The 111,587-nt window shown below is 58.4% G+C and carries 120 protein-coding genes, 2 tRNA genes, 1 other RNA gene and 2 pseudogenes (2 of these 125 only partly in view); 92 read left to right on the forward strand and 33 right to left on the reverse strand.

Annotation, left to right across the window (positions count from 1 at the left end; translation table 11 throughout):
• The 6 genes from ACP15O_RS01140 to ACP15O_RS01165 all read left to right on the forward strand — a co-directional run.
• A protein-coding gene (locus ACP15O_RS01140; RefSeq protein ID WP_425094195.1) for a UPF0262 family protein crosses the window boundary here: on the forward strand, positions 1–312 show its 3' portion. Its footprint begins 168 nt before the window's first position; 312 of the gene's 480 nt are visible here — the last part of the coding sequence; its start codon lies off the left edge, out of view; it ends in the stop codon at positions 310–312.
• A 5-nt stretch (positions 313–317) separates the two neighbouring features.
• Positions 318–776, forward strand: coding sequence for an arsenate-mycothiol transferase ArsC (locus ACP15O_RS01145; RefSeq protein ID WP_425094196.1), 459 nt, complete (start codon positions 318–320; stop codon positions 774–776).
• Positions 777–925: 149 nt separating this feature from the next.
• Positions 926–1,144, forward strand: coding sequence for a translation initiation factor IF-1 (gene infA, locus ACP15O_RS01150; RefSeq protein ID WP_224826370.1), 219 nt, complete (start codon positions 926–928; stop codon positions 1,142–1,144).
• Positions 1,145–1,720 carry a Maf family protein gene (locus ACP15O_RS01155; protein WP_425094197.1) on the forward strand — a complete coding sequence of 192 codons (576 nt, stop codon included), beginning with the start codon at positions 1,145–1,147 and terminating at the stop codon, positions 1,718–1,720. It abuts the gene before it with no gap.
• Complete coding sequence (locus ACP15O_RS01160; protein ID WP_425094198.1) at positions 1,717–2,739, forward strand: ribonuclease E/G; 1,023 nt, start codon at positions 1,717–1,719, stop codon at positions 2,737–2,739. Before ACP15O_RS01155 ends, ACP15O_RS01160 begins: the two co-directional genes overlap by 4 nt.
• Positions 2,736–2,918, forward strand: coding sequence for a DNA gyrase inhibitor YacG (locus ACP15O_RS01165; protein ID WP_425094199.1), 183 nt, complete (start codon positions 2,736–2,738; stop codon positions 2,916–2,918). The genes ACP15O_RS01160 and ACP15O_RS01165 overlap by 4 nt, the downstream gene beginning before the upstream one ends.
• Here the strand turns inward: ACP15O_RS01165 and ACP15O_RS01170 are convergent.
• Positions 2,915–4,159 carry a cytochrome P450 gene (locus ACP15O_RS01170; protein ID WP_425094200.1) on the reverse strand — a complete coding sequence of 415 codons (1,245 nt, stop codon included), beginning with the start codon at positions 4,157–4,159 and terminating at the stop codon, positions 2,915–2,917. The two genes, ACP15O_RS01165 and ACP15O_RS01170, sit on opposite strands and share 4 nt — an antisense overlap.
• A 185-nt stretch (positions 4,160–4,344) precedes the next feature.
• Between ACP15O_RS01170 and ACP15O_RS01175 the strand changes: the two genes are divergently transcribed.
• Positions 4,345–4,419: transfer RNA gene (locus ACP15O_RS01175), tRNA-Phe, on the forward strand.
• Positions 4,420–4,540: 121 nt separating this feature from the next.
• On the opposite strand, the gene ACP15O_RS01180 is transcribed toward ACP15O_RS01175, so the two are convergent.
• Together ACP15O_RS01180 and ACP15O_RS01185 are read right to left on the reverse strand one after the other, a co-directional pair.
• Positions 4,541–5,512, reverse strand: a complete 972-nt coding sequence (locus ACP15O_RS01180; RefSeq protein WP_425094201.1) for a type I restriction-modification system subunit M — start codon at positions 5,510–5,512, stop codon at positions 4,541–4,543.
• Between the two features lie 105 nt (positions 5,513–5,617).
• Positions 5,618–7,207, reverse strand: coding sequence for an ABC transporter substrate-binding protein (locus tag ACP15O_RS01185; RefSeq protein WP_425094202.1), 1,590 nt, complete (start codon positions 7,205–7,207; stop codon positions 5,618–5,620).
• 408 nt (positions 7,208–7,615) lie between these two features.
• Between ACP15O_RS01185 and ACP15O_RS01190 the strand changes: the two genes are divergently transcribed.
• The 17 genes from ACP15O_RS01190 (at position 7,616) to ACP15O_RS01270 (ending at position 22,567) form a co-directional block, all read left to right on the forward strand.
• On the forward strand, positions 7,616–9,145 hold the full coding sequence (locus ACP15O_RS01190) for a class I adenylate-forming enzyme family protein (RefSeq protein WP_425094203.1): 1,530 nt from the start codon (positions 7,616–7,618) through the stop codon (positions 9,143–9,145).
• 31 nt (positions 9,146–9,176) lie between these two features.
• Positions 9,177–10,226: a TRAP transporter substrate-binding protein gene (locus tag ACP15O_RS01195; protein ID WP_425094204.1), complete on the forward strand. Its 1,050-nt coding sequence runs from the start codon at positions 9,177–9,179 to the stop codon at positions 10,224–10,226.
• Positions 10,226–10,723, forward strand: coding sequence for a TRAP transporter small permease (locus ACP15O_RS01200; protein WP_425094205.1), 498 nt, complete (start codon positions 10,226–10,228; stop codon positions 10,721–10,723). Before ACP15O_RS01195 ends, ACP15O_RS01200 begins: the two co-directional genes overlap by 1 nt.
• On the forward strand, positions 10,720–12,009 hold the full coding sequence (locus ACP15O_RS01205; RefSeq protein ID WP_425094206.1) for a TRAP transporter large permease: 1,290 nt from the start codon (positions 10,720–10,722) through the stop codon (positions 12,007–12,009). Before ACP15O_RS01200 ends, ACP15O_RS01205 begins: the two co-directional genes overlap by 4 nt.
• Before the next feature lie 10 nt (positions 12,010–12,019).
• Entirely contained in the window at positions 12,020–12,847 is an 828-nt protein-coding gene (locus tag ACP15O_RS01210; protein WP_425094207.1) for an alpha/beta fold hydrolase, read from the forward strand.
• Positions 12,844–13,101, forward strand: coding sequence for a hypothetical protein (locus ACP15O_RS01215; RefSeq protein ID WP_425094208.1), 258 nt, complete (start codon positions 12,844–12,846; stop codon positions 13,099–13,101). Before ACP15O_RS01210 ends, ACP15O_RS01215 begins: the two co-directional genes overlap by 4 nt.
• A gap of 2 nt (positions 13,102–13,103) precedes the next feature.
• Entirely contained in the window at positions 13,104–13,937 is an 834-nt protein-coding gene (locus ACP15O_RS01220) for a DODA-type extradiol aromatic ring-opening family dioxygenase (RefSeq protein ID WP_425094209.1), read from the forward strand.
• A complete protein-coding gene (locus ACP15O_RS01225) occupies positions 13,934–14,263 on the forward strand; it encodes a Rieske (2Fe-2S) protein (RefSeq protein WP_425094210.1) in 330 nt (109 codons plus the stop codon). Before ACP15O_RS01220 ends, ACP15O_RS01225 begins: the two co-directional genes overlap by 4 nt.
• A complete protein-coding gene (locus ACP15O_RS01230) occupies positions 14,256–15,647 on the forward strand; it encodes an aromatic ring-hydroxylating oxygenase subunit alpha (protein ID WP_425094211.1) in 1,392 nt (463 codons plus the stop codon). Before ACP15O_RS01225 ends, ACP15O_RS01230 begins: the two co-directional genes overlap by 8 nt.
• A 6-nt stretch (positions 15,648–15,653) precedes the next feature.
• A complete protein-coding gene (locus ACP15O_RS01235) occupies positions 15,654–16,220 on the forward strand; it encodes a 3-phenylpropionate/cinnamic acid dioxygenase subunit beta (RefSeq protein ID WP_425094212.1) in 567 nt (188 codons plus the stop codon).
• The gene (hcaB, locus tag ACP15O_RS01240; protein WP_425094213.1) at positions 16,220–17,020 is read left to right on the forward strand and encodes a 3-(cis-5,6-dihydroxycyclohexa-1,3-dien-1-yl)propanoate dehydrogenase; all 801 of its coding nucleotides are present in this window, start codon (positions 16,220–16,222) and stop codon (positions 17,018–17,020) included. Before ACP15O_RS01235 ends, hcaB begins: the two co-directional genes overlap by 1 nt.
• Positions 17,017–17,985 carry an NAD(P)H-dependent flavin oxidoreductase gene (locus tag ACP15O_RS01245; RefSeq protein WP_425094214.1) on the forward strand — a complete coding sequence of 323 codons (969 nt, stop codon included), beginning with the start codon at positions 17,017–17,019 and terminating at the stop codon, positions 17,983–17,985. The genes hcaB and ACP15O_RS01245 overlap by 4 nt, the downstream gene beginning before the upstream one ends.
• Positions 17,982–18,752, forward strand: a complete 771-nt coding sequence (locus ACP15O_RS01250; protein ID WP_425094215.1) for a 2-keto-4-pentenoate hydratase — start codon at positions 17,982–17,984, stop codon at positions 18,750–18,752. Before ACP15O_RS01245 ends, ACP15O_RS01250 begins: the two co-directional genes overlap by 4 nt.
• Before the next feature lie 4 nt (positions 18,753–18,756).
• Positions 18,757–19,701 carry an acetaldehyde dehydrogenase (acetylating) gene (locus ACP15O_RS01255; protein ID WP_425094216.1) on the forward strand — a complete coding sequence of 315 codons (945 nt, stop codon included), beginning with the start codon at positions 18,757–18,759 and terminating at the stop codon, positions 19,699–19,701.
• A 1-nt stretch (position 19,702) separates the two neighbouring features.
• Complete coding sequence (gene dmpG, locus ACP15O_RS01260; protein WP_425094217.1) at positions 19,703–20,722, forward strand: 4-hydroxy-2-oxovalerate aldolase; 1,020 nt, start codon at positions 19,703–19,705, stop codon at positions 20,720–20,722.
• A 72-nt stretch (positions 20,723–20,794) separates the two neighbouring features.
• Positions 20,795–22,006: an NAD(P)/FAD-dependent oxidoreductase gene (locus tag ACP15O_RS01265; protein WP_425094218.1), complete on the forward strand. Its 1,212-nt coding sequence runs from the start codon at positions 20,795–20,797 to the stop codon at positions 22,004–22,006.
• Positions 22,007–22,042: 36 nt separating this feature from the next.
• Positions 22,043–22,567, forward strand: coding sequence for a cupin domain-containing protein (locus tag ACP15O_RS01270; protein ID WP_425094219.1), 525 nt, complete (start codon positions 22,043–22,045; stop codon positions 22,565–22,567).
• Between the two features lie 21 nt (positions 22,568–22,588).
• Here ACP15O_RS01270 and ACP15O_RS01275 read toward each other — a convergent pair whose 3' ends face one another.
• Both ACP15O_RS01275 and ACP15O_RS01280 read right to left on the reverse strand, forming a co-directional pair.
• A complete protein-coding gene (locus tag ACP15O_RS01275) occupies positions 22,589–23,203 on the reverse strand; it encodes a TetR/AcrR family transcriptional regulator (RefSeq protein ID WP_425094220.1) in 615 nt (204 codons plus the stop codon).
• Between the two features lie 301 nt (positions 23,204–23,504).
• On the reverse strand, positions 23,505–24,128 hold the full coding sequence (locus ACP15O_RS01280; RefSeq protein ID WP_425094221.1) for a hypothetical protein: 624 nt from the start codon (positions 24,126–24,128) through the stop codon (positions 23,505–23,507).
• Between the two features lie 480 nt (positions 24,129–24,608).
• Between ACP15O_RS01280 and ACP15O_RS01285 the strand changes: the two genes are divergently transcribed.
• From ACP15O_RS01285 to ACP15O_RS01300, 4 genes are all read left to right on the forward strand, one after another.
• On the forward strand, positions 24,609–24,926 hold the full coding sequence (locus ACP15O_RS01285) for a hypothetical protein (protein ID WP_425094222.1): 318 nt from the start codon (positions 24,609–24,611) through the stop codon (positions 24,924–24,926).
• A gap of 97 nt (positions 24,927–25,023) precedes the next feature.
• Positions 25,024–25,269 (forward strand): helix-turn-helix domain-containing protein, encoded by a 246-nt coding sequence (locus tag ACP15O_RS01290; protein ID WP_025059995.1) that lies wholly within the window; start codon positions 25,024–25,026, stop codon positions 25,267–25,269.
• Positions 25,269–26,561 (forward strand): type II toxin-antitoxin system HipA family toxin, encoded by a 1,293-nt coding sequence (locus tag ACP15O_RS01295; protein ID WP_425094223.1) that lies wholly within the window; start codon positions 25,269–25,271, stop codon positions 26,559–26,561. Before ACP15O_RS01290 ends, ACP15O_RS01295 begins: the two co-directional genes overlap by 1 nt.
• A gap of 320 nt (positions 26,562–26,881) precedes the next feature.
• A complete protein-coding gene (locus tag ACP15O_RS01300) occupies positions 26,882–27,079 on the forward strand; it encodes a hypothetical protein (RefSeq protein WP_425094224.1) in 198 nt (65 codons plus the stop codon).
• 180 nt (positions 27,080–27,259) lie between these two features.
• Here ACP15O_RS01300 and ACP15O_RS01305 read toward each other — a convergent pair whose 3' ends face one another.
• The 5 genes from ACP15O_RS01305 to ACP15O_RS01325 all read right to left on the reverse strand — a co-directional run bounded on the left by ACP15O_RS01305 (position 27,260) and on the right by ACP15O_RS01325 (position 30,316).
• On the reverse strand, positions 27,260–27,811 hold the full coding sequence (locus ACP15O_RS01305) for a methyltransferase family protein (protein ID WP_425094225.1): 552 nt from the start codon (positions 27,809–27,811) through the stop codon (positions 27,260–27,262).
• On the reverse strand, positions 27,808–28,728 hold the full coding sequence (locus tag ACP15O_RS01310; protein WP_425094226.1) for a cation diffusion facilitator family transporter: 921 nt from the start codon (positions 28,726–28,728) through the stop codon (positions 27,808–27,810). The genes ACP15O_RS01305 and ACP15O_RS01310 overlap by 4 nt, the downstream gene beginning before the upstream one ends.
• Entirely contained in the window at positions 28,718–29,488 is a 771-nt protein-coding gene (locus tag ACP15O_RS01315; protein WP_425094227.1) for a transglutaminase-like domain-containing protein, read from the reverse strand. Before ACP15O_RS01315 ends, ACP15O_RS01310 begins: the two co-directional genes overlap by 11 nt.
• Before the next feature lie 70 nt (positions 29,489–29,558).
• On the reverse strand, positions 29,559–29,885 hold the full coding sequence (locus ACP15O_RS01320) for a YnfA family protein (protein ID WP_425094228.1): 327 nt from the start codon (positions 29,883–29,885) through the stop codon (positions 29,559–29,561).
• A gap of 2 nt (positions 29,886–29,887) precedes the next feature.
• Positions 29,888–30,316, reverse strand: a complete 429-nt coding sequence (locus ACP15O_RS01325; protein ID WP_425094229.1) for a MerR family transcriptional regulator — start codon at positions 30,314–30,316, stop codon at positions 29,888–29,890.
• 172 nt (positions 30,317–30,488) lie between these two features.
• Here ACP15O_RS01325 and ACP15O_RS01330 point away from each other — a divergent pair, with 172 nt between their 5' ends.
• From ACP15O_RS01330 to lspA, 9 genes are read left to right on the forward strand one after another with little or no spacing between them, the layout of a single operon-like run.
• Positions 30,489–31,085 (forward strand): SCO family protein, encoded by a 597-nt coding sequence (locus ACP15O_RS01330; protein WP_052377150.1) that lies wholly within the window; start codon positions 30,489–30,491, stop codon positions 31,083–31,085.
• Positions 31,082–31,507, forward strand: a complete 426-nt coding sequence (locus ACP15O_RS01335; RefSeq protein WP_425094230.1) for a disulfide bond formation protein B — start codon at positions 31,082–31,084, stop codon at positions 31,505–31,507. Before ACP15O_RS01330 ends, ACP15O_RS01335 begins: the two co-directional genes overlap by 4 nt.
• Positions 31,504–32,163, forward strand: coding sequence for a DsbA family protein (locus tag ACP15O_RS01340; protein ID WP_425094231.1), 660 nt, complete (start codon positions 31,504–31,506; stop codon positions 32,161–32,163). Before ACP15O_RS01335 ends, ACP15O_RS01340 begins: the two co-directional genes overlap by 4 nt.
• A gap of 25 nt (positions 32,164–32,188) precedes the next feature.
• On the forward strand, positions 32,189–32,650 hold the full coding sequence (locus ACP15O_RS01345) for a copper chaperone PCu(A)C (RefSeq protein WP_425094232.1): 462 nt from the start codon (positions 32,189–32,191) through the stop codon (positions 32,648–32,650).
• Complete coding sequence (locus ACP15O_RS01350; RefSeq protein ID WP_425094233.1) at positions 32,650–33,270, forward strand: SCO family protein; 621 nt, start codon at positions 32,650–32,652, stop codon at positions 33,268–33,270. The genes ACP15O_RS01345 and ACP15O_RS01350 overlap by 1 nt, the downstream gene beginning before the upstream one ends.
• Complete coding sequence (locus tag ACP15O_RS01355) at positions 33,267–34,640, forward strand: M23 family metallopeptidase (protein WP_425094234.1); 1,374 nt, start codon at positions 33,267–33,269, stop codon at positions 34,638–34,640. Before ACP15O_RS01350 ends, ACP15O_RS01355 begins: the two co-directional genes overlap by 4 nt.
• A 3-nt stretch (positions 34,641–34,643) precedes the next feature.
• Complete coding sequence (locus ACP15O_RS01360; protein WP_425094235.1) at positions 34,644–35,093, forward strand: DUF411 domain-containing protein; 450 nt, start codon at positions 34,644–34,646, stop codon at positions 35,091–35,093.
• Between the two features lie 26 nt (positions 35,094–35,119).
• Positions 35,120–35,902 carry a ZIP family metal transporter gene (locus tag ACP15O_RS01365; protein ID WP_025054192.1) on the forward strand — a complete coding sequence of 261 codons (783 nt, stop codon included), beginning with the start codon at positions 35,120–35,122 and terminating at the stop codon, positions 35,900–35,902.
• A 6-nt stretch (positions 35,903–35,908) separates the two neighbouring features.
• A complete protein-coding gene (gene lspA / locus ACP15O_RS01370; protein WP_425094236.1) occupies positions 35,909–36,376 on the forward strand; it encodes a signal peptidase II in 468 nt (155 codons plus the stop codon).
• Here lspA and ACP15O_RS01375 read toward each other — a convergent pair.
• From ACP15O_RS01375 to ACP15O_RS01385, 3 genes are all read right to left on the reverse strand, one after another.
• A complete protein-coding gene (locus tag ACP15O_RS01375; RefSeq protein ID WP_425094237.1) occupies positions 36,367–36,876 on the reverse strand; it encodes a L,D-transpeptidase family protein in 510 nt (169 codons plus the stop codon). The two genes, lspA and ACP15O_RS01375, sit on opposite strands and share 10 nt — an antisense overlap.
• A 66-nt stretch (positions 36,877–36,942) precedes the next feature.
• Complete coding sequence (locus ACP15O_RS01380; RefSeq protein WP_425094238.1) at positions 36,943–39,288, reverse strand: heavy metal translocating P-type ATPase; 2,346 nt, start codon at positions 39,286–39,288, stop codon at positions 36,943–36,945.
• A 585-nt stretch (positions 39,289–39,873) separates the two neighbouring features.
• Positions 39,874–40,536: a L,D-transpeptidase gene (locus ACP15O_RS01385; protein ID WP_417248122.1), complete on the reverse strand. Its 663-nt coding sequence runs from the start codon at positions 40,534–40,536 to the stop codon at positions 39,874–39,876.
• Between the two features lie 802 nt (positions 40,537–41,338).
• Between ACP15O_RS01385 and ACP15O_RS01390 the strand changes: the two are divergent.
• The 6 genes and pseudogenes from ACP15O_RS01390 to ACP15O_RS01415 all read left to right on the forward strand — a co-directional run.
• Positions 41,339–41,845: pseudogene (locus ACP15O_RS01390) on the forward strand (tyrosine-type recombinase/integrase); the annotation flags it as partial.
• A gap of 211 nt (positions 41,846–42,056) precedes the next feature.
• On the forward strand, positions 42,057–43,331 hold the full coding sequence (locus ACP15O_RS01395; RefSeq protein ID WP_425094239.1) for a tyrosine-type recombinase/integrase: 1,275 nt from the start codon (positions 42,057–42,059) through the stop codon (positions 43,329–43,331).
• Between the two features lie 281 nt (positions 43,332–43,612).
• Complete coding sequence (locus ACP15O_RS01400) at positions 43,613–43,873, forward strand: helix-turn-helix transcriptional regulator (RefSeq protein WP_425094240.1); 261 nt, start codon at positions 43,613–43,615, stop codon at positions 43,871–43,873.
• A gap of 139 nt (positions 43,874–44,012) precedes the next feature.
• Positions 44,013–44,684 (forward strand): DUF2026 family protein, encoded by a 672-nt coding sequence (locus tag ACP15O_RS01405; protein ID WP_425094241.1) that lies wholly within the window; start codon positions 44,013–44,015, stop codon positions 44,682–44,684.
• Positions 44,685–45,173: 489 nt separating this feature from the next.
• The gene (locus ACP15O_RS01410) at positions 45,174–45,380 is read left to right on the forward strand and encodes a helix-turn-helix transcriptional regulator (protein WP_425094242.1); all 207 of its coding nucleotides are present in this window, start codon (positions 45,174–45,176) and stop codon (positions 45,378–45,380) included.
• Positions 45,370–47,661: a virulence-associated E family protein gene (locus ACP15O_RS01415; protein WP_425094243.1), complete on the forward strand. Its 2,292-nt coding sequence runs from the start codon at positions 45,370–45,372 to the stop codon at positions 47,659–47,661. The genes ACP15O_RS01410 and ACP15O_RS01415 overlap by 11 nt, the downstream gene beginning before the upstream one ends.
• Before the next feature lie 271 nt (positions 47,662–47,932).
• Here the strand turns inward: ACP15O_RS01415 and ACP15O_RS01420 are convergent, their stop codons facing one another.
• The 8 genes from ACP15O_RS01420 to ACP15O_RS01455 form a co-directional block, all read right to left on the reverse strand.
• Entirely contained in the window at positions 47,933–48,586 is a 654-nt protein-coding gene (locus ACP15O_RS01420; RefSeq protein ID WP_425094244.1) for a hypothetical protein, read from the reverse strand.
• Between the two features lie 364 nt (positions 48,587–48,950).
• Positions 48,951–51,422 (reverse strand): sigma factor-like helix-turn-helix DNA-binding protein, encoded by a 2,472-nt coding sequence (locus ACP15O_RS01425; RefSeq protein WP_425094245.1) that lies wholly within the window; start codon positions 51,420–51,422, stop codon positions 48,951–48,953.
• Between the two features lie 7 nt (positions 51,423–51,429).
• The gene (locus ACP15O_RS01430) at positions 51,430–51,810 is read right to left on the reverse strand and encodes a hypothetical protein (protein WP_425094246.1); all 381 of its coding nucleotides are present in this window, start codon (positions 51,808–51,810) and stop codon (positions 51,430–51,432) included.
• Positions 51,807–53,792: an AAA family ATPase gene (locus ACP15O_RS01435; RefSeq protein ID WP_425094247.1), complete on the reverse strand. Its 1,986-nt coding sequence runs from the start codon at positions 53,790–53,792 to the stop codon at positions 51,807–51,809. Before ACP15O_RS01435 ends, ACP15O_RS01430 begins: the two co-directional genes overlap by 4 nt.
• Positions 53,789–54,004: a hypothetical protein gene (locus ACP15O_RS01440; RefSeq protein ID WP_425094248.1), complete on the reverse strand. Its 216-nt coding sequence runs from the start codon at positions 54,002–54,004 to the stop codon at positions 53,789–53,791. Before ACP15O_RS01440 ends, ACP15O_RS01435 begins: the two co-directional genes overlap by 4 nt.
• Complete coding sequence (locus tag ACP15O_RS01445) at positions 53,991–56,111, reverse strand: DEAD/DEAH box helicase family protein (RefSeq protein ID WP_425094249.1); 2,121 nt, start codon at positions 56,109–56,111, stop codon at positions 53,991–53,993. Before ACP15O_RS01445 ends, ACP15O_RS01440 begins: the two co-directional genes overlap by 14 nt.
• 16 nt (positions 56,112–56,127) lie before the next feature.
• A complete protein-coding gene (locus ACP15O_RS01450) occupies positions 56,128–57,111 on the reverse strand; it encodes a DNA-methyltransferase (protein ID WP_425094250.1) in 984 nt (327 codons plus the stop codon).
• 458 nt (positions 57,112–57,569) lie between these two features.
• Positions 57,570–57,643 (reverse strand) — tRNA-Cys (locus ACP15O_RS01455).
• A 721-nt stretch (positions 57,644–58,364) separates the two neighbouring features.
• Between ACP15O_RS01455 and ACP15O_RS01460 the strand changes: the two genes are divergently transcribed.
• The gene (locus ACP15O_RS01460) at positions 58,365–59,240 is read left to right on the forward strand and encodes a hypothetical protein (RefSeq protein ID WP_425094251.1); all 876 of its coding nucleotides are present in this window, start codon (positions 58,365–58,367) and stop codon (positions 59,238–59,240) included.
• A 312-nt stretch (positions 59,241–59,552) separates the two neighbouring features.
• On the opposite strand, the gene ACP15O_RS01465 is transcribed toward ACP15O_RS01460, so the two are convergent.
• The 3 genes from ACP15O_RS01465 to ACP15O_RS01475 all read right to left on the reverse strand — a co-directional run bounded on the left by ACP15O_RS01465 (position 59,553) and on the right by ACP15O_RS01475 (position 61,299).
• Complete coding sequence (locus ACP15O_RS01465) at positions 59,553–60,518, reverse strand: DUF6236 family protein (protein WP_425094252.1); 966 nt, start codon at positions 60,516–60,518, stop codon at positions 59,553–59,555.
• 326 nt (positions 60,519–60,844) lie between these two features.
• Positions 60,845–61,048 carry a hypothetical protein gene (locus ACP15O_RS01470; protein ID WP_425094253.1) on the reverse strand — a complete coding sequence of 68 codons (204 nt, stop codon included), beginning with the start codon at positions 61,046–61,048 and terminating at the stop codon, positions 60,845–60,847.
• Between the two features lie 14 nt (positions 61,049–61,062).
• Entirely contained in the window at positions 61,063–61,299 is a 237-nt protein-coding gene (locus tag ACP15O_RS01475) for a hypothetical protein (RefSeq protein ID WP_425094254.1), read from the reverse strand.
• 429 nt (positions 61,300–61,728) lie between these two features.
• Here ACP15O_RS01475 and ACP15O_RS01480 point away from each other — a divergent pair, with 429 nt between their 5' ends.
• A complete protein-coding gene (locus ACP15O_RS01480; RefSeq protein ID WP_425094255.1) occupies positions 61,729–62,142 on the forward strand; it encodes a hypothetical protein in 414 nt (137 codons plus the stop codon).
• 172 nt (positions 62,143–62,314) lie between these two features.
• The gene (locus ACP15O_RS01485) at positions 62,315–63,043 is read left to right on the forward strand and encodes a hypothetical protein (RefSeq protein WP_425094256.1); all 729 of its coding nucleotides are present in this window, start codon (positions 62,315–62,317) and stop codon (positions 63,041–63,043) included.
• Here the strand turns inward: ACP15O_RS01485 and ACP15O_RS01490 are convergent.
• On the reverse strand, positions 63,007–63,735 hold the full coding sequence (locus ACP15O_RS01490; protein WP_425094257.1) for a hypothetical protein: 729 nt from the start codon (positions 63,733–63,735) through the stop codon (positions 63,007–63,009). The genes ACP15O_RS01485 and ACP15O_RS01490 overlap by 37 nt on opposite strands.
• Before the next feature lie 180 nt (positions 63,736–63,915).
• Here ACP15O_RS01490 and ACP15O_RS01495 point away from each other — a divergent pair, with 180 nt between their 5' ends.
• The 31 genes from ACP15O_RS01495 to ACP15O_RS01645 all read left to right on the forward strand — a co-directional run bounded on the left by ACP15O_RS01495 (position 63,916) and on the right by ACP15O_RS01645 (position 89,363).
• Positions 63,916–64,263: a hypothetical protein gene (locus tag ACP15O_RS01495; RefSeq protein ID WP_425094258.1), complete on the forward strand. Its 348-nt coding sequence runs from the start codon at positions 63,916–63,918 to the stop codon at positions 64,261–64,263.
• Positions 64,264–64,595: 332 nt separating this feature from the next.
• Entirely contained in the window at positions 64,596–65,444 is an 849-nt protein-coding gene (locus ACP15O_RS01500; RefSeq protein WP_425094259.1) for a ParB/RepB/Spo0J family partition protein, read from the forward strand.
• Positions 65,444–67,708, forward strand: a complete 2,265-nt coding sequence (locus tag ACP15O_RS01505) for a Mu transposase C-terminal domain-containing protein (protein WP_425094260.1) — start codon at positions 65,444–65,446, stop codon at positions 67,706–67,708. The genes ACP15O_RS01500 and ACP15O_RS01505 overlap by 1 nt, the downstream gene beginning before the upstream one ends.
• 35 nt (positions 67,709–67,743) lie before the next feature.
• The gene (locus ACP15O_RS01510; RefSeq protein WP_425094261.1) at positions 67,744–68,517 is read left to right on the forward strand and encodes an AAA family ATPase; all 774 of its coding nucleotides are present in this window, start codon (positions 67,744–67,746) and stop codon (positions 68,515–68,517) included.
• Positions 68,514–69,104, forward strand: coding sequence for a hypothetical protein (locus tag ACP15O_RS01515; RefSeq protein WP_425094262.1), 591 nt, complete (start codon positions 68,514–68,516; stop codon positions 69,102–69,104). The genes ACP15O_RS01510 and ACP15O_RS01515 overlap by 4 nt, the downstream gene beginning before the upstream one ends.
• Positions 69,089–69,472, forward strand: coding sequence for a MarR family transcriptional regulator (locus ACP15O_RS01520; RefSeq protein ID WP_425094263.1), 384 nt, complete (start codon positions 69,089–69,091; stop codon positions 69,470–69,472). The genes ACP15O_RS01515 and ACP15O_RS01520 overlap by 16 nt, the downstream gene beginning before the upstream one ends.
• On the forward strand, positions 69,456–70,106 hold the full coding sequence (locus ACP15O_RS01525; RefSeq protein WP_425094264.1) for a DUF3164 family protein: 651 nt from the start codon (positions 69,456–69,458) through the stop codon (positions 70,104–70,106). Before ACP15O_RS01520 ends, ACP15O_RS01525 begins: the two co-directional genes overlap by 17 nt.
• Position 70,107: 1 nt before the next feature.
• An RNA gene (locus ACP15O_RS01530) (hammerhead ribozyme type II) lies at positions 70,108–70,180 on the forward strand.
• A gap of 8 nt (positions 70,181–70,188) precedes the next feature.
• A complete protein-coding gene (locus tag ACP15O_RS01535; protein ID WP_425094265.1) occupies positions 70,189–70,380 on the forward strand; it encodes a hypothetical protein in 192 nt (63 codons plus the stop codon).
• 152 nt (positions 70,381–70,532) lie between these two features.
• Positions 70,533–70,991, forward strand: coding sequence for a phage protein GemA/Gp16 family protein (locus tag ACP15O_RS01540; RefSeq protein WP_425094266.1), 459 nt, complete (start codon positions 70,533–70,535; stop codon positions 70,989–70,991).
• A 2-nt stretch (positions 70,992–70,993) separates the two neighbouring features.
• Positions 70,994–71,419 carry a helix-turn-helix domain-containing protein gene (locus ACP15O_RS01545; RefSeq protein ID WP_425094267.1) on the forward strand — a complete coding sequence of 142 codons (426 nt, stop codon included), beginning with the start codon at positions 70,994–70,996 and terminating at the stop codon, positions 71,417–71,419.
• A 73-nt stretch (positions 71,420–71,492) separates the two neighbouring features.
• Complete coding sequence (locus tag ACP15O_RS01550; protein ID WP_425094268.1) at positions 71,493–72,263, forward strand: glycoside hydrolase family 19 protein; 771 nt, start codon at positions 71,493–71,495, stop codon at positions 72,261–72,263.
• A complete protein-coding gene (locus ACP15O_RS01555) occupies positions 72,263–72,487 on the forward strand; it encodes a hypothetical protein (RefSeq protein ID WP_425094269.1) in 225 nt (74 codons plus the stop codon). The genes ACP15O_RS01550 and ACP15O_RS01555 overlap by 1 nt, the downstream gene beginning before the upstream one ends.
• Before the next feature lie 12 nt (positions 72,488–72,499).
• The gene (locus tag ACP15O_RS01560) at positions 72,500–72,739 is read left to right on the forward strand and encodes a hemolysin XhlA family protein (protein WP_425094271.1); all 240 of its coding nucleotides are present in this window, start codon (positions 72,500–72,502) and stop codon (positions 72,737–72,739) included.
• Entirely contained in the window at positions 72,726–73,229 is a 504-nt protein-coding gene (locus ACP15O_RS01565) for a DUF1804 family protein (RefSeq protein ID WP_425094272.1), read from the forward strand. The genes ACP15O_RS01560 and ACP15O_RS01565 overlap by 14 nt, the downstream gene beginning before the upstream one ends.
• Positions 73,226–74,884, forward strand: a complete 1,659-nt coding sequence (gene terL, locus ACP15O_RS01570) for a phage terminase large subunit (protein WP_425094273.1) — start codon at positions 73,226–73,228, stop codon at positions 74,882–74,884. The genes ACP15O_RS01565 and terL overlap by 4 nt, the downstream gene beginning before the upstream one ends.
• Positions 74,881–76,230 (forward strand): phage portal protein family protein, encoded by a 1,350-nt coding sequence (locus tag ACP15O_RS01575; RefSeq protein WP_425094274.1) that lies wholly within the window; start codon positions 74,881–74,883, stop codon positions 76,228–76,230. Before terL ends, ACP15O_RS01575 begins: the two co-directional genes overlap by 4 nt.
• Positions 76,231–76,292: 62 nt before the next feature.
• Positions 76,293–77,816 (forward strand): PBECR2 nuclease fold domain-containing protein, encoded by a 1,524-nt coding sequence (locus ACP15O_RS01580; protein ID WP_425094275.1) that lies wholly within the window; start codon positions 76,293–76,295, stop codon positions 77,814–77,816.
• A 103-nt stretch (positions 77,817–77,919) separates the two neighbouring features.
• Positions 77,920–78,498 (forward strand): phage virion morphogenesis protein, encoded by a 579-nt coding sequence (locus tag ACP15O_RS01585; RefSeq protein WP_425094276.1) that lies wholly within the window; start codon positions 77,920–77,922, stop codon positions 78,496–78,498.
• A 270-nt stretch (positions 78,499–78,768) separates the two neighbouring features.
• Complete coding sequence (locus ACP15O_RS01590; protein WP_425094277.1) at positions 78,769–79,905, forward strand: hypothetical protein; 1,137 nt, start codon at positions 78,769–78,771, stop codon at positions 79,903–79,905.
• Between the two features lie 12 nt (positions 79,906–79,917).
• Positions 79,918–80,256: a hypothetical protein gene (locus tag ACP15O_RS01595; protein WP_425094278.1), complete on the forward strand. Its 339-nt coding sequence runs from the start codon at positions 79,918–79,920 to the stop codon at positions 80,254–80,256.
• 11 nt (positions 80,257–80,267) lie between these two features.
• Positions 80,268–81,221 carry a major capsid protein gene (locus ACP15O_RS01600; protein WP_425094279.1) on the forward strand — a complete coding sequence of 318 codons (954 nt, stop codon included), beginning with the start codon at positions 80,268–80,270 and terminating at the stop codon, positions 81,219–81,221.
• 65 nt (positions 81,222–81,286) lie between these two features.
• Entirely contained in the window at positions 81,287–81,781 is a 495-nt protein-coding gene (locus ACP15O_RS01605) for a hypothetical protein (protein ID WP_425094280.1), read from the forward strand.
• 115 nt (positions 81,782–81,896) lie between these two features.
• Positions 81,897–82,322, forward strand: a complete 426-nt coding sequence (locus ACP15O_RS01610) for a gp436 family protein (protein ID WP_425094281.1) — start codon at positions 81,897–81,899, stop codon at positions 82,320–82,322.
• Positions 82,322–82,753, forward strand: a complete 432-nt coding sequence (locus ACP15O_RS01615) for a phage tail terminator protein (RefSeq protein WP_425094282.1) — start codon at positions 82,322–82,324, stop codon at positions 82,751–82,753. The genes ACP15O_RS01610 and ACP15O_RS01615 overlap by 1 nt, the downstream gene beginning before the upstream one ends.
• A gap of 183 nt (positions 82,754–82,936) precedes the next feature.
• Entirely contained in the window at positions 82,937–83,863 is a 927-nt protein-coding gene (locus ACP15O_RS01620) for a phage tail tube protein (RefSeq protein ID WP_425094283.1), read from the forward strand.
• A gap of 155 nt (positions 83,864–84,018) precedes the next feature.
• Entirely contained in the window at positions 84,019–84,393 is a 375-nt protein-coding gene (locus tag ACP15O_RS01625) for a hypothetical protein (RefSeq protein WP_425094284.1), read from the forward strand.
• A gap of 23 nt (positions 84,394–84,416) precedes the next feature.
• On the forward strand, positions 84,417–84,767 hold the full coding sequence (locus tag ACP15O_RS01630) for a DUF1799 domain-containing protein (protein WP_425094285.1): 351 nt from the start codon (positions 84,417–84,419) through the stop codon (positions 84,765–84,767).
• The gene (locus ACP15O_RS01635; protein WP_425094286.1) at positions 84,764–88,420 is read left to right on the forward strand and encodes a phage tail tip lysozyme; all 3,657 of its coding nucleotides are present in this window, start codon (positions 84,764–84,766) and stop codon (positions 88,418–88,420) included. The genes ACP15O_RS01630 and ACP15O_RS01635 overlap by 4 nt, the downstream gene beginning before the upstream one ends.
• Positions 88,417–88,839, forward strand: coding sequence for a hypothetical protein (locus ACP15O_RS01640; RefSeq protein WP_425094287.1), 423 nt, complete (start codon positions 88,417–88,419; stop codon positions 88,837–88,839). Before ACP15O_RS01635 ends, ACP15O_RS01640 begins: the two co-directional genes overlap by 4 nt.
• Positions 88,836–89,363, forward strand: coding sequence for a hypothetical protein (locus ACP15O_RS01645; protein ID WP_425094288.1), 528 nt, complete (start codon positions 88,836–88,838; stop codon positions 89,361–89,363). The genes ACP15O_RS01640 and ACP15O_RS01645 overlap by 4 nt, the downstream gene beginning before the upstream one ends.
• Before the next feature lie 74 nt (positions 89,364–89,437).
• Here ACP15O_RS01645 and ACP15O_RS01650 read toward each other — a convergent pair whose 3' ends face one another.
• Complete coding sequence (locus tag ACP15O_RS01650; protein ID WP_425094289.1) at positions 89,438–89,854, reverse strand: hypothetical protein; 417 nt, start codon at positions 89,852–89,854, stop codon at positions 89,438–89,440.
• A gap of 77 nt (positions 89,855–89,931) precedes the next feature.
• Here ACP15O_RS01650 and ACP15O_RS01655 point away from each other — a divergent pair, with 77 nt between their 5' ends.
• From ACP15O_RS01655 to ACP15O_RS01700, 10 genes are all read left to right on the forward strand, one after another.
• Positions 89,932–90,375, forward strand: coding sequence for an NlpC/P60 family protein (locus ACP15O_RS01655; RefSeq protein ID WP_425094290.1), 444 nt, complete (start codon positions 89,932–89,934; stop codon positions 90,373–90,375).
• The gene (gene gpJ, locus ACP15O_RS01660; protein WP_425094291.1) at positions 90,372–93,710 is read left to right on the forward strand and encodes a TipJ family phage tail tip protein; all 3,339 of its coding nucleotides are present in this window, start codon (positions 90,372–90,374) and stop codon (positions 93,708–93,710) included. Before ACP15O_RS01655 ends, gpJ begins: the two co-directional genes overlap by 4 nt.
• Positions 93,711–93,722: 12 nt before the next feature.
• Positions 93,723–95,759 carry an SGNH/GDSL hydrolase family protein gene (locus ACP15O_RS01665; RefSeq protein ID WP_425094292.1) on the forward strand — a complete coding sequence of 679 codons (2,037 nt, stop codon included), beginning with the start codon at positions 93,723–93,725 and terminating at the stop codon, positions 95,757–95,759.
• 21 nt (positions 95,760–95,780) lie between these two features.
• A complete protein-coding gene (locus ACP15O_RS01670) occupies positions 95,781–96,566 on the forward strand; it encodes a hypothetical protein (protein WP_425094293.1) in 786 nt (261 codons plus the stop codon).
• 140 nt (positions 96,567–96,706) lie between these two features.
• Positions 96,707–96,883 carry a Com family DNA-binding transcriptional regulator gene (locus ACP15O_RS01675; protein ID WP_425094294.1) on the forward strand — a complete coding sequence of 59 codons (177 nt, stop codon included), beginning with the start codon at positions 96,707–96,709 and terminating at the stop codon, positions 96,881–96,883.
• Complete coding sequence (locus ACP15O_RS01680) at positions 96,880–97,695, forward strand: DNA adenine methylase (protein ID WP_425094295.1); 816 nt, start codon at positions 96,880–96,882, stop codon at positions 97,693–97,695. The genes ACP15O_RS01675 and ACP15O_RS01680 overlap by 4 nt, the downstream gene beginning before the upstream one ends.
• Before the next feature lie 81 nt (positions 97,696–97,776).
• Positions 97,777–98,130 carry a DUF6900 domain-containing protein gene (locus ACP15O_RS01685; protein WP_425094296.1) on the forward strand — a complete coding sequence of 118 codons (354 nt, stop codon included), beginning with the start codon at positions 97,777–97,779 and terminating at the stop codon, positions 98,128–98,130.
• A 182-nt stretch (positions 98,131–98,312) separates the two neighbouring features.
• A complete protein-coding gene (locus ACP15O_RS01690; protein ID WP_425094297.1) occupies positions 98,313–98,966 on the forward strand; it encodes a protein-L-isoaspartate O-methyltransferase family protein in 654 nt (217 codons plus the stop codon).
• 105 nt (positions 98,967–99,071) lie between these two features.
• Positions 99,072–100,496 (forward strand): TolC family outer membrane protein, encoded by a 1,425-nt coding sequence (locus ACP15O_RS01695; protein WP_425094298.1) that lies wholly within the window; start codon positions 99,072–99,074, stop codon positions 100,494–100,496.
• A gap of 70 nt (positions 100,497–100,566) precedes the next feature.
• Complete coding sequence (locus ACP15O_RS01700) at positions 100,567–101,382, forward strand: hypothetical protein (protein WP_425094299.1); 816 nt, start codon at positions 100,567–100,569, stop codon at positions 101,380–101,382.
• Here ACP15O_RS01700 and ACP15O_RS01705 read toward each other — a convergent pair.
• Together ACP15O_RS01705 and ACP15O_RS01710 are read right to left on the reverse strand one after the other, a co-directional pair.
• Positions 101,367–102,854, reverse strand: a complete 1,488-nt coding sequence (locus tag ACP15O_RS01705; RefSeq protein ID WP_425094300.1) for a cobyric acid synthase — start codon at positions 102,852–102,854, stop codon at positions 101,367–101,369. The genes ACP15O_RS01700 and ACP15O_RS01705 overlap by 16 nt on opposite strands.
• Before the next feature lie 120 nt (positions 102,855–102,974).
• On the reverse strand, positions 102,975–103,295 hold the full coding sequence (locus ACP15O_RS01710) for a DUF6280 family protein (RefSeq protein WP_425094301.1): 321 nt from the start codon (positions 103,293–103,295) through the stop codon (positions 102,975–102,977).
• A gap of 216 nt (positions 103,296–103,511) precedes the next feature.
• On the opposite strand from ACP15O_RS01710, the gene efp reads away from it, so the two are divergent.
• Positions 103,512–104,075, forward strand: a complete 564-nt coding sequence (gene efp, locus ACP15O_RS01715) for an elongation factor P (RefSeq protein ID WP_425094302.1) — start codon at positions 103,512–103,514, stop codon at positions 104,073–104,075.
• 82 nt (positions 104,076–104,157) lie between these two features.
• Here efp and ygfZ read toward each other — a convergent pair whose 3' ends face one another.
• Positions 104,158–104,889, reverse strand: a complete 732-nt coding sequence (gene ygfZ / locus ACP15O_RS01720; RefSeq protein WP_425094303.1) for a CAF17-like 4Fe-4S cluster assembly/insertion protein YgfZ — start codon at positions 104,887–104,889, stop codon at positions 104,158–104,160.
• Positions 104,890–104,957: 68 nt separating this feature from the next.
• Between ygfZ and ACP15O_RS01725 the strand changes: the two are divergent.
• Positions 104,958–105,566 (forward strand): annotated as a pseudogene (locus ACP15O_RS01725) (glycosyltransferase); the annotation flags it as partial.
• Here the strand turns inward: ACP15O_RS01725 and ACP15O_RS01730 are convergent.
• Both ACP15O_RS01730 and ACP15O_RS01735 read right to left on the reverse strand, forming a co-directional pair.
• Positions 105,502–107,385 carry an ABC transporter ATP-binding protein gene (locus tag ACP15O_RS01730; RefSeq protein WP_425094304.1) on the reverse strand — a complete coding sequence of 628 codons (1,884 nt, stop codon included), beginning with the start codon at positions 107,383–107,385 and terminating at the stop codon, positions 105,502–105,504. The pseudogene ACP15O_RS01725 and the gene ACP15O_RS01730 sit on opposite strands and share 65 nt — an antisense overlap.
• Entirely contained in the window at positions 107,382–108,065 is a 684-nt protein-coding gene (locus tag ACP15O_RS01735; protein ID WP_425094305.1) for a phosphatase domain-containing putative toxin, read from the reverse strand. Before ACP15O_RS01735 ends, ACP15O_RS01730 begins: the two co-directional genes overlap by 4 nt.
• A 139-nt stretch (positions 108,066–108,204) precedes the next feature.
• On the opposite strand from ACP15O_RS01735, the gene ACP15O_RS01740 reads away from it, so the two are divergent.
• Together ACP15O_RS01740 and ACP15O_RS01745 are read left to right on the forward strand one after the other, a co-directional pair.
• Entirely contained in the window at positions 108,205–108,834 is a 630-nt protein-coding gene (locus ACP15O_RS01740; RefSeq protein ID WP_425094306.1) for a hypothetical protein, read from the forward strand.
• Positions 108,835–108,921: 87 nt separating this feature from the next.
• Complete coding sequence (locus tag ACP15O_RS01745) at positions 108,922–110,118, forward strand: pyridoxal-phosphate-dependent aminotransferase family protein (protein WP_425094307.1); 1,197 nt, start codon at positions 108,922–108,924, stop codon at positions 110,116–110,118.
• Here the strand turns inward: ACP15O_RS01745 and ACP15O_RS01750 are convergent.
• Both ACP15O_RS01750 and ACP15O_RS01755 read right to left on the reverse strand, forming a co-directional pair.
• Complete coding sequence (locus tag ACP15O_RS01750) at positions 110,115–110,276, reverse strand: hypothetical protein (protein WP_425094308.1); 162 nt, start codon at positions 110,274–110,276, stop codon at positions 110,115–110,117. The genes ACP15O_RS01745 and ACP15O_RS01750 overlap by 4 nt on opposite strands.
• A gap of 62 nt (positions 110,277–110,338) precedes the next feature.
• Positions 110,339–111,448, reverse strand: coding sequence for a pyridoxal phosphate-dependent aminotransferase (locus tag ACP15O_RS01755; protein WP_425094309.1), 1,110 nt, complete (start codon positions 111,446–111,448; stop codon positions 110,339–110,341).
• 123 nt (positions 111,449–111,571) lie between these two features.
• On the opposite strand from ACP15O_RS01755, the gene ACP15O_RS01760 reads away from it, so the two are divergent.
• Positions 111,572–111,587: the start of a crotonase/enoyl-CoA hydratase family protein gene (locus ACP15O_RS01760; RefSeq protein ID WP_425094310.1), read on the forward strand. Its footprint extends 773 nt past the window's final position; 16 of the gene's 789 nt are visible here — the first part of the coding sequence; the start codon lies at positions 111,572–111,574; its stop codon lies beyond the right edge, outside the window.

A 111,587-nucleotide genomic window follows, 5' to 3' on the forward strand; every position in this document is an offset into this window, starting at 1 on the left:
CTGTCCATCCGTGAAAAACGTCTGGTGTTCGATATCCAGACCGAAGCGTGCGAAAAGGTGGCCGAATTCCACCTGAGCCTGTCGCCCTTCCGGCAGGTGGTCAAGGATTACTGGGCCATCTGCGAAAGCTATTTCGACGCGGTCAAGAACCTGCCGCCCGGCCAGATCGAAACCATCGACATGGCCCGGCGCGGTATTCATAATGAAGGCGCCAGGATCCTTCAGGAACGCCTGGAAGGTAAGGCCGAGGTGGATACCGATACCTCGCGCCGCCTGTTCACCCTGATCTGTGTGTTGCATTTCGGAGCCTGATCCCCGTGGTCCAGCCTTTGCCTCAGTCGATACTGTTCTGTTGCGATCACAACGCTGTCCGCTCGCCCATGGCCGAGGGGATTATGAAAAAGTATTACGGCACAGGCACTTATGTGCAATCTGTCGGGGTGATGGGAGATCTGGAGATCGACGGGTTTGCCATTGCCGTCTGTCAGGAACTGGGGGTCGAGCTGTCACGCCACAGGGCGCGCAGCTTTGAGCAGCTGGAAGAATGGGGCGACGCGCTGTCCTCGTTCGATCTGATCGTGGCCCTGTCCCCGGCCAGCCGCGAGATGGCCACGCAGCTGACCCGCATCTATCATCTGGATGTCGAATACTGGCCGATCATGGACCCCACCGGCCAGGGCGAGGGACGCGAGGCCAAGCTGGTGGCGTACCGGCAGGCGCGCGATCAGATTGCCGAAAACCTGGTGACACGCTGGGGCCCGCCGCAACAGGGCTAGGGCTGCCATATGGGCGCAAACCCCGGTTCGGGGCCGCCGAAGGGCGTTTGGACTTAGTTTCCCCCAGATTCCTCTTGAAAATCCGGCGAAATAGGCCCATCTAACGCCCGTCCCGCATCTGAGGCGGGACTCTTAAATCAGGAGAGAACATGGCCAAGGAAGAACTGCTCGAATTCCCCGGTGTCGTGAAGGAACTCCTGCCGAATGCGACATTCCTGGTCGAGCTGGAAAACGGCCATACCATCATCGCACATACGGCAGGCAAGATGCGCAAAAACCGCATCCGCGTTCTGGCTGGCGACAAGGTTCAGGTGGAAATGACCCCCTACGATCTGTCCAAGGGGCGGATCAACTATCGCTTTAAATAAGTGCGTCTGATCCTGGGATCAGGCAGCCCGCGGCGCAAAGAGCTGCTGGCGCAGATCGGGGTTGTGGCGGATGACATCCGCCCGCCCGATATAGACGAGACCCCCCATAAGAACGAATTGCCGCGCCCCTATTGTGCGCGCATGGCCCGTGAAAAGGTGCAGGCCGTCACGGCGGATGCGGGTGACGTGGTGCTGTGCGCCGATACCACCGTGGCTCTGGGTCGGCGGATCATGGGCAAACCTGCGGATGCGGGCGAAGCGGCCCAGTTCCTGCTGGCCATGTCCGGGCGCCGTCACCGGGTGATCACCGCCGTGGCCGTGCGCCGGGGCGATCGTCTGTGGGAACGCGACGTGGTGACGGACGTCAAGATGAAGCGCCTGTCCGATGAAGAACTAAACGCCTATCTGGCCACCAATGATTGGCAGGGCAAGGCGGGCGGCTATGGTATTCAGGGGCCTGCGGGGGCGCTGATCCCGTGGATTCAGGGCTCGTTCACTGCCGTGGTGGGGCTGCCCGTCGCGGAAACCGCCGGGCTGCTGCAAGCGGCGGGCTACCCGGTATGGAGACAGACATGAAGGGCCGTCAGATTATTCTGGATCACATTCAGGGGCGCGAGGCTGCGGCTCTTCTGGTGGATGGCCGGCTGGAGGATCTGCTGATCGACAGCGATCAGCCGCGCGTTGGCGCGATCTACCGCGCCGTGGCCGAACGTCCGATGAAAGGGCAGGGGGGGCTGTTCGTGTCCACCCCCGACGGCAAGGCGTTCCTGCGGCAGGTCAAGGGCATCGCGCCGGGCGACCGGCTGTTGGTGCAGGTCACCGGCTATGCCGAACCCGGCAAGGCGATCCCCGTCACCACGCGCGTTCTGTTCAAAAGCCGTTATGCCATCGTCACCCCCGGCGCGCCGGGGCTGAACATCAGCCGTCAGATCAAAGACGATGACCTGCGCGACGAGCTGACCGGCATTGCCCGCGCGGTGTTTCAGGGCGAAGATACGGGTCTGATCCTGCGCTCGTCCTGCGCGGGGGCTGACCCCGAGGAAATCGCCGAGGATGTCGCCGCGATGGCCGATCTGGCCGCCGCCGTGACGGCCGACACCGAGGGCGAGATCGAAAAACTGACCGAGGGCGACGGCCCGCACGATCAGGCCTGGCGTGAATGGGCCGATCCGGCCGACATTATCACCACCCCCGGCGGGTTCGAGGATCACGGCGTGCTGGAACGGATCGACGCGCTGCAATCGCCTCTGGTGACGCTTTCGGGCGGGGCCTCGATGTATGTCGAACCCACGCGCGCGCTGGTGGCGGTGGATGTGAACACGGGGCGTGACAGCTCGCCTGCGGCTGCGCTGAAGGCCAATATCGCCGCTGCGCGCGACCTGCCGCGCCAGTTGCGTCTGCGAGGCCTTGGCGGGCAGATCACGCTGGACGTGGCCCCCATGCCCAAAAAGGATCGCCGCGCGTTCGAATTGTCGGTGAAATCCGCCTTCCGCGCCGATTCCATTGACACCGTGCTGGCCGGCTGGACGCCTCTGGGCCATTATGAACTGCAACGCAAACGGGATCGGCTGCCCCTGCCCGAGGTGCTGACATGACCTGTCCGATTTGCCGCAAAGAGACCGTGCAAAAATACCGTCCCTTCTGTTCCAAACGCTGCGCGGATGTGGATCTGGCCAAGTGGTTGGGCGGCGATTACGCGGTGCCCTCGCGCGATCCCGAGGACATTGAAAAGGCGATCGAGGCCACCGAAGAGGCCCTGCGCAAACCGCACTAAGGCACCAATCGGGCGGGCAGGGCGCTGTAGCCCCGAAACCGCATCCGCCCGCCGTTCACGCGGCCCGGCAGGATTTGGTAGTTCGGGAAACGGTCCAGCAGGGCTTGGATGGCAATGCGCCCCTCCAGCCGCGCCAGCGTCAGTCCCACGCAGACATGAGGCCCGCCTGCAAAGGCCAGGTGACGGTTGGGTTTCCGAGCAATATCAAAGCGTTCAGGGGTCTCAAATGCGGCCGGGTCGCGGTTCGCCGCGCCAATGCACAGATGCAGATTGGTGCCCGCAGGGATTTTCAACCCGTCGATTTCCACCTCGGCTGTGGTTTCGCGATTGCCCAGCTGGTTGGGGGATCGGTAGCGCAGCATTTCCTCGATTGCGGGGGTGATCAGGGCAGGATTATCCTGCAGGCGCTGCCTTTGATCGGGGTGGTCATGTAGCAAGGCCAGCCCGTTGCCGATCAGGTTCGTCGTCGTCTCATGGCCGGCATTCAGAATGAACACACAGTTCTGGATCAGCTCTGTCTCGGTCAGGGTGTCGCCATTTGTATCGCCGTCGATCAACCGCGTCAGCACGTCGGTTTCCGGGTCGCCCGGACGGGCGCGGCGGCGGGCGATCAGATCGGTTAGATAGGCGCTGAACTCGGCGACGGCGCGGTGCCCTTCGGCTAGCTGCTCGTCTGTCAGGGACGGCTCTAACGCCCCCAGAATGGCCAGCGACCAGTCGCGCAGGGGCGCGCGTTCCTCCATCGGAACATCCAGCAGATTGCCGATGATCTGGATCGGAATGGACGAGGCGAAATCCGCGATCAGGTCCACATGGTCACGGCCGGCCATCCGGTCCAGCAGGTGATCCACGGTCGTGCGCAGCCCCGGCTCCATCCGTGCAATCGCCCGCGGAGCCAGCGCCGAGGTCATGATCCCGCGCACCCGCGTATGCAGCGGCGGATCGTTAAACACCAGTGACGTCGTGTGATGTTCGAACAGGGGCGATCCGACCCCGAATTTGGGCCCGAAACTGGCCCGTTTGCCCGAGGAATACAGCGCCGTGTCTTTGTAAATCCGCTCCAAATCCGCATGGCGCGACAGCAGAACCGAGCCATCATCCTGCGGTAAAACCGGCGCGTATTTGAGCAGGGCATCGTAATAGTCAAAGGGCGTTTCCACGAAATCCAAAGGCGGCGCGGCCAGCTGAAATTCCATGGCCGCCTGGCGCAGCTTTGTCGTCTGATCAAGCACTTGCGACATTGTTCCTCCCTCTCTCCCGTTGGGGATGCTAGCAGCAGAACGCACGTCCTGTCAGGTCTCAATCAGCGGTTCGATTGAGCGCTGCCCGAGGGGCGTATTTTTTCACAGGTTTTTTGAAAATCCCTCTGGACACTCCACACGCTTCCGCCTAGAACGCCTCCACCCGAACGCAAGCGTTCACCCGTGCCCGGGTAGCTCAGGGGTAGAGCAGTGGATTGAAAATCCTCGTGTCGGTGGTTCGATTCCGCCCCCGGGCACCACTTTCCTTGATTTTACTAGCTTTTTTCCGCCCGGAGGGGGCAATTGAGGGGCCGAATCGCACTTGGCGCTTTCTCGGCAAGCCATTCTTCTGGTAATCGCGACGATAGGCGGGGACTGGAGTCAGTCCGGTAGTTTTGGGAGTCCAAGCTCGTCAAGGAACTTATTATGACGTTGCCGAGCCTCTTTCGCCTTTGCAGAAGATAAAACTAAACGCTCGTGCACTTCCGCTAGATCGATTTTCTTCTCGGGCTTTGCAGTGCTCACATATCTTGAGATGTTGAGATTATAGCCGTTTTTTTCGATTTCCTCCATCGAAACTCGGCGTGCATAGCGCTCGATCTTCTCCGGCCTCTCTCTGTACGTTGTCAGGATTTCTTCAATGTCGTTGGTGTTTTCGTCTTGCCTCAGAAAGTTCTGTTTTTTGCCTTTGCCGTAGCGCTCGCTCGCATTGATGAACAGTACATCATCTGGCTGCTTACACTTCTTGAGGACTAAGATGCACACAGGGATGCCGGTTGAGTAGAAGAGGTTGGAAGGAAGCCCAATGACGGTATCGATATGTCCGTCTTGCAAGAGTTTGCGACGAATTCCTTCCTCCGCTCCACTACGAAACAAGACCCCATGCGGTAGGATGATTGCCATCGTGCCTTCATCCTTGAGAAAGTGAAACCCATGCAAAAGGAAAGCAAAGTCCGCTGCTGATTTAGGTGCAAGGCCACCGTAGCTTTTGAACCGAACATCCTCCTTCAAAGCGTCCGTGTGGTCCCAGCGGAGGCTAAAGGGCGGGTTCGCAACAACCGCGTCGAATTTCATCTTTTTAGCTGGGTTGGCTTCGCTAAGCATCTCCCAATCATTCTTGAGTGTGTCTCCGTGGAAAATCTCAAATTCGCTGTCGCTCATGCCGTGCAACAACATGTTCATTCGTGCGAGGTTGTAGGTCGTAATGTTGCTTTCTTGACCGTAGATTCTACCAATTCCTCGGTCGCCCATTTTGCTACGAACATTGAGCAACAACGAGCCGGAACCGCAGGCCATATCCAAGACGCTGGCAAGATAGTTCTTCTTCCCAGCGGCTGGATTTTGGCTGTCCAATGAGACGATGCGTTCTCAAGGGCTGTGCGCGTCTGTTGCTTGGTGGCAACGGAAAATGCGTCTGGCACACCAAAGCCTGCGACCTTGGAATGCCGAGCTGCCCTGTTACGCAGGTGTCAACGAAATCTGCCGATCCGTGGAGTTTGCGATCAGGTCGGGGTCGTGGCTGACGAGGAGCACGGCGATGCCGTTTTCTCGCGCGAGGTCTGTCAGAAAGTCCATGACCTCGCGCTGTGTCAGCGGGTCGAGGCGGGAGGTCGGCTCATCTGCGAAGAGGAATACGGGATCGAGCAGAAGCGCCCGAGCCATGGACAGCCGCTGGAGCTCCCCTCCCGACACCTCATCCGGTTTGCGATCAAGCAGAGCAGGCTCAGGCGCGGTGCCTGCGGCCATTGCCTTGACCTTGGCCGTGAAGTCCTCATTGGTCCAACCCATGGCACCCCAGTCCCCACCGGGCGCGTAGTCTTGGAGCAGGGTGCCGACCGGATTGGGGATCAGCGCAAAGTTCCGTGCAAACAGCGCGGTGGAGAGGGTCCCGTCGTTGTGTTTCGCGGGGATCTCTGAGAAGTTCGTCGAATTGATAACCGGCTTTGCGCCGACTGCGGCAAAAGCCTGTTCAAGCACCGCAGCCACCAGCGGCAATTCGGGGCGGTCGGGATAGGTCAGGATTTCAATCTCCATCGCCTTGCCGTCACGTTCGAGCACGCCTTCCGCATTCGCTGTCCATCCCGCGTCAGCCAGCGCGACCTTGGCGGCCTTGGGGTCAAAGGTCAGCGGCGAGAGGGTGTCGTCATGCCATTCGGCCATTCCGGGGGGGAACATCTGGGTCGCGCCGGTATCATACCGGAGCACGGCCTTGGCGATGCCCGCGCGGTCGATGGCCAGCGACAGCGCCTTGCGGGTGTCGATGTCAAACGTCTCGCCATTGACCTTCAGCATCAGAACGCGCGGGATCGCAGTGGACTCCACGTTCAGGCCTTGAGCCCCCTTGAGCCGTGTGAAAGACGCAGGATCGAGCGAGAGCGTGATATCTGCATCACCGGACTCCGCCATCAAGGCACGGGTCTCGGCGCGGCTAACGCCGTGGTAGGCTGCCTTGGCAATCGCAGCCGTCTTGCCCCAGTAGCCCTCATAGGCCTCGACCAGCATTTTGGTCGGAGGCGAGAACTCCGTGATGCGATAGGGGCCGGTTGCGATGACCTTGGTCACTTTGCCATCCTCGATCGAAGACGGTGCAATGATGGCCGAGCGGTATTCAACCAGCATGGCAGGCAGCATCGCAAAGGGGGCGGAGAGGGTCATGATCACAGCCTGGCCTTCACCCGTGATCTCCGTGATCGGGGTCTTGGCAAGCAGCCCGCCGTTATCCCGTGACCAGTTCAGCGCCGCGGCGATAGCAGCCGCGTCCATTGCGCTGCCATCGTGGAAAGTGACGCCCTCACGCAGGGTGAAGGTCCATGTCAGCCCGTCTTCGGATACGGTCCAGTCAGTGGCGAGACCGGGAATCAAAGTGCCGTCGGCTTGGGCATCGACCAAGGTTTCCGCGACGTCCATTTTCAACAAAATGTTGCCCGAGGTGATCGGGTCAGCGCCTTTGATCTCGAACGGGGCAACAACATCGAGGACTTTGTCTGCGGCAAAAACGGGCAAAGCGCTGCTGGCCAGCAGCGCGGCGAGGGTCAGGGAACGGATCAATTGGCTCTCCTTGGTCGATTGATGCGAGTGAAAGGCTTTGCTTTCAGTCTATGTGCGGATTGTTATGTGGCTGGGGCATGCTTTGGGGGCATACGTTGCTACAGCGTGCATATTTATTACGTTATATCATAACTTTCGCAAGGAGCTTTTCCCCACCGGAAGTGCTTCCTGCCATTTAGGAGCGGTGCTTGCAGGACAGTCATAGGGATACTGGCCCACTGCTCGTCTTGATGTGGAAACGGCGTCTCATCGGATTATGGGCCCTGACATCAGGTCAATTGAAGCCGCTCCAAAATTTTTCTGTGCAGCTCTTGACGTGGGATCCGGTTTGTTGAAAACAAACAGTACCTAAAGGTATTGACAGGAATCGCAGGCATCAATAGCGTGCATGCGGAGGAGGAGACGCGCATGTCATCATTGGAATTTCTTGATTGGCGGACAGCCGAGTCCGTAGACAACCTTGTTGCACTCTTTGAAGAGCGGGCAAAACGGCATCCAGAGCGCCTTTTCATTGCTGATAAATTGCTTCGAATGACCTGGGGTGACATGGCTGCGGCGCTACGGGGTTTCGCGGCGGAGCATGGTGAGCGTTTGCGCGACAAGGATGTCGCTGTTTTCATGAGTAATGGCTCTGATTTGCTTACAACATACCTTTCGGTATTGTTTTGTGGCGGACGTGCGGCGCTGTTCAATGCGGCGATGCCGCGGGCTTCGGGGGCGAAGCTGATGGCGGATCTGAAGCCGGAAATGGTGTTCGCGGATCACGCGCTGGAATTCGAACCGGACGCCATACTTGTGGATGCTCCCATGATCGAAGGCTGGATCGCCGCCAAGGCCGAGGGCGAAAACCGCAGCGGATCGGGCGAAGATCCGGCAACCTATTTCTATTCGGGCGGGACCACGGGCATTCCGAAACGAATCCTCTATACCCACGCGCAAATCACCGCGGCCGGATCGCGAATGCAATGGGGCTGGCCGCTGTGCGAAGGCGAGGTGTTCCTGCCCATCGCCCCGTTCAGCCATATCTACGGCTATCTGGCTGGCGTCTGCCTGCCGATCCAATGCGGCGGTGGCTCGATCGTGCCGGACGGGTTCCACCCGGCAGCGGCCCTGGATCTGATCGAGAACGAGAAAGTCACCGTTCTGGGGGGCGGCCCCCCCGCGATTTACCAGGCCATGATGGCCGATCCGAAACTGGATCAGCGTGATCTGTCCTCGTTGCGGGTGTGTCCGGGGGGCGGCGCGGCTTTCCCTGTTGAAGTGCACAAACGCTGGAAGGAACTGACCGGCCTGACCATCTACGAAGGCTACGGCATGACCGAGATGGCGCCGATTTCGGTGAACACCGCCGAAGCGGGCAATCGCCCCGGATCAGTCGGCAAATCGGTCCCGGATTCGGCCTTCGAGGTGGTGGATATCGACACGGGCACGCGCAAAATGCCCACCGGCGAGGCTGGTGAAATCCGCATCCAGGGCCCGCATATGATGCGCGGCTATTGTGAAAACCCCGAGGAAACCGCCCTGGTTCTGCGCGATGGCTGGGTCTACACCGGCGACATCGGTGTGATCGACGAAGAGGGTTTCCTGACCATCACCGACCGCAAGAAAGACGTGATCCTGCACAAGGGCTTTAACGTCTTCCCGCGTGAAGTCGAAGAAGCCCTGCATTCGCATCCCAGCATCACCGGCGTCAGCGTTGTTGGCGTGCCGGACGTGCGCGCGGGCGAGGTGGTGGTGGCCTATGTCACTGTCAAACCCGGCGAAAACCCCAGCGCCGAAGATCTGCGCGCGGCCTGCGCTGAATATCTGGTGTCCTACAAGATGCCGGGGCGGATCGAATTCCTTGAAAAACTGCCGCTGACCCCTGCGGGGAAAGTGGATCGCCTGGCGCTGCGCGCCAAAGCCAAAGAGGCCGCCGATGCGTCGGCCCTCGTATGACACCGGATTTATAACGGGAGGAAACACACCTATGACCAAGACCACGATGAACCGCCGCTCGGTGCTGAAGGCCGCGCTGCTTAGCGCCGCCCTGGCCATTCCGGCCGCAGCCGCCAAGGCCCAGGACACCCTGGTGCTGAACTATAACCAGTGGTTCCCCAGCGGGCACTGGAGCCAGGCCGGCGGTCTGTACAAATACTTCGAGAAAATCGAAGAAGTCACCGAAGGCCGCGTGAAGGTTCAGGCCTCGGCCAAGCCTCTGGCCCCGCCGAACCGTAACTACCAGGCCGTTCTGGACGGTGTTGCCGATATCGCCTGGGGCCCGCACGGCTACACCCCCGGTGTTTTCCCGCTGACCGAAATGGTAGAGCTGCCCTTTATCACGGAAAACGCAGGTATTTCCTCGCGTGCTTACTGGCAGCTGTGGAAAGAGCATTTCGAACCCACCGGCATGCAAAGCGATGTTGTGACCCTGGCCATGCACGTGACCGCAGGCGGTAACATCTCGATGCGCGAAGATGTCGTGAATTCGATGGCCGAATTCAAAGGCAAGAAAATCCGCGTTCCCACCTCGGTCGTTGGCCGCGTTCTGCAAAAAGAGGGCGTTGTTCCCGTGTCCGGTTCGCTGACCGAACTGCGTGAAATGCTGGGCCGCGGGATCGTCGATGGTACCGTGATTTCCGACGAGCTGGTCACCGGCTTCAAGGTGGATGACGAGGTGCACGCCGTTACTCAGGTGCCCGGCGGGATCTTCTCGAACTCGGCCTTCGTGATCCTGAACAAGGACAAATGGAACAAGATCAGCGCCGAAGATCAGGCGGCGATCATGGCCATTTCCGGCGAAGAGCTGAGCGGCATGATGGGCGCGCTGTGGCATGAAAACGATGTGAAAGCCCGCGAGGCGTTCAAAGAGCGCCTGGGTGATAAATACATCATGGCCTCGGATGCGTTCCAGGCCGAGCTGAAAGCGGCCTTTGCCAACGAGCTGGACACCTGGAAAGCCACCGCCTCGGATCTGGGCGTTGACGCCGAGGGGGCCGTGAGCTTCTACAACACGAAAATCCAAGAGCTGTCCAACTGATGCAGCTGTCTGGTTTCATAAACCACCTTCAGTGGCCCTTCCGCATCATTGCGGGAGTGGCCCTGATCGGGCTGGTCGTCATCACTGCTGTCGATGTGATCGGCCGGGTGGTCTTCGGCAGCCCCTTGGGATTTGCCTATGAACTGGTGGGCGTTTTACTGGGCGTCACGGTTTATGCCGGGCTGGTCGTGATCAACGGCGCGCGTGAACATATCGCCATTGATCTGTTCGCCGGGTTTTTGGCGAAATGGCCCCGGTTCGATCGGGTGCGCGGCTGGTTTGTCTGGGTGCTGGAAGTGATCTTCTTTGCGTTGTTGGCAGGCTATGTTGGCCGTCAGGCCGCGCAGATGATGCGCTGGCATGAAACCTTCTTGTTCCTTCCTCTCGAAAAATGGCTGCCGCTGGCGCTCTATTCCGGCCTGTGTGCAGTGTCCGTTCTGGCCGTCTTCTTGGCGATATTTCCGGTCACCAAAGGCCGCAAAAAGGATAAGTCATGATCATCGCCCTTGCCTCTGTGGCCCTGGCCATTCTGCTGGTTCTGCGCACTCCGATTGGTGTGGCAACCGGACTGGTCGGTATTTGCGGTCTGGCCGCCTACCAAGGCTGGAAAGCGGCCTTTTCCCAGGTTGGCATCATCGCATCCGAGACCGTTCTGACCTATGAATTCGCGGTTATTCCGCTGTTTATCGTGATGGGAGCCTTCATCGCGCATTCCGGCATCGCCGGAGAGCTGTTCCGCGCCTGCTATGCCCTGGTGGGGCATCTGCGCGGCGGTCTGGCGCTGTCCACCATCGTGGCTTGCGGCGGGTTTGGCGCTGTGTCCGGATCCTCTTTGGCGACGGCGGCCACCATGTCGCGTATCGCCTATCCGCAGATGAAATCTTATGGGTATCGGACGTCACTGGCGACGGGCTCGATTGCGGCGGGGGGGACGCTGGGTATCCTGATCCCGCCCTCGATTGCGCTGGTTTTCTACGGGATCATGACCGAGACAGACATCGGTGCCCTGTTCATGGCTGGCATCGTGCCGGGCATTTTGGGGATGTTCCTTTATGCTGCTGCCGTCTGGTGGGTGGTCCTGCGCGACCCCAAGGCCGGCCCCGCAGGCGAAAAAATGCGCTGGGACGAACGCCTGAAGGCGCTGGCCGGTGTCTGGTCCGTGATCTTGCTGTTTGGCGTGGTGATGGGCGGTATCTATGGCGGGTTCTTTTCGCCCACCGAAAGCGCGGGTATCGGAGCCTTTGGCGCCCTGCTGATCGCCGCCCTGCGTGGCCGCCTAAGCTGGACCATGCTGCGGACCTCTCTGGCCGATGGGATCAGCACCACCGTGACGCTGATGATCATCCTGATCGGCAGCTTCCTGTTTGCGAACCTGGTCAATGTGGCACGTCTGCCCCAGGCGCTGGTCAGCACGATCGAATCCGCTGACGTGCCGGCGATGGCGGTGATCTTTGCCATCATCCTGATCTACGTGATCCTGGGCTGTGTGCTGGAAAGCATCTCGATGATGCTGCTGACGGTGCCGGTGTTCTATCCGCTGATTGTCTCACTGGGGTTCGATCCCATCTGGTTCGGCGTGCTGGTCGTTGTTGTGGTTGAGATCAGCCTGATCACGCCGCCGATCGGCCTGAACGTCTTTATTCTGAATGCTGTGCTTAAGGATGTGCAGCTAACCGATATTTTCCGCGGGGTCGTGCCCTTCATCTTTGCCGATGTGGTGCGCGTTTTGCTCGTGGTTTTCATCCCGGCTCTGTCGCTGACACTGCCCTACATGCTCAACTGAAAGGTGCACCATGACGAATACCGAAGTGCAAACGCTGACCATTAATGCGGCCGATCACCAGACGAATGTCCATCGGGCCGGAAAGGGCACGCCGCTGGCCTTGCTGCATGGCTCGGGGGCAGGGGTGTCGGCCTGGGCAAACTGGAACAAGGTGATCCCGCAGCTGGCGGATCAGTTTGACATCATCGCCCCCGACATCGCGGGCTTTGGCGCAACCGAGCAAAAGCCCGACACCAAGTATAACATCATGCTGTGGGTCGAGCATTTCGTCGGCATTCTGGACGCGCTGAACATCGAGAAAATCTCGGTCGTGGGCAACTCCTTTGGCGGCGCGCTTGGCCTGATGACGGCGATCAACCACCCCGAACGGATCGATAAACTGGTTCTGCTGGGCACGCCTTGCGGCCGTTTCCCGATGACTGACGGCCTGCGTGCCCAGGGTGAATTCGACGGCACGATGGACAGCATGCGCCGTGCCATCAGCTTCTTCCCCTATGATGACAGCATCATCACCGAAGAACTGATCGAGAAACGCTTTGAGGCCGCCACCCGTGATGGCGCGCTCGAAGCCTTCCGCAAGCTGATGCCTCCGCCCGAAGGCGACAACCCCGAGGTTCGCGGCATCCCCGAAAAACTGCTGCGAAACGTCAAGCACAAGGCCCTGATCCTGCATGGCCGCGAAGACCGCGTGGTTCCCTATGCCCGCGGGCTGGATATGCATCAGTGGCTGGAAAACTCGGAAATGCACAGCTTTGGCAAATGCGGCCACTGGGTGCAGATCGAACGCGAGGCCGAGTTCCTGCAATTGGTCCGTAATTTCATGGGAGGAAAAGCATGAGCCGCAATACTCTGGAAAAGGTCTTGTATGACCTGTCCACATCCGGCGCGAACAAAAAGAAGTTCGCCGAAGACCCCGATAAATTCCTGTCGCGCTATCAGCTGGATGACGCCGAGCGCACCCTGATCAAGGAATATAAAGTCCGTGAAATCGCCGATATGGGCGTGAATTCCATGCTGACCTGGGGCTTTTGGCTTCAGGCTGGCAAAACCAACCGTGACTACATGAAAGTCATGAAACGAGAGGAGGCGTAAAGATGGCCAAGATCGTTGGGGGCTTTGTCGCCCCGCATAACCCCGTGATGTACCTGAACCCCAAGGGCGCGACCCAAGAGCAGTCGGATTTCTGCTATGGTGCCTATGCCAAGATGGCTGATCGGATCAAAGAGCTGGAAGCAGACGCTGCTATTGTCATTGGCTGTGACCACTACATACTCTTTGGTACTGAATGCCTGCCGCCCTATGTTATCTCGACCGGCGAGATGGAGGGCCCGGTGGATCAGCTGCCCGGCCTGAAGCGCAAACACCTGCCCTCGCATGGGGCATTGGGCGAGCATATCGCCAATGTCGGCCGCGAAACCGGCTTTGACTGGACCGTGGGCCGCGCGCTGAACGTGGATCACTCGATCGCGGTGCCGAACCACCTGATGCTGGAACCCACTGGCCGCAATATCCCCATGGTTGCGGTCATGCTGGCCTGCGGCGTGGATCCGTATCTGCCGATGAAACGCGCCTGGGATCTGGGCGAGCATATCGCCGATGCCGTCGCCAGCTTTGACAGCGACGAGCGGGTCGTGGTGATCGGCTCGGGCGGGATTTCGCACCACGTGGGCGACGAGCGCATGGGCGAAGTGAACCCCGAATTCGACCAGAAGGTTCTGGACATCGTTACCTTGGGTGACAAGGCCGCGATGCTGGCGCTTAGCGACGAGGAAATCCTGCGCGACGGCGGGAATGGCGCGATGGAAATCCGCACCTATGCCTGCGCCATGGCCGCAACCCGCGCCGCCGGCGGCACCGTCATCGGCTACGAAGCTGTCCCCGGCTGGGTCACTGGCATGGGCTTTGCAGAACTGAGAGCCGCAGCATGACGACGGACCTGATCGCCAGCATGGACGTCCCCGAAGGGGAAATCGTCAAAGTGGAACTGTCGGATTTTCCGGCAGTTGCCATCGCTCGCCACGAGGGGAAAATTTATGTTTTCCCCGACCGTTGCCCCCATGCCGACGAAAGCCTGGCCGAAGGCTGGCTGGAAGAGGGCCGCGTCGTCTGCGGCGTGCATTTCGCTGAATTCGACCTGGACAGCGGCGAGGTCCATAACCCGCCCGCCGGCTGTCCCTCTTTGTCATTTTACAAATTCGAGGAGCGCGACGGCATGATCGTCGCAGACCTCGCAGGAGGACCAGAAAATGTGTGAAGCACCTGCAAATGGCCGCCCCAACATGGCGCCGGTTTATCCTCAGGCCGGCAGCTATCCGGAGTTCGCCAAGCTGGTTGACCGCGAAAACGGTCAGGTAGACCGCCGCGTCTTTACCGAAGAAGACGTCTATCAGGCCGAGCTGCGCCAGATCTTTGCGCGCTCGTGGCTGTTCCTGGGGCACGAAAGCCAGGTGCCTGGCGCGGGCGATTTCTTCCGCACCTCGATGGGCGAAGACGACGTGATCGTCGTGCGTCAGCGCGATAAATCGGTGAAGGCTTTCATCAACTCGTGCCCCCACCGCGGGAATCGGGTTTGCATGGTGGACGCGGGTAAAAAATCCCGTGGCTTTATCTGTAACTACCATGGCTGGTCCTTCGGGATCGAAGGATCGCTGCGGGGTACGGACGGCAAGGTCTATGACAAGGACGAAGGGTTTGAAAAATCCCAGATCGGCCTGACTCCGGTGGCGCAGGTCGAAAGCTACAAGGGCCTGATCTTCGGCACCTTTGACCCGGATGCCCCCACGCTGACCGATTTCCTGGGGGATTTCACCTATTACCTGGACATCATGCTGGACAATGACGAAGGCGGGACCGAATTCATTGGCGGCTCGATCAAGTCCGAGATCGACTGTAACTGGAAATTCCCGGCCGAGAACTTTGTCGGTGACATTCTGCACGCTTTTTGGACGCACCAATCGGGCGCACAGGCCATTCTGGGCGGCGGCGTGGATTTGGGCGCCCGCTATGACGAGCTGGCCTTCCAGGCGTCGGTCTATGGGCACGGTATCGAAACCAACCTGGATAAGGTGGGGAACACCCGCACGCTGGGCTATCCCGATCTGGTCGATTACGTCTTTGACCTGAGCGAGAAAGCCAAAGAGCGCCTGGGCGAGGTCCGTGCCCGCGCCATCGGGGCAGTGTCCTCGGCGACGGTGTTCCCGAACTTCTCGTTCCTGCCGGGGCAGAACACCTTCCGTGTGTGGCACCCGCGCGGCCCGAACAAGATCGAGCTGCACGTCTGGACGCTGGTCAACAAGAACGCCCCCGAGCACATCAAGGAACAATACCGCAAAGGCGTGATGATGACCTTCTCGCCCGGTGGTGTGTTCGAAATGGACGATGGCGAAAACTGGGAATACTCGACCCGTGTCAACCAGGGCTTCGTGACCCGTCAGCAGCCGCTGCACTATGCGCTGGGGATGGAGACCTCGGATCTGGAGCGTGACCTGCCCGGTCATATTCACAAGGGTTCGTTGAACGATGCGAACCAGCGGCTGTTCTACACCCGTTGGGCGGAATTCATGGAATGTGACAACTGGACCGATCTTCAGAACGCCTATACCGCGTCTCCGAAGAAATCGGACCAAGCGGCGGAGTAACGGCCGATGACCGATCTGATTGATATCGCGAAACCCTTTGCCGATCTGGACACCCATGTAGACGCCGAAACCGAGCGCAAGATCATCAACTGGGTGCATGGCGAGGCGCGTTTTCTGGATGCAGAACGCTATGAAGAGTGGCTGGACCGCTTCATCGACAAGGACGTTCAATACTGGATGCCCGATATGGAAACGCGCCGTCGTGACGATGCGCGCGGCATGTTCTGCTATGGTGAATCCGCCTATTTCGATGACAACTGGTCCGAGCTGCAAATCCGCGTCAAACGCTATAACGAACCCTCGGCCTGGGCGGATAACCCGCAGACGCGTCACGCGCATCTGATCTCGAACATCGAGGTCTTCGCGACCGACGATCCCACGCTCTTTGCCGTGCACAGCGCCTTTACCAATGTGCGCAACCGTAACGAGGCCGATCAGGATATCATCCACGGTCGGCGCGAGGACGTGCTGAAACTGTCCGAAGACGGCTTTGCCGGCTACCGCCTGCTGCGCCGCCGGGTGTTCATCGTGCAGAATGTCCTGCTGTCCAAAAACCTGAACACCTTCTTCTGATGGGCAGGCTGGACGGATACGCCGCGCTGGTTACTGGCGGCGGCAAGGGCATCGGGCGGGCAGTCGTGGATCGGTTCGTTGCCGAAGGTGCGAATGTCGGCGTTCTGACCCGCTCGCAGGGGGACGCGGATAGCCTGACAGAGGCGCATGGCGATGCCGTCGCGCCGATCATTGGCGATGTGCGCAATTGGGACGATAACCAGCGCGCGGTGGAAACCGTTCTGTCGCGCTTTGGCAAACTGGACACGCTGGTGCCGAACGCCGGGATCTACGATTTCTCGGATAAATTCCAGAATATCCGGGGCGAGGATCTGGAAGCGCGCTATCGCGAGATTTTCGACGTGAACGTGCTGGGCTATCTGCTGGCCGCCCGTGCCAGCCTAGAGGCCCTGCGCGCCTCGGAGGGGTCGATCGTGATGACGCTGTCGTCTTCGTCCTTCTACACCGGCGGGGGCGGGGCGCTGTATGTGTCCACCAAGCACGGGCTGGTCGGCACCCTGCGTCAGCTGGCCTATGAGCTGTCCCCGGAAATCCGCGTCAATGGCGTGGCCCCCGGCGGCACGCGCACGGGGCTGGGCGGTGGCTCGGGCGATGCGCGCGTGCTGGAGGATCTGGACGGATACGAGGCCATGGTCGCTCGGAACGTGCCGCTGGGCTTTTTGTCTGAACCCGAGGATCACGCGGGGCTTTATGTCACGCTGGCCTCGAAAACCGAAAGCCGCTTCGTCACGGCCCACATCATCCGCTCGGACGGCGGGATCGAGGTCCGCGGCCGTCGGCGCAAAAGGGAAACCAAATGAACGCGAAACAGAAAATTGCCGCGCTGAAGGCCCGTCTGCGTCTGCCCATGGTGGCAGCGCCGATGTTCCTGGTGTCCGGGCCCGACCTGGTGGTTGCCACCGCGCGGGCGGGGATCATGGGGGCCTTCCCGGGGCCGAACGGACGCTCGATTCAGGATCTGCGTCAGTGGTTCCAGCAGATCCAGGCGCAGCTGGGCCCGCAGGGCCTGCCCTTTGCGTTCAATATGATCACTCATAACAGCTATGGCCGGTTCGAGCAGGAGCTGGAGCTGGTGCGCGAATTCAAACCCGAGATCGTGATCACCGCCCTGGGTGGCCCGCATCGCGTGACCGAGGCCGTGCACGGCTATGGCGGCATGGTGTTTGCCGATGTGAACAGCCCGACCTATGCGAAAAAGGCCGTGGAAAAGGGCGCTGACGGGCTGGTTCTGGTCTGTTCGGGCGCGGGCGGTCATACCGGCCAATACGCGATGGCACCGTTTCTGGATGAGGTCCGCCAGTTCTTTGACGGTCCGATTGCCGTGGGCGGGGGGATCTCGACCGGGGCCGGGCTGCTGGCCGTGGAAACGCTGGGCGCGGATCTGGCCTATGTCGGCACCCGCTTTCTGACCGCCCAAGAGAACCTGATCGGCGACGATTACCGGCAGATGGTGATCGACAGCGGAATCGAGGATCTGGTTGCCTCGAAGGCGATCACCGGGGCTTTGGGCAACTGGATGAAAGCCTCGGTCGCGGCGGCGGGCATGAATCTGGATGACATGAAATCCGAAGCCAAGATTGATTTCTCGGGCGACATGCATTCGGGTGCCAAGGCCTGGAAAACCGTCTGGAGCGCGGGCCAGGGCTGCGGGCTGATTGACCGGGTCGAGCCTGCCTCGGCCATCGTTGACCGTTTCGAACGTGAATACCAAGAGGCGGGCCGCGCTCTGGCCGCTCGTTTCGCAAAAGAAGGAGAGGCCGCATGACCCCTCAAACCCTGGCAGACATGCTGCGCACCGCCGAGGCGACGGCCTCCCCGATCGCCCCGATCCGCGATCACCTGCCCGATGCCGCAGCCGCCTATGCCGTGCAGGAACTCAACACCCAGGCGCGGCTGAAGGCCGGTGGCCGTCTGGTCGGCCGTAAAATCGGCCTGACGAACCCCGCGGTGCAGGTTCAGCTGGGTGTGGATCAGCCCGATTACGGGATGCTCTTTGCCGATATGGACTTGCCGCATGGCGATGAATTGGCCTGGTCCGAAGGGGCACAGTATAAGGCCGAGGCCGAGCTGGCCTTTGTGCTGGGCCGTGATCTGCTCCACGCCGATTGCAGCATGGCCGAGGTCATGCGCGCCGTGGAATACGTGGTGCCCGCGCTGGAAATCGTCGGCAGCCGGATCGCCAACTGGGACATCCGTTTCGTCGATACCGTGGCCGATAATGCCTCGTCCGCGTTTTTCACCCTTGGCCCGTCGGCCCGCAAACTGACCGAAGCCGACCTGCTGGATTGCCGGATGGAGATGAAATCCGGCGATCAGATCGTCAGCCAGGGATCGGGCCGGGCCTGTCTGGGCTCTCCTTTGAACGCGATGCTTTGGCTGGCCCGCACGATGGCCAGCGCCGGGCGCCCCCTGTCCGAAGGCGACATCGTTTTGTCGGGCGCTCTGGGCCCCATGGTCGCCGCCACCCCCGGCGCGTCTTTCACTGCCAATATCGAAGGGTTTGGCGAAACTTCCATTCGGTTTGGAGAGTAATCCAATGAGCAAAATCAAATGCGCCATCATCGGTTCTGGGAATATCGGGACTGATTTGATGATCAAGATCATGCGTATGTCGTCTGTTTTGGAGATGGGGGCGATGGTTGGGATTGACCCTGCCTCGGACGGTCTGGCCCGCGCCAAGCGTTTGGGGGTCGCGACCACGCATGAGGGTATCGAGGGGCTGACCAAATTGCCCGAATATGCCGACATCCGCATCGTGTTCGACGCGACCAGCGCCGGGGCGCACAAGCGTCACAATGAGGTGCTGCAAAAGGACGGCAAACAGGTGATCGACCTGACGCCGGCGGCCATCGGGCCGTTTACCGTGCCGGCTGTGAACATTGACGCCAATCTGGCCGAAACCAACGTGAACATGGTCACCTGCGGCGGGCAGGCCACCATTCCGATGGTTGCTGCCGTTAACCGCGTCAGCCCCGTCCGCTATGGCGAGATCGTGGCCTCGATCAGCTCGAAATCCGCCGGTCCCGGCACCCGCGCCAATATTGACGAATTCACCGAAACCACCGCCCACGCCATTCAGGCCGTCGGCGGCGCGCAGCGCGGTAAGGCGATCATCATCCTGAACCCGGCCGAGCCGCCGATGATCATGCGCGACACGGTCTATTGCCTGTGCGACGAGGCCGACACGGACGAGATCCGCAAATCGGTGCAGCAGATGGTGGAGGACGTGCAATCCTATGTGCCGGGGTACCGCCTGAAACAAGAGGTTCAGTTCGAACATATCGGCTCGAACGATCCGCTGCACATCCCCGAAATGGGCGGTGATTTCACCGGGCTGAAGGTCTCGATCTTCCTCGAGGTCGAAGGCGCCGCGCATTACCTGCCCGCCTATGCCGGGAACCTGGACATCATGACCTCGGCCGCGATGAAAACCGCCGAACGCCTGTCCATCAAACGCAACTGGGTAGAGGAGGCCGCATAAAATGACCAAGCTTTACATCCAAGACGTCACCTTGCGTGACGGTATGCACGCGGTGCGCCACCAGTACGATCTGGGCCATGTGCGCGCCATTGCGCAGGCCCTGGACGAGGCCGGCGTGGACGCCATCGAAGTCGCCCATGGCGACGGCATCACCGGCTCCACCTTCAACTATGGTTTCGGCAAATGTACCGACGAGGCGTGGATTTCCGAGGCCGCGAAGGTCTGTAAGAACGCCAAGCTGACCACCCTGCTGCTGCCGGGCATCGGCACGATCGAAGATCTGAAACGCGTCCGCGATCTGGGCGTTCAGTCGGTCCGCGTGGCCACCCACTGCACCGAGGCCGACGTGAGCGCGCAGCACATCCGCGCCGCCAAGGACATGGGCATGGACGTGTCGGGTTTCCTGATGATGAGCCACATGAACACGCCCGAAAAGCTGGCCGAGCAGGCTGCCATGATGGAAAGCTACGGCGCCGATTGCGTGTATTGCACGGACTCGGGCGGGCGGCTGACCATGAAGGACGTCGAGGCGCGTTTTGACGCCTATAACAAGGCGCTGAAGCCCGAAACCCAGCGCGGCGCGCATATGCACGAAAACCTGTCGCTGTCGGTGGCCAACTCGGTCGTGGCCGTGGAAAACGGCGCGTTCCGTGTGGATGCCTCGCTGGCGGGGATGGGCGCGGGCGCGGGCAACTGCCCGATCGAGGCCTTCATCGCGGTGGCCGACCTGTACGGCTGGGAGCACGGCTGCGACCTGTTCAAACTGCAAGACGCCGCCGAAGAGCTGGTCCGCCCGCTGCAAGACCGCCCTGTGCGCGTTGACCGTGAAACCATGACGCTGGGCTATGCGGGGGTCTACTCGTCCTTCCTGCGCCACGCGGAAAAAGCGGCGGGTCTCTACGGGCTCGACACCCGCGAAATCCTGGTCGAACTGGGCAAGCGCGGCATGGTCGGCGGCCAGGAAGACATGATCGTAGATGTCGCCCTGGACATGATCAAAGCCAAGGAAAACGCGGTCTGAACAGGCCGCCATTCCGTACCAACTTGTCCGCTGGATGGCGGGTCAGGTGCGGCAAGAATGAGGAGAAGAACTTTGGAAAAAGTCGTAATCATTGGGGCCGGCCAGGCCGGTGCAGTCGCCGCGCTGAAACTGCGTGAACTGGGGTTTGCAGGGCAGATCACCCTGATCGGCGACGAGGCCGACCCGCCCTATGAACGCCCCGAGTTGTCAAAGGGTTACGCCCTTGGCAAAACGCCCTTTGCCTCTTTGGTGATCCTGACGCCCGAGGCCGCGACCGAGCAATCCATCACGCTGGCGCTTGGCACCAGCGTTGGTGGGATTGATCGGGCCCAAAAGCTGGTCCAGACAGAGCACGGAGATCACCCCTATGATGCGTTGATCCTGGCGACGGGGGGCACGGCACGGCGGCTGCCTTTGCCGCGCGGCATTCGCCGGAAAACCTATGCGATCCGCACCCGCGATGACGCCGATGCGCTGCACGATAAGCTGCCGCTGTCGCGCTCGGTTCTGGTTGTTGGTGGCGGCTGGCTGGGCACCGAGGTGGCGATCACCGCGCGGGGGCTGTGCCCCGAGGTGCATCTGGTCGAGGCATCGGCCCATCTGTGTAGCCGGGTCGCGCCGCGCTGGCTGTCGGATCGCCTGCAAGAGTGTCAGAAAGAGGCTGGGGTGGCGCTCCATCTGGGGAAAATGCCCAAGTTTCAGGATGATGGATCGGTCATCATTGGGGATCAGACCCTGACACCGGACCTGGTGATCGAGGCAATCGGCCTGGAGGCCAACGACGCTTTGGCACAAGAGGCAGGGCTGGCCTGCGCCGATGGCATTCTGGTGGGGCCGAACGGTGAAACCGACGACCCGGCGATCTTTGCGATTGGCGATTGCGCGCGCCGCAGGGATGGTGCGCAGGAACGCCGCGAAAGCTGGCAGCACGCGAACCAGTCGGCCGAGGATGTCGCCCGGCTGTTGTCAGGCTCGGCCCGTCGCAAGGAAGAGCCCGATTGGTTCTGGACGACGCAGGGGCCGCATAAAATCCAAATGGTCGGCGTCTGCGAAGAAAGCGCAGAACAATGGGAACGCCGCGGCCCGCGCGGAACCAGCCGCCTGTTTCTGAAGGGGACACGTCTGGTTGGCTGTATTGCCATTGATTACCCCCGTGACATTGCCGAGGCGCGAAGGCTGATCGCTGAAAAACGCTCGCTGGATCAGTCGAAGGCGGCGGACATGAAAAACCCGCTTACCAAATGCGTGGCAGATGCACGCGAAACGCTGCGGCTACCGCACTGACGCGTTAGCACTGGAAATAAGGATAGGGAGGAAAACATGCCAAAGATTGTTGTGACAGGTCACGAAAATGGCGCGTCCGTTGTCGCCAAAAGCTTTGATCGCCCAACGGGGTATTTCGATACCATGCCTGCGTTTTCGGCGGTGTTGGTGTGGTCAACGGGCGAAACTTGCAGCATCCCGTTGACGGGTGATTTCGATGCTTCGGCCCGCGCGTCGGTCTTGCCCGCGGCCGGAGAGGTGAACTTGATGATCGTGACCTATCCGCCCGATCGCACCCCCATGCCCGAGGGATTTGACCCCGCCAAATTCGGGGCCGAGATGCTGTCTAAACTGCCGGGGCTGGCCGAGAAGTTCGAAGAAAACGGTATGCATACCACTGACACGATAGATTTCGGTGTGATCTTGGAAGGTGCTTTGGTGTTGAAATTGGACGATGAACAGACCGTTGCGCTAAGCGCGGGGGATATTGTTGTCCAAAATGGCACCCGCCATGGTTGGTCGAACCCCGGTGATACTCCGACAACAGTGGCCTTTACGATGGTTGGCGCGCGCCGGGCCTAGACGCGCCAAACGCACACGGGGTTAATCAATATCGCGAGAGGTGACGAGTTTCAGAACCTTATCGAAAAACTCGTCCTGGCTCATGGAATCGACTGTCCGATGCAAAACGGAATCGCCCATAACCAGACAGTAAGCAAAATAGGCCCGTCTTTTGGCCTCTTCCTTCTCGAATCCCATGTCCCGAAAGAGCTTGGAGATATATTCAAAGCGGATCTCGTCCACCTCTTGCACCGCTTTGCGTGGGATCTCTACGCGTCGTGCCCAATCCCGAATCGAGCTTTCGACCTGCGCAAAGCCCGGTGAATTTTCCCGTCTCGGCAGTGCGAAGACATTTTTCAGCCGCTCGCGTGGGTCTACTCCGGATTTTGAGATGGCTCTAATAACATTCAGGGTCATCCGTTTGCGCCAATGCGCCAGCATTGCGCCCAACAGGTCGCTGCGCGAGCTAAAGTGCCAGTAAAAACTGCCTTTGGTTACGCCAAGCATTTTGCATAGCGTATCAATCTTGATGCCGCGGACATTTTCATCAACCAGAATCTGAATCGCGGTATCAACCCAATCCTGTTCTGTAAGAGGCGAGTCTTTGATTCGCTGTGTCTTACGTCTAGTCCGAACGACTTTATCAGAATTCTCCACGCTGCCTCCGAGTCGCGTTGATTGTCATATATCTTGCGCGGCCCCACCTGCATTGGCCGAATTGATTGTCAGTGACGGCGTGGATGCCCCCGCCTGATGGCATCGCAATGTGCCAAAGAGATTTTTTAGAATGCCACTGCAAAACAGCAGCATCCGTGACCGAAGTTAGCACTATTGGCGTCTCCCTTGCAAAGCCGGTGACGTATCCGCATGTGACCGGGGCGGATGCGGCGTTGCGGTTGGCAAGAAGGCAATCGAGCCCAGTTTCTTAACGTCCTTACCAGGCAATCGCAGAGGGCGGTCACATACGCTCGGGCAATGCGAATGACGTCTGGCGAATGGCATATTGCATTCTAATCCCATGTTTTAAATGTAAAAAACACCAAATCCGATGCCGAAAAAATTGGCGAGCCAGCGTCACTTCTGATGATGAATTTCTTGCTATCGGGCATACAAAGTCAAAAGTAATGAATTCGAGATCATCCCGCAGGCGCCGAACGGCCCGATAAAATCCGGTTCGATTTCGGACGAACGGACAGCGCTGAGTGACGGTTTGCGCAAGAATGTAGCCTTGCAAAATGTGCATAGCTGCATTGCAGCAAAACTTCTTGTTGCAGCGCAGCATTTGCAGTAGCTTCTTTTCAAAGGTTGGGCCTCCTCTCCTCCTCCCTGGGGGTCTGATCATGGTTCTACGCTGCACCTCCTCCCGCAGCGTGGACGCAGAACAAGGCACCATCTCACCTCCCGAGATGGTGCCTTTTTGTTTTGTTGAGCTAACAGGCTTCAATTGATCAGGCCCAGAATACAGGAGAACTCCGATGTTCTCTGATGGGGCATGAAATGCCATTTGGGGGCCGTTGGGGGCTGGGCCTTCATCCCCAATAGCACGGATCATTTTAAGGCATGGCACCAGAGCATGACGCACGGTGATCGTTTCTTGTGCACGTCGCTATTTCGTTGCCTGCCGAATATACATGCCGTTTATTCGTTCGGATGTGACCCAAGATGATGGTGTCGGCACTTGCTGGCCGTTGCCCGCACAGGTGCGCTGCATGAAAATTTCGACAGAATGGCACGGGAGCTGCGTATAAAATAAAATATCCGCAGCCCGCCTTCAATGCGCCCTCAATACGAAGGAATCCTATGTCCGAATTTCCCGTTGTCCGATCCCCGCAGCGAGCCGCTTGTGTTTTGCTTTTCGCGTTTAGCCTGATGTGCGGCATGGCGGCGGTTTGGCCGGTCTCGGCGCAGCCCGTTATGCAGGGCAATCGTGAAACGGTTGTGGGGGTTGTGACGCTTGAACGGCAACAGGTGCCATTTTCGACCACAGTACCGGGGCGGGCTGTGGCCTTTGAGCAGGTCGATATCCGTCCCCGCGTCGGCGGGGCGATTTCGGAGATCGTTTATGCTGCTGGCCAGCGTGTGGCCGTGGGCGACGTGCTGTTTCGCCTATGCCAAGGAAAGCGAAGGCTACACGCGCAGCAAGGTCTGTTTCTCGGACAACTGGTTCAAGATGCGACGGTGGGAGAAAGGGCTTGCCCAGGTGCAGGCCGACCGCGAGAAGGCGCGAGAGGCCGAAGCCAAAGGCCGTGCGAGCCTCGCCGAGTGGATTCACGAGCGCCATCCCCTGTGCCGCCATATCACGAACCGGCAGATCGAGGATTTGATTGCGTCAAAGCTGGTGACGCCCGAGCAGGTCTGCGCTGCGGGGCTGCAGTCGTGAGTGTAGCTCGCATGTTACGCTGTGGCGTAAAAATAAAATATTTACGTTGCGGCGTAATTTACTTTGATTTACGCTACTCCGTAAAAGGAGCCGCATCATGGACCTCACAGCACGCACGGCCGAGCAGATCGGCGAGGCACTTCGCCGGACGCGAAAGGCGCGCGGCTGGACCCAAAGCGATATCAGCGCGCGCACGAATTTGCGCGTCGCGACGATTTCGTCGCTCGAGAATGGCGACGCGGGAGCGAAGCTCGCCACGGTGCTCGCTGTCATGGCGGCACTTGGGCTTGAGTTCCGATTGGTGGAGCGTGGTGGCTCGCTTGAGATTGAGGATATCTTCTGATGGCCAAACACGGGCGTAGCGGCACGATGCAAGTGCTTCTGAACGGACGGTTGGTGGGGGCTTTGCGTCTCGCTGGTTCAGGCGCGATCAGCTTAACCTACGATCACGACTGGCTGTCCTGGGAACACGCCATGCCCATCTCGCAGTCACTGCCTTTGCGCGAAGGGGCGCACCAGGGTGGCCCTGTCATTGCCTACCTAGAAAACCTGCTGCCGGACAATCAGGCGATACGCGAGCGCGTTGCCGCTCGGGTGCGCGCAGGCGGCACGGACGCGTGGCACATGCTGGAGAAAATCGGGCGCGATTGCGTGGGGGCCTTGCAATTCGTCTCAGGTGAGATTCCAGAGTTTGCCGTGCTCGAGGGAGAGCCCGTATCTCAGGCACAGATTGCGGATATGTTACGCAACCTCGCAAGCGCTCCGCTAGGCTTGGATGAGGAAGACGACTTCCGCATTTCTATCGCCGGGGCGCAGGAGAAAACAGCGCTGCTGCGCCACGAGGGCGCGTGGATCCGTCCATCGGGGCTCACTCCTACGACCCATATCTTCAAGACCCAGCTAGGTGTTTTACCAGCGGGGATTGATTTGTCTGACAGTGTTGAGAACGAGTTTTTCTGCATGAGTTTCTGTCGCGCCATGGGTTTGGATGTAGCAGAGGTCGAAATTACTGACTTCGAAGACGTACGAAGCCTTGTCGTGACGCGGTTTGATCGGCGCTGGACCAAAGATGGCCGCTTGATCCGCCTCCCGCAGGAGGATTTTTGTCAGGCGCTCTCAGTCCCACCCAGCCAAAAATATCAAATGGATGGCGGACCGGGGATCACTCAAGGCATCGGACTGCTAACCGGCAGTGATGACCCCGAGGCGGATCAGCGCGTGTTCTTCCGCGCGCAAGTGCTGTTTTGGCTTTTAGGGGCGACAGACGGGCACGCTAAGAATTTCAGCATCGCATTGCGCCCTAGCGGGTTCCGCATGACCCCGCTCTACGATGTGCTGAGCGCTCAGAAAGCCGTGGATGACGGTCAAATCCGCCAGAACCGGATGCGCCTCGCGATGGCGGTCGACGGTCACTATCGGATCAATGAGGTGGTACCTCGCCATTTCCTACAGGCTGCAAAGGCGGCTGGCTTTGGTGTGGCGCTGGCGGAAGAGGTCGTGTCGGACATCGCGACGGAGCTTGAACCCGCCTTGGACAAGGCACTAGAAGAACTGCCGGATGGGTTTCCACAGCCATTGGCGGAAGCCATTGCTGCTGGCGTGCGACGTCGGGCGATTGCCTTTCATGCCGTATGATCCGCAGATCATTTTTCCGGTTTATGGTCGGTAGATCATATTTACTGCGAGCAATCTGCAGGTCCAGTACACGAGTTGCAGCGTTCCAGGCCAGCTTTGGCGGGAAAGCCCAGAGATTGATGGCCAAACTCAGATCATCAACGCCGTGTTTCTGATTGCTGAACATAAGCGGGCAGCCGTGCCAGACGCGGGACAAACCCCACTTCAACAAGAAAATTCCCCTGCGCCAGCGCATTCCTCGCGAGGCAAGTTTCTCGCTGACAGTCCCTTGATGCCAGCTTTGGTCATGTTCATCGAAACACTCAAAGTGAGGATCAAAAATGGCTACTCAAACTCTGAAACTAAACGTCAAATCCGGCGAAAAAAACGGCAAGAACTTCTGGGACCGCTGCGGCGTCCTCTTCGTCAACACCGACGACAGCGGCAACATCACTTCGATCAACGTCAAACACAGCATGTTCCCCGACGTCGAAATGGTCGCCTTCGCGCGTCGCGATGATGATCCAGTCACCGAATGACTGCGGTGCCGGGGCGGATATCCCGCCCCGGGTAAAGGGGACTGCTGCGTCTACTGTTCTTACGCAACGGTTCCATGTCCACCAATCCAAGAAGGCAAGTCCTGCCGCGCCTAGGGGCGATTCAGGCCTCGCGCAGCTGAAGGGTCAACGAACCTCCGAAAAGCCTTTTAGCGAGGCGGCTCAGATAAAACGACGGGTCGACGCCATATACTTTTCAAAATCAGACCCGTATTGCTTCTTGAGCCACGGTTCTTCCGCGAATGGCGCAGCTACCAAAACCAAGATCGAAGCCGTTCCAATAATGAGCGTTGATGGTGCTGCAGAAAGTATCATCCATCCACCAACAATCGCGATATCGGCCAAGTACTGAGGATTGCGAGAGTAACGATACATGCCAGCGGTCCTCAGCGTACCTTTCGCGCCGCCCGTTTGCGGAACCCCGAAATGAGCGACTTCAGACCAGACGACAACATTGCCGAACACAATGAGCGGTATCCCGACCCCGAAACGAAGCCAGGTGGGAAACGCCAGATCACCCCAGCCCGAGACGCCAAGCATGATCAGAATGCCAAATAAAGAAAACGTTGGCACCCAGACCAGAATTGGTGTGATCGACGTGTAGCGCTTGGGTGGCCAGATACGACGCTCGGGGAAAGCGATTGACCAAAGGATCGAAGCAAGTGTCACCGCAGCAATTCCCAGACCTAAGTAAATCAAGATGACTTCTATCAATATCTGGTCTCCGCATGCCCATAGAGCAGCGCTCCATCGTGTGCATTCCCCAGATCCTCCAATTCGAGAGTAGAGTGCCGGATGCCGAACTCTTCGGCGAGGCGCGCTTTCACTGCCTCTTTGATCCCTTCGCCGAATGCGCCATCAGCGGTCACGACATGGCAATCTAGCGCCGCCTCATTCTCTTGCATCTGCCACAGATGAACGTGGTGGACATCATGCACACCATCGACGTCCCTGATTGCAGCAACAACAGCATCATTGTCGACGTCGGGCGGGCTACCAAGCATCAGGATGCGGATGGGTTTGCCGATCTCGGTGGTGGCCAGGTAAAGGATATAGACCGCGATACCGATCGTGATCGCCGGATCGACCCACCACATGTTATAGAGCAGGATGAGCGAGCCGCCGATAATTACGGCAACAGAGGCCAACGCGTCCGACAGGTTGTGCAGGAAAAGCGCCCGGATGTTCACGCTGCCCTTTTGCATCGAATACGTCAGCAGCGCCGTCAAAGTGTCGACGACCAGCGCCACCGAGCCCAAGATCACCACGGTCCAACCGGCCACTTCGGTTGGTTCGATCATACGCATTCCGCCTTCGTAGATGAGATAGACACCAACGAGGATGAGGGTGGTGTAGTTGATCAAGGCAGCCACAACTTCGATACGACCATAGCCGAATGTCATGCGAGCATCTGCCGGGCGTCTGGCGATCTTTCGCGCCGCAAAGGCAATCACCAAGGATGCCATGTCGGAGAAATTGTGCAGAGCATCCGCGATGAGCGCCAGACTGCCGGATAAGATCCCACCGACGATCTGCGCAACAGTTAGAAGAGCGTTGGCCCAGATTGCGATGGAAACACGGCGATCCCCGGAAGCCGGATCAATATGCGCGTGACCGTGATCATGAGGCATGACGGGATTCCTTGTGCTTATGATTTGGTAAAGACAAGCCGGGAATTTGCGGAACATTGCCCGATCTGATCCGGCGCACGCGGGCGTTCATCCAATGGCGGATGATATGGCGATACAATATGCCCTTTACGAAGCTGAACGCCTGCTGATGAGTGGCGTAGAATTCGTCTGGTGCGTCGAAAACACCAAAGTCCTGAGCGATGCCGGTCTCTTGGATGTAGGTATCGCCGCCCGTCCACTCCACAGGTGGAGCCTGCAGGCAGTCGGTTCCTGCCCCGTAACCGCAGAGGCTCGGTGAATCGGTAAATGTGGATTGGAGCGCCGAAAGAAACTCTGAGTCCAGAATGAACCCTTCTAGGTTCGCCCAACCCGTCTCCGTCTCTACCTCAACCCAAGAGTGGACGATCTCATTGGGGGCAAGAGGATAGACGAGCTCTGGCACAACACCCCGTTGCAGCTCTTTGTGGATCGTGAATCCATGCAGGCGGCACCGCACACCTACCGCGCGCAACAAGGCCATAAGTAACGTGCCCTTGGTATTGCACTGGCCAAAACCGTCCGTGAGGACATCGGCGGCCGGGATATCGTCTGCGCGGTTATACCCAAAGGCAATTTCATTGCGTACGAAATCGTAGACCGCGCCAATACGGTCATGGGTCGCAAGAGCTTTCCACCCTCTTTCCGCAACCAACTGCTCAATCGACGGATGGCCGAAATTCAGGATTGGGGTGGCTGCTAACAGCCGGTCTTCTGCGCTCATCATACATCTCCTCGAATCGTCTTTGAGTAAGGTATAATTGCTACAGTGACTATAGGTTCAAGGCTTAACTTTAAGCGCTGCGTGGACCTAGGAGAATGACGGCAGCGCCAAAGAGGCAGACAGCCGCCCCCATTGCATCCCACCGGTCAGGCCGCTGGCCCTCAACCAGCCACATCCACGTAACTGATGCTGCGATATACACCCCGCCATAAGCCGCAAATGCTCGCCCCGCGACGGTGGTATCGACCTGCGCCAGCAACCAACCAAACGCTAACAAGGCGCATCCTCCCGGGAGTATCCAAAATGGGGTTGCCCCGAGCCGCCACCAGGTCCAGATCGCGAAGCAACCGGCAATTTCGGCCAATGCGGCGAGTGGGTAAGCGGCCAGTGCTGGCATTACTAGGCTCCAATCTCATCGTGGTTGGTCAGGCACTCAGAATGATCGCGTAGAACTTCGAGAACCTTACAGTCGGCCGTATTGCCTCCGCTGCATTCGTGGATCATCCGTTTCAGCTCTGTGCGCAGCGCTTTCAAGCGATCCATCCGCAATTCGACCTGTTTGAGTTGTCGACGAGCGATGGAGTCGGCCTCATGGCAAGATCGATCCGGATTGTCGCTAAGATCAAGTAGCTCGCGGATCGCCTCCAGCGGAAATCCCAACTGGCGCGCGTGTCGAATAAAGGACAAGCGATCGACTTCGGCGTAACCGTAACGCCGCTGCCCGCCTTCAGTGCGACCCGGTTCGGGCATCAGGCCGATCTGTTCATAGTATCGAATGGTTTGGACTTTTGTTCCGGTCTTCTTTCCCAAGCTTCCAATTGTCAGCATGCAACCTCCATATCTATAGTGTTGGTAGCTATAGCTATTGGCATGCGCAAGCGAGCACTGTAATCACAGGTCCGTGAAGGGCTGCTTCTTAGCCAAGAAATAGCTTGAACCTCTAGCAGCTAGAACATTTAGACCGCTGTAAAAATGGGCGGAATCGGGCGTAATACGACCAATGAGATTTTCTACGTTACAAAAAATGCTTTGGGGACTCGTCACAATCGCGATTGTTGGGTTCATTTGGCTGCAGGTTTCTACCAGAAGCGAACCGCGGGCTGATGATCCTGCGTTCCGGGCGGATTTCGAACTGACCGATCACCAAGGCAAGGTGCAGACGGACGAAGACTTCGCAGGGCGCTGGATGCTCGTGTTCTTCGGCTTTGCGAATTGCCCTGATGTCTGCCCCACGACCTTGGCCGAGGTTGCCGCCGTCATGGATGGGCTCGGCTCTAACGCGGCCCAAGTCCAGCCTCTTTTCATTTCGATTGATCCGGAACGTGATACGCCCGAACAACTGGCAGGGTTTGTCCCGGCCTTTGATGCCAATATCATCGGTCTCACCGGTACAGCGGATCAGATCAAGCGAACGTCCGAAACCTTCCGTGTATATTACGAGAAGATCGAAGAGGCGGCTTCGCCCAATGGGTACACGATGGGGCATTCCTCTCAGCTGTTCCTCTTTGATCCCCAAGGCGGATATGTCGGGGCTTGGACATATGGCACATCAGCTGAAGAAATTCTTTCTGACCTTAAGGCGCGGATGTCGATATGAGCCGATTGATGTCAAAAGAGACGGCTTTGACCGCCGCGTGGATCGTCGCTTTGGGGAGTTCCCTGGCCGTGCTCTATATCGGTGAGGTTCTGGGGCAGGCTCCTTGCAATCTGTGCTGGCTTCAGCGCGCTTTCATGTTTCCGCTAGCCATCGTTCTTGGCCTTGGTCTCTGGTGGGAAGATCATCGGGTCGGCCGCTACGGTATTGCACTCGCCCTTGGTGGGGCCGCCATCGCACTTTGGCATCTGGGCCTCTACGCTGGAATTCTGCCGGAGCGCATTCAGCCCTGCACTGCGACCGGCCCGTCTTGCACCGATGACAATCAGGTCTTCCTCGGCGTCCCAATCCCGCTCTTGTCGCTGATCGCCTTCGGGTTGATCGCGGTCCTGTCCATTTTCTCCCTGAAGGAACCACGCACATGAAAAACAAATCGATCGTTCTATCGGTCCTTCTCGTCGGTCTTGCAGTCTTTGCGGCCGCCGTTTGGTTTCAGTCGCGCTCGGCCTCGGTGGTTCAGGTTGAGCTAGTCCAGCCGGAAATCGCGGAAACACTAATCCGGTCCTACTCTCCAATCATTGGTCCGGAAGAAGCCCCTGTGACTATAGTCGAGTTCTTCGATCCGGCTTGCGAAGCCTGCCGCGCCTTCCATCCGATTGTGAAGGACATACTGGCCGAGCATGACGGCGAAGTACGCGTTGTGCTGAGATATACTCCCTTCCACGGAGAAGCTTCAGAACAGGCCATTCGTGTGCTCGAAGCGGCACGCATGCAGGGCGTTTTTGAGCCGGTTCTCGAAGCACTCCTTGAGTACCAACCCCGTTGGGCCTCCCATGGTGCCCCCGCGCCCGGATTAATCCTTGCGATTGCTGAACAGGCTGGTCTTGACGCGGAAAGCGCGCAAACGCAGATGATGGCTCCTCAAACAGTTGGCGTTCTCAATCAAGATCGCGCTGATGTGGAGGCGGTTGGCGTGCGAGGCACCCCCACCTTCTTCGTAAATGGTAAACCCCTTGATCCCTTCGGCGCTGATGAACTCCGCGCACTCGTTGCAGCGGAAGTCTCGGCAAGTGGATCTTGAACAGAAGACTCTTAGGAAAAACCTCATGAAATCATCAACCTTCACTGCCATCGCATTCAGTATCTTGATCGGGCTACCCGCAACGTCATTAGCCGGTTCGGAAGACATGGTGGTCGAAAACGCATGGGCCCGCGCGTCTATCGGTACCAACCGTCCGGGCGTAGCCTACATGACCCTGCGCAACACGGGCACTGACCCGGTGACATTGGTCGGGCTGGAAACCCCATTGGCCATGATGCCGGACATCCACGAAACCACGACTGATTCAAATGGTGTCAGTTCCATGGGCCCTGTCGGTGAAATCATCATTTCTCCGGGCGAGAGTGTTTCGCTGGAACCGGGCGGCATGCATGCCATGTTGATGCGGTTGCAAACCAAGATGGTCGAAGGAGAGACCTTTCCGCTGACACTGAACTTTGCAGATGGCGGGACACTGACTGTTGACGTTCCCATTCTTGGCATTGCCGCGCGTGGGCCTGAGGGCTGATGAACCGAAGAACCTTTTTCACTTATGGTGCCGCAATAAGCGGGGCGCTTGCGCTCACGCTATTTATCGGCTGGTGGCGGGTGGACGGTCCTGGCGCGTCTGAACCTGTAGTTCAGCGACCCTTGCCGCTCACCCAGATGGACTTTCAGATGACCGATCAAGGCGGTGCAACCGTCGGACCCGCGTCGCTTCTGGGCAATCCATCCATGGTGTTTTTTGGCTTCACATACTGCCCCGATGTTTGCCCAACCACATTGTCGGATATTTCTGGCTGGCTTGACGACCTTGGAGATGATGTTGCGGACATGAACGTCGTGTTCATCACGGTCGATCCGGAGCGCGATACCGTGGACGCCATGGCGGAATATGTCAATTATTTTCACCCTGCTATCCAAGGCTGGAACGGGACGCTTGAAGAGACAGCGCGCGCTGCCGCTGGCTTCCGTGCGCGCTATGAGAAGGTCGCTACGGACGGCGACTATACGATGAACCATACGGCAAGCGTCTTTCTCTTTGATGCTGAGGGGCAGTTTTCCGGCACAATAGACTACCATGAACAACGGGAATTTGCGGTGCCAAAAATCCGCCGCGTCCTGACAATAGAAGAAGAAACATCATGAAGTTGAGGTATCCTGCATTTGGTGTCTTAGGCGCTTCTTTAGTCCTAACGCTAGTCTTGGCATCACAGGCCAACTGGGGAATGTCCCGGGCACCCGACGCACTTGCTGCGGCGTCGAATTGGCAGCCCGTTCCCTTGCAACAACCATCTATGTCGCTTCAAACAGAGTCACCCTCTTGGAGCACGATTGCGGCAGCTGACAAAGTCATTTGGTCCTCAGAGCCGCCGGAGCCTCTAGCTTACGACGGAGCGTTTTGGGAAATGTCCTCGCCAGTGGTAACCTGGTCGGGCACCTTGTCCTCAGGTGAAACCTTAGATGCATTGCTGTCTGCGGCGGGCCTTTCTGCTGGCGATCGCGCCGAAGTAGCTTTGGCCATGGCGGCAGAATATGACCTGCGCAAGCTTAGACCCGGATATGGCATCGAAATTGAAACTTCCGTTTCCGGATCGCTTAATCGAGCCGTATTGTCTGTTGACGAAGGCGTCCAAATCGAAGCGGTTTTCACAGATGAGACTGCCACTCGGAGAATATTGCCTGAGCCTGATCTGGTGCTGCGGGCGGCAGATACGACGGTGCAAAACTCGATTTCGGCAACTCTTGCATCGGCAGATGTTCCCGCTCGGTTTGCCGTAGACTTGGCTGAGATGTTGGGAGGGACCGTTGACTTCCGGCGTGATTTGAAAGGCGACGAACCGTTGCAATTGATGTGGCGTGAAGCCAGGCTCGGCGACCAGATTATCGGACAACCTCACCTGTCCTTCGCAGCGCTGACCATCGACGAAACCCGCTATGAGATCGTGTGGCCGGACGACAACTCTGGCAACGCGACAATTTTTGTCGATGGAGAAGTGTTGCGCGTGTTCGCGCAGCCTGTGAAGGGAGCGCGGTTGAGTTCCGTGTATGGCAACCGCAGACATCCGATTTATGGAGATGTGCGCATGCATACAGGGGTCGATTTTGCAGCTCCGCATGGGACGCCCGTTTATGCCACCGCACCTGGAACTATTTCCTTTGTTGGTCGACGCGGCGGCTATGGACGCGTGGTCGAGATCGCGCATGGCTCGGATACTATGACCCGCTATGCGCACCTGAGTTCTGTGCCCGACGGTCTTTCGGTCGGAGAAAGGGTTACAGCGGGCGAGACGATCGGTCGCGTTGGTGCGACAGGAACTGCAACAGGTCCAAATCTGCATTATGAAGTGCGGGTGGATGGTCGACCCACAGATCCAATGTCGGAAGAACGGCTTGCCGAAGCGGCAAGAGCAGAAGGAACCAATCCAGACATTGTAGCACGTCTTCATGAGAGCCGGGCACAGTTTACTGGTTTACTTGATCAGGATGTCGCTCAAACGATGTCAGAAAGTCTTTAGATAATGAAAAAACACTTACTCTCCGCCTTGCTCACGCTCTCCTTGGCTGGGCAAGCGATCGCCCAAACGACCCCAATTGAAGTTATTAAGACGAATGGTTGCGGTTGCTGCCTAGCCTGGATGAAACACCTCGAAGAAAACGGCTTTGAACCCACAGGTGAGGATATGTTTGCAGGCCTTTTTGTCCGCTTCAAACTCGACAATGGCGTTCCGCAACGTATGGTGTCCTGTCACACGGGGCTCATCGACGGATATGTGATCGAAGGCCATGTCCCAGCGGGTGATATTCGCAGGTTGCTCAGCGAAAGACCGGACGCTGTCGGCCTCGCGGTGCCAGGGATGCCGCTTGGCTCGCCTGGTATGGATCAGAGCCGCTGGCGTGAGGCCTACGACGTGTTTCTCATCAACAACGACGGGTCGACAGAAGTCTTCTCAAGCTATTCTGGCGACTGAAGAGATTTACAACGAAAGATATAAAATTGGACACTCTCTCCCCTATCATGCTCGGATTTCTGGGTAGTCTTGCCGCAGGTTCAATGACCGCCATTGGCGCAATACCCGTGCTTTTTGGTCGCGTGCCGTCTCGCGCTACCCGAGACCTCTCACTTGGTTTCGCAGCAGGCGTGATGCTGGCGGCATCGTTCTTTTCCTTGATTATACCGGCACTTGATGCTGCTGAACTACGGTATGTGAACGAGGCCGCACCGGCAGCTATTGTGTGTATTGCGATCCTCCTCGGGATGGGCGCCGTGGCACTCATGAACGAGAAACTCCCGCATGAGCATTTCAGCACAGGTCGCGAAGGGCCGGAGGCAGCATCCCTTCGACGGGTGTGGTTGTTCATTATCGCCATCACGATCCACAATTTTCCCGAAGGGCTCGCTGTTGGCGTCGGCTTTGGCGCGGACGGTGTATCAGGTGGTATGCCGCTTGCGATCGGGATCGGACTGCAGAACGCGCCCGAAGGTCTGGCCGTCGCGGTGTCACTGCTCGGCGAAGGGTATTCGAAAGTCCGGGCTTGGGGGATCGCCGCATTAACTGGCATGGTTGAACCCATTGGGGGACTTTTGGGTGCGGGGATCATCACGATCTCCGAACCGCTTCTTCCTTGGGGTTTGGCGTTTGCCGCAGGTGCGATGCTCTACGTTATCAGTCACGAGATCATTCCTGAAACCCACCGAAGCGGTCATCAGAACAAGGCAACACTTGGCCTTGCGATCGGCTTGGTCATCATGCTGTTTTTGGACGTCTGGCTCGGATAAAAAACGATGAAGATATTCATCCTTCCCGGCCTGACTACCGTGTTGATCGCTCTTTTCGTGGATCAAGTCACGAAGTTCTTTGTCATGGACAACGCATCCTCGTTTGCCACCGGCATTCAAATCTTACCCATATTCGACCTTGTGTATGTTCAAAATGATGGGGTTAGCTTCGGGATGTTCGGGGGCATGCCTTGGTGGGGACTGTCGGCATTGGCGCTTTTGATATGTGCCGTTCTCGGTGTGCTGCTTTTTCGCAGCGACAATCACATTGAAGCTGTCGCGCTTGGTGCGATCATTGGCGGCGCTCTCGGTAACGTCGTAGATCGCGCTCGTTTTCAAGCTGTTACCGACTTTCTGAGCTTCCACATCGCTGGCCTGTCTTGGCCAGCCTTCAACTTGGCCGATGTTTTTGTCGTATGTGGCGTTGGCGTACTTTTGTTGTATCCGGTGTGGGACGCACGTCGTCAGGCATAAATGTCGATGGGCGTGCCATCGCGCACCATGGCATAAATCTCTTCAATTTGCCGATCACTGACCGCAATACATCCGGCGGTCCAGTCCTGCTTATTCGTTGGATCGATCCCCCGCCTCGGGCCACCGTGGATAAAGATATCACCCCCTGGAGACTGGCCCTGAGCTGCCGCAAAAGCGCGGTCGGCCGCATTCGGGTACGAAATGCCAATTGAGAGATGAAACAGGCTCTCGGGATTTCGGCGGTCGATGGTATAGGTTCCTTCGGGCGTGCGTCCGTCGCCCTCGAATTGCTTGTGCCCTTCCGGGGCAAAACCAAGCCCGACCGGGTAAGAGCGCAGCACGCCCTGCGCTCCATCGAGAACGAGCAGTCGTTGAGATTTGTAGAGGCGCAGGCGTGTCACGCCAGGGCCAGTGTACGACCTGAATTTGTTGGCGCATCCGGCCAAGAATGTCGCGACCGCACCAGATAGGAACAGCCGTCTCGGTAATTTTGTTATCATTACTGCCCAATGCCTCTTCTTTGGAGGTTCGTTTTGCCTATCTGATACAGCGTTGCCTTCCGCCAATCAATGGCCGTGAGCCAGCGCGCCCTTTGCCAATTCCTCGCCAACTTGCTCTCCGCCGCGCGGTCCTTGATCGTTGTCGCGCGCTCGTAACAACCGCAAGGCATTCGCGACAACGAGGAGCGAAACCCCGACGTCTGCCGCGATCGCGCCCCACATGGACGCCATGCCAAAGGCGGTCGCGACTACGAAGACTGCCTTGGTTGCTAAAGACAGGCCGATGTTCTGTTTGATGATCGACATAGTCCGGCGCGAATGCCCGATCAGCCATGGAACTTTGCCGATATCATCGGTCATGAGCGCGATGTCCGCCGTTTCAATCGCAGCGTCCGACCCAACTGCGCCCATTGCGATGCCGTAATGCGCACGCGCCATTGCCGGTGCGTCATTCACTCCGTCCCCGATCATTGCGACGGTGCTATATTGTGCGACCAGCTCCTCGATCGCTGTGACCTTGTCCTCGGGCAAGAGTTCTGCACGCACCTCGTCGATGCCGACCTCGGCAGCCACTGCACTTGCGGTGGCCGCGTTGTCACCCGTTAGCATGATGATCTTTTTAACGCCTTGAGCGTGCAAGCGCGCGACAATGCCCTTGGCATCTGGCCGGATCCGGTCACGCAGTTCGAGAACGCCGCTGACGCCTTTCGCGTCACCGATCGCCACAAGCGTGCTTCCAGCGCCTTCGATCTGATTGCGTAGATCAGCCGGGATATCCCCGCCAAGGCCCTTTTCCTCGGCAAACCGATCGGAGCCGAGCCATATGGAATGACCATCCATTTGACCCTCAAGGCCGCGTCCTGGAACGGTTCGGGTATCCTCGGCGGCGAAAATTTTTATTCCGTCTCGCTCTGCACGGCCAAGGATCGCCCGTGCCAGAGGATGTGACGAGCGCGCTTCGAGGGCAACGGCCCGTGCCATCAATTCGGCTTCGCTTGTGCCGCCAAGCGGATAAATGGCCGCAACCTCGGGCTCACCCATGGTGATCGTACCGGTCTTGTCCATGGCCAGTGCTGTCGTGCGACCCGGGGCTTCGACATAGGCTCCGCCCTTGATCAGCACACCGTTGCGCGCCGAGGCGGCGAGGGCCGCGACAATAGAAACTGGAGTCGAGATCACCAAAGCACAAGGGCAGGCGATGACCAAAAGAACCAAAGCGTTGTAGAACCAAAAGCCCCAATCGCCGCCCGCGACAAGTGGGGGGATTACAGCAATGAGAATGGCAAGCACCATCACAACTGGCGTGTAAATGCGGGCGAACTTTGTCACCCATTGTTCGACCTCCGCGCGACGCGAATGCGCATCGCCAACCATGCGAATGATCTTGGACAGAACCGTGTCAGACGCGGCCTTCGATGCCCGTACAGTCAACGTGCCCTCACCATTTATGGTGCCCGCGTAGACATCGTCGCCTGCCTCCTTTGGCACCAAGGCGCTTTCACCCGTAATAGGGGCCTGGTCGACGGCTCCCGCCCCGTCGACAACTTCTCCGTCGAGAGGAATGCGGTCACCACCGCGCACGATGAACTTGGTTCCAATAGCAACGGCCGCTGCAGGCATATCAGCCTCAGACCCATCATCGTTAATAATCCGCGCCGTCGGAGGCGCGAGGTCGAGAAGTGCCGAGACAGCATTCCGTGCGCGCCCGACGCTCCAGCTTTCAAGATACAGTGAAAGTGAGAAGAAAAACGCAACAGTCGCGGCCTCAAAGAACTCTCCAAGTGCGATTGCACCGGCAACGGCAACCACCATCAACAGGTTCATATCAGGAGAGATCCGACGCGCAGACGACCATGCTTTAGGTGCGACCAGCCACACACCCAATAGAATAGCGCCAGCGAACAAGGCGATTTCCGCAATTGGCATCGCGGCTTCACCATGGCCGGAAAAAATGCCGATGGCCCCGCCGATGCCAGTTTCAACAAGGTGGTAAATGAACCCCGCCGCCCAAAAGCCTCCGCTCAGCATCGTGAACAGCTTTTGTTTCTTCAGATGTGCAGCCTGATCAGCGCTGGCGTCCTCGACATCCCACGGTTTGGCCGTCATGCCAGTTGATGCGACCGCCTTGATGATGTTGTCCGAGGACACTGACGTGCCACCTTCAAGAACGGTCATTCGGGCATTGATGACATCAAAGGCCAGAAATTCCGTCCCACCGACCTCCGGCCCGACGACCCGGTTAAGGATAGAAACCTCTTCGGCACAATCCAAACCGTTGACGTGGAAACTCCGTCCATCGGAGGCGCTGACTTGCGTTGGCGCGACAGCGTCACCGCCGCAGCAACTTGTGCCTGTTTCTGCAGAAGAAGCAGCGGCATGATCGTGATCATGATGAGCAGCAACGTGTGGCATGAATTATCCTTAGATTCGCGACTATTTTGATAAGGATACGAGCTACAGCAACTAGAGCTTCAAGAAGAAAAACGACAGCGCGTCCGATAATCGTTTGAACTACGAAAACCTGCCTCAATTAGTCACCTTCCAACAACGCGCCGGAGCAAGTTTTGAGGCCGAAGGCGGGAACGATTGAATATCGTCTGGCTTTCATCATATCAGCGAAGCAACACTGTTTGAGTAAAGGGAGCCAAAAGATGATCAAGCGAAATGCAGCCGTATTCACACTTATACCGCTCGTGAGCGCTTGCGCGGTCACTATGGGCGAGCCCGACGACGCAAGCCCGACACCTTCCATTCCTGAAGAGGTGATTGCTATTGCGGGACCCAACCAAGATCTCATGTCAGCTTTCTTGCGTCCTGAGGACAGTTGCTATTGGTACATGCACAATGGCCCGGTTGAAAGGACACCTCTGCCGCTTCGGACTGCTGACAACCGTCCCATCTGCATTCAACAGCCCGCTGAAACGTAACAATGAAAACGGCCCTGAATTCATCAGAGCCGTTTTCATTCTTTTGCAGTGATCGATGATGCTTTGGCTGTCAGCTAGTGGTGAGCACGCTATCCGAAGCGGAGTAAAGATATACAGTCGAACCCATTTCGACATTTGGATAAAGCGCATTGATATGCGCCATCACCATCCGAACACAGCCTGAACTCGCGCGGCCTCCAATCGATCTGGGGTGAGGCGTGCCATGAATACGCAGATAGGTATCACGCTGTCCGACGTAGAGGTAAATCGCACGAGAGCCGAGGGCATTTGTCGGACCAGGCTCCATGCCGTCAGCCCACTGGGCGTTCACAGGGTCACGCTCAATCATTGATTGGGTCGGTGTCCAATGCGGCCACTCGACCAGACGGCGCACCGTATAGGTGCCCGGTTCGTAAAGATTGCCGCGCGCAATCGCGACCCCGTACCGCATCGCCGTGCCACCTTCTTCGATGTGGTAGAGATATCTTGCGACAGCATCGACATGGATATCACCAGGCACCAACCCATCCCGCGCCTCGACCCGTTGCGGCAGGAATCGCGGTGCAAGACCCCATGGGTTGGATGTCTCAAGAACGAAGTTTTCTGGAGTAACTTGTGCGTCCCAAGCCGCTTTTTGTGACCCCGTCGGCCATGTGTTGGCGAAAGCGGGCGACGAAAGTGGTGCCGAGAATAGGGCCGTCGTGGTCGCGATGAAATGGCGTCTTGTCAACATTCTGATTTCTTCTCCGTCTTGATCGTCAATTTGCGGACCAAGTGCCGCGTATTCCGAAAGACACTTACAACCTACACCAACTAGAGGTTCAAAGAAAATCTTCGCTTCACACAAATTTGTGTTTTGCATACCAACGACAAGTGGTCATGCGATAGATAGCAGCAAAAAATGGCCGCTTTCGGGAAAACCCGGCGGTGGCGTGAGCTTCCCCTTAAATCGGGGCTGAAAAAGGTCGAACGATAGCTTCATGCGGATTCAGGTCATTTGTGCGGCGTGCAGCATCGGGGACTCTGGGCTCCAAGCGGACATGCGGCAGCGCAACGAATTATTCGATTTCGAAGAAGTTTCAATGTCGGCTGCAGGTGGTTCAGCATGAAAGGCTCCTACCTACCGAGTTTCATTCTTTTTGACGGTCCGAAAAACATATCTTCCCAAATATGGATACGAGCCCGCGCATTGGTGCGCGGGCGACAAATTCCAATCGACTGCACCGGGGTTCAACGGGCCGTTGGCCCGTTCACCCCGATCCAGACACCATTCTTTTTGTTTGGTCCGCCCAACATCCCTGACCGTGGCGGTCAACCTTAGTCCATCCCCAAAATCAGCCACCAATTTCCCCTGTCTCGCGGGCGAGTCATTCCTTGCGGAGCAAATTGGCGTCTGATTTTGGCGCAGACATTTTCTTCGCAAATGTGGCCGATTGACAGCCCCGTTCAGGGCCGTGGGTCGGGCTTTGCGATGAAGTTGGAAGAGATCAAAGCAGCAGTGGACGCGGGCAGATGATGTTCGGGCCGAGTTCGAAGCGCTGGCTTCAAAGAGGGCGCGGCTGGTTTACGAGCTTTGCGTTGGAACAGGCCAGCGTATTGGCGATGTCGTGAAGATGAAATGGGAGCACTTCTCCGATGAAGGATTCGATTTCACGCAGGGCAAAACCGACAAGCCTCTTTGGATCCCGCTCACCGACCGCCTGAAAGCCCATCTCGACGGGCTCGCACGAACGGACGGCACCGTTGTGACCGACGCGAAAGGTCGACCAGTGAGTTACCGTATCGTTGCCGAGGAAATGCGTGCCATCAAAAAGAAGATGAAGCACGAGAAGGCGAGCTACTACAAAACGCACGGGCTCAGGAAAAACGCGACGATCGAACTTTATCTGGCTGGATGTGATGACGAGATGGTCAAGGCCGTCACCGGCCACTCAGGTGTTGAGATGCTAAAAAAATACGGTGGACCTATCCGGCAAAGAGAGCTCGCGAAGCGTGCTCAAGAGGCAAGAAATCAAATGGAACGAAGCAAGACCGAAACGTGAAAGTTTCAACGGTTGTTTCAAAAATGGCAGTGAAGGAGAAGAAGGATGACGCAAGTCATTGATTTTATTGGAGGCGAGTACCACGGCCATCCGCACTCCTCTTTATTGATCTTAAAGCATTTTTTCAATTTCGTGACGATTTGCCTTTCCTCTCTTCTCCTCTCGAGTTATCTTTCGAACTGTAAAATAGGGGGGTAAATAGGAGCGAGATTTGCCGCGTCGTACTCTCAAAGAACTGACTGCCTTTCAAGTCGATAAACTGGACAAGCCGGGATACCACAGGGTTGGCGGAGTCAGCGGGCTATGCTTGCAGGTAAAGGCGTCCGGCTCTCGTTCTTGGGTGCTTCGGATGACATTTGGCGGCAAGCGTCGTGACTTGGGGCTTGGGAGTTATCCCTCTGTGACATTGAGTATGGCTCGTGAGCGGGCGCGGATGTCCCTTGATCGGGCATGGGCGGGCTTTGATCCAGTTGAGGAGAGGCGAGCACTCAGGGAGCAGTCCAAGCCACCTGCTGAAGAAACAGCGGCCAAGACTTTCAAGCAATGCGTTTTGGAGTTTTGCCAAGACAAAATCATGCACCAGAAGAACGCTCACCGTGCTCGTCAGCAGTTTGAGAATTCTTTGGAGGCATATGCGTTCCCAACGATGGGTGATTTGCCCGTCGACAAGATCGAGCTGGATCACATTCTGCAAGTTTTGCGCCCGATCTGGAAAGAGAAGCCGGACACGGCCTCACGGGTGCGGAGCCGAGTGGAACGCGTATTGAATTGGGCCGCTGTGAGCGGCCATCGGACCGGCGAGAACCCGGCAAGGTGGCGCGGCCACTTGGATCAGATTTTGGCCCCCCCGAGTAAGCTGCATAAGCAGGGTCACCATCCGGCGTTGCCGGTAAAGGATATGCCCGAGTTCATGCGGTCACTTAAGAAGCGTAAAGTGTCAAATTCGGCTCTTGCCCTCGAATTTCTCATCCTGACGGCCAGCCGCTCTGGCGAAGTGCGAAACGCGGAATGGGATGAAATCGACTTCGAGCAAAAGGTTTGGAACGTACCCGCCGGACGGACGAAAACTGGCAAAAGCCACCGTGTCCCGTTGTCGGAGCAAGCCATGGCCGTCTTGGAGGCGACACCCCGCCTCGCCGGAGCCAAAATCATCTGGAGTGGCACTTCCGGCAAACCCATGAGCGACATGACTATCGCGGCGATTGTTAAAAAGATGAACGCAGCAGAGGAAGCTGCCGATGGGGACGGTTGGAAGGACACCCAATCGAACCGGGTTGCGACACCTCATGGTTTTCGCTCGACTTTTCGTGATTGGGCTGCAGAAGAAACGGAATGGCCACGCGAAATGGCCGAAATCGCCCTCGCACATAATATGGGATCAGCCGTTGAACGTGCATATCGGCGGTCAGACATGCTTGAGCGTCGTCGGGCGATGATGCAGGATTGGGCCAACTTTGTTCATGGAAAACAAAGCCCTAATTCTTGATGGCATCCGCAGATTGACAATGTACCGATGAATCAGTAGCGGTATAGGCAGGCCGTCAGCCTGTTTTGGAGGTTTGACGGGTTACCTTGTGTCTTTGATCGAGAGTAACATAGGCGGTGATGCGCCAATGACCTGTGGGCCTTTGACAAGGCTGCGACTGACCCAAAACTAGGTCGCGAACCGCGTAGATGTCCCAATCAGTTCGCAACTGCTGGGATTCCGTGGATTTTTTCTCCCACCGCTCTTCCCAGCACCTCAATCTCAAGACTGAAGGTGTATCCATGACGTCACTCGACAAAACCGTCGGGGCTGGATCGCGGGCGGCGCAAATCGACTTTGCTTCGCTGCCTGACCAAGCCCTGTTGAACGCAAAACAAGTACGGGCATTGTGTGCAATGTCCCCAGCCGTCCTTGATCGCAGGATCGCGCAAGGGCGTTTCCCTGTGCCCAACTATCACGGGCGTAACCGTGTCTGGCCTTGGGCCAAGATCAAGGCGTGGTTGGAACTGGCAGCACAGCAGGAAGCCCCGGTTGGCGAATAGGTTTTGGTGGTCGGATTCGCATCGACCACCATTCAGGCTGCCGTAGCTAGTCAAAACTCACCACATCAATCTGCAACAAAACGAAGCATGAGAAGTCCGATGAAACGATCGGTTTTTCAATCAATGAAGGAAAAGGGCAATGACCCATAGAAGTTTGATCACCCAAAACGAATTCAATCTCATTACCACCGCGATCCAAGGCTTGCTTGAGACGACGGGCCACACGAAAACCGTAGTCGGAGGTTGCGCCATCTTCGCGTGTTTTGGAGCCGCAGTAATGAATTCAAAGCTCAACATCCCGTGCCGCCCTGTCGCGGGTGCATGGCAGTTGCATCATCCCAATGGGCAGTGCGTACTTGGAATTGGTCAGGAAGAGGAACGCCGCATCCATGCGAATGAGAACGGCTTCCACATGTGGGTTCAGACCGAAACACACATCATCGACTTCATGTCACCTCTTTATCCGGAGGTTTTCCCTGAAGTGCATTCCGAGGCTCCGATTCCGCGGCGTGTGCTTCAAGTTCCTCGCAAGGACGACGCGAAGGATATGGGTGAGTTTCTCAATGGCTCCCCTCTGTTTACGCTTCCCAGTCTTGATTTGACCAAGTCCTTTGTTGAGGGAGTGGCGAAAAGCTCCAGCTCTCAGGATCTGTTGAATGTGTTTTTGTCGTGGTGGTCCGGCTTGGAGAAGGAACCTCACTTGGGAATAGAACTGGAAAAGAGTACCGGTGAGTATCTGGAAATCTGGCCCTCTGACTGTAAAGCGGAAGGCGTCTGGAAAGGCCCCGGTGTTATTGCCCACGGTGTTTAAGTAACCGGGCGGGGCCTGTTGCACTTGCGGTCGAGCTCGTGACTGTCAGGTGGACAGGGTGACCCCGCCCCATCAACGGCTGCTCGGGGGAGAGCGTGCCACCGGCTACCGGTTCAGATCGAATCCACGAGCGCAGCCCATTTCCCGAAAAATGAAATATGAAACCAATCTTGTGTTTATCGACTGATCCTGCGGTCGCCAGTTCGTGCGAGCGCGCGCGACAGGTGCGTTAGATTGTTTTGGACGGGCTTGCACGCAGCGTATTTTGCGATTGATGCCACTGCCCAGTTTGGTAATTTTGACCTGCCTACAAGAGATTTGTCCCAAGAGCGTAACGACAAACGCAGGGCCGGTGAGAGGCCGGTAGTAGGACGGCGGGGCCGAAACGGCTGGGAGGCCCCTTAAAGAAACGTATGACCCACGGACCGTAGTCACCCACTAAACATCTTGCTGCTTGGGCAGCAGGATCGTTTCAGCTTGGAGATGACTATGGCTGATCCTAAGAGACTTGATCTGATGACGACCGTTCAGGTCGCCGAATACACTGGCATGAGCGTGTCGTTTTTCGAAAAACGCCGCTGCTACAAGAATAGCCCTACCTATGTGAAAATCGGAACGCGTGTTTTTTATCGCCGCCCCGACATCGACCAATGGCTTGAAGCTCGTAGCTTTGGGGAGGCGTCCGATGTCGAATAAATTGCGTCCCGATTCCCACAAGGCAATTGAATGGATAAGCTGGCTCACGAACGGTGCTCCAGTCTACGTTGAGCAAATGAGTAGCCAAGGAAATTCCAATCCGAAGCACAAGTTCTACCCGGCCAACGATGCCGCGTCCGCCGTCCGCTTTGTGGAAAGCAATAACAGCGATCTCTATCGGCGGAACTTGTACTTTCTGCCGAACGCCGAGTTCCTCGAAGGTCCGCGCAAGAAATGCAATCTGAGCGCTGCTGGCAACTTGCATGTCGATCTCGACTTTAAAGACTACCCCGGTGATCTGAACCAGCAGAAAGATCGTATCCTTGCCCTGCTATGCGATGAAGGAACTCGCCCTAAGGGTATCCCGCACCCGACTGCGATTTGGTTTACTGGTGGTGGTTTCCAAGCGGTGTGGCGGCTAACTGAGCCGATCAGGGTCGAACTGGCCGAAGAACTGAACCATGCGTTGCTGGTCGCTCTGCAGGGAGGTTTGGGGACGCATGACGCCAGCCGCCTCATGCGCGTACCGTGGACGATGAATTGGTTGGACGACAAGAAACGCGCCGATGGGCGTGAACCTAAACTGGCTTTTCCGCTGCACCCGATGAATCTGGACTCTCCTCCTGTGACCTTCTCGGTCGAAGATTTTCAGATGCGTCGGCTCAAGTCGGAGCCGAAACTGCCGATTGCAGCGACGGGGAAATCGAGCAGCCTGCCCGATTTCGATAAACTGCCCTTGCCGGATGATCTGAACTCGATCATCCCGCTCGATCAGAAATGGGCGGAAGTGATTATGACCGGGGAGAACCCTCTGGATACGGCTTATGCTTCCCGGTCGGAATTGGTGATTGCGGCCACAAAGTGGATGTTGGGCAACGGCATGGAGCCTGGTCATGTATTGTCTATCCTGACCGACCCGGAAATTGGCATCAGCGCCCATGTCCTCGAAAACTCCAATCCGCAGAAATACGGACGTCGTCAGATCGAACGTGCCTACGCCATGCTGGAAATGCAGCAGGGCGGCTGGCCGGTACGGAACGATGAAGGAAACCCGATCCCGAATGTCCCTGACAATATCCGTTTCGCTTTTGCCCAGCTGGACATTGAAGCGCGGCGGAATCTGTTCAACCACTCAGATGAGGTTATCGGCTACCAACTCGAAGGACGAGACCTGAACGATGTTATCGAAATCCTCTGCAGTGCATTCAGCAGAGAACTAGGTTTCAACGCTAGCCCTGCGGCCATTCGGCGGGAACTGTTGTCTGTGGCGCATGAGAACAAGTACCACCCGGTTATCGACTACCTCGACGGGTTGGTCTGGGATGGCACTCCGCGTGTCGAAAAATGGTTGGTGACTTACTGCGGGGCAGAAGACACGGAACTGAATCGCGAGTTCGGCAGCAAGTTTCTTGTCGCTGGCGTCCGCCGGATCAAACAACCGGGCGTGAAATTCGATCCCATGTTGGTGTTCGAGGGTGCGCAGGGCGCGGGCAAATCTCAGATTGCCGCCATGTTGGCGATCCGGAACGAATGGTTCTGTGGAAGCCTTGACCTGCGCAGCGATGACAAGACCAAAGCGGAGTTGTTGTCACGAGCTTGGATCGTCGAGTGTCAGGAGTTGGATGGTCTGAACAAAACGACCAGCCAGAACTTGAAGAAATTCCTTAGCACGTCCACGGACAACTTTCGCCCTGCTTATGCTCGCAATGCTCTGTCGTTCAAACGTCATTGCGTCATTCTCGGCACGACCAATGAGCAATCCTATCTTCGGGATTTGACCGGCAATCGGCGGATGTGGCCGGTGATTGTCGGTGAAATTGACCTTGCTCGATTTGCCGCCGACGTCGATCAGCTTTGGGCTGAAGCCGTGGTTCGGGAGAGCGAAGGTAGCTCCATTACGCTGTCCGAGCATTTGTGGGATGAAGCTGGTTCCGCCCAAAGCGAACGCATGGTCGAAGACGAGCTTGCCGAAGTCCTCACCGACAATTTTGCGGATCGTACGGGCGTGGTTTCCATGGAAAGCATCAAGCTGTTGTTGAACCTCGATACGCCGCGTGTTTCGCCTAGTGATGCTCGTCGGATCAAGGCCGCTATGGACGCCCTCGGTTGGGAACACCATTCCTATCGGCTGCACGATCTTTCCGGGAGCGACAAGCGTCCCAGAAAGGGCTTTGCCCGTGGCAACAGGTTCGAACGTAAAGCCGAGATATTCGCCGTTCGCAAACAAGGCGGAACGGTTGTTCTCGAAACCCATAGCGCGTCGCCGAAGACGCCGTTTTAAGATAATGGTGCGGGTTGCGTTACCTGTAACCCGTACCTTACCCGCACACATTTGCACGGGTGCTATCGGGGGGTGCTACCCCCTTTTGTTTACCCTGTTCGACCTAAGTTACAGTTACAGGTTACATTTTTGCCGGGGCCGTAGAACTGTGCTAGGCAGGCGAAGCGCCTTGGGCCGGGTACACCGCCACCAAAGGCAACAACGGGCCTTGGCGGACGTCTGCGGACGTGTGGCGGTCCCTTGGCGCTGGGCTTAGTACCAGCAACCCACCTTACCGGAACCGCCTGCCGGTAGACGCATCCAGATACAGGCGGTCGGCCACAGTCGCGCCGCCGCAGTACATGAAATAGACCGGGCTTGTTCCGTGGGTAGTCGATCTGACCCAACCGCCATGTTCGGCAAACTCGTCCAATGTGCAGGCTCCCTCCGAAACCAGTTCTGTCGTCGCTTGGGTGAATGCCTCGCGGCGCTGGGCGAGGTCGTCGGATCGGCCAATGAGGCGCTCCATTTCTGTCGCATGGGCGGCAGGGTCGAGTTCCTCGAGAGCGATAAGCCATCGGCCTTCGTCTATGTCGCGCAGTTCGGCGAGATAGGCCACCGGGTCGCTTTCACTGAGTTCGGCCAGATAGGTCTCGCGCTGGTGTTGGAATGTGACCGCGCCGTGCAGGGTGAAGAATCCTGCGAGGATCCCGAAGAGTGCGGCTTTGCCCCGGTGTCGGAAATGCGGGAAGCCCCTGCCGGTGATCAGGGTAAAGGCAAACACGACGACGAGGACAGCCGCGACGAGGGTCTGCATGCTCGCGTCCATGCCTTGCAGGTAGTGCAGTCCAAATCCGAGGGCGATGAGTTCCAAAATTACGATCTGGGAACCGACGAATGCGCCAACGGCGGATGTTCCCTGTTTCTCAAAATCACTGCTGGACATAGCGGCTCCTCTACTAACGAAATCGGCCACCAGAGTTTCCTCTGGCAGCCGGGGAGTTAGTAAGCCGCCGTCAGACGACCGCGTTGGCCTTTAGGCCGAAGCCCTGGACATACGCCAGCGCCTCCCCGACCATAGGGTTCGAGGAGGTATCGTTGCGGTCGATACCGACCGCTGACGGCGGGGTTACTACGCCCCGAGATTGGCTCTTTCTGCCAATCCTGAGCGTAGTGTAGTTCGGATAGATTGTGTTCGAAAGCGCAATTGTCGCTGGGAGCTAGAGCCAAAATGCCGTGTTGCTAGTACATCTAACTATGGTTTTGCAGTACTCTTGAAAACGAAGTTTTTCCGAGGTCATGCGTCTTAGTCAGTCGTTAGATGAAACAGACCAGTTGCCCCATTCGTCAAGAGTTGCAGATGAACCTTGAAGCGCACCTGACACAGCGGTTTTTTCGCACGTTCGACCCATCCGGTGCGTAACACGTACAAGTATCTCGTTCAGTGAGAGGGGTTTTTCTGCGTTTTTTAGTGTTCCTTCGAGCGCTTCGGGAAGAGAAATTCGTCTTGAATCTTCCCAGTCTTGGAGGAACAGGTATCGCCCAACGCTGACTCGTAGGGAACTGTCCAACGTTAACAAACTGAACAGTGCTTCGGGGTCAATTGCAGGCAGGTTATGAAAATACTTAGGCACTTCCGTAATGTGAATGCCATGACCAGTGTTAGATAGGATAGACTTAGCCAAAGTGGCGAGATGCTTTTGATCTTGGCGTTTGATCGGAACGTCTCGATCGTTGATGCCCCACAATGATGTGCCAACTCGAATAAGAGGGTCAGAGGGTACGATTTGAAAGGCTTGCTGAGTGCCCCTTTTCTCATTCAATCGTTTTCGGAGCTCTTTTGTGTGAAGGGGGTGCCCAGCTTCTTCTAGAATGAAGAGCAATGCCTGCCGGATATCTATCCGTGCATGGTTGTCTGCTCCGTCCGCTCCCCGTTTTCGCCACACCAATCTGCCGAGGTCTTCAACCGCCTCGCGGCTATTTAAGGAGGCGCTGACAATGTACTGATCAACATTTGCATACTGCAATTCGGCGCGGTCCGCCAACAGCCCGAGGATTTCAGAGGCGTGCCACTGTCGTTCTTCCGGGCCATCCAGCACAATTTCCTCTGCTAGATCCCCAAGATTACAAAACTCCGCGTCCGACAAGGGTATGTGCTTTCTCAGGCCGTAAGTCCCCCTTCCCAGAAGCAGGCCAACATTAGATGCAGCGTTGTGAACACGTCTGACATCGAATTCCTGTTCAAAACGCGAAGCCACTCTTTCTGCCAAGTCGGTGAAGTGCAAAGCCTTTTCGCTTTCTTCCATCACAACAAGAACAGCTTGCTCAGCGCCTCTTCCATACGACTGGAGTATTCTACCTGATCCGGTGTCTGCAAAATGACAAAGAACACTGACTCGCTCCCAGAGAACATCTCTGAGTTCCCGCCCTTTGCTGGCGAGCAGGCCGTGTACATTGTCTCTGCACAGTTCTTCAGACCAACCCGACCCAATGCCGCTTTGAATTAGGGCCTTCGCTTCTCGTTCCGCGACTTCCCAATCGTTTTGGTTTAGCTCTGTGACATAGTCGATATCATCTATCGAGATGAGGTGGGCATCCAGAGTTGGAATTGCGTCCAACCAGTACGAGAACACTTTTGGTTTCTCTTGTGCCCCTTCAAACCAATCGTCCAATAACTCCAATGCCCGCAGTGGCAATGGTTCGCTTCGATCATTAAGGAATTCGAGAATTTTTCTTTCGAAAATGTCATCCCAGATTTCTGTGGCAATAATTTTGGTCACAGCCTTGGCTTCGACTTGACGAATACGCTCTCTGGACACTTCGTATTGGTCTCCGATCTCGGCCAGAGTCATTTGCGCGGTATCGAGACCCATACGCTTGTTAACAATATCCTTTTCTCTATCATTCAGGTTTTCCAGTGCATTTCGAAGCGACGGTAAGAAAGCGAGGTTAAACCCTTTCGCCAGTTCATCTTTCTCCGAAAAGGGGCCCTCCGCGATACCTTGATTCAGGGCGCTTATAACGTTTTTAATACTCGTTTTTCCGAAGTTCTTTATGCGCAGCAAGCCCGCCGTCGTGAATGAAGCTAGGTCAGAAACCGAGTTGATTCCGTTCTGCGAGAATACATTTGATACACGGACTGAAATCGGCAGGGTATCGAAACGACGTTCCTGTAGCCACGGTGGAGAGTGCCGTGCGACAAGGCAAGGATCGCTAGAGTTCCCTAGGGTAAGATGGTTTTGGCGAAATTGCCCCAGAGATTTCCGAAGCGCATGTGGTAAAACGTGTTCGTTCTCTAAATAACTCGCGTCACATAGTATACCGGCTTGGTCCAGTTGATCTCTGTCTTTCGGGAAAGCCATCAAGTAGCCTTCAATCCAAAGTTCTTTTTGTGCTGTTCCACCGACTGCACTTTTTGTCTCGGTGGGTTTGGAAGGTAGCGGTGGAGACGGATCATCCGCAACATAGCCCCAACCGGTCAAACCCAAGAAGATTTCTTCGTCGCGAACACTCCCAACTGAGCCTTTTGAGGCCGCATAGCCCTTGGGCAAACAGGCCTTTGCGCCTTTTGTTAGCAGAACTTGACCGGGAAACTCTTGAGCTAAGGTTTGAAAGTGGCGCGTGGCCACCCGATCAAATCCAACATGTAAAACTGCGGAGGTGTTTTTTGTCGCCCGAGCATCCCAGTCCCCAACTATGTCCTTCAGGTCAGAGTGCACTCTAGTTACCGGACCGGTATCAAGACCAAAAATCATCAGATAGGCACGCAACGGGCTCGACATTTAGTTTTTACTCCCCGTTCACTTCTTCTACCTCTGTCAGGAGACCGACAAAGTCGATGCCCGGTCCAATTGCTTGCTGGTACAGTTCACGTACGCCCCACTCCGCGAGCCTTTCGATTGCCCGATACGGGCTCGACTTGGTAAGCAATTCAGGCGCGAGCTCTTCGATGATGTCCTGGAGGGTATTGTCGGGGTCAACTGTTCCGACATTAAAAATGGTCTTGCGTTTGGATAGTTCACCGGGCTGTGCGCCTTGGGCAAGAGCCAAGGAGAAGGCGAAGCGATATCCATCGACTTTCTGTGCAAATGTGCCGTCATCAACCATCGCTTCCAACATGTCATCGGCTTCTTGGGTAAGGCCGATTGTAACAACTTCTTGCTCAATCAAATCGACGCCCTTTCTACTTTTGATTGTGTCTCAGATATCTCGGATATCTTGTACACGGCACCAATTTTGTCTTTGACCGAAGCCAAGTCCGTCTCCGGCCGGATTTCGCCACTATGGACAAGAAGTACAAACTGACTTGTTACACTCGGCAGGTAGCTGAGGATATTGTCCCTGTGCTGCATGTCCAAACGACCGAATGGTGTGTCCATTATGACCGGTCCGGTCGATCGCCCAGTACGGTTTAGGCCGTCGATAAGCGACAATGCTACGACCTGTTCCGCCCCCGCGCTACGAAGGGAAACTTCGCGTCCGGCGCTGTCGAGGATGCTCAAACCATAGTTTTCGTTAATTTTCAGACCTTGGTAGGCGGACTGGGTTGTCATCGCCCTAAATGCTGCGCTGGACTTGGCTTCGACTGTCGTTCGCAGTTGGTCGCGTAGGTGCTCGATACTGGCGTCAAAGACATCGTGAAGCTCGCTGACCAAGGTTACCTTGGCAGTAGCTCGCTCCGATCTTCCTCCTGACATTCCACGAATTCGAGACTGAAGTACTGTCAGTTTTTCATTCGTTTTTTGAATATCCGATTTTACCAGCTTTATGTCTTCCGTCAGACGCCCTTCTTCACGCAGTTTTTCGTCCCGTTCGAGGCGTTTTCGAGTCAGCGCGGTGGGATCGCTTCCTTCAATCTTGTCTTCAAGCTCTACTATTGCGTTTTCAGTTTTCTGAAGGTTCACGTTCGCAGTTCGTAGTTCTTTTTCGAGCGATTGTAGGCGGTCCTTGGCTTCGACTCGACCTACGCGGTCCAGCTTGGATAGTTTCATCATGATGGATCGTAGATCGGATGATGCGTCGATCTGCCGAGCAACTTTCTCTTCGAGTTCTGCAACAATGCGGCCGAAATACTCCCTGCGCTCGTCAGAGATTTGCTGCTGACACGTCGGGCAGGTCGCGGTTTCTAATAGCCGCTGTGTTTCCACGAGTCTGTTGCTAAGGATTGCATCTTCATTGCTACTTTCTTGCAATGTTTCTTGTTGCGCCAGAAGAGATGACTTCTTAGCGGAGATTTTCGCGCTCAGCATATCGCGCCAAGATGAGGAAATTACCTTTCGGCGTTCGTCTGACTTCTCGTCTATAGCAGTTCTTAGTTCACCCACTTTTTGCTTTGCTGCTTTCAAGCGTTCATCCAATGCTATCAATGATGCGGCAGCTTCGAGCTCTTCGTCCAAGTTTTCTCGACGAGTGCGGGTGTTGGAAAGCTTGTCGGCAAGCTGCTTTAAGTCCTCTTCCCTTGCCTCTAGCTCCGTGGTCAATCGTTCAGAGTCCTGAGCCGCTCCCTTAAGGCTATTGATTTGGGCCATGGCTTGAGCCTGCTTTTTTTGCGCATCTCGGAGCATCGCCTTCAACTCGTCGCGCCCCATGGTAAGAGATGGAACCCCCAAAACTTGTTCAATGGTGTCCTTAATTCGTCTTCCTTGATCGCTACCTTCGACCAGCAGTTCCTCGTACTCTTGTAGAAGTTCGCCGTCGAAGAGGAAGAAGCGCGAAATCTGTTCAGGCGCAGCCTGATTGATTTCGGATTCTACATCTGCTCCGCTAACCAAGTTCCCATTCTTGCGCAGATAAACGCTTGTTTGGAAATCAGCGTTTTTTGACGGGGCGACGACATGTGAGCGGCGGTCTGCTGTGCGCCTCACTTCGTAAAGGTTTTCCCCCTCTTGAAATTTAAGAAAAACCTCAATGCTCCAATCATCCTCTAAAGTTGCATCCTTGTTCGCGATCAAATGCAACGGAATTTGTCGAGAGTGTCTTCCGATCGCCTTTCCGTAGAGGCCCCATCTGATTGCATTCAGTAGGGATGTCTTACCGCGCATGTTGTCACCCAGCACCAGCATAATATTGCGCGACTCGTCGGTGGGAAAATCAAGGGACAGTTGTTCCTTGAATGGCATGAAGTTTTTGGCTTTGAGTTGTACTAATTTCATTTTGCGTCCTCTGCAGAGGGAACTCTGCGTTCAAGGGCGGCTTCAACCAGTCGCTCCATTGCTGCTAGGGAAAGACTTCTGTCGTCACTGAATTGGTACTTTTTTTGGATCAGGTAGCATTTTTGGACGATATCATTGTCTAGGTTTGGTGCGATGCTTTCTCTGGCAGAAATCAATGTTGATAGCGCAATGTCATTTTCAGGAGTCGTCATCTTCTTCTATACCTTCTAGAGAGAGCAAACCGTCGACATCGATTTGCATTCTGATTGCTATTTCTCTCAACTCTGCACTTGCTGATCGGTTGATGGAATTGGCGGCGAACTCCACAGACCTGACCAGTTCTGAGCTTAGCAGGCTAAGCTGATCTGGTTCGGATTCCGGGTCAACAGGAACTACTATAGCGTCGTGAACCACCGCCATGTATTTGTGGTCTGACTTTCGCAGAACTCGGCCCCGCCGTTGAATGAACTGTCGAGGGTTCTGGGAAGAGGCAAGTATCAACGCGTGAGACACTGCGGGAATGTCTACTCCCTCATCCAAACACTTAATGGATACGAGGACGCCACCGTATTTCCTGAACCACTCAAGAGTGGCTTCACCGTCGCCACTCATGTTTGAGTGGTATTCTATAGGGCTTATGCCATTGCTTCGGAGTGAATCAATCACTTCTGCAAGTTGTTCACTGTCTTCACAGTAGACCAGCCAGCTTTGGCCTTCCGCATACTCAGACAACACAACCCGCTGCGCTAGATCGACCTTTGCAGTTGCCTTCTTTGCGATCCTTGATCTTTGTATCAGCAACATCTTGACGCGTTCCGTAAGCACCTTGTGACCGGTTTCATCCTCTTTGAGCCGCGCCATCTCATTGCGAATGCGTCTGGTGTACTCACGCCACTCGTCTGCTTCGGAAGCACTCAAGTTTACTGGGTGTGGAAAATACTCGTATGGAACTAGACGATCCATCTTTATCGCATCTGTTAGCGATATCGCGGGCGGAACAACCGGTCCGAAATAGTTGAAAATCTTAGATGTTCCCTCAGGGTCGCCAAACCGTTTCGGTGTAGCGCTCAACCCAAGGCGACATTCGGCATTAATCTCAAGGCACTTTGAGTTTTGGGGGCTACCGATCTGATGAACTTCGTCGGCCACGATTAGCAAATTGGCTCCACTTCCAACCAACGCGCGGAATTGAGCAGAGCTTGCAGTCTTCATTGTTGCGATTACGACACGAGCCCCTAGGCTGGTGTCAGGGTCACACATTGCAGCGAGCCGTCCGGTTTGCTTCCATTTGGTGTTTCCAGAACCGGCCAGCAAAATCGTTGCCTCTGGAATCTCAGATACAATCTCCTCATGCCATTGGCCGTGTAGCAATTTGCTGGGCACCAAAATCAGTGCGGGATTGCCTGTAAGCACATGTTCCTTAATTGCCAAAATGGCCGTAAATGTCTTACCAGTTCCGGTCGCGTGTTCGAATATTCCTCGACATCCCTGCTGCTTCCAGCGAAGGACGGCAAGTTTTTGGTGCTCAAGAGGATCCCTTTCTCGTTTTTCGGAGGGCGGGTTAGCCTCGACGGTTCTCAGGTCTTTCAGGCTACCGAGTGAAAATTGATCCAAATACTCCCGAACCGATGAGGGAAATGGGATTACATCCAAATCTGTATCCTCGCCACTCCACATCGAGTGGAAGTGGTTTAGGTGTTTGTTGACCCTTTCTTCTTCAAGGCCACCTCGCCAGCTACAAAAGACCTCGATGGTTTCGAAGTTGCCGTCATCATGCCACCCGTTCCAAGTTTCATTTGTCGATCCTCGGAAAGAGACGTGGTGTCCAAGGGTGTCAGAAAACACACCTAGTTTTTCGTGGTAGATTCCTCGACCTACTTTTGGTGTGGCCAATTTGATATCGAGCGTGCCACAGGCAATCAAAGTTGATAGAATTCGAGTGTTTGGATTGGTGTTTTCGTCTGCAATAAGTCGGTCTATATCCTTTTTTAGAGCGTCTGATATCACTTTGTCCCGGTCAGCATACCCTCCGGCGATTGCTTCAATATCTTCGGGACTAAGCGAGGGAGAACAAATCAGACGGATTTTTCCGCCTTTCAGTGCAAATTCTTGAACTGGTGCGCCGACAACATGGAAAACAGAGGAGCTAAAGTAACCCACGGCCCTTTCATAGAGGCCTGAATTCCTGAGACACCTCGCATAGAAGTGGCCGACTGGATCATCCTTGGTGGTGCGATACTCCGTTTCCAATGGCAGCGAGGAAAGGTTGCCAAAGTACGCGTGGGCTTCGTTGGTTTTTTCGCTTTCAGTAACCGTCAAAAAGAAATTCCATAATCTAGGCGCGCTCTACAATCTCTTCGAAGCGCCCCTTCGAGCCTTCAATATATTCGCTCTTGGCTTCCACGCCCAACCAGCGGCGTCCGAGTTCTTGCGCAACAGCCCCGGTCGTGTTCGATCCTAAGAATGGGTCGAACACCAGATCATCCTCATCGGTTAGGAACTGAATGAAAAAAGCGGATAGCGCCGATTGCATCCTCGCGGGGTGCGCTGGCAGCTCTTTTTCTTTACAATACGCTCTGTACTTGGCGTCCCACTGAGTTCCAGAGTACTTTAAAAGTGCTTCGGGGAAGGCGGTTCCTTCTAGGTCAAGGACATTTGGTCCGATGGCACCACCATGGTCATTCAAAAAACCAGTCTCAGAAATCACGTGACCAGAAGGGCGAGCTCCGGCATTGTAGCTCTTTCTTTTGAGCAGGCGCTTCATATCCTTACTATAAGGATTCAATACCTTGCGGTTATCAGCCTTTGGATATTCGCTCTTCGACATCCACCAAACGTGAGTGAAAGAATCTTTCAGTCGTATACGCTTCACATTGACCCACGCGGCTGGGCTGGGCAGTCTCGCTGGGTTGTGACAGATAACGTGTTGGCAGAGGTTTAGGTTGGCTTTGCGTTTGAAAGCCATGAGCGCTTCCAGTGGCAAAGTTGACATTGTGGGTGAGCCCGGTTCCCAAGCATTACCAATTTCCACGACAATTGAGCCGTCATCTGCGAGCAAGTCGCTTAGGCCAACTGCCAATGAAGACAACCAATCCAAATACTCCTGTCCGTTTGAATTGCCGTACTGTTTCTTCCGAACCAATGGGTAGGGGGGCGATGTCAGAATTAGATTGACCTTGCCCTTTAGGCGATTGAGGTGCTCGCTCTCCAGCGCATCTTCAATTTTCCCCTCTAGGACGCTACCAAAGGGTGTTTCGTAAGCTGGCTTTACCGATTTTGGGTCAGGTGTGCCTTTCGGGTTTGAAGCGCCATCTGTCATTTAAGTATTTGTCTCGTCATGTTTTTATTTGGCCAAGAGCTGTTTGTCGGCCGGTTCGGAATCAACTGCTGGCTGAGTATTCAGATCAAGTTGGCTTAGGTAGAGCATATATGGCGCACCTTTCCAAGGTGGTCTGATATCCGGGGTTGTAGATAGGCTATGTTGAAGCCGTCTAGTGCAACCGGGCGACCTTGGTTTCTTTCGAGTATAGCGCTGCTATCGCTTATCGGACTCTTGCTGCCGGTGTGTCTAGAGCTGGTTGTTGCGATGTGACTTCCTGGGGCGCTAACTGAACCCGTTTTTCTGGTAGCTGGTCATACACGGTAGCTGGTCATACACAAGTCTCGAAGCGAACAATGATGCGGATCGTTGACCTACCAAGAACGGAGACTTCTGGTGGGGGCTATAGGGGGTCATGCCCATTGCATCCCCTTAAGTTGCTGTAATGTGGTGATAATTGGAGGCGAGTACCGGAATCGAACCGGTGTACACGGATTTGCAATCCGCTGCGTCACCACTCCGCCAACTCGCCGCCGTAGTGGTAGGGGCGGATTAAAGGATAATTTCGGGCTCTGCAAGGGGCTGGTCGCGGCGATTTGACGTTTTCATCGGGTGACTGTAGGGGGGTACTAACTTCTGGATAGAACCTCTAGATCGTCCGAGTTCATGCAAGCCATTGTAATCAATATAGGAATGCGTGTTGTGCGCGCTTGATGCGCCGAACGGTGAATGCAAGTGAGGGGGTAAAAAGGGCGGCTTTGCTGACATTCATTGAACAAACACTTGCAAAACTCGGACACAAAGCGCGCATTTAGGAACGGTTTGATAACAATAAAAAAATCAACCGCCATTGCCGGAGGTTTCGGACTAAAATCCAGAAGTTGTCACAAAAAAACTCGGACGCGACGTCCGAGTTTGGCTCAGGGTGTCAGTACGAAACGAAAAGGCCTTATTTCTAACAGTTAGATGGTCCTGAACCTGCAGAATGTATCCGCTCCAAACTCGGACGTCTGAAAAGCTAGTCGGTGCAAATTCTCAGTTGATTGCCGCCCTCATCCCGATAAGGCTGTCGCTCAGTCTATCTAAGACTGGGCGCAATATCAAAAGCTGACGTTCATGCTCGATGCAGCGAAGGTCGGCTCCGAGCCCAAAGTACGGAATGCTGCGCTGTGGATGAATGACAGCTATTCGCAGGATGTCCTGTAACACGCATTCGATTGAAGGTAGATATCGAGCGGCATAAGATTTTAGTATTGAAAGCCTACGCGGAGGCGGTCTTGATCAACTTAGAACCAACGATTTCACAGATTGAGAAACTTCTCGAAGAAAATACTGAAGCGAGTGTGACCTACGCCGCTCTTGAGTGCCGTCTGGCTATCGAGAGAATTTGCTATGAACGTCTCCGGCTAGCACATGATTATATTTCCCACGATGATCTGAGGAAATGGCAGCCGAGCGACATTGTGAAGACGCTCATTCAAGAGGTTGATGCCAAAGCTGCCGAAACCTTTACGCTGTCCATAGCGCGGGAACCGATGCCAGAAGGGTCTCCTCCGCCCACTCGTGAGGATTACGAGGCGATGGAGTGGCTTCCCGTCGGCACTCAAGTCGGCTTCGCACCCAACAAGCTCGGGAAACTATGGAACGGGCTTGCAAAACTCGCCCTGCATATCGAAATCCCGACTTCGAAAGATACGACCGTCAAACAATACGGCGACATGCAAGCGATAGCATCTAAGGTCAAACAGGCTCTTGCTGAAATTAAGCAAATATCCGAAAGCACGTTGATGTTTACCGGCATGGGCGAGGAAGTTTCTTTTGAATGTGTCTGCGGTTCAAGGAACAAGCGGCGGCTTGAACTGCTAAAGGACGGGCAGACTATTAACTGTATAAATCCCGATTGTGATGAAAGCTATGTATACGTCCAGTCTGACATGTCCTTCGGGCGCAGAACCTTTGAGATTGTCTGTCGCGCTTGTGAAGCATCCCGCGACATTCCCAAGCGGATGGTTGAGAAACTCAGGACCGATCAACACATTCACTTCGACTGTGAAGGGTGCCGCGAGACCATTTATGTGTCGTGGCGTCCCATGCAAGCGCAGCGAACGGAACCGCCCCAGAAGGATTGAATTAACCTTCCGATTGGCCCGACCAGTGCAAAAGTCACCATTTGTTGACCTAATCAAAGCGGACATCGGCGCACTTGCAGCGAACTCACACTTCGTCCGCAACTCGGTCTTACAGTCTGTTCGCGGATGCTGTCGCTATCGGCCCTTACCGGGCCTTCGTGCCAGGTGCAGCGGATGACCAATACCAGCCCGAAGCGGCCGTTCCTGCTGTGCGCGGCGGCGGACCGAGCGAAGCCAATGTCAGTGGTTGAACAATACCCGCCGAGTCGCCACGGGCGATCGGTCAAAGCTCACCAATGACATCTGCGCCACTCAGACTAGCTCTTTATGTATCGAGCTTACCACCCTGAAAGGACTCTCGCGGGTCACAAGATTTCTTGCACCAATGCCGCGTGAGAAAGAAACGAGTGATGCAGCTCCACCCAGAACGCCGCCTACAATTGGCAAACCTGTAGCGACTATGCCGCCCGCCTCCCAAGCTATAATCCTATTTGCCGCGCTCTCAATGCTATCGAGCGACAATGAGAAGCTTAAATCGCCCAAATAGAACTTCCGTTTACTTTCCTTGGCCGCCTTAAGCATGTCACTGCATTGCTTGTCCACTACCCGCACCAGTCGGGACATTTCAAAGTCGGCGTCCTTTGCATTGGCGATTTGTGAGAAAAACTTGTCTAACTCATGCGTCAGCGCAACGATTTCATCGCGCCGTTTCTGCTTGAACTCCAGGAGGTCATGTAGCGGGTAATTGGGGTCTGGTAGGGGGATCGCCCGTGAAAGAGTCACGAGTTGCCCTCGCCCTTCTACGAAGTTCTTGTTCTTCATCACAAATGACCCCTCTCCTTGAGACAAGGTCCATTGTCCGGGCTCACCGCGTTCTAGATCGAGAAATTCATCGATGTGCTGTTGGGCAAAGTGTTTGGCTTGCTCAATTCCAATTGTGATGTTTGTAGATCCAGTGATCAGCATCATTGCTGACATATAGCCTACGCCCGCAGCATCGTTGTACCGAGTTGGTCTCGGACGGATAAGCAATCCTTCCCTCTCAAGGAGCTTTTCGTCGTCATTGGAAACTAGGCTGATTATCTGGCTATCGGGCCAAACAAGCCTGTCCCAGAAAAGCGCTGCGCGCCGGAGTTCTGCAGGATCAACGCTACTGGACTTGGCCACTATTGCCTTGCCGTCGTAGGAAATGGGCGCGCTGAGCAAGATTCCCCGCCCATGCTTTGGCTTCATTCCAAAATAAGGATCTACCGCTTTACGGCGTTTTGCCTCGCCCATGCCGACACCTCAGTACAAAACTTGTCTATTTGAAATAACTCATCCCATGAATAGGGCGAGTTGCTGTACCCGATATCACCTATTGACAGTAAAGTCATCGGTAAGCCCAAATCGCGCCATCGCCGCATATCGCCCAAGGAACCGTTTCTGCACATCGCTGCCGTACGTTCAGGACGCCGCGAATGTCCGCTCCCCGCCCCTGGACGCCGACCGGCGATGTCTGTTTTGGGCTGGGAGCGGTCAGGGCCCCGGCGGCGTGGGCGCTCAACTGGCCGATCTGAACAAAAGCGCCGTGACCTCGGACATTGCCGGGGACTTGGCTAAAGCTAGTCGGTGCTGGCTTGGCCACCAGGCAGCGTCACGATGGCAGTAACAGTGGTATTGTGCGCCAATACCTCGTTTTCGCGGATCAGGTCGCGGATACACGCCGCTGCGCGTTTCATGGCTTGGGCATTGTCATCTACATGGGTGCGGCTCAGCAGGCGGGCGCGGGCCTCCATGTCATTTGCGATTTCAGCTGGTGATGCCATGCGGCGGCCCTTTCTCAGTTCTTGCCATCCTTGCGCCTCATGCGGCGGATGCAGCGGTTCATGATGCGGGTGCGTTCGGCCTTCAGCTCTTTTAGCGCACGTTCCCGCCGGGTGATACGTCCCTGGAGGACGCCCAGGCGCTTGAGTTCGTCATCATCGGCATGAGCTGTCCATGGCGCGCCTCGCTCGAAAGGCTCTACTGGCTCATCTTGGCGAGGGCCGATCAGTTCAAATAGCTTCTGTGCGTCCATGTCGGGACCGCCATTGTGGCCGATCCTGCCTTGTGTAGCGATTGCCGCTACACGGGGTTTCTTGCGATTACGCATTAAGTGTATGAAAACAATGGAGAATAGGCTTTGTTTGTTGGGGCAAAAGTTTGCAAGCCAATCTCCTAACTTTCGCTAGTTCATCAGAAAGGTCTAGTTGTCAGGGGAAGAGAGCGACTGAGCTGTAGCGCAGTCGAGGTATTTCTCTATCTGAACCATTTTGGCACCGGTTACCTTGCCAGTTGTTCTTAGGCGCTCCACAACGCCTACATCCCCGGCTGAAACTTTGCTGAAGTAGCCCTCGCTCCAGGACTTCTCCGAGCAAAAGCACTCAATCCGCTTTATCAGCCTCTTGATGTGCTTTTGAGTGTCGGTTTCTTTGTCCGACGGTTTGTCTGCCTCAGGGAAACTCATATGCAATGGCTATATCCGATAAAACGGATGGTCAATGTCCGAAATGAAGGACGTGTATTTTTATCCGATTTATCGGATAATCTATCCATGAGTGATACGGTTGACATTGCGGCGATCAAAGGGCGACTGGCTGAGAAGTTGGATGAGGCGGGCATCTCTATGCGAGCTGCGTCGATTAACTCCGGCTTTGGGCAGGGGTATGTCCAGAATCTGCTCAGCAGCGACACGGAGCCTGTCATTACAAAGCTGGCTGTCGTGTGTGAGAAAAACGGCATTAGCTTTTCGTATGTTTTGCTGGGGCTAGAGGTGTCGCCGCAGACGAGGCGTCTTTTGGATTTGATCCAGAAGAATCCAGAGAAGTTGAATAGCCTGCTGATCCTTTTGGGCGAGCCCCTGCCTCCAGTCGACGCGTAAGGGTTCTGATCTGCTCTTCTGATCTTTTGGTCAGGGCGGACACAAACTCACCAACTCTCAAAATGACTTCCTGTCAAGCGATCTCTACAACCTTTAGTTCAACAACTTCTTGACTGGTGCGGTCAAGTGCTGCAGGAATTATTCCTAAATTTAGGAATGCGAGGCCGTTGGTGTGTTTAGGAAGAACCTGAAATTGGCGATAAATTCATCGGAGAAGTATCGGGATGACGTCTGGAGTTTGTCTGTAGACGCGGGGCTTGGTCGAAAGACGCTATACAACATTCTGCGGGATGAGCGGCTTGATGTTAGCAAAACGGGGCCAGGGATTTTTGGTATGTCTCGAGTTGCTGAGCTGCTCGGGGTTTCCCTGGATGGCCTGGTGGGGCGCGCTATCCTCCAGTCAGGATCACGCTCCGTGAGTGGAGACGTCATGCCTCTTTCTCGGCATGTGGTGGAGGCGCTTAGTGGGCAGGAAGTGGTAGGGTCGCTCTCCGCAGATGCGCTTCTGCGAATGCACTCTAAATCTGGTCAGCGGATTGAGGCCTTTGCTCAGTGGATGGATCGTTGCGATCAGTATTTTCTGCCCGCAGAGGGGGATGCTGGAATTCGTGTAAAGGAAGTCGGCGAGACCAGTTTGGCAGCTATTACTATGGGGGCGCCCGATAAGGCGCTGCTGCAAAGCGCGCTAGATGCTGTTGACGATACTGGGCTCCGACAAAGTTGGCTGGCAGACTATAGTGAGGCCTGCCAGCGTGGGTCATTGACCACTGTAGAGAGCCTTGATGTGCAGATGCCGAACCATCCGGTCCGCGTCAAAATGGATTTTGTTCGTTGCCTGCTGCGTGTCTCGGGTGCTGACGATGATCAGGCTATCTTGAATTTTTCGCTGTTGATTGTGTAGGGGGAGGTCGATTGTTCTACTGCCAAGGCGGTGCGTTCGGTCATCATCTGGATGTCAAGCCTATCCACTGCGACAAGTTGCTCTGAGTGGTCTCTGGGGTGAGGCGGATCTCCGAGCCACTTAAATGCGGGGCCAAAATCCCGATTGAACCCGTACATTGCACTTGCTCCGAGCAGGATGTCACGTTCCCGAATAAAGCAGTAAATCCAATCTGGGTCCCACTTCAGGGCGGCCGCAAGGTGGCCGATGGCAACGAACGCTCGTAGTGGGAGCCTGTTGCCTCGCGTTTTCTGCGCGACAAAGAGGTCACCAAAGTACACGAGTTTTCGCTGTAGGCTAATTTCAATCTTAGGATGAGTTTCGCCAATGATTTGTTCGTTGGCTTTCGTCGCGTATGCGCGAGCAAAAACGCGAGACCAATAGCGCCCGACGGGTTCTTCTCCAATGTCTTCCAGGCGTGCGCAGCCCATCATCGCGGGCTTGCCGTTTTTTTTGGCGACCAGGCAGATTACGTTGTTTTCGGTGAAGTCGTTGTGGTCGGGTGACGACATTGGGGTCAGGTAGGGTTTGTCCAGCTGGGCTACCAGTTGGGAAATCTTGTCTGGTTCGGTGACCTCTTCGATTTCGAAGCCATTTGCGCCCATGTACGTGAGGAGTTTTCCGAGCTTCGTGGCGATTTTTAGTGTTTCCATTTTGTCTCTTTCTCTCTGAGGGGTGCCGGGTTTGGATTCGTTTCGGCGTTAGATGAGTTGCAGAAAACGTCACTTGGCGCACGGAGTTTCTGCCTTCAAAGTGACCGAAAAATCGGATGCAATGTGTTGACTATCCGATAAATCGGACATACGGTACCACGGACTTAGAGGGCTTCGGGTATGAACAAAGTGGCGCATTTATCCGCAGAAGAGATTGCAGCATCGCCGATTTCGCTCGATGTATTGCGTGCCTTTGCGTCTCCGCAGCCGCATCATGCGGTGGGTCAGCTGGCCCCGGAAGAGCAGGTGCGGTTTCGTGGGGTCTGCCTGGACTTGATTTCGTATCGCTTGTCGGAGTCAGGATCTGCTTCTGATGGTTTGGTGCCCAATCATATCCTGTTCGAATTCGCCCGCTCGTCGGGCGCTCTCACCAGGATCGAAGCGGCCATTGCCTGCATGTATTTTTCTGACATCTGCGGCGAGTTGCTGGCGCATCGTCTTTTGGAAGAGGCGGGGACGCAGCCATGAGTGTTACTTCCGCCGCCAAAGTGATAGCCGAACAGCAAGACCAGTTGGTGGTCAACTGGCGTATCGCCGCCCGTCGCATTCTTGCCGAGTATAACTGCGAGGAGGTCGCCTGATGGTCGCTCGCACCCCCCTGAAACCGCGCTGCGTTGCCTGCTCGCCGCGCATTCTTGCTGGTTTCGGGGCACTGACCGGGGGCCTCCTCCTCTCCGCCCCCGGTCATTTTTTTAGAATTCCGTTGGCCCTTTTGAGGAGGGCCAAAGCCGGGACGCGCGCAGCTACCGCCGCCGCTCACGCTACCCATCTGCGCGCGTCCAAACCTGGTTGGAGCAAAGATGACGGCTGATACGACCCTGACCTTGCCGATGACCCTGATCGACGTGCCCAAAGACCGCGCTCGCAGCCTGGATGCTGCTTGGGTCGAGGGTTTGGCAGTCCTGATCGCCTCGCAAGGCCTGATGCATCCGATCCGGGTGCGCCCTGTCGGTCAGCGGTTTGAGCTGGTGTCAGGGTTGCGCCGCTATCGTGCGGCTGAATTGCTGGGCTGGGCGTCCATTCCTTACACGCTATCGACCGCTGAAACGGCGGATGATGCGCGCCTGGAAGAAGTAATGGAGAACCTCGGCCGTCAGGAACTGATTGCACTGGACCGCTGCCATTCGCTATATGAGCTGAAACAGGTTTGGGAGCGGAAATACCCGCATACCAAGAACGGTCATAATTCTCCAAAGAAGCAAGAAGAAGGAGGAACGCAAAGTTTGCGTTCCTCCTCGGAATCTCAGGAAATCTTCGGATTTGCCCGTGCCAACGCCGAAAAAATCGGTCTTTCGAAGCGCTCGATCGAGCTTGCGGTCAAAATTTGGACCGATTTGTCGCAAGCATCGCGCGACCGGCTGGTTGGCACCGCGCTGGCCTGCAAACAGACCGAGCTGAAGGCGCTTTCAGAGCTATCTCACAAGCTGCAGGCACAGGTTTTGGACCTTGTGCTGGGGGACGATGACGTAACCAACGTCTCAGGTGCCCTCCAGGCGCTTGAGGGTGGCGTTGTGCCTGATCCAATCGAAAAGCAGCTTACCGCGTTGCGCAAAACCGTTAGCAAACTGCCGGAACCGGTGTTTGACCGTCTGATCCTGGAAAACGAAGAGCGCGTTATCGCGGCTCTGAAGCGGCAGGGGCGGATCTAGTGGCAGACTCCTCGCAAACGCAGGTCTATTTCAGCGCTCGGGAAATGGCGGAACTCGCAAAATCGCGTGGCATCACCAACTTCCCGCACACAGAGCGCCGAGTGAGAGACTATGCCGTTCGCGAAGGTTGGAACGATCTGCCCGAGACCTTGTGCCGAAAGCGGCCTGGGCGCGGTGGTGGGCTCGAGTACCATTTTTCTCTTCTGCCTGAAGGGCTGCGCGCGTCGTTGGACGCCAATTTCGTCCGGGCTTCAGCAGTGCAGCGACACGAGGCACAGGCCGTCGCTGATCAAGCCAAGCTGGACGCTGTGCGTAGCCATGCTTTGCCACCACGCGCCCGCGCAGTCATGGAGGCACGGGCTGAAATCCTGACCTCAATTGATGGTTTTGCGATTGCCAATGGACAAAAGCGCGCCTGGGGGATTTCGCAGTTCTTGGATGCACAAGACGAGTATCTGGCTCGTCAGGACATTGAGGCGAGACGCGAAAATGGAGAATTCCTGACAGAGCGTGAGGTCGAAAGCCTCGCATATCCTTTGGTCCTAACAGCGTCAGACGGCTTTCAGCTAGATCCTGAGCGCCTGAAGGTAGCAAATGATCGTAGAGTGGTCGCAACCATCAAGCGCAGCGCTGTCTATGCCTGGTTTAAAACGCGTTCAGACGCCGGAATTGTCGCCCTGGCGCCGACGCCTCCAAAGGCGCAGGCCCCGATACATCCCGGTTTTTCGGATTTCCTCAAGTTTTATGCCATTGGCTCGAAGCCGTCGGCGGCGGACGCGCTGAGGCAATATCTCAAAACGGACCCGCCGAAAGAAAAGCGGCTGTCCCTGACGCAGGTCCAGTACATCCTGCGCAACCGTCTGAACAACATCGAGAAACACGTCGGTCGCGAAGGCCTTTTGACCCTGCGTTCGCGGATGGCTTACGTGACCAGGACAACCGAAGGCATGTGGCCGACCACGATTTACTCAGCCGATGGCAAGACGTTCGACGCCGAGATCGCTGACCCCGTCTCAGGCCGCCCGATCCGACCGGAAATCACGACAGTGATTGACGTTGTGACCCGCAAGATCGTTGGAATTTCGCTGGCGCGTTCGGAAAACCGGATCACTGTGGCCGAGGCTTTGCGCCGGTCCTGTCAGGAAAACGGGATCTGCGCCATTTTCTACGTCGACCGTGGACCAGGCTACAAGAACAAGGCAATGGATGCCGATGTCAGCGGTCTGATGGGACGGTTGGGCATCACCAAAATGCATGCAGCCCCCTTTGGCTCGCAGGCCAAGGGCCGCATCGAGAAGCCGAACGACAGTGTCTGGAACACGCTGGCCAAGCGCCTGCCGACCTATATCGGGCCGGACATGGATAAAGAGGCCGGGCAAAAGGTCCATAAGATGACGCGCCGCGACCTTGACCAGTTTGGCCAGTCCCGGCTCTTGCCGGAATGGGCTGATTTCGTGGCCATGTGCGAGGCGATGGTCGATGAGCACAACAACAAGCCTCATCGCGGTTTGCCCAAGTTCCGCGATCCCGAAACAGGCAAGAAACGTCACCTGACACCCAATGAAAGCTGGGCGTCTCATGTCGCTGACGGTTTCGAGCCGGTCACGATTGACCAGGACGAGGCTGATGACCTGTTCCGCCCCTACGAGATCCGCGTGGCCCGTCGCGCCGAGGTGCAGTGGAATACCAACACCTATTTCCACCACGAGCTGGAGCGCTATCACGAACAGAAAGTCATGGTCGGGTACGACTATCACCAGGCCGACAAAGTTTGGGTGCGCGAGTTCGACGTGGAGTCCGGCCAGCCTGGCAGGCTGATCTGCGTGGCCGAGTTCATGGGTAATGCGCAGCGCTATGTGCCGCTGTCATATGAGCGCAAGGCCGTGGAAGATCGCGCTAAGGGCCGTTTGCGCCGCCTGGCGCGCAAGGTTGAAACCGTCGAGGCGGAACGTGGGGCACCGACCCTTGTCGAACACCTGAATGAAGTGCCGATGGTGGATATCACCCCAGCCGAAGAACCGGTCACGCAGCCTGTTGAGGTGGTCAACCCGCCCGAGATGATCGAGCCCGCAGCGCCTCGCCGCCGGACATTCGAATCCGACGAAGAACTGGCGCTATGGGCGCTGGATAACCCTGAAGAGATTTCCCCCAAACAAGCAGCACTTCTGATGGATTGCCTGCAGCGTCCAATTGCAACGCAGGCGCTTGAGCTGGCGGGGGTCGACACGGAGGCGCTTTGGAACCTCCTCCGTGCCGTCGCATAGGCACCCGAAGGTGTCAGAACTGAGGAGAGCATAACATGCGGAAAACGTTTGTTGAAACAGAAAACTATCGTCGGTTTGTCAGCGCACTGAAATCGCTTGATGAGCGTGGTGCCGTCGAGGCCTGCTTGGTTGTCGTGGACGGCCAGCCGGGACTGGGCAAGACCACCACGCTCAGCCGCTGGGTCGCACAGACCGGCAGCGTCTACATGCGCGCGCAGAAGGGCTGGGACTACAACTGGTTTATCAAGGACCTGCTGACGGAACTGGGCGTTTCCTACCACACGATCCGGGGCAAACGCGAAAAGTTCGCCCGCGTGATGGAGGAACTGGAGAACCGCGCCACGATGGCGGCACTGAACGGCGAGGTCTTTGGCCTGGTCATTGATGAGTGTGACCTGGTATCGCGCCGGGCCGAAATCATGGAAGCGATCCGGGGCATTTCTGATCTGCGTTTCCTGCCCACCATCCTGGTCGGCATGGGCCAACTGCGCGATGACCTGCGCCGCTTCCCCCAGATCGAGAGCCGCGCCCCCAACAAGGTCAAGTTTGAGACCTCCTCGCTTGACGATACGGCCGCAATGATCGGGCAACTGTGCGAAGTACCCGTTGCCGATGACCTGACCGATTTCGTCTGGCGGGCCTCGCGCGGTCTGAACCGCGAAATCCTGGACGCCATCATGGCGATTGAGCGTTTCGGTCGCCGTCTCGATGGTGACGATCCGGTCACCATGCTGGATATGGCCGGTCAGCCGATCATGAACGACCGTCAGAAGGGGGTGCCCATTCTGGTGCCAGGGGGGCGCAAATGACCCCAAGCAAGCCCGGAGCCGCGCCCACAGCGCTGCTGAAGTCACTTGAAGAAGGCAAGGAAGTCACGGTCCAGCAGGTCCGTGACAACTTTGGTTTAAACCGGCGGCAAGCTTATAACGCGCTTTCCCGTTTGGAGGGGCGTGGTTTCATCCGCCATGTACGCACCAGCACCTGGTTGCCTACAGAGGCAGGGCTGCAGGCCATCAAGGACGGCGTGGAGTTCGGCTCGGGCCCAAATGGCCCTTCAAACGTCATACCTCGCCCCAAGGACACGTTCCGACAGCGCGCCTGGTCATCCATGCGGTTTCGTCGCCGGTTCACTCTGGGGGATCTGGTTGCAGATGCGGGCCGAGGCAATGAAGAACGCGAATATGAGAACGCCATGCGTTATGTGCGCGCCCTTCGCAAAGCCGGGATTGTCGGCGAGATCAAGCAACGCCTGAAAGGGACGGCCATCGGCTCCAATGGCTTCAAGCAGTTCATTTTGCTGAAAAACCTTGGTCCGTCGGCACCAATCCACAGCGAAAAGAAGAACGCAATCCACGATTTCAATTCAGGCGAGGACTTCCCATGCGACCAAGTCTGACCCTGGAACTGCCTGATCCTGAATGGCTGACCCTGCTGCGAGCGCAGCGCGAAGAGGGAAAGTCGGTTTCGCAGATTGCCCGTGAAACCGGCATGAAGCGCCCTTCGGTTTCCATGCTTTTGAACGGCACCTATCCGGCAAAGAGCCTAGACCTGGTTACGCGCAAGCATGGTGCGCGGATCGTGCAGCTCTATCGCAACAAGGTGGCCTGTCCCCATCAGCGTGTCAGCATTTCGAACGAGGAATGCCGACGCCTGGCGGGCGCACCCATGTCCACATCCCATCCCGACAAGCTGTCCCAATGGGCGGCTTGCCGGAAATGCGACCTGAACCCACTCAAAGGAGAAGCCGATGAACGAACAAGCTGACAACCTGCCCAATCCGGGCGTGATCGACGTAGATGGTGTGCCCCACATGCGGGACGCAAAAGGAGCTTTGATGCCCGTTGAGCTGATCAAGCCCAAGGACCGCCTGATGGATGAAGAAGTTCGCAAGGTGGTTGGGTTTGCTCAAGAGCTGAGCGAACGGATTTCGCGCTTCAAAGGGCATGTCTTTGACGATCTGGGTTCGCTCGATGCGCTGCTGGCACAGGAATATGGGGCCAAGATCGGCGGGGCCAAGGGTAACCGCACCTATATGAGCTATGACGGGCTGATGCGGGTTCAGATCCGCGTCGCAGACCAGATTGAGTTCGGCCCTGAGCTGCAACAGGCCAAGGTGCTGGTGGATGAATGCCTCAATGAATGGTCCGCTGACAGCCGTCCCGAGATCCGCGCGCTGATTACCAAAGCGTTCGATACCGACAAGGAAGGCCAGATCAACCGCTCGGAAATCTTTACGCTCCTTCAGCTCGATATTGATGATGAGCGCTGGAAAGAGGCCATGCGCGCCATCAAGGAAGCGATCCGCGTGGTCGGCTCGAAAACCTATCAGCGGTTCCAAATTCGGGATCACGCTGATGCTGGCTGGGACACAATTACGATCGACCTGGCGAAAGCCTGACCTGCGAAACGCGCGCGGCTTCGGTCGGGCGCGTCGTCGGAACGTGGTGGTTCCGGCCTGATGAGCAGCCAAGGAGCAACGCATGACATACGAAGTTCAGGAACTCGCGAGCGGTACATCTGCCCTGGTGCCCGTCCGTCCGGGCAATTTCTACACCACGGTCCTGACCGCCATTGAAGAGCTGAACGAGCAGTTTGAATGCTGCGTTTGTGGCCGCAAGTTCACCGTTTCTACAGAGAACCTTGACCTCTGCGCGAGGTGTTCGGATGTCTGAGAAACACCACAATCTCGCGCCTCTAAACGAGGATCTAACGCGGGCAGGGAACGAGCTCTACTACGCGGTGATTTCGCTGCTGGGTGCTACCTGCGCCTCACCTCAGGTCCAGGACGCTCTGGTTGGCTGGCGCAGGCTGATGGAGGCGCAAAATGAGCGCTGAACGGCTTCGCAAACAGATTTTCGTCGGCTGTCGTCAACTGGGTCTGGACAGCGAGACCCGTCACGATTTGCAATTGGCCGCGACCGGAAAATCTAGTCTGAAGGACATGTCAGAGGCCGAGCTTCAGCTGGTTGTCAAACACCTGAAAGATCGCGGCTTCAAAACCAGCTCGGGCAAGAAACGCCCAGCGGCAAAACGCCCGGATATCCGCTATTGCCATGTTTTGTGGCGCTTGCTGCACCAGGCCGGGCACGCTCGGATCGGCGGTGCAAAGGGCCTGAACGCCTTCATTCGCTCTCCAAAAACTGGATTTGAGCCCAAATGGGGCCATGTGCCGATCGACATTGATGCAATGACCGAGACCTCAGAAATCAATGATGTCATCGAGGCGCTGAAAGCCTGGTGCCAGCGGGAAGGCATTCCGACCGAACTGGGCGGGGGCCGCTGAGCATGGCGCAGAACACCAACTCGGCAGTGATGCAGCAACGAGTTGAGACTACGATGTCCGCTGACGGGTTCCCCGCTTCTCTGCGCGATGTGGTTGATACCATGGGGGCGGGTGTCGCGCTTCAGCTTATGGCGCTCTACGGCGGGCAGGACGTTCTCTTTGGTGGCAAACCAAAGCAAGCAATGATTGACCTGTTCGGAGAAAAACGTGCAGAAGAGCTTAACGAGCTGCTCAAGCATCAGAAGATGTACATCCCCAATGGCAAAGCCGTAAATTTGCGCTCGCAGGTGTTGCGGCTGCAGGCGCAAAATATGCCTCAGACCGAAATCGGGCGCGTTTTGGGGATATCGACGCGTCACGTTAGGCGCTTATCGCCAGCGCCTCCGGTGGCACTCCCGCTGTTTCCCGATATTGATGACGACACCTAGACCGCCGGACGCCTGTCCGGCGGATTTTGTTTGGCATGTGTGCGAAATCTCGGTCTGAAACAAGGGCCGAAACATGCAAATTATCACCTATTCCCAACTCGAAAAAATCACCGGCGGGACGCTGGGGCGCGACAACGCCAATTCCTTCCTGGCGGGGCTCAATCGCTTTGGTGGTGAGTGCGGTTTGAACTTGCCGCACCGTCTGGCCCAATACGTGGCCCAGATGTGCCATGAATCCCAAGGGTTTCGCTATGATCAGGAAGTCTGGGGGCCGACTGCTGCGCAAGGACGCTATGACGTGCGCACGGATTTGGGCAATTCGCCCGAAGTTGACGGTGATGGCTACACCTATCGTGGCCGGACCGGGCTGCAGCTGACGGGGCGCGCCAACTATGCCGCGTTCACGCTTTGGGCGCAGGGTTTGGATGCTAGTGCGCCCGATTTCGTCGCCCATCCTGACGCGGTCCTGACAGATCCCTGGGAGGGGCTGGCACCGATTTGGTACTGGAGCACCCGCAACCTCAACGCATTTGCGAGCAAGCTGCGCTTCAAGGTGGCCTTCAAAGGTGTGACGCGCGCGATCAATGGTGGGCTGAACGGTTATGATGACCGGCTGCGCTACTATCGCCGCGCGGCCCTGGTGTTGCTGGGGTTCGAGCCTGACGATGTCCTGAGGTTCCAGAAGGGGCAGGCTGGTTTGGTCGCTGATGGCGTCTGCGGCCCGCTCACGCTTCAGGCGCTGCACGAGGCACTATTTAACATGCCTCCGATTTCCCAAGGGCGCGGTTTCTGGAGCGCGCTCTGGGCCACGCTTTCCAAGCTGTTCAAACAAGGAACTTCCTGATGCTGAAGAACAAATTCGCGCTGTTTTTGCGCATTGTCGTACTTTACCCCCTGGCCGGTCTGCTGGCCGCGCTGCCCTCTGTGGGCTTTGATGATGCCTCGGGCGTCATGACGGTCGATCTGTCTGCAGTCTCCGTGGCCATTGGTGGCGTTATCTGGGCAGCCGTTTCCGGGGGAACCTTTGGCTGGTCGCGCTGGGTCAAGCGGCTGGGTGGTCTAACCTAAACGGAGCTCAATGTGACCGATACCGCACATCCAAGCCTTTCCAGGGCGCACAAACGCCTGGACGACCACGATCGTCGCATCCGCGAACTCGAGCTGAGTGATGCCGGTGCTACGCAGTGGCGTCGGGATACGACCAAGAAGCTGGACGGCATCGAGGGCACGCTCAAGTGGGTGACCCGTTTGATTATTGGCGGCCTGGTTACGGCTGCTCTCACTTTCATTGTTGCCGGGGGACTGAATGTCGGGCCGTAACGAAGAAACGCGCCGCAAGGCCCGCTCAGACTATGTTTATCGCCGGTTTACAATGGCAACCATTGCGGCCGCCTATGGTGTCAGCGCCGCGAGCGTCGGGCGCTGGAAAAAAGCGGCAGCGGCCGAGGGCGATGATTGGGACAAAGCGCGTACCGCGCATGTGATTGCCGGTGAAGGTGTCGAGGCTGTGGTGTCCACGGTGGTCGAAGACTTCATGATCCAGGCGCAGTCGATCCTGGACGAGATCAAGAATGGTGATCACACCGTCAAAGAAAAGGTGGACATGCTGGTCTCGCTGTCGGACGCGATGACCAAGATGGCAGCGAGCGCCAAGCGCTTCGCACCAAAGGTGTCTGAACTGGGTGTCGCACAGGATGTCATGGGCAAGCTGCTGGCGTTTGTTAAGGACGAATTCCCGCATCATGCCGAGGCAATTCTTGAGATTATCGAGCCCTTTGCCGAGCGCCTGGCCGAGATCTACACGTCATGACACGGCGGGCGAAACTGCAGCCCACCGTCAGCAAAAAGGAGTTCCGCGACAAAATCGCGGAACTGGCCGACGAGTTTGCCCGCCATATTGAGCTGAATGTCGAAGCCTTCGAGCCGGACCCGCAGGCCAAGGCCGAGCGTCTGAGCCGCATCGAGGACGAGGACGGGTTTCAGTTCTTCATGGAAACGTACCTGCCGCACTATGTGCGTGGCGAACACAGCCTGTTTCACCAGCACATTTTTGCGCGCGTTCCAGAAATACTTAGCTCTGAACAGGGTGTCAGGGATCTGTTCATTGCGCCGCGCGGGGCATCCAAATCAACGCATCTGAGCCTTGGCTTTGCGCTGTATTGTATTGTTCGGGGCCTGAAGAAATACATCATTGAGGTATGTGACGTCTATGAACAGGCCGCGCTGTTGATCGAGGCGCTCAAGGCTGAGCTGGTCACCAACACCCGCCTGCAGAACGATTTTCCCGAGGCTTGCGGCGCTGGCCGCATCTGGCGCGAAGGCGAGTTTGTCACCCACAACAATATCAAGGTGCAGGGGCTGGGTGCCGGCAAGAAGATCCGGGGCCGTCGCCATGGGCCGTACCGCCCAGATTTGCTGTTCCTGGATGACATCGAAAACGATGAGAACGTCCAAAGCCCTGAGCAACGCAAGAAGCTATGGAACTGGATTTACCGCGCCGCGCTGAAGGTCGGGCCTCCTGACGGCAGCATGGACGTGATCTGGGTCGGCACAGTCTTGCATTTCGACGCGGTCATCGTGCGCGCTGCCAAAGCCCCAGCCTGGAACACAACCGAGTTTCGCGCGGTGGTCAAATTCCCCGACAACATGGAGCTTTGGGACCAGTTCGAGGAGGTCTATCACAATGATGGGGAAGAGGCAGCGCAAGCGTTTTACCAGGACAACAAGACCGAGATGGACCAGGGCGCGGTGGTGAACTGGCCCTCGGTACAGTCGCTCTTGTTCCTGATGCTTGAGCGCGCGGCGGACCTGTCGGCCTTCATGACCGAATATCAGAACAAACCGATTTCCGAGGGCAACCCGTTCGGTGATCTGACCTATTGGGTGCAGCGCCAGACCGATTGGATATTCTTCGGGGCGATTGACCCGAGCCTGGGCAAGAAGGGTAAAGGCCGCGACCCTTCTGCAATCCTGATTGGCGGATATGACCGTCTGAATGCCCGCATGGACGTTGTCGAGGCCTCGATCCGCAAGCGGCTGCCTGACCTGATCATTTCTGACACCGTTGCCCTGCAACGGGAATACCGCGCCTTGCTGTGGTTCGTGGAGACGGTCCAGTTCCAGGAGTTTCTGCGCACCTCTCTTATGGCCGAGGCCGCGCGGCAGGGCGTGGGGGTATCGGCGGTTCCGATTATTCCGAACGCGGATAAGGATCTGCGAATCGAGCGCCTGCAGCCGCCCGTTGCTGCAGGCCAGATCCGTTTTAACGCTGCACACACGACCCTGATTGACCAGCTTCAGCAATGGCCGAATGGGGATCACGACGATGGCCCCGATGCCTTGGACATGCTGTGGCAGAACACCCTGATCTATGCAGGTGGCGGGACGGCCGGGCGTCCCCAGGCGGGGTTGGTTGCAGCTGAACCTGACCAATTGGCCGGCTACCGGCTGGGGGGACACCGATGAGCAAGAAAGAGCATCGTAAAAACCTGCCTTCAGATGCGCGCCATCAGATCGCTTCGGTTGAGAACGACATCACCATCCCGTTCTTCAACGGTGTGATGCAACATGCGGACGACACACTGATCCAGCAAGGGGGCGGCAAGGGCCTGGCGATCTATGATGAGATCGAGCGCGACACCCATGCTGCGGCGATGCTGGACAAACGAAAGAAAACCCTTGTGGCCCGCCCCTGGGAGGTTTTGCCAGGCGGGTACCGCCCGATCGACAAGGAAGCGGCAGATCTGGTCGAAGAGATGCTGAAGGCGCTTGCCTTTGACAAGCTGTGCGAGGACTTGCTGGACGCCACCCTGAAGGGCTTTGCGACCGGCGAGGTGATCTGGGTCCGTGACGGGGCGCGGATCAAGCCCGAACGCCTGCATCAGAACGATCAGCGCCGCTTTGTTTTCGATCGGGACTGGCAACTGCGCCTGTTGACCTGGAACGAGATGACCGAAGGGATCAAACTGCCCGATCGGAAGTTCGTCGTCCATCGTTTCGGGGTCAAGGGGAACAATCCTTACGGGCTGGGGATTGGATCGCGCCTGTTCTGGCCGGTGCTTTTCAAGCGTGAAGGCATTGCCTTCTGGCTGCACTTTCTGGAGAAGTTTGCCGGGCCGACCGTGGTCGGCAAAACGCCCTATGGAACGCTGCCCGAAGAGCAACAGAAGCTGTTGAACGAGCTCTTGCGCAGCCGCACGGCCTCGGCCATGACGATCCCGATCGGCACGGATGTGGAATTCCTGGAGGCTTCCCGCTCGGGCACGGTCAGCTATGAACAGTTCCTGGAATATTGGGACCGTCAGATTTCGATCACCACGACCGGAGAGACGCTGACCACGCAGGTGGACAAAAGCGGCTCGCGCGCCCTGGGCGATGTGCATCAGGAAATGCTGGACCTGCTGGTGGACAGCGACGGGGACCTGCTGTCAGAAACTCTGCGCGATCAGCTCATTCGCTGGATTGTTGAATACAACATCCCCGGCGCGGCCTTGCCCCAAGTCTGGCGCGTGCGCCCCAAGAACGAGAAATCCGAAGCCGAGACACGTAGCACCAAAGCCAAAGCGGCCACGGAAACCAACAACGCGATCCGAGCGGTGGTCGCCCAGGCGGCGGCCTTCGGGGACGACGCCGTTGCCCGCGACTATATCGTCAGCTTTGATGTCACCGAACAGTTGGATGACAGCACGATCGATGCTCTGGTCCAGGCGCGCCATTCATTTGCGGGGGGGCAAAAGCCCGATCCTTTCCTTGTCGATGATCAGGACAAAGGCCCCGAATTCTCGGCCAATCGGCTCAAAAAAAAACTCTAGATCACGGCCATTCCTGCGGATCTGACGGGCATGTCTGTTTTGCTGATCCTGATAGTCCGGTCATGCGCGTTACAGATTTGTCCGTGGGCGCGGCCGAGCGGCATTTCACGCGGCGCATCGAGGCGATCCGCAACGTCGTCACAAAAGCCCAGGACTTTGAGGCGGCCAGCCGCGGCCTTCTGGAACTGGGCGCGAAGTGGACGCCTAATGTGCTGGCCACGCAGCTTCAGCAGGCCATGGAGCTGGCCGCCCTGGAAGGACGCGAAGCTGTCTTTGTTGAGGCAGATGGGGAAGTGGCTGGCGTACAGCCTGACTATGTCTCTGCCGGGTTCGTCCGTCAGGAATTTCGCAATCAGATTGATTTCCTGACGCAAAAACGCGGCAAACCCACCCGCGCCTGGACGGACGCCATGCATGGCGATCACGATCGTGCATTCGTGGTGGCCGGCGCAACCGATCTGGCCATGCTGGAAGAGTTCCAGGCGGCTATCGTCGCGGGTGCTGAAACCTACGACATCGAGGGCTTTGCAGCCGAGTTCGACCGAATCGTCGAAAAATACGGCTGGTCTTATAATGGCGGTCGCGAATGGCGCATTCGGACAATCTTTGAGACCAATATCCGAACCAGCTATATGGCTGGCCGGCTGCAACAGATGCGCGACCCGGAAATTGTCAAGCGCCGTCCCTATTGGCAGTACGTTCATGCTGATACCCGTCAGCCCAAAGAACCACGCCCGCACCATCTGAGCTGGGATGGTTTGGTTTTGCGCTGGGACGATCCGTGGTGGGACAAGTATTTCCCACCCAATGACTGGATGTGTTCGTGCGGCGTGCGCACCCTCAGTGAGGGCGATCTGCGCCGCCTGGGCAAAGACGGGCCGGATGACGCGCCGCTGATCGATATGCAAAAAATCGTGCGCCGGGATGGGACGGAAGTCTGGGTGCCCAAGGGTATCGGCTATGGCTGGGACTACATGCCTGGTGACCTTTGGGAACGGGGGCTTGTCCCGTCGGCCCTCATTGACGAGGCTGGTGGCCTGGAGCCCGAGGGGCGCCATCGTGTGTTGATCGACGCCCCCGAGCCCCTGGAGGAACTCCTGCAACGCTCACGGCCTTTCAACGCCTCGCCGCTGTCGAAACATTTGGCTGATGAAGACTATGTCCGCTCATTTCTGCTCCCCTTTGGGGCGGATCTCGGCCAGGCCGTTTTGTGGGAAGATCCGACCGGCACCAAGCTCCCTGTGTCTGAGGAACTGTTCAAAGACCCAAGCGGTGCCTGGAAAGTTGGCAAGCGGGATCGGGCGCGCCTGACGCCGCTGATCGCCGAGACACTCCTGGACCCCGACGAAATATGGGTCGGCGTCAGCGAGAAGAAAGACCGGATCGACCCCGATACCTCTGAGCTTCTGGTGGATCGCCGCTATATCCGCACGGATTCGGAAACGGGTTTGATCGTGGTCTTCCAGATTGGGCGCAAATGGTGGGAGGCCATTACGGCCTATCCGACGACAAACAAGAAAGGCGATCCTGACCTGAAGCTTTTGGACAAGAGGCGGGGAGGAAAGCTGCTTTGGAAAAGAAAATGACGGCCAAGGGCGATCTGGCCGTCTTTACGGGGAGCTTCCAGGACCATCAGCCGGTCTTCGCGTGCCCGCAGGGGAAACATAGTGTGTTTTGGGGAAGATTTCAATGATCCCGATCAGTACAACGCTCGCAGAGCAGGGCGCTCGAAACGAATTACAGGACATCCTGCAGCGCCTAGGAGATCCGCAGGGGTTCTATGCCACGGTTGGCGAGCGGCTGATCAGCTCGTCCAAGGATCGGTTTCGCGAAGAGAACGCGCCCGATGGAACGCCCTGGGAGCCTTTGAAACCCGCGACGATCAAGGCGCGGCAAAACGCTGGTCAAACGCCCATCACCATCCTGCGCTCGAACAGCAAGGGCAAAAGCGGATCTGCTCTGGCGGGGTCTCTGAGCTATCTGGCCAGCTCGGATGAAGTGCGGATCGGATCGCCGTTGCCATATGCCGCCATTCACCAGTTCGGGGGCCAGATCCGCATTCCCGAGCGGCAGGGCGAGATCTACCGCGCTGACAACGGAGCCGGTCAGCCTGGGCGACGTTTCGTCAGGAAATCGGAAGCGGCACATGTGACCAAAGTCACGATCCCCGCGCATGTCATTCGCATCCCGGCACGGCCCTTTGTTGGTCTGACCGAGGGCGATGAACAGGGTATTTTGGAAGATGCTCGTGACTGGCTCAGTCTTTGAAAACCCAAACCCGTCAGAAATTGCCGCAGGAGCGCCTTAGCGGGGTTTCGTGCCCAGTGATCCGCAAAAAGCGCTGAAGGCCTGTTAGCCCCCTGTTAGAATCGACGGACGGGGCAAATTCGTCGCGACCTGAACTTAGCGCTTGCGATATCAAGGCCGCTTCCCCAGTCTTGGGGCATTCCAGACCCCATGAGACCGCCGGACGCCTGTCCGGCGGATTTTGTTTGGCGCTTGTGCCAAATCTGGTTCGTCAACAATCGGACGGACCTCATGACCAACACCCCTCAGAAAGCGCGGATCGAAGTTTTTCGCCCTGGTACGTTCTCGCCCATGGTCGGTGCAGAGATCACCTTTTCGGCGGCCGACCTGAAGGCCGTGGCGGATGCTTATGATCCGGAAACGGCCCCGGCCCCGATCGTGGTGGGGCATCCCAGCAACGATACGCCGGCATACGGCTGGATCGAGGGGCTGGAATACGACGAAAGCCAGGAGCGTCTGTTCGCAGATCTGCATGAAATCGAGCCTCAGTTCAGCGACCTGGTGAAAGCAGGGCGGTTCAAGAAGGTCAGCATGTCCTTTTTTGGTCCCGATCATGCGGCCAATCCCAACCCCGGTGCCTGGTATCCCAAGCATGTCGGTTTTCTGGGCGCGGCGGCTCCGGCTGTCAGCGGGCTCAAGAACGTGGCTTTCTCCGGTGCCGAGGGCGTGACCTTTGAATTTGGTGAGCGCGGCTTTGAGGAAGCTGCCTCGCTGTTCCGTGGGTTGCGCGATTTCTTCATCGAGCGGTTCAGCCTGGAAGTGGCTGACAAGGTTCTGCCGTCCTGGCGCATTGAATGGCTGGATGACACGGAGATCGAGCCGAAGGACGGCAATGGTCCGACTTTCACCGCTCCTGTTCCCCAGGCGACCCCTCCCTCCACCCCCAAACCTGAAAAGGACCCTGTCGTGACCAAATCGACCGAAGCGGAATTCGCAGATCGCGAGGCCAAACTGAAGGATCGCGAAGACAAGCTTGCCGAGCGTGAAAAGAAAGCAGCCCATGATGACAACGTGTCGTTTGCGGAAAGCCTGATCGAGGCGGGAAAACTAATTCCGGCCAGCAAGGATGAGCTGGTTGCCGTTCTGGATGCCATGCCCGCCGACCAGTCTGTCAGCTTTTCCGAAGGCGGTGATGATGTCGCTCTGGGTGATGCTGTTCGTAAAATCTTCGAAGCGCAGCCCGAGGTGGTCAGCTATGGCGCGCTGGATCTGCCTGATGGTCCCGCTGGTGGCGGTGCGCCGGCCTCTTTTGCCGCCGATGGCAAACCTGTCGATCCCGACAGTCTGAAAATCCACAACCAGGCGCTGGCCTATCAGCGCAAGAACCCCGGCACCTCTTACGAGGCCGCCATTGACGCCGTGAGCTGATCGGAGATTTCCATGCTGCGCACCTATCATTCCGTTCTGACCCTGACCGCCACCATGACGGCCACCTGCAACGCCGGTGACCTGGTTGGTTTCGACAATGCCCCGATCACCGCTGCTGATCAGCCGGTCAAGGGCATCGCTCAGGTTCCCGCCACCGAGATTGGCCTGGACATTGGCCTGACCGCCATCGGCGAGGAGACCGTGACCGCTGTTGGCGTCATTGCCGCAGGGGCCCAGCTGGTCTCTGCGAATGGCGGCGTCTCCGCTGCCGGGGTCGACCCCGACAATGTCTTTGCCACCGCCCTGACCGCCGCCGCTGACGGCGAGCTGGTCCAAATCCTGATCCGCTAAGGAGTTCTGACATGAACCAACCCGTCAATCAGCGTACCGCCGGCGTGGTGGACCCGATCCTGTCCACCCACGCCCGTGGCTATCGCAATCTGGAATTTATCGGCCACCTGCTGTTTCCGCGTGTCACCGTGCCGACCCGCTCGATGCGCGTCCTCAAGTTCGGCAAGGAATCTTTCCGCATGTTGAACACCCGTCGCGCGCCCGGCGCGGACAAGAAGCGCGTTCAGTATGGCTATGCTTCCGACCCTGTCTCCCTGGTGCAGGACGCTCTGGAGGGTTTGGTTCCGATCGAGCACCAGGAAGAGGCCGCAAAAGTTCCGGGCATCGATCTGGGTCGTGGGGCCGTGAACATGGTGTTGAATGTGGTCGATCTGGGCCTGGAGTTCGATATCGCGGCATTGGCGCGTGACCCGGCCAACTATGATGCCAATCACAAGACGGCCCTGGCTGGCACTGATCGCTGGACCGATGATGCCTCTGACCCCAAAGCGGATATCGACGCCGCCCAGGAAATGATCCGCCGTTCGATTGGCCGGTATGCCAATACGCTGGAGCTGGGGCCGAGCGCATTCAATGCTGCCAAGAACCACCCGAAGGTCAAAGAGCAGTTCAAGTACACCTCGAAGGATTCGATCACGGCCGAGATGCTGGCCGCCTATTTCGACGTGGCGCGCGTAATCGTGGGCAAGGCGGTGTATCTGCCCGAGAACGCCGACGACGACACGCTGGCAACCGATGTCTGGGGCGATGACGCGATCCTGGCCTACGTTCCTATGCAGGGCGAGAACTTCATGGTGCCGTCCTATGGCTACACCTACGAGCTGAATGGCTATCCGCAGGTGACCAAGCCGTATTTCGAGAACAGCAATGACAGCTGGATCTACCCGACCAAGACCGAGCGCCGTCCCTATCTGACGGGTGCCGAAGGCGGGTTCCTGATCCAGAACGCAGGCGATGCCAGCTAACCGCTGATCTGATCACGCGGAAAGCGGCCCAGGTCCGCTTTCCCTTTCTCAACGAGGAGAGACCTTTGGATACCCTTTATGACGTGACCCTCATTGGCCCGGCCAAGATCAATGGCAAGCACAAGGGCGTCGGAGACCCCGTGCAGGTTGCGGAAAATGACCTGCGCCTATTGGTGAAGGCCAAAGCCGTCGCGCCGAGCGCGCTGGAAAAGCTGGGTGATCCAGAGACTGAGGTCGCGCCCAGCAAAGAGGCCGAACTGGCCGGTCTGCAACAGGCGTATGAGGAGCTGGGCGAAGAATTCTATGCGCTGAGCAAGGAAAATGCGCGCCTGACCGAGCAGGTCAACAACTTGACGGCTCAGCTGACTGAAGCTGAAGCGGACAAAACCAAACTGGCTGGTGAGATCGCGAAAGCGGACCGGGCGATTGAGGCGATGAAGGCAGAGCTTCCTGGTCCGGCCGAGGAAAAGGCCGCAGCGAAACCCACGGCCAAATCATCGTCGAAAACCGCCGCCAAAACCACTGACGGCAAACAGAGCGACAGCGCCACCAAGGGCTGAGGCCCACCGCTGGGCGGCCCCCCGTGTCGCCCAGGCCCCCTCACTCCAATATTCGGAACTCCCTCATGCCCACTTCAAAACCCCAAGCTGGTCTGCCCGAAGATGGGGCGCAGTAATGCCCTATGCCTTTCTCCAGGACCTGATCGAGCGCGCCGGTGAAAACGAGCTGCGCCAGATCGCAGATCACGACCGGGACGGTATTGCCGATGCCGATGTCATTGCTGCGGCTCTGGAAGATGCCGGAAACCAGATCAATGGCTATGTCGGCACCCGTTACCAGGTCCCGCTTGATCCGGCCCCCGCCTTGGTGCGGACATGGGCGGTTTCGATCGCCCGCTATGTTCTGCACCGCAACGGTGCCCCCGAGCATGTTGAGGCCGACTACAAGGATGCGATTTCTGCACTGAAAGATGTCGCGGCAAAACGGATCGCCCTGCCGGTTGCTGAAGGTGAGACCGCCCCGGCCGTGACAGGCGGTACGACCCTGGCGGCACATCCAGAACAGGTTTTCACAGCTCAGAAACTGCGGGGGTGGAAGTGATGCTGACCGAGATCTTCAACCATCTGTCGGGCAGTTTGCCAAGCGAGATCTGGTCAGGAGTCGAGATCGCCGAGGACATCGACGTCCTTCGGGAAATGGCGGGCACCGTCGAGGACGCCACCGTTATTATCATGCCCTGGGGGGAACGGGCTGCGCCCAACAGTCGGGCGACGGGTGGTGTTTTGCAGCGCGTTGAGCAGCGGTTCACCACGGGTATCGTGCAGCGCGATTTCTCGGGCCGTCTGGGGGCTGAGCGCGCGACCCGAACAGACAGCCTGAAGGGGGATATCGAAGCCGCTTTGCTTGGATTTGAGATCCCCGGATTTGATGAACCCTGCGAACTGATCGGGGGCGAGACCAGCCCGATATCGCGCGGTGTCAGCATCTACGTTCAAACCTGGGCCGCCGCCCGCTTCCTGACAGGAGAGTAACATGCACCAAATGCCCAAGACAGGCGGACGCCACAAACGTGATCCGAAAAAGGGACACCTGAGCGTCCAGCAGAAACCAACCCGCCCTGCAGACCCTCCGTCGCCGACCGGCCCTGCCGTTGGCGGAACGGAAACGACCGAAACTGCCGCCTCTGAAGCAGCGACCACCAAGGGAGACAAAGCATGAGCATTCGTCGTTGGAACAAGCTGGCATTCCTGCACAAGATCGAAGCTGTGTATGGCACGGATGTGAACCCGGCCGCCGCCGACGCGATCGTCGCGTCCAATATCACCTTCACTCCGATGCAGGCGGATGAAGAAGCCCGCGACCTGCTGCTGCCCTACCTGGGCAACCAGGGCGCAATCCTGACCGGCGAACATGGCCGCATCGAGTTCGATGTAGAGATCGCCGGGGCCGGAGCGGCTGGCGACATTCCCAAATATGGATCGTTGCTGCGGGTTTGCGGCCTGGCGGAAACCGTGACCGCCAACACCGATGTCACCTATTCGATTGTCGAGGACGATGTTGAAAGCGGCACGATCTATTTCAACAGCGATGGTGTGCAGCACATTTTTGTAGGTGCGCAGGCCAATGTTCAGCCGGGCTTTACTGCCAAGCGCATTCCCAAGTTCCGCTTCAGCCTGACCGGCTTGCTTGGCACGGTAACCGACGCGGTTCTGCCTACTGTGACCGATGCGGGCTGGGTGACGCCGGTGGCGGTCAATAAGGCCAATACCTCCCTGACCCTGCATGGCTGGGCAGCGGTTGCGCAAAGCCTTTCGCTGGACCTGGGCAATGTGCTGACGCCGCGCTTTCTGATCGGCGAGGAAGCGGTGCGTGTCACCGATCGCAAATCGACCGGCACCGCCGTGGTGGATGCCAAATCGGTCGCGACTGTGGATTGGTTTGGCATCGCCCGCGCGCGCAGTCGTGGTGCTTTGAGCATCCAGCATGGCACCGCTGCCGGCAACATCGTGGAGATCGCGGCACCTGCTGTGGAAATCGGCGCTCCCTCGCAAGGGCAGGAAAACAACATCGTCAATTATTCGCTGCCTTTGGGGCTGTGCCCCGAGAACGGGCGTGACGAGCTGACAATCACGGTGCGCTGACGCCATTCCGTGGGGATTGATGAGCGCACTGTGAGGGGGCGCAACATTTCAAACCATCGCGCCGGGATGGCGGGCGTGGATGGTCAGGAGAAGTACCCGAGGGCCGCCGTCTGCGGCCCCAGCCATCGCACAAACGGAATATGGAGAAGACCCTCATGACGAAATTCATCCTTGCCGATACCCCGCGCTACTGGTGGCCTGTTGTTGTCAACATGCCAGACACGGACAATCCCGGCCAGTTCGCTGAACGGACCTTCAAGGTACTGTTCGAGCCGCGTGACCAGGACGCGGAAGCCGCAGAGCGCGCCCGTGTCCTGGCCATTCTGGATGTCGAAGAGCAGTTGAAGGAAGACCGGATGTCCCTGGCGGCCGTCATCAAGGATTGGGACGAGATCGTGGACACCGACAAAACCCCGGTGCCCTTCAACGCCGCCAAGGTCGATCAGATGCTGCGTCAGCCCTGGGCGCGCGTGGCGGTTTGGACCGCCTATCACGAAAGCATGGCGGGCGGCGCTCACCTGGGAAACTGAAGGAGGCGGCCAGAGCCTGGGCAATGGCCCGGCTTGGCCGCTCTGACGATCGCGAACCTGTCAGGATTGACGACGAAATCACCCGACAGTTTCGCGCGATGGGGGCAGAGGTGCCCGCGCAGGAGACATGTTCTGACAAGGATGCAGGAGGGTTCGAAGTGTTGCCATCAAACTGGAAAAGCGTCTGTGCCTTTCTGGCCTGCGAGACCCAATGGCGGGTCGCTGCGGGCATGGCTGGGCTGATCTGGTTGGGGTTGGACTATCAGGGCGTTGATGTCGTTCTGAGGCGCAGCGGCGCAGACGAGGCCGCTTTCGCGGACATTCAGATCATGGAATCGGAGGCTCTGGTGGTCTTTGGGGAGGCGCAATCGTGACCGCACCGATTGATGTCCTGCTGAGCTTTCGGGCTGATGCCAGCCAGTCGATTGCCGAGATCGCGAAGGTCCAGGGGGCCATCCTTGGCCTGCATAAAAAGGCAGAAGACGCAAGCCGTCTGACAGTCCAAGGCGGTACCAGCGGATTTTCGGGGTTTGCGTCTACAGTCACCCGTGATCTGTCCCAGGCAACGAGAGCCAGCGCCGCTGCGGAGGCGGAGCTGGCCAGCCTGACCGGGTCCGCGCGGGGGATTGCGGCGGCCTGGGGGCAGGCCGGGACCAGCTCTGACAGGTTCACAACCAGCCTGTCGGCACAGGTTGATGCTCTGATGAAAGTCAGCCGCGAGAACGAGGCCTGGCAGAACCAGCTCAACCAGGTGCGCGCGCAGTTCAATCCGATCTTTGCGGCCTCGCAGCAGTATGAGACCCAGCTGCGCCGCATTGCCGAGGCGCAGGAGCTGGGTGCAATTACCGAACGCGAAGCGGCTCAGGCACGGGCCAGTGCCGCGCAGATCATTGCGCCGATGAACGACCAACTGGCCGAGAATGCCCGGCTTGCGCGGGGTGCCGGGGCGGCAAATGCCTATTACCTGGCGCAGTTCAATGACATCGGCATGATGGCTTTGATGGGGCAAAATCCGATGGTTCTGGCGCTGCAACAGGGCACGCAGATGAACCAGATGACGGCTCAGCTTGGCGGTGGTCAGGCGGCGTTTTCCGCGATGGCTGCCGGCGTGAAATCCATGCTCAATCCGATGAGCCTGGCGACGATTGGTATCATCGGGCTGGGTGCCGCAGGTGTTCAGGCCTTTGGCTCGATCACGCCAAAGGCAAAAAGCCTGCAGGAGGTGATGGGCGAGCTGGAAAGCACGGTTGACGCCTATGCGAAAAGCAGCGATCGCGCGCGGATGTCTGCGGCCGATCTGACGGCCGAGTTCGGTTCGGCCTCAAAGATTGCCAAGGACCTGTTGACCGATATTGCCGCCTTGGATCGCCGAGCTGCGGCCCGATCGGCAACTGACAGCCTGAAGTCATTGGCATCCAGTCAGGGTGTTCGGTTTGGCGAAGAAGCTGACCTTGCCTCTTCTGCTCTGGGGACAATCCGGGATCGGTTCGGGCTGAGCCGGGCTGAAAACAAGACGGCGAGGGGAATCGAAAGCGCCATGCGATGGGCCGCCGATGCACAATCGCTGGAAAGCCAGATCAAGGCGTTGGAGGTTCTGCACAAACGGGTCCAGGAGGCCGCTGGGCTGCACGGTGGCATCTCGAAAGAAGAGGATGCTTTTATCTCTCAGGTTCAGACCCTCCTGGACCATTTGACCAAGCTGCAGGCCCAAGATGAAAACGCCAGCGGCAGGGCCGAGATCAAGTTGGCGACTGCCGACTATGAAAAACAGGCGGCGCTGTCGCAGACCATTTTGCAGCATGGTGAAAACAGCCGCGAGGTTGAAGCGCTGCGCAACCGGCAGGCGCGCGAGGCGCTGATGCTGCGCCTGGATGAATTGGGCATCGAGGAACAAAGCGCGGAGGCACAAAAGGCAATTGCGGCGCTCGAAGCGCAACAGGCGGCCAAATCGCGCGAGGCCGCTGCAGAGCGCGCACGCCTAGTCCAGGACAACATGACCACACTTTACCAGGAACTGGCGATCTCAGAAGCGATCCTGCGTCATGGTGAGGGGCATGTAAAAGTTGAGCGGCTGCGGACGGAACACGCCAAGAACGCCCTGCGTACCAGGATGAAAGAGGCCGGGGTTGCGCACGATCAGATCGAGAAGGCCGTCCGGCTGCTGACGCTGGAGCGGGAACGCCGTCGCGAAGTAGAGGCGGTTCAGGCGAAAAAGCAGGCGTCTGACATGCTGGGTGACCTGCAACGCGAGGCGCAGATCGCGCAGGCCATTCTGAAGCATGGCCGCGAAAGTCTGCAGGTCAAGCGCCTGCAGATACAGGCCGCGCGCGAAGAATTCGAGCTGCAGCTAAAATCCCTGAAAGTCTCTGAGGCAACCAAAGGTATTTTGCGCAGTCAATGGGAGGCCACCCACGGTCAGAACAGCGCCGATCCCTTTGGTCGGGCAGCCGCCGCTCAGCAGATTCTGAAAAACCAGACCGCGAGTATCGAGCGGCTGAAACTGGAGGTCGCGCTAGTCGGTCAAAGCGAGACGGTGCGGCGGCGTGTCCTGGCGCTCTATGAGGCCGAGGTGGCGATCCTCGAGCGTGGAATTGATGCGGGCAGCTCCTATGCGGATCAGATTCGCGAGCAGGCGGTCGCGTCTGAAGAGCTGCGCGCCGAACTGGCCCGCCAGGCCCAATCTTGGGATGGCGTTCACTCGGCGGCGGAAGGCGCGATTGACGGCGCGACCGACGCTTTGCTGGACGGGGATTTGTCCGGCGCTCTGGATAGCTTTGGGGACGAGATCAAGGGGCTCTTTGCCGAGCTTGCGATCAAGAACCCCCTGAAAAACGCCATCCTGGGGACGAACTACGGCACCTTGAGTGACGTTGGCGGCCTGCAAGGAATTTGGGGGCGGCTGACCGGCCGGGCCGATCAAAATGAGATCACGGGGCTGAAGGCAAACGCCATGTCCGCGGCGGCAATGTCGATCACCACCCCCATGGTGACGCTAAACGCAGGTGCAGTTTCTGGACCGTCTGCGGGCCTTGGTGGTGCTGGTATGGGGGCACGCGCCGGGTTGATGGGATCGGGCGCGATCCAGCAACAAGTCTGGGATTTTTACTCAGCCAAAGGGCTCGCGCCACACCAGGTCGCCGCGATCGTTGGGAACGTCTCGGCCGAGAGCGGTTTCAACCCGCTGGCGGTGGGCGATGGGGGAAATGCGTTCGGCCTGTTTCAGCACAATGATCGGGCGGAAAAGCTGTTTGAGTTTATCGGCGGCCGGCAGAACCTGGGCAATGTGCAGGCTCAGTTGGAGTTCGCCTGGCAAGAGCTGCTGACCTCCGAGAATGGGGTACTTAAGCGCTTGATGGCCTCCGAGAATGTCTATGAGGCGAACCAGGCGTTTATCGGGTTCGAGCGCCCCTCGGGGTGGAGCCCCGGCAATCCACAGGGCGGTCTGGGTTGGGACCAGCGCCTGGCTGCCGCTGAGGCGGCCATGGCCAAGTTCACTGCAACGACTGGGACGGCGTCACAGGGCCTGGGAACTTTGGGTTCGGGATTCGATACATTCGGGCAAGCCTTGATGCAGAATTTGTCAGGAGGTGGCGGAAGCGGCTCTTTCCTTACAAGCCTTTTGGGTGCGGCATTCAAGGCGTTCAAAATTCCGGGGTTCGCCAAAGGTGGCAATCATGCTGGAGGCGTCAGGATCGTCGGGGAAGAAGGTCCCGAGCTTGAATATACCGGCCCCAGCACGATCATTCCCGCCGACTTGACACGCCAGATACTGACCGCCCGTCAGGGGCCAATGATGACGGCCGCCCCCGCAAACATCACCTTTGCGCCGGTCATCGCGCCGATCAACAACAGCTCGGCGGCGCTGGATATGCATATTCAGGAAAGCACCGATGCGCGCGGTCAGCGCCGCTATGATCTGGTCCTGTCCGATGCGGTGGCGACCGGCACCGGCGCGCGTGGCGGGAAGGCAGCCAAGGTCATGGGCAGCCGCTATGGTCTCAAACAGAGGGGGATCGATCGCGGATGATTGCTACCTGGCCCGATACCCTCCCGCGCCCCGAGCGCAAGACCTGGAATGCCCAGCCCCAGGACGCGCGCCGCAAACGTCAGCACGAAACCGGCCCTCCGGGCTATCGTCGCCGCTTTTCGTCGGTGGCTGAGTTTGTCACCCTGTCCGTTGTTCTGACCCGTGCGGAAAAGGCCGTCTTTGACCAGTTCTATCGGCTGGAATGCGCACAAGGCGCGCATCTCTTCTGGATGCCGGACCCGACCACCGACGGTTGGCCGCTCCTCGATGGCGACGGGCAGCCCTTGATGGTGGATGACAGCACGCCGCTGCTGATCTCGGCGACATGGCTCTGTGCTTGGGGCGATGAGCCGCCGCAGGAAAGCATCGCGGGGCAAGTCGAGTTTCGCAAAACATTCTCCGTTGTGGTGATGCCATGAGCCGCCATGTCTCCCTGAACGCGCGGATGGCGCATGACGAGCAGGCCTCGGCCGAGATCGAGGTGGTGCTGTTCGAGATCGCCCACCCGGCCCTTGAAGGCCCGATCCGGCTCTCCACAGACAACACCGAGCGCCTCAGCTCGGACCCGCTGACCTATGGAACCCGATCAGCTTGGCGCGGGGCGGACCCGCTGAGTGACCCGTACCTTTGGATCATCGCCAGCGCAGTGGTGCCCGACGACAATGAGGACGCGCCGGCATCCTCCCAGATCGTGTTGGAAAACCTGGACGCCCGCATCACCGAAGTGCTGCGCAGCTTCACCGATCAGGCCACGGTGAACATGGCGGTTGTCCTGGCGTCCTCGCCCGATCTGGTCGAGGGCGAGTGGCTGGACCTGCGCCTGATATCGGCCGAGGGCGATGCCTCGCAGATCGTCTTGTCCCTGTCCCGTGAAGAGATCGAGCTTGAGCGTTTCCCCTCCGGCAGGATGACCCGCGCCAAATTTCCGGGGCTGCACTTATGAGGAAAACGAAATGCAATACCAAAACATATTGGCCGACGAGTATCTCCAAGGGGAGTTTATATTGGGGGCGCGGATCAACTGCTCAGTGGCGGTTTTTGCGGAGTGCGTTTTGCCTCGCGCAGCAATTTTTGAGCCACCTCTGTCATTGCAGCCCTCGGAATTGCAAAAGCCTGAGGCCCCTGTCGGGTCTCAAAAATGATTGCGGCCTCGTCGGTGCCAGGAACGCTGGCGGTTTGCACAGATGTGGGACGAATGGCGGTCAAAGGCCTGCTATCTCCAGCTTTTCCAGCGCTCGGGTCGATTTGTTTGCGACGTGTTTCCATTTCCGCGTTCAAGTGCTGAAGTTTGCCAATAAGCAGCATCAATGTATCCGGTGCCACAGCGAGTTCAGTGGTCTTAGTGCCGTGCTTAACAGCAAGGATGGCATGGCCAGCGTCATCGGCAAGGTGAAGCCGGATGTCATCAATGTATGGCGCTCGTTTTTCTTTCATACCGCATTCCTATTTTTCTCGATTCGAATGCTTCCGAGTGGGGCCGAAGTTACGCCTAGCCGCAAGGATTCGTTCTCATGACCTGGTCCAACCGTTTTGTCGGCATCCCCCACGAGGATCTAGGTCGCACCCGCGAGGGCGCGGATTGCTGGGGCCTGGCCTGCATCATCTATGCTGAAGAGCTGGGCATCACCTTGCCGGATTATCTTGGTTATGGCTCGGCCGAGGAGCATGGCGAGATCGCGGCGCTGATCGAGGGGGCGCAGGTTTCGCCCTTGTGGGTGCCAATCGAAGGCCCGGCCATCGCGTTTGACATCGCGGTGTTTCGGCGCGGCAGGCTGCCGACGCATCTGGGCGTCGTGGTGCGTCACGGGATCATGATCCACATGGCCGCAGAGGACGCGGCCAAACACCAGGACTATCGCCACGGCCCCTGGTCCAATCGCTTCGCGGGGCATTTTCGGCACCGTTTAAGGGCTGTTGAACGCCCCGTTCAAATCGTCTCGGAGGCCGCGCGATGAAAGATGTCCCGATTCATGTTCTGGCCACCACGGCGATTGACCCCGGTCAGTATCGCCTCAATCTGGATATGCCTTGCGGGCTGAGCGTGGAGCAGATCATTCGCCAGGCGCTGCCGGCTGTTCCCGAAGATCAATGGGGCCAGTTGCGCGTTTCGCTGACCACGGCAAAGGGCACCGCCCTGCTGGCGCGCGAATACTGGTCCAAGGCGAGGCCGAAGCCTGGCGTTCAGGTTGTCATTCGGCTTGTCCCCGCCAAGGACGCGCTGCGCTCTGTTCTTCAGATCGTGATCACGGTTGCCGCCGTGGCCCTTGGCGGCACATTTGGCGCAACCGTCGGATCTTCTTTAGGCATCGGGGCCACGGCTGGTGGCGCATTGGTGCAGCTTGGCGTCACCATTCTGGGTCAGCTTCTGCTGAACGCGCTGATCCCGCCGCCCAAGCAAGACGACCCGGCCCCGAGCTATTCGATCAGCGGCTGGAAAAACCGGCTCGACCCGGATGGCGCGGTGCCAGTGGTCCTGGGCACCGTCCGGTTTGCGCCGCCCTTTGCCGCGCGGCCCTACACCGAGATCGTGGGTGACGATCAGTATCTGCGCGCCCTGTTTTTGCTGGGCGAGGGTGAACTCAGCATTACCGACATGCGGATCGGCGAGACCAGCCTGTCAGAATTTGGCGAGGTGGAAACCGAGGTCCGCTACGGCATCGAGGGCGAATTGCCGATCAGCCTCATGCCCAGACAGGTGGTCGAGGAACAGATCGGCGTCGAGCTGACGCGGCCCTTGCCCCGTGACGATCTGGGCGAGGTCATCGAGGACGATCCAGCCATCGAAACGCCGGTTGTGCGCACGACGGGCGCGGATGCCTCAGGGGCCAGTGTGATCCTGGCCTTTCCGGCCGGTCTGATCCGATTCACCAAATCGGGCCGCAAGCGGACACATTCTGTCCGCGTCCGCATCGAGCAGCGCCTGATCGAGGCCACCGAATGGCAGATGGTCGAGGAGCTGGAACTGTCAGCCAAAAAGGCTGAAGGCTTTTACCGTCAGCATTCCTGGAGCTTCCCCAGCCGCGCGCGCTGGCAGGTGCGCCTGACCATGCTGACCGATGAGCGCGACGACAGCCGCGCCCAGCAGCGCGTTTCCTGGGCGGCGCTCCAGACCATCCGGCCCGAATATCCTCTGGCCTATCCGCGCCCGCTGGCCCTGGTGGCTGTCAGGATCAAAGCGACCCACCAGCTCAACGGGGCGCTGGACGATTTCAACGTGCTGGCCAGCCGGATCTGCCCCGATTGGGATGAGACGACGCAAAGCTGGATCAGCCGGGCAACGCAAAGCCCGGCCAGCCTGTATCGCTACGTTCTGCAAAGCCCGGCCAATCCCAAACCGGCGACGGATGCTGGCATGGACTTCGCGCAAATTGAGGATTTTGCGGAGTTCTGCATCGCAAAGGGGCTGACCTATAATCGCGTCCTGCAGGACAAGGGCACCACCTTGCGCGACGTGCTGACAGAGATCGCCGCCGCCGGCCGGGCGACCCCGCGCCATGACGGCCGCAAATGGGGCGTGGTGATCGACCGGCCCGACCAGGACGCGCTGATCGTCGATCATATCAACCCGCGCAATTCCTGGGCCTTCAAATGGAACCGAGCCTATACCGACCCGCCTCATGCTTTCATTGTGACCTTCAATGACGCGGGCAATGACTACAAAGAGACCCAGCGTATCGTCCGCTGGCCGGGCTATGAGGGCGACATCGAGCTGACAGAGGCCCTGCCGATGCCGGGCAAGGTCTATGCCGATGAGGTCTGGCGTGAGACGCGCCGGCGGCAGCTTGAGACCATCCATCGTCCCGATACCTATCAGGCCACGCAGGATGGGGCTGTCCGGGTCACCACGCGCGGCGATGATGTGATGCTCAACCATGATGTGCTGATCCGCACCCAAGCGGTCGGCCGGGTGCGATCGGTCACCGGGCGGCTGGTCGAACTGGACGAGCTGGTCACTATGACCGAAGGCGAAAGCTACGCGATTCGGTTCCGTGTCTATGCGGACGCCGAGGACGCGATCGGCACCTCGGTTGTCAGGATCGTTCAGACAGCGCCCGGCGAGACGCAATTGCTGACAGTCCAGGGCTCCGGGGACATGCCGCGCGCCGGTGATCTGGTCCATTTTGGGCCTGCGACCAGCGAGAGCTATCACCAGATCGTCCGCGCGGTCGAGGCGACCGAGGATATGTGCTCGATCCTGCACCTGGTCGATGCCGCGCCCCAGATCGACACCATTTTGGACGCCACCGACATCCCGGCATGGTCGAGCCGCGTGGGCGATGAGCTGGACGACAACCTGCTGCAGCCCTCGGCCCCGCGCTTTGTTTCAGTCGTGTCGGGGCTGGACGGCACGGACGAAGAGGGCCTGATTACCTTCCTTATCGAGCCGGGTGCCGGCGCTATCACCACGGCCAGCTATGAGCTTGATCATCGGCTTCAGGGCGCGCCGTCCTGGACAACGGTCTCGATCCCGGCGGCCAATGGCGGCGGCAGCCTGGATGACTATGCCACAGATGACCTGGTCGAGCTGCAATTGCGCGGGATCAGCGCCACCGGCGTGGCCGGGCCAAATAGCGCGATCCTGACACTCACGGTTGGCGCGGATGATGCGGGTATCCCGGCCGCGCTGGACGCGGATGCGATCAATGTCACCACGCTTCTTGGCGGCGCGCTGATCCAGTTTGCCACCGGGCTGGACGCGAATACCGCGCAGGTCCAGCTCTATCGGTCGACCTCGGCCGTGCTGGACCGTGAGACCGACGCCGTCGGCGCGGCGCTGTCCGTGGCCCCGCAGCAGAGCCATTCGCTGACGGTGGGGGATACCGGCCGCACCGATCTGATAGCAGGCGGGCAGATGGAGGATGCCTTGCCCTGGACGCTGGGCGCGGGCTGGGCCATTGGGGGCGGTGTGGCTCAGCACACTGCCGGCAGCGCCGATGCGATCGGCCAGGCCCTGTCTGCAGAGGCAGGCAAATATTACCGGGTGGCACTCTCTGTCTCAGGCCGTACGGCGGGCACGGTGACCCCGCGCCTGACGGGCGGATCAGACCGGCCCGGCGTGGATATCGCGGTGGATGGCGATCATCGCGACCGCATCCAGGCCGTGACCGGAAACGACACGATCGAGCTGCTGGCCAGCGCCGATTTCGACGGCGCGGTCGATGACGTGATCGCCTATCTCGAAACCGCCGCCTGCCTGGCGCAAGGCACCCACTATCTCTGGCTGGAGCCGCAGAACGACGACGGCGTTCCGGGGCCTCTGGCCGGTCCTTTCACAATCACCATCACCTAACGGAGACACGAGATGCCCAACGGCGTAACGACTAAATATCTGGACCCTGCGGCGAATGTGTATGAGCTGCTGGGCAACGGCGAGGCGGGCACCGTGCGCATCGCCATTGAGCTGGTGGCCGCGATCATCGCGCAGTCCATTCCGGGGCCGAACCTGACCACCCAGGCCGAGCTGCTGGCCGATCTGAACTGGGACGAGCCGACCCTGGGCGCGGTCTGGGGCGATGCGAATACTGCCCTGAACGGCGTCTATAAAAAGAGCGGGGCGGCCGGTGCCGGCACCTGGAGCCGGATTGGCGATTTGCCGATGTCCGTGGCCACGGCGGCGGCGTTGGCAGCCAAGGCCCCGCTGGTCAGCCCCGATCTGACCGGGGTGCCGACCGCGCCCACGCCAGCGCCTGGAACCAACAATGATCAACTTGCGACGACTGCGTTTATCAAGACCGCTCTGGACGCTTTGATTGAGAATGCCCCCGGCACTCTGGACACGCTGAACGAGCTGGCGTCTGCGCTGAATGACGATCCTGATTTTGCGGCGACGATGACCACTGCGCTGGCGGCCAAGGCCCCGCTGGACGCGCCCTCGTTTACAGGCAATGTGAAAGTGCCGACCGCAGCGGCTGGGACCAACAGTACCACGGCGGCTTCCACCGCCTTTGTACAGGCAGCCGTGTCGATCCTGGCGGATGTCGTAGCGAGCAAGGCCCCGCTGGCCAGCCCCAATCTGACCGGCGCGCCCACGGCCCCCACGCCAGCGCCTGACGCGCCGGGCGGGCGGATCGCGACCATGCAATCTATCGCAGAGGCTGAGGCGCGCGCAGCGGCACAGATCGTTAGCAATCGGCGGTGGGCGATGGCCCTGACGGGTGGCGATCCGGCGCGCACGCCCTTTGGCATCGACTGGCAGGCCCAGATGATTTTCCGAGGCGTAGATGTCTCGGACATGCTGACGCAATCGGCGCTGGACCGGATGGCACGGCTGGAGCTGACCAATGATCGCAGCGGCTATGCGCTGACGCTGCGGGACCCGGCCGGGCGGGTCGGCTTTGGGATCACGAAAAAGGCGCGGATGATTCTTGCGGGCAAGGACGTGACCGAGGCGCTGGACGGGACGCTGGCTGACCGGGTCGCGGCTCTGGAGGCCAACAATGTGCGGGACTTGTCTATCTTGTGCGCCGGCGACAGCCTGACGGAGGGCGCGGGAGCGTCCAGCTTGGCTACCACTTACCCTGCTCAGGTGGCCGCTCTGACAGGGCGTCAGGTTACCAAACTTGCCTGGGGAGGCCAGAATACTGAACAAATTGCAGCCCGCATTGGGGCAAGTGTCAGCCTGCTGACAGTCACCGGCGACGAAATCCCCGCGTCCGGTTCGGTGGATATCACCAGCGCGTCGGTGAATATCGGCTACTATGCTGGAGAAGTGGTCACAATCCCCGGCACGCTGGCTGGGGTGCCAGGTGTCTATCGCCGGGAAACGGTTTCGGGAGGGGCCTCGACAGAAGAGAGCGAGACGTTCACGCGTGACACTGCAGGAACTGCTGTGCGCTGCCTGCCCGACACACCCTTCATTCCCACCAATCCGGTACCTGGGGGGATTCTGATGCTGTGGGTTGGTCGGAACGATTACAGCGGGGTCACCGACCCGGCTGAGCTGGCAGCAATCAACGAGCGGATTCTGGATGCCATCCAGGAAGTGTTCGATGACCGGATTGCAGCGCGCCCCAACGAGGCCCCGCGCATCATTTTGTACGGGGTCACGTCGCGTGACAGCCCGGATGAGTATGTCGGTACGGCCAACTACGCAGCCAAGCGCGATCTGTGGGCCGCAATGGCCAGCCGCTGGCCGAGATCAGCCATCGACCTTGATGCGATCCTGCGCGCCAGCGGCGACGGCTCGGCCACGGACAACGCGGACATCGCGAATGGTGTCCTGCCAACCAGTCTGACCGCTGCCGACCGCATTCACCTAAATGACGCGGGCTATGGCATCGCGGCCACCGTTGGCGTGGACCGCATCACCGAAAACGAAACCAACGACACCTGGGTCTGACACCAAAAGAGAGGAAATCACATGTCCCTTAATCTCAATACCGGCGGAAACTTTCCAGAAGAACGCTCGATTCCCTACCGTCTGGATGAGGCCATCGACGACGACACGCTGTTTTTGTTCGATGCGCTGGACCCCAATAGCTGGCCCAGCCAGGGGCCGGGCGGCGTGGGCGCTCAACTGGCCGATCTGAACGAAAGCGCCGTGACCTCGGACATTGCCGGGGACTTCGGGCTGGCGCCGGGGACACAGGTCCTTGAATGGGACGCTGGCCTGATCTTCACCACGGGCGATGACGCCCGCATTTTCCTGCCATCCGCGTCTGTCCTGGCACCGGATGTGGACAAATATGCAGCGTCTGTCTGGGTTAAATTCGCGGACCTGTCGGGCGCAAACGAAAGCGTCCTGACCGCTGGTGACAGCTCGGGCGGCGCGTTCACCACCGTTCAATACATGATCTACAGCAACCTGTCCGATCTGCGTTGGGCGGTCTGCGGCGCTTCGGTTCAGGCCAATCCGCACCCCGTTCTGGTCGAAGATCAGGTCTATCAGCTGGGCGTCTCCATTGAGAAAAACGGGGCCAATTATGATTGTGGTCTCTGGATGGATGGCGTGCAGATCGGCGCGCATACGAAGGAAGGTCCGATGGTTTCTGCAGGCAATGAGGCTGCGGCGCGCATTGGCTTCAGCGATATTTGGGCGGCACCGCCGGGGATGGCCGTCTATCGCTGGCACGGCTGTGATCTGAGCAAGCGCTCAGCGGCCAAGTTCTTTGCCGACGATCTGGCCGTCCGGCAGGGGCAGTTCTAAAGGGAAGAGGAGGCGGGGACGTGCGCCAACACGTCTCCGCACGGGGGACAGTGATGTGCAAATCACCCCCGCCGACCCCAGAAAGCTCAAGGCCGCTCCTGCCCCAAAGGGGCGGCACCACACTGAGCTGAGTCGCATAAATGAAGGATGAACAGCGTTGCGGGAAATGTGCCCGCCTGCTATTCAAAATGGACAATGGCGCGCTGATAGGCACCCTTTCGATCAAGTGCCCGCGCTGCAAAACAATCAACATTCTGAGGCCCCAGAGCCCCCAACCCAAACGCCCCGAGCGTGACGGAAAGGAGCTTTCAAGATGAGTTTAACGCCGGTTCAACCCGCAGCCCCCGTCGCCCCGTGGCTCGGCGGCAAGCGCAACCTGGCCAAGCGGATCACGTCGATTCTGGACGCAACACCGCATAGCACCTATGCTGAGCCTTTCGTGGGTATGGGCGGCATTTTCCTGCGCCGCTCGATGCGCCCCCGCGCTGAGGTCATCAACGACCTTGGCCGGGATATCGCCAACCTGTTCCGCATCCTGCAGCGTCATTACCCGCAGTTCATCGACACCCTGCGGTTTCAGCTGACAACGCGGGTCGAATTTGACCGCCTGGTGGCCACGCGTCCCGAAACCCTGACCGACCTGGAGCGCGCCGCCCGCTTCCTGTACCTGCAGCGCACCGCCTTTGGGGGCAAGGTGTCGGGGCGGAATTTTGGGGTGTCTCCGGATCGTCCTGGTCGCTTCAATCTTTCCACGTTGGAGCCCATGCTCGAGGACGTGCATGCGCGCCTGTCAGGCGTCGTGATCGAGTGCCTGGACTATGCCGAGTTCATCCGCAGATATGACCGCCCTGGCACGCTGTTCTACCTGGACCCGCCATATTGGGGCTGCGAGGACGACTATGGAAAGGCGATGTTCTCGGCTACGGACTTTGAGTGCCTAGCGGAACAGATGGCCAGGTTGAAAGGCCGTTTCCTGATGTCCATCAATGACGTGCCAGAGATCCGGGAGTGTTTCGCGCAGTTTCATATTCGAGGGGTCGAAACCACTTATACAATAGGCAAACAGGCGAAAAGCCGGGGCGAACGGTGCGAGCTTTTCGTGAGCAACTTTGTGATCGAAACAGCCTGAAAAGAGCAGTCTTCGAGGCGCTCCAATCCGCCGGAAAGTACCTATGTCATGTCATCAAACAGAGGAACAATGACGATGACAATGACCCAGAAACTCACCCAGATTGCTCAGCGCCACACCGCTTTTGAAACATTGGAAACCCGGAACTCAGATCAACTGGACTATGGCGACATCGCGGTGTGGCAACTCGAAGCGGCATTGAAAGATGCCTACGCCTTGGGATGTCAAAAGGCCGAGACCAATACGATGGCCGATTTATACGATCAGGCGGCTGACCTTCTGACGGCCATGATTGCCGATATAGAAGCCGCAGCCGACGCCGCCCGAAACGGCGAGGCCAATCTTGCGGTTGGCACTGCAATGCCATGTGAGGAGGGTGTTCAACGGGTGTTGAAGCTGGTTCAGGCGGCAGCTCTTTTTAGGCCACAAGTGTGACCAACCGGAACCTGCGAGCGAACTCAATTTGCTCGCAGGGCTAACATGTAGAAAATTTCTGTCCGAAAGCTAGTGTATCACCGTCCGAAAGCTGGCGCGCCGCTATAGTGACATGCCCGTTGCTGCCTGGCTGAGAATATGACACAACGGACTCAAGGATTCTGAACGAACGAGTTTAGCTGATGACCGACTATACCGCCCGCCGCACCATGATGGTTGATACCCAGATCCGCCCGTCGGATGTGACCAAGTTCCCGATCATCGATGCCATGCTGTCTGTCCCGCGCGAAGATTTCGTGCCGTCGGACAAGGTTGAGGCTGCCTATGTCGGTGACAATGTCGGCCTGGGCGGGGCGCGCGTGGTGCTGGAGCCGCGGACCCTGGCCAAGATGCTGGACGCGCTGGACGTGACCGCAGACGAGCTGGTTCTGGATGTGGCCTGCGGGCTGGGCTATTCCTCGGCTGTGGTGGCCAAGATGGCCGCGGCGGTTGTGGCCGTCGAAGAAGATGAGACACTGGCCGCAGAGGCGCAGACGGCGCTGGCTGACGCGGGGGCCGACAATGTGATCCTGCACACCGGCGCTTTGTGCGATGGTGCGGCCGAACATGGCCCCTATGACGTGATCTTGCTGCAAGGCGCGGTCGAGCATATGCCCGACGCGATCCTGGCCCAATTGAAAGAGGGCGGGCGGATCGCGGCTTTGTTCGCCGAGGGCGAGCTGGGTGTTGTCCGGATTGGCTATAAGATCGATGGCGAGATGAACTGGAGATTTGCCTTCAATGCGGGCGCGCCGGTCTTACCCGGTTTCGAACGTCACCGGGCGTTCACCCTGTAAGCAAGCGATTTCAAACCGCGCCCGCTGCAAAAGGGGCGCGGTTTTGGTTTGAGACCTGGTTTGAGACAACGAAGAGCCCGCGAAAGGGGCGAGCAGGAGCGAAAGATGGGGATTTCGAATTTCCGCAAGCGTTTGGCGGCCGGTGGGTTGGCCGTTGTCATGGGGGCTGTGGCTCCGGTTGCGGCCAGCGCCGAGACTTTGGCCGATGCGCTGGTGTCTGCCTATAATAACAGCGGGTTGCTGAACCAGTACCGCGCCGTTCTGCGTGCCGCGGACGAGGATGTTGCCGCTGCCGTTGCGGATTTGCGTCCGGTGATCGGCTGGACGGCGGATATGACGTATAGCCGGACGCGCAGCCGCTCCAGCTCGCTTTTTGGCACCTCGACCTCCACCAATGACGGCACCAGCGTCACCGTCGGGCTGGGCATGGAATGGCTGCTGTGGGATGGCGGCAAAACCAAACTGTCTGTCGAGGCCCAGAAAGAGGCCGTTCTGTCCACGCGCGCCGCGTTGGTCGGGGTTGAACAGAACGTGCTGATCCAGGCCGTGGATGCCTATATGAGCGTGCGCAGTGCCTCGGAAACGGTGGCCTTGCGGGAAAACAACGTGCGGGTGATCACCGAAGAATTGCGCGCCGCCAAAGACCGCTTCGATGTGGGCGAAGTGACCCGCACCGACGTTGCCCAGGCCGAGGCCCGCCTGGCCGCTGCCCGCAGTTCCTATGCGCAGGCGCAGGGTGATCTGGTCACCGCGCGTGAGTATTTCAAAGCCGCCGTGGGCCGCAATCCCGGTGCGCTGACCCCGCCGCCGATGGTGCCCGCCACCGCGAAAACCATGTCCGAGGCCAAGGCCATCGCCGTGCGCAATCACCCCGACATCGCGCAGGCCCAGCACGAGGTCAGCGCCACCGAACTGGGCGTCCGGATCGCAGCGGCTTCGGCCGGGCCCAGCGTGTCGCTCAGTTCGAGTCTGGGAATGGTCGAGAATTTCGACAGCACGCATTTTGCCAAGACCGGCTCGGTTGGGATTGATGTCAGCGGTCCGATTTATTCGGGCGGCAAAATCTCGGCGCTCTATCGCAAGGCCATCGCGAATCGCGATGCGGCGCGCTCGAATCTGCTGGTCACGACGCAGAATGCCGAGCGCGAGGTCGGCACCGCGTTTTCGAACATGCGCGTCACCGGCGCGGCCCGTGCGGCATTTGAACAACAGGTCCGGGCCGCCACCGTCGCCTTCCGCGGCGTCCGAGAAGAGGCCACCCTGGGCGCGCGCACCACGCTGGACGTGCTGAACGCCGAGCAAGAGCTGCTGGACGCGCAGGCCAGCCTGATCGCGGCGCGCAATAACGAATATGTGGCCGCCTATGCGCTGTTGCAGGCGATGGGGCTGCTGACCACCGAGCACCTGAAGCTGAACGTGCAGCGCTATGATCCGGTTGCCTACTATAACCAGGTGAAACGCGCGCCGGCCGCCAACAGCCCGCAGGGCCGAAAACTGGATCGCGTGCTGCAAGGTCTGGGGAAAAAATAAAACTTTTCGCATCGGTTGAGCGAGGGCGCGCTCGGGGGTACACTTCCTCCGAGGCTGAGTGGATGAAATTATGTCGAATCCAGTAACCAACGCAGATATTGAGGACGTGCTGTCCTCGATCCGTCGTCTTGTTTCCGAAGAGGACCGCCCCGCGGCGCCCATGTCCGCGCCCGAGCGTTTGGTGCTGACGCCGGCCTTGCGCGTGATGGATGCCGTCCAGCCCGAGGAAATCCTGTCCGGTGAGCCCGGCACAGCCGAGGCCACCCCCGCAGAAGACACCGCACAGGATCTGCCCCCGCCCGAGCTTTTGGAAAGTGCCGAATTGGCCGGCGTCGAAATGGACGAGACCGGCCGCCGCAATCTTGAGGCCCGCATCGCCGAGCTGGAAGCCGTGATTTCCGACACCGGCGGGCAGTGGGAACAGGATGGCGAAGAGGGCGGTGCCAATGCGGGTGGGCCGGTGAATGCCCTGGATTGGGAAGACGCCGTGACCGACGCCGCCGTTGACGCGATCGCCGAAGAACTGCTGGAGCAGACCTCTGACATGAACAGCGTCCCCGAGGCAGAGTTCGTTCATCTTGAAGAGCATGACGCGCCAGAGGCGACGGTCTCGCCGATTTCGGACCAGATCGAGATGCCGGTCGAGACAGTGCACGAGGACGCGCCCCAAGAGGCGCCCGCCCCTGAGGCAGATGCCCCCTCGGACACAACCGCCGAATACACCGGAACGGATTTCATCGTGGACGAAGAAATGCTGCGTGATCTGGTGGCTCAGATCGTGCGTCAGGAACTGCAAGGCGCACTGGGTGAGCGGATCACCCGAAACGTGCGCAAACTGGTCCGACGCGAGATTCACCGCGCCCTGGCCAGTCAGGAACTGGAATGATCCGGCGCGCGCGACAGGGTTAAAATCCGATCAATATCAAGGTGTTGCTCTAGATGCGCGGCCAGCGCGTCCAGTGTGTCCTCGACCGTATCGTCGTAGTTTAGGGCGCTGTGCACGCCCAGGTCGGCCAAGAAGGCCCGCCGGAATCCATCGGCGCTGAACAACCCGTGCAGATAGCAGCCGCGCACTTGCCCGTCCGGGCTGCTGGCGCCTTCGGGCCTGTTGCGGGGGCTGTCGTGCAATTGCAGCCAGGGCAGGGCGCAATCGGGGCCCTCGGTCCGTCCCAGATGGATTTCATAGCCTTGCAGCGGATCGCCCGTCGGCAGATATGTGGCCGTGCGCAGCGCAAGCTGCTTTTCCGGCTGCATGGTGGTCACGACATCCAGAAGGCCCAGGCCGGGATGGCTGCCCGCGGGCCCCTCCAGCCCTTCGGGGTCGCGAATTTCGCGGCCAAGCATCTGATATCCCCCGCAAATTCCCAGAACATGCCCGCCGCGCCGCAGATGCGCCTGTAGATCCACATCCCACCCCTGGGCGCGGAAAAAGCTCAGGTCTGCGATGGTGGATTTCGAGCCGGGGATCAGCACCATCGCCGCATCGCCGGGCAGGGGGCGACCGGGTTCGATGATCTGCACGCTGACGTCTGGCTCGGCCGAGAGCGGATCCAGATCGTCGAAATTCGCGATCCGGGGCAGGCGGGGCACGGCGATTTTCAGCGTCTCATTCCCGCCCGCGCCCCCGCCCGAGGCAATGTCCATCACGTCCTCGGCGGGCAGTTTCCAGGCATCGTCAAACCACGGCAGAACCCCCAGACTGGGCCAGCCCGTGCGCTGTTCGGTAAAGCGAACGCCGTCGTCAAACAGCCGCACATCGCCGCGGAATTTGTTCACGGCAAAGCCGCAAATCCGCGCTGCATCCTGCGGTGCCAGCACCGCCTGAGTGCCAACCAGCTGCGCGATCACGCCGCCTCGGTCAATGTCGCCCAGCAGGATCACGGGCACATTTGTGGCCTCGGCAAAGCCCATGTTGGCGATGTCGCCGGCGCGCAGGTTTACCTCGGCCGGGCTGCCTGCGCCCTCAATCACCACGATGTCCGATTGGGCGCAAAGCCGCTGAAAGCTTTGCAGGACATAGGGCATGAGCTGTGGCTTTTTCTGTCCGAATTCGCGGGCTTTCTGTGTGCCAACCCGTTGACCTTGCACGATAACCTGCGCGCCGGTGGTGGTTTCCGGTTTCAGCAGGACCGGGTTCATGTCTGTGTGCGGGGCAACGCGTGCGGCCCGTGCTTGCAACGCCTGAGCGCGCCCGATTTCGCCCCCATCCGCGGTGACGGCCGCGTTATTGGACATGTTCTGCGGCTTGAAGGGGCGGACGGTCAGCCCCCGATTGGCCAGGGCGCGGGCCAGCCCGGCCACAAACAGAGATTTCCCTACATTCGACCCCGCCCCCTGGATCATGATCGCGCGCGCCATGGCTGTCTCCGATTGCAATGCCATCTGGGTGTAGGGCCTGCGCGGGGCGGGCGAAAGGGCAAAAGAAAACGCGCCCCGGATTCACGGAGCGCGTTTTTCGTCAGGTTTTGCGGCGGGGCCTCAGGCGGCCTCGGCCTGCTGAGCGGCATTGCGCCGTTCGCTTTCTTCGCGCGACAGGGCAACCGAGGTCCGGATTCCCTTGCCAACGAATTCCATCAGCCCCTCGACAACGCGTTCATTGGGGTCAATGCCGGCACAGCTCAGCACTTCGCGGCCGTCGCGCGAACGCGCCCAGCGAGCGATTTGTTCCGGCCCGTTGCCATATTTTTTATCATCTGCAATGGCATCGTCCAGAGCAGCCAACACAACGGCTGCGAACAGTTTGCGGGCACGGTTACCTTGCTCATTATTGAAGGCGGTGCCGTCAACGAAATCTTTCATGATCCGTCCTTTGTTATTGCTCTTGCGTTTTTAGGCGTGGCGCTCCTTATGACGGATTGAATGTGATTCGGATAGGCTCTTGATGCATGGCTATCATGCAAATTTTGCATAACTCTACGCGAACACCTTCTAAATCTCGTCTTCTTGCGCCGGGGGCCGACACAAGATATAGGAACGAGCAAATTCCGATCAACCTTTGAGCAAGGTTTTGCCAATATGCCTAAAATCAACGGTAACGAAATCCGCCCCGGCAATGTGCTGGAACATGACAAGGGCCTGTGGGTCGCGGTCAAGGTGGATCATGTCAAACCCGGCAAGGGCGGTGCGTTCGCTCAGGTCGAAATGAAGAACCTGCGCAACGGGTCCAAGCTGAACGAGCGTTTCCGCAGCGCCGATAAGGTCGAGCGTGTGCGCCTGGAACAAAAAGACCAGCAATTCCTGTATGAAAACGACGGGATGCTGGTGTTCATGGACACCGAAACCTTCGATCAGGTCGAACTGCCCGCCGATCTGCTGGGCGATCGCCGCCCGTTTTTGCAGGACGGCATGACCGTGGTCATCGAATATTATGAGACCGAGGCGCTGAACGTCACCCTGCCGCAAAAAGTGACCTGCAAGATCGTCGAGACCGAGCCGGTGGTCAAAGGCCAGACGGCTGCGAACTCGTTCAAACCGGCGGTTCTGGACAATGGCGTGCGCGTGATGGTGCCGCCGTTCGTGGGCCAGGACGAAGACATCGTGGTCAACACCGAGACCATGGAATATTCCGAACGCGCCTGATTGAAGGCCAGACATTGGCCGAACCTCTGGGAGGAGGTCGAGCGAAAGCCGGGTGATTGCCCGGCTTTTTGCTATTGTGATGTCAGCCGGGCCAGCTGAGCGTCGCATCGCCTGCCGTCATCGGCCCCTTGGCGCGGTCGAAACGCAGGTGGGCGATGGCGCGGCCGCCCGATTGGGTGAACAGGGTGCCGGCCTCTTTTGCGCCAGCCATGATCGGGGTGCCCACGGGGGCCGCGCCCTGGATCTCGACCACTGCCAGGCCTTTGCGCAGCTCGGTCTTGTGTTTCATCCGGGCGGTTACCTCTTGGCCGACATAGCAGCCCTTGCGGAAATCCACGCCGTGCAGACGCTCAAACCCGGCCTCAAGGATGAACGTGTCCGGTGTCAGCTCGATCCCGGTTTCGGGGATGCAATGGGCCACGCGCAGCGCCTGAAAATCGGTGCCGTCATCGCCGCCCTCGGGCCCATAGAGCCGCCAGCCAAGCGCATCGTGGCGCGGGTCCATCACGGCCCCCTGCGGCATTTCTCCGGTGCCGCGGGACACCTTCAGATCGGTTTCCGTCAGGCTGACATCCGCGCGCAGTTTGTACATGTTCAGCCGGGGCAACACCGCCGGCGCCAGCGCCGCGTCCATGTCCAGCAGCACGTCCGCCCCGTCCTGCACCAGGAAAAAATCGGCCATATACTTGCCCTGAGGCGTCAGCAGCGCCGCGTAAACCGGCCCATCGGCCAAGCGGCTGACATCATTCGTCACCAGCCCTTGTAGAAAATGCTGCGTGTCGCTGCCCGATATGCGGATGATCTTGCGTGACATTTTACTCTCCCGTCCTGCGCCAGAGTTTAATATAGGCTGGGAACGCGAGGACAACAGGGGATGCGAAAATGCGCGCAGCACTTAGCGTGGTGATACCGGCCTTGAACGCGGAAAAGGCGTTGCCCGCCTGTCTGGCCGCCCTGATGGAGGGGCTGGAGGCCGGGCTGATCCGTGAATTGGTGGTGTCGGACGGGGGATCGGGGGATGCGACGGTGCGCATCGCCGAGGAAGTGGGCGCGATTGTGCTGCGCGGCCCGGCCTCGCGCGGGGGGCAGTTGCGGTGCGGGGTGGCGGCGGCGCAGGGCGACTGGGTGATGCTGTTGCACGCCGATACGGTGCTGGAGCCCGGCTGGTCCGAGGCCGTGATCGCGCATATGCAGACGGGCGGGGCAGGGTATTTCCGGCTGGGATTCCGCGCGCAGGGACTGGCCGCAACATGGGTGGCCGGCTGGGCCAATCGGCGGGCGCGCTGGTTTGGCCTGCCCTATGGCGATCAGGGGCTGGTGGTGCCGCGCGCAGTGCTGGAGGCCGCAGGCGGCGTGCCGGACATCCCCCTGATGGAGGACGTGGCCCTGGTGCGGGCCTTGCGCGGGCAATTGCGCGCGCTGCCCGTCACCGCCCGAACAAGCGCCGAGAGATACGAGACAGAAGGCTGGTTTCGCCGGGGTCGCCGGAACCTCTGGCTGCTTTGCCGTTACCTTTGCGGCGCTGATCCTGCGCGGCTTGAGCAAGACTATCGGCGGTCGGGCCGTCGGTCTTGAATTGCAGGGCGTGCAGGTCGGCATAGATGCCGCCGCGCGCCAGCAAGTCGTCATGGGTGCCTTCGTCCACCACGCGGCCCTTGTCCATCACGACGATCTTGTCGGCGTTGCGCACGGTGCTCAGACGGTGGGCGATGACCAGCGTGGTGCGGCCGCGCGCCAGTTGATCCAGCGCCTCTTGGACGACCTGTTCGGATTGGGCATCGAGGGCCGAGGTGGCCTCGTCCAGCAGCAGCACGGGGGTGTTGCGCAGCAGGGCGCGGGCGATGGCGACGCGCTGGCGCTGCCCCCCCGACAGGGCCGAACCGCGCGGGCCCACGGGCGTGTCCAGCCCGCTCGCCAGTTTGGGCAGGAAGTCCTGCACATGGGCGGCCGTCAGCACCTTTGCCAGCTGGTCCTCGGTCACATCCGTACGGCCCAGCAGGATGTTTTCGCGCAGGGTTTCGTCAAACAGCGCGGCGTCCTGCGAGACCACGGAAAACAGCCCGCGCAGGTCCGGCAGAGACAGATCGCGCGCCTGGGTGCCGCCGATCAGCACCTTGCCCATCTGCGGGTCCACCAGCCGGGTCAGCAGGTTGAAAACAGTGGATTTCCCCGCGCCCGAGGCCCCCACCAGCGCGGTGGTCTTGCCCGCCGGGGCCAGCAGGGTCGCGCCGTTCAGAACCTTGGTGTCACCGTAGGACAGGTGGACGTTTTCCAGCCGAATTTCCGGCGTGCCCTTGGGGGCGGGTTTGGGCAGGGCAGGGCTGGTCAGGCTGGGCTGCGTGTCCAGCAATTCCTTGATGCGCTCGATCGCGGCGGCGGCGTTTTGCCAGATCCCAGTGACCGAGCCCAGACGGCGCAGCGGTTCAAACGCAAAGCCGATGGCGGTGAAGAAGGACATGAATTCGCCGATGGTTTTTTCACCCGCGATGATCTCGGCCCCACCAAACACCAGCACCCCCAGAAAGCCCAGCCCGGCCATGATGTCGATCAGACCGGGGATCGAGGCAGCGCCCAGTTTGGCCTTCACCTCAGCCCGGACCAGATCGCCGGTCAGGTCGCGGTAGCGTTTGGATTGATACCCCTCCAGCCGATTGAGTTTCACGGGGATGATGCCGTGGAACACCTCGTCCAGGCGGGTGGCCAGTTTGGCACCGGAATCGCGGGCCTCGCGGGCGCGGCGGCGGACGAATTTCTGCACGATGGCCGAGGGCAGCACCATGATCGGCGTGCCGATACAGGCGACCAGCGTCCATTGCCAATCCACTGACAGGGCCACGCCCATCAGGATGATCAGCGACACCAGATCGCGCCCGGCGCCGGTGATGATCGCGTTCCAGACCTGGCCCACGGCCTCGACATCCGCTTGCACGCGTTGGATCAGGAAACCGGGCGGGTGGGTTTGGTGAAAGGCGCTGTCCTGCTCCATCATGTGGTCCAGCAGTTCGGTGCGCATATCGGCGGCCGAGCGTTGCGAGATCAACGCCAGCAGCACCTTTTGCCCCACCGAGGCCAGCGCACGGACGATGAAAATCGTCAGAATCGCCCCGCCGACCCACCAGATCGCGCCGTGATCCCCGGCAACGAACACCTGATCGAACATCGGGCCCATCATCCAGCTGAGCGCGCCCAGCATCGACCCTTCCAAAGCCATGAACCCCAGCGCGGCCAGCAACAGCCACAGGTGTTTATGCAGATACTTGCGCCACAGCCAGCCCAGCAGGTGAACCGAGGAATCGTTCGGGTTGCTCATGCGCGGCCCTTTCTGTGGGCGTCGAATTCCGCTTGAATCTGCACCGGATCGTATTGCGTGGCGACCCAGGTTTCAAAGTCAATCGGCTGGACGGCATTGGCCGCAGCATAGCTGTCCAGAAAATGATCCAGCACGCCGGTTTTCGTCCATTTGAAGTGGATATAGCGGGGTGACAGCATCCGGCGGGCCTGCGCCACGGGTTGGCCCTCGATCACCAGCAGATAGATGGTTGCGGCCAGCCCGGCGCGGTCTGCCCCGGATTTGCAGTGCATCATCAAGGGTTTATCGGCGGCGCGAAAGACCGCGATCAGATCCAGCAGGCTTTGCACCGGGGGGGCTTTGCGTGCCTTCAACGGAACGCTGACCAGTTTCAGGCCCAGGGCGTCGCAGCTTTCGCGCTCGAACAGGTAGCGGGCGTGGGTTGCCTCGCCGCGCAGGTTGATCACGGTTTTGATGCCCATTTGCGCATATTTGACAAACCGCGCATGGACCGGCTGGTTTGACCGATACACCCCCGGCGCGATCTGGAAAAAATTGTGCCAGTTATAGCGCAGGATCGCATGATCCAGCCAGTGATAGTCGCGCATCGCGCGGGCGCGTTGGGCCGGATCGGAGATGTCGTAATCCGTTTTCAGCCGCAGGCTGCGTTCCCATTGCTTGAATTTGGCCAGCGGTTTCATGCGCATCCTGTGGCTGTTTCGTCGGGTCTTGTAGTGTTTGGGCGTCGGACTGGCAAGCGCAGGCAAAAGCGCCGGGGCTTTGACACCCGCGCAGGCACGCCATATGTGCAGGGCATTGCGCAAAGTAAAGAGGCCGGAAATGGCAGAGATCCAGATAGATGTCATTCCTCGTGTCCGGCTGCGGTTTTTCCGTGGCACGATCGGACGGCGCTGGCGCAAGCTGTATTGGGGCGCCTGGGCCATCTATGTGCCCGCAGAGCGGCTGAAACTGCTGCATTCGGTTGGCGGGCAGGTGCATTGCATCTATTACAAATCCCCAAAACGCGAGGCCATCCTGGCCGGCTATCTGAACAAGCCCAGCAAGACACCTGTAGAGGTCTGGCGCGCCGCACTGACAAAACCCGTGACGCGCCGGGTGGCGGAAAACTATGTCTGTTTGCAGCGGCTTTATGCGGCGGGTCTGGGGCCGCAGCCGCAGGGGCTGGTGGTGGTGCCGAATTACCGTGCGTGGTTTTCGCGCGGGCAGACTTTTACCGCCGGATACCGTGTGGCCGACATCAACACTTTGCCGGAAAAACAGCCCGCGACCGAGGCGCAGATGCGGGCGGCGGGCGTGATCCCCGATGGCAATCTGGCGTCGATCCGCGAGCAGATCCGAGGCTATATCAGCGATCTCAATTCCGTGCGCGGCGCGATGCCCGACGGGGGCGAACCCCAGATCGCCGCCATCGAGGCGCAGCTGAATGCAGCGCTGGAGGCCGCAGAGTGACGCGCGGGCCGGGGCCCGTAGAATTGCGGCATTGACGGCGGGCGCGGGGGGGATACTCTCGGCCTCTCGTGTAACGGAGCCTGCCTTATGAACCTGTCCAACGGTCGTTCCTATCTGGCCATTCCCGGCCCTTCCGTCATGCCCGACGCGGTACTGCGCGAGATGCACCGCGCCGCGCCCAATATCTATGAGGGCGAGCTGGTCGATATGATGGGCACGCTGATTCAGGGGCTGAAACATGTGGCCCGGACGGATCATCATGTGGCCATCTATATCGCCAATGGGCATGGCGCATGGGAGGCCGCGCTGTCCAATGTGCTGGCCCCCGGCGATCGGGTGCTGGTGCCCGCAACGGGCCGGTTCGGTCATGGCTGGGCCGACATGGCGCAGGGGCTAGGGATCGAGACAGAGATTCTGGATTTCGGCCGCAACGCTCCTTTTGATCTGACCCGGATCGAGGACGCCCTGCGCGCCGATACCGCCCATCGGATCAAGGCGGTTCTGGCCACGCATGTGGATACGTCCAGCTCGGTGCGCAATGACATTGCCGGGCTGCGCGCGGCGCTGGACGCGGCGGGGCATCCGGCCCTGTTGATGGCCGATTGCATTGCCTCACTGGGGTGCGATCCGTTCGAAATGGATGGCTGGGGCGTCGATGTGATGGTTGCAGCGTCGCAAAAGGGGCTGATGGTGCCTCCGGGGATCAGCTTTGTGTTTTTCAACGAGCGTGCCGCCCAAGCGCGTGCGGGGATGGCGCGTGTCAGTCGCTATTGGGATTGGGTGCCGCGCTATCAGCCCGAGATGTTCTATCACTATTTCGGCGGCACTGCGCCAACGCATCACCTGTATGGTCTGCGCATTGCGTTGCAGATGCTACAGGACGAAGGCTTGGAAAATGTCTGGGCCCGTCACGCCACGCTGGCCCGCGCGATCTGGGCCGCAGCCGAGGCCTGGGGGGCGGGCGGCCCGCTGACGCTGAACGTCGCCGATCCCGCGCAGCGCAGCCATGCGGTGACGGCTCTGCGTTTAGGCGCGCCGAACGGGACGGCTCTGCGCCGCTGGACAGAACACGAGGCCGGCCTGACCCTGGGCATCGGTCTGGGCATGGACGAGCCGGGCGATCCCAAGGGCGACGGCTTCTTCCGGATCGGCCATATGGGGCATCTGAATGCGCAGATGGTGATGGGGTTGCTGGGCACGATTCAGGCCGGGTTTGCCGCGCTGGAGATCCCGCATGGCCCCGGCGCGCTGGAGGCCGCGGCCAGGGTCATCGCGGCCCGCTAGGCCCCGCGTCCGGCCCGGTCGATCAGCGCGTTCAGGCCTGCCGCCAGCAGTAGCACGACCGGCAGTCCCCAAAGGCTCCAGACCAGGCCGAAAATCCATAGCAGGTTCACAAGCCCCATGATCAGGGCGGCGTTGGTGTAGTTGGGTGCTTCGCGCATGAGGGCCTCTTTGCACAGGATCATAGCGCGGATCGGGTAAACGACCTATGAAAACCCTGTGATCAGAGCGCCCGCGCCGCCGTCAGTGCCTGCGGAAGCGTCACCTCCAGCAGGTTCAGATCTTCGGGGCGGCCGGCACTGACGCGGATGCAGCGATCTTGCGGCGCAACAAAGGGCATCCGCACAAAGACCCCGCGTTTCACCAGTTCGGCCAGCACTTTGCGGGCGAAATCCCCGTCCTGGCCGCAATCCACCGCCACGAAATTGGTGGCCGAGGGCAGGGTGGTCAGGCCGTTTGCGGTGGCGATTTGGTTAATCCGGGCCCGCGCCTGTTCCACATTCTGAACGGTCTGCTGTAGATATTGCTGATCGGCCAAAGCGGCCAGCGCCCCGATCTGCGCCGCGCGGTTCATGCCAAAATGATTGCGGATCTTATTGAAGGCGGTGATCAGCGGCTGCGCCCCCAGGGCATAGCCGACACGCGCGCCAGCCATCCCATAAGCCTTTGAGAACGTACGCATTCTGATCAGTCGAGGGTCTTCGATCTCCACCTGCGCGGCGGTGTCTTTCGGGGCGAATTCCACATAGGCCTCGTCCAGAATGAACAGCGTATCCTCGGGCAGCTCGGCCATCGCGGCCACAATATCGGCCCCCGTGTGCCAGGTGCCCATCGGATTGTCCGGATTCGCCAGGTAAACGATTTTCGCGTTAACCTCTGCGGCTTTGGCGAACAGGGCGGCGGGGTCTTCGTGGTCGCCGCGATACGGCACCTTGTGCAGCACGCCGCCAAACCCCGCGACGTGATAGTTGAACGTGGGATAGGCCCCCTCTGAGGTCACAACAGAATCGCCCTGCGCCACCAGCAGCCGCACCAGATAGCCCAGCAGCCCGTCGATTCCCTCGCCCACGACGATGTTTTCGGGCCGGATGCCGTGCTGCGCGGCCAGGGCCTGCCGCAGATCATAGGATTCGGGATCGCCATACATCCACTGCTCTGCTGCGGCGTCCGACATGGCGGCAATCGCACGGGGCGAGGGGCCAAAGACGTTCTCATTCGCGCCCAGGCGGGCCTGAAACGGCCGCCCATTGGCGCGCTCCTGCGCTTCGGGGCCGACAAAGGGCACGGTGGCGGGCAAAGAGTCGCAAAGCGGGGTGTAGCGTGGTCCGGTCATGGGCCCAGATAATCGCAAGCCCCACCCCGAGGCAAGCCATAGCCGGCCGTCAAACTGCCCCCACGTTTCGGTAGATTTCAGCGAGCTTTGCCCGATACTGACCGCAAAACCGGAGGAGACACCATGGCCCGCGTATCCA

This window comes from Youngimonas ophiurae (nom. illeg.) (genome assembly GCF_049803795.1).
Lineage (GTDB): Bacteria > Pseudomonadota > Alphaproteobacteria > Rhodobacterales > Rhodobacteraceae > Thalassobius.

Coding starts and splice junctions, on each gene's coding strand:
- efp (WP_425094302.1), top strand. CDS start 103,512: ATGCCTAAAATCAACGGTAACGAAATCCGCCCCGGCAATGTGCTGGAA.
- ACP15O_RS01490 (WP_425094257.1), bottom strand. CDS start 63,735: ATGGAAACACTAAAAATCGCCACGAAGCTCGGAAAACTCCTCACGTAC.
- ACP15O_RS01625 (WP_425094284.1), top strand. CDS start 84,019: ATGACGAAATTCATCCTTGCCGATACCCCGCGCTACTGGTGGCCTGTT.
- ACP15O_RS01330 (WP_052377150.1), top strand. CDS start 30,489: ATGAGATTTTCTACGTTACAAAAAATGCTTTGGGGACTCGTCACAATC.
- ACP15O_RS01225 (WP_425094210.1), top strand. CDS start 13,934: ATGACGACGGACCTGATCGCCAGCATGGACGTCCCCGAAGGGGAAATC.
- ACP15O_RS01450 (WP_425094250.1), bottom strand. CDS start 57,111: ATGACAGATGGCGCTTCAAACCCGAAAGGCACACCTGACCCAAAATCG.
- ACP15O_RS01270 (WP_425094219.1), top strand. CDS start 22,043: ATGCCAAAGATTGTTGTGACAGGTCACGAAAATGGCGCGTCCGTTGTC.
- terL (WP_425094273.1), top strand. CDS start 73,226: ATGACACGGCGGGCGAAACTGCAGCCCACCGTCAGCAAAAAGGAGTTC.
- ACP15O_RS01695 (WP_425094298.1), top strand. CDS start 99,072: ATGGGGATTTCGAATTTCCGCAAGCGTTTGGCGGCCGGTGGGTTGGCC.
- ACP15O_RS01435 (WP_425094247.1), bottom strand. CDS start 53,792: ATGAAATTAGTACAACTCAAAGCCAAAAACTTCATGCCATTCAAGGAA.
- ACP15O_RS01740 (WP_425094306.1), top strand. CDS start 108,205: ATGGCAGAGATCCAGATAGATGTCATTCCTCGTGTCCGGCTGCGGTTT.
- ACP15O_RS01690 (WP_425094297.1), top strand. CDS start 98,313: ATGACCGACTATACCGCCCGCCGCACCATGATGGTTGATACCCAGATC.
- ACP15O_RS01160 (WP_425094198.1), top strand. CDS start 1,717: ATGAAGGGCCGTCAGATTATTCTGGATCACATTCAGGGGCGCGAGGCT.
- hcaB (WP_425094213.1), top strand. CDS start 16,220: ATGGGCAGGCTGGACGGATACGCCGCGCTGGTTACTGGCGGCGGCAAG.
- ACP15O_RS01310 (WP_425094226.1), bottom strand. CDS start 28,728: ATGCCTCATGATCACGGTCACGCGCATATTGATCCGGCTTCCGGGGAT.
- ACP15O_RS01515 (WP_425094262.1), top strand. CDS start 68,514: ATGACCCCAAGCAAGCCCGGAGCCGCGCCCACAGCGCTGCTGAAGTCA.
- ACP15O_RS01555 (WP_425094269.1), top strand. CDS start 72,263: ATGCTGAAGAACAAATTCGCGCTGTTTTTGCGCATTGTCGTACTTTAC.
- ACP15O_RS01580 (WP_425094275.1), top strand. CDS start 76,293: ATGCGCGTTACAGATTTGTCCGTGGGCGCGGCCGAGCGGCATTTCACG.
- ACP15O_RS01170 (WP_425094200.1), bottom strand. CDS start 4,159: ATGTCGCAAGTGCTTGATCAGACGACAAAGCTGCGCCAGGCGGCCATG.
- ACP15O_RS01500 (WP_425094259.1), top strand. CDS start 64,596: ATGACGGCTGATACGACCCTGACCTTGCCGATGACCCTGATCGACGTG.
- ACP15O_RS01415 (WP_425094243.1), top strand. CDS start 45,370: ATGTCGAATAAATTGCGTCCCGATTCCCACAAGGCAATTGAATGGATA.
- lspA (WP_425094236.1), top strand. CDS start 35,909: ATGAAGATATTCATCCTTCCCGGCCTGACTACCGTGTTGATCGCTCTT.
- ACP15O_RS01645 (WP_425094288.1), top strand. CDS start 88,836: ATGAGCCGCCATGTCTCCCTGAACGCGCGGATGGCGCATGACGAGCAG.
- ACP15O_RS01475 (WP_425094254.1), bottom strand. CDS start 61,299: ATGGACGCACAGAAGCTATTTGAACTGATCGGCCCTCGCCAAGATGAG.
- ACP15O_RS01235 (WP_425094212.1), top strand. CDS start 15,654: ATGACCGATCTGATTGATATCGCGAAACCCTTTGCCGATCTGGACACC.
- ACP15O_RS01610 (WP_425094281.1), top strand. CDS start 81,897: ATGCCCTATGCCTTTCTCCAGGACCTGATCGAGCGCGCCGGTGAAAAC.
- dmpG (WP_425094217.1), top strand. CDS start 19,703: ATGACCAAGCTTTACATCCAAGACGTCACCTTGCGTGACGGTATGCAC.
- ACP15O_RS01295 (WP_425094223.1), top strand. CDS start 25,269: ATGGCCAAACACGGGCGTAGCGGCACGATGCAAGTGCTTCTGAACGGA.
- ACP15O_RS01540 (WP_425094266.1), top strand. CDS start 70,533: ATGAGCGCTGAACGGCTTCGCAAACAGATTTTCGTCGGCTGTCGTCAA.
- ACP15O_RS01495 (WP_425094258.1), top strand. CDS start 63,916: ATGAACAAAGTGGCGCATTTATCCGCAGAAGAGATTGCAGCATCGCCG.
- ACP15O_RS01205 (WP_425094206.1), top strand. CDS start 10,720: ATGATCATCGCCCTTGCCTCTGTGGCCCTGGCCATTCTGCTGGTTCTG.
- ACP15O_RS01750 (WP_425094308.1), bottom strand. CDS start 110,276: ATGCGCGAAGCACCCAACTACACCAACGCCGCCCTGATCATGGGGCTT.
- ACP15O_RS01480 (WP_425094255.1), top strand. CDS start 61,729: ATGCAATGGCTATATCCGATAAAACGGATGGTCAATGTCCGAAATGAA.
- ACP15O_RS01640 (WP_425094287.1), top strand. CDS start 88,417: ATGATTGCTACCTGGCCCGATACCCTCCCGCGCCCCGAGCGCAAGACC.
- ACP15O_RS01670 (WP_425094293.1), top strand. CDS start 95,781: ATGTCCCTTAATCTCAATACCGGCGGAAACTTTCCAGAAGAACGCTCG.
- ACP15O_RS01345 (WP_425094232.1), top strand. CDS start 32,189: ATGAAATCATCAACCTTCACTGCCATCGCATTCAGTATCTTGATCGGG.
- ACP15O_RS01425 (WP_425094245.1), bottom strand. CDS start 51,422: ATGTCGAGCCCGTTGCGTGCCTATCTGATGATTTTTGGTCTTGATACC.
- ACP15O_RS01410 (WP_425094242.1), top strand. CDS start 45,174: ATGGCTGATCCTAAGAGACTTGATCTGATGACGACCGTTCAGGTCGCC.
- ACP15O_RS01600 (WP_425094279.1), top strand. CDS start 80,268: ATGAACCAACCCGTCAATCAGCGTACCGCCGGCGTGGTGGACCCGATC.
- ACP15O_RS01215 (WP_425094208.1), top strand. CDS start 12,844: ATGAGCCGCAATACTCTGGAAAAGGTCTTGTATGACCTGTCCACATCC.
- ACP15O_RS01250 (WP_425094215.1), top strand. CDS start 17,982: ATGACCCCTCAAACCCTGGCAGACATGCTGCGCACCGCCGAGGCGACG.
- ACP15O_RS01565 (WP_425094272.1), top strand. CDS start 72,726: ATGTCGGGCCGTAACGAAGAAACGCGCCGCAAGGCCCGCTCAGACTAT.
- ACP15O_RS01360 (WP_425094235.1), top strand. CDS start 34,644: ATGAAAAAACACTTACTCTCCGCCTTGCTCACGCTCTCCTTGGCTGGG.
- ACP15O_RS01230 (WP_425094211.1), top strand. CDS start 14,256: ATGTGTGAAGCACCTGCAAATGGCCGCCCCAACATGGCGCCGGTTTAT.
- ACP15O_RS01585 (WP_425094276.1), top strand. CDS start 77,920: ATGATCCCGATCAGTACAACGCTCGCAGAGCAGGGCGCTCGAAACGAA.
- ACP15O_RS01520 (WP_425094263.1), top strand. CDS start 69,089: ATGCGACCAAGTCTGACCCTGGAACTGCCTGATCCTGAATGGCTGACC.
- ACP15O_RS01385 (WP_417248122.1), bottom strand. CDS start 40,536: ATGTTGACAAGACGCCATTTCATCGCGACCACGACGGCCCTATTCTCG.
- ACP15O_RS01735 (WP_425094305.1), bottom strand. CDS start 108,065: ATGAAACCGCTGGCCAAATTCAAGCAATGGGAACGCAGCCTGCGGCTG.
- ACP15O_RS01575 (WP_425094274.1), top strand. CDS start 74,881: ATGAGCAAGAAAGAGCATCGTAAAAACCTGCCTTCAGATGCGCGCCAT.
- ACP15O_RS01440 (WP_425094248.1), bottom strand. CDS start 54,004: ATGACGACTCCTGAAAATGACATTGCGCTATCAACATTGATTTCTGCC.
- ACP15O_RS01700 (WP_425094299.1), top strand. CDS start 100,567: ATGTCGAATCCAGTAACCAACGCAGATATTGAGGACGTGCTGTCCTCG.
- ACP15O_RS01210 (WP_425094207.1), top strand. CDS start 12,020: ATGACGAATACCGAAGTGCAAACGCTGACCATTAATGCGGCCGATCAC.
- ACP15O_RS01630 (WP_425094285.1), top strand. CDS start 84,417: ATGGCCCGGCTTGGCCGCTCTGACGATCGCGAACCTGTCAGGATTGAC.
- ACP15O_RS01470 (WP_425094253.1), bottom strand. CDS start 61,048: ATGGCATCACCAGCTGAAATCGCAAATGACATGGAGGCCCGCGCCCGC.
- ACP15O_RS01675 (WP_425094294.1), top strand. CDS start 96,707: ATGAAGGATGAACAGCGTTGCGGGAAATGTGCCCGCCTGCTATTCAAA.
- infA (WP_224826370.1), top strand. CDS start 926: ATGGCCAAGGAAGAACTGCTCGAATTCCCCGGTGTCGTGAAGGAACTC.
- ACP15O_RS01535 (WP_425094265.1), top strand. CDS start 70,189: ATGACATACGAAGTTCAGGAACTCGCGAGCGGTACATCTGCCCTGGTG.
- ACP15O_RS01245 (WP_425094214.1), top strand. CDS start 17,017: ATGAACGCGAAACAGAAAATTGCCGCGCTGAAGGCCCGTCTGCGTCTG.
- ACP15O_RS01355 (WP_425094234.1), top strand. CDS start 33,267: ATGAAGTTGAGGTATCCTGCATTTGGTGTCTTAGGCGCTTCTTTAGTC.
- ACP15O_RS01590 (WP_425094277.1), top strand. CDS start 78,769: ATGACCAACACCCCTCAGAAAGCGCGGATCGAAGTTTTTCGCCCTGGT.
- ACP15O_RS01350 (WP_425094233.1), top strand. CDS start 32,650: ATGAACCGAAGAACCTTTTTCACTTATGGTGCCGCAATAAGCGGGGCG.
- gpJ (WP_425094291.1), top strand. CDS start 90,372: ATGAAAGATGTCCCGATTCATGTTCTGGCCACCACGGCGATTGACCCC.
- ACP15O_RS01665 (WP_425094292.1), top strand. CDS start 93,723: ATGCCCAACGGCGTAACGACTAAATATCTGGACCCTGCGGCGAATGTG.
- ACP15O_RS01315 (WP_425094227.1), bottom strand. CDS start 29,488: ATGAGCGCAGAAGACCGGCTGTTAGCAGCCACCCCAATCCTGAATTTC.
- ACP15O_RS01680 (WP_425094295.1), top strand. CDS start 96,880: ATGAGTTTAACGCCGGTTCAACCCGCAGCCCCCGTCGCCCCGTGGCTC.
- ACP15O_RS01595 (WP_425094278.1), top strand. CDS start 79,918: ATGCTGCGCACCTATCATTCCGTTCTGACCCTGACCGCCACCATGACG.
- ACP15O_RS01705 (WP_425094300.1), bottom strand. CDS start 102,854: ATGGCGCGCGCGATCATGATCCAGGGGGCGGGGTCGAATGTAGGGAAA.
- ACP15O_RS01325 (WP_425094229.1), bottom strand. CDS start 30,316: ATGCTGACAATTGGAAGCTTGGGAAAGAAGACCGGAACAAAAGTCCAA.
- ygfZ (WP_425094303.1), bottom strand. CDS start 104,889: ATGTCACGCAAGATCATCCGCATATCGGGCAGCGACACGCAGCATTTT.
- ACP15O_RS01380 (WP_425094238.1), bottom strand. CDS start 39,288: ATGCCACACGTTGCTGCTCATCATGATCACGATCATGCCGCTGCTTCT.
- ACP15O_RS01755 (WP_425094309.1), bottom strand. CDS start 111,448: ATGACCGGACCACGCTACACCCCGCTTTGCGACTCTTTGCCCGCCACC.
- ACP15O_RS01655 (WP_425094290.1), top strand. CDS start 89,932: ATGACCTGGTCCAACCGTTTTGTCGGCATCCCCCACGAGGATCTAGGT.
- ACP15O_RS01745 (WP_425094307.1), top strand. CDS start 108,922: ATGAACCTGTCCAACGGTCGTTCCTATCTGGCCATTCCCGGCCCTTCC.
- ACP15O_RS01685 (WP_425094296.1), top strand. CDS start 97,777: ATGACCCAGAAACTCACCCAGATTGCTCAGCGCCACACCGCTTTTGAA.
- ACP15O_RS01220 (WP_425094209.1), top strand. CDS start 13,104: ATGGCCAAGATCGTTGGGGGCTTTGTCGCCCCGCATAACCCCGTGATG.
- ACP15O_RS01255 (WP_425094216.1), top strand. CDS start 18,757: ATGAGCAAAATCAAATGCGCCATCATCGGTTCTGGGAATATCGGGACT.
- ACP15O_RS01190 (WP_425094203.1), top strand. CDS start 7,616: ATGTCATCATTGGAATTTCTTGATTGGCGGACAGCCGAGTCCGTAGAC.
- ACP15O_RS01335 (WP_425094230.1), top strand. CDS start 31,082: ATGAGCCGATTGATGTCAAAAGAGACGGCTTTGACCGCCGCGTGGATC.
- ACP15O_RS01375 (WP_425094237.1), bottom strand. CDS start 36,876: ATGATAACAAAATTACCGAGACGGCTGTTCCTATCTGGTGCGGTCGCG.
- ACP15O_RS01320 (WP_425094228.1), bottom strand. CDS start 29,885: ATGCCAGCACTGGCCGCTTACCCACTCGCCGCATTGGCCGAAATTGCC.
- ACP15O_RS01165 (WP_425094199.1), top strand. CDS start 2,736: ATGACCTGTCCGATTTGCCGCAAAGAGACCGTGCAAAAATACCGTCCC.
- ACP15O_RS01710 (WP_425094301.1), bottom strand. CDS start 103,295: ATGAAAGATTTCGTTGACGGCACCGCCTTCAATAATGAGCAAGGTAAC.
- ACP15O_RS01400 (WP_425094240.1), top strand. CDS start 43,613: ATGACGTCACTCGACAAAACCGTCGGGGCTGGATCGCGGGCGGCGCAA.
- ACP15O_RS01620 (WP_425094283.1), top strand. CDS start 82,937: ATGAGCATTCGTCGTTGGAACAAGCTGGCATTCCTGCACAAGATCGAA.
- ACP15O_RS01300 (WP_425094224.1), top strand. CDS start 26,882: ATGGCTACTCAAACTCTGAAACTAAACGTCAAATCCGGCGAAAAAAAC.
- ACP15O_RS01465 (WP_425094252.1), bottom strand. CDS start 60,518: ATGGGCGAGGCAAAACGCCGTAAAGCGGTAGATCCTTATTTTGGAATG.
- ACP15O_RS01195 (WP_425094204.1), top strand. CDS start 9,177: ATGACCAAGACCACGATGAACCGCCGCTCGGTGCTGAAGGCCGCGCTG.
- ACP15O_RS01405 (WP_425094241.1), top strand. CDS start 44,013: ATGACCCATAGAAGTTTGATCACCCAAAACGAATTCAATCTCATTACC.
- ACP15O_RS01510 (WP_425094261.1), top strand. CDS start 67,744: ATGCGGAAAACGTTTGTTGAAACAGAAAACTATCGTCGGTTTGTCAGC.
- ACP15O_RS01730 (WP_425094304.1), bottom strand. CDS start 107,385: ATGAGCAACCCGAACGATTCCTCGGTTCACCTGCTGGGCTGGCTGTGG.
- ACP15O_RS01340 (WP_425094231.1), top strand. CDS start 31,504: ATGAAAAACAAATCGATCGTTCTATCGGTCCTTCTCGTCGGTCTTGCA.
- ACP15O_RS01285 (WP_425094222.1), top strand. CDS start 24,609: ATGCTGCTGGCCAGCGTGTGGCCGTGGGCGACGTGCTGTTTCGCCTAT.
- ACP15O_RS01650 (WP_425094289.1), bottom strand. CDS start 89,854: ATGAAAGAAAAACGAGCGCCATACATTGATGACATCCGGCTTCACCTT.
- ACP15O_RS01525 (WP_425094264.1), top strand. CDS start 69,456: ATGAACGAACAAGCTGACAACCTGCCCAATCCGGGCGTGATCGACGTA.
- ACP15O_RS01290 (WP_025059995.1), top strand. CDS start 25,024: ATGGACCTCACAGCACGCACGGCCGAGCAGATCGGCGAGGCACTTCGC.
- ACP15O_RS01615 (WP_425094282.1), top strand. CDS start 82,322: ATGCTGACCGAGATCTTCAACCATCTGTCGGGCAGTTTGCCAAGCGAG.
- ACP15O_RS01550 (WP_425094268.1), top strand. CDS start 71,493: ATGCAAATTATCACCTATTCCCAACTCGAAAAAATCACCGGCGGGACG.
- ACP15O_RS01545 (WP_425094267.1), top strand. CDS start 70,994: ATGGCGCAGAACACCAACTCGGCAGTGATGCAGCAACGAGTTGAGACT.
- ACP15O_RS01420 (WP_425094244.1), bottom strand. CDS start 48,586: ATGTCCAGCAGTGATTTTGAGAAACAGGGAACATCCGCCGTTGGCGCA.
- ACP15O_RS01200 (WP_425094205.1), top strand. CDS start 10,226: ATGCAGCTGTCTGGTTTCATAAACCACCTTCAGTGGCCCTTCCGCATC.